The organism is Streptomyces sp. NRRL B-24484 (genome assembly GCF_000717715.1).
GTDB lineage: Bacteria > Actinomycetota > Actinomycetes > Streptomycetales > Streptomycetaceae > Kitasatospora.
In genome coordinates this window covers 112,399-205,952 of record NZ_JOAI01000012.1, presented here as the reverse complement: position 1 = coordinate 205,952, position 93,554 = coordinate 112,399, and the positions used below count along the sequence as shown (strand labels likewise).

Sequence of the window (93,554 nt, the reverse complement as noted above, 5' to 3'; positions counted from 1 at the left end):
CCCGCCAGCCGCCGGCCCGCCCGCCCCGCCGCCACCGGCGCCGCCACCGCGGCCGGCACCGGCACTGCCACCGGCACCGGCACCGGACGGGTCGGCCGGCCGCGCGCCCAGGGGCCCTCGGCGAGCGGCCTCGCCCCGCGCGAGCAGGTCCTCGCCGCGGCCGCCGAACTCTTCACCCGCAACGGCTACGCCGCCACCACCACCCGCGCCGTCGCCGAGCGCGCCGGGATGCGACAGGCCTCGATGTACCACTACTTCGCGGGCAAGGAGGACATCCTCGCCACCCTGCTGGAGAGCACCGTCGAGCCCTCGCTGGCCTTCGCCACCGCGCTGCTCGCCGACCCGGACGCCGACCCCGCACCCCGACTGTGGGCCCTGGCCGCCCGGGACTCCGGACTGCTCTTCGGCGGCCTGTACAACCTCGGCGCGCTCTACCAGCTGCCCGAGGTCCGCGGCGAGCGGTTCGCCGGCTTCCGGGGCGCCCGCGAGGCACTGAAGGCGGCGTACGGGCGACTGCTCGCGCTGCTCGACCCCGGCGCGGACGCGGCCCTGCGCACCGACCTGCTGTTCGGCCTGGTCGAGGGCGGGGTCGCGGTCGCCCGGGAGCGCGGCGGCCGTGCCGCGGAGCCGGTGGCCCGGGCCGTCGCGGACGCCGTGCTGCGCTTCGCCGGCTGCGGCCCGGAGCGCGCCGAAGCCGCCCGCCGGGAGGGCGAGCGGCTCCTGTGAGCGCGGGTCCGGACGGTCGCCGTCAGCGGCGGCGCAGCCGGTAGGCGGCACCTGCGGCGACCGCGCCGGCGAGCACCAGCACCGCGAACCACCGCAGGTACCAGTGGCCGCCGTCCGGGTCGTACACCGAGGCGCGCGGCCAGGCCAGGTCGACCGTCATCGCCACCCCGTAGAGCAGGGCGAGCACGTTCACCGGCAGCCCCCAGCGGCCGAGGGTGAACAGCGGCCGGCCGGTCTCGTCCACGTCCGGGCCGCCATCGCCGAGCGGCAGCCCGCGCACCCGGCGGACCAGCATCGCGCCCACCACCAGCGCGTACGCGGCGTAGACCAGCACGATGCAGGTCGCCGAGAGCGCCAGGAAGGCCGCCGGCGAGGCCAGGTTGAGCAGCAGGAAGGCCGCCGCCGGCACGCCCACGGCCACCGCCGCCCAGCGCGGCACGCCGCTCACCGGCGCCACCGAGGCCAGCCGCCGGGCACCGGGCAGCGCCCCGTCCCGGGCCATCGAGAACACCATCCGGGTGCCCGCGGTCTGCATCGCCAGGGTGCCGACGCAGACCGCGACCGCCACGTCGGCCAGCAGCACCCGGCCGAGCCCCTCGCCGAGACTGCTGGTCAGCACGTACGAGAGGCCCTCGGAGGCGAGCCTGCCGTCGGTCAGGCTGGGGGCGGCCAGCACACCGCCGAGCAGCAGCAGACCGCCGCCGACCCCGGCCGCGGCGAGTGCGGTGAGGATCGTCCGCGGCGCGGTGCGGCGCGGGGCGACCGTCTCCTCGGAGAGCTCGCCCGCACTGTCGAAACCGATCATGACGTACGCCGCGGTGAACGCCCCGACCAGCAGCGTCCAGGAGCCGCCGCCGGTGGGGGCGGTGTGCAGCACCGAGCCCACCGGCTGCTCGGTGTGGGTGAACAGCAGCACCAGGATCAGCACGATGCCGACGAGTTCGGCCGTCACCCCGACGCCGTTGACCAGCGACAGCACCCGGTTGTCGACGGCGTTGACCAGGGTGGTCAGCGCGATCAGCGCGGTGCCCAGCAGTACCGCGTTGGCCGCGCCGCTCGCCGTGGTCGGGGACGGGTCGCCGCCGACCAGCTGGAAGCCCGGCCACAGCGCCGGCAGCACCACCTGCAGCGCGAGGGCCGCCGCGGCGACCACGACCACCTGGCCGAGCACCATCAGCCAGCCGGTGAACCAGCCGTAGAGCGGGTTCGCCAGCCGGGTCGCCCACTGGTAGATCGCCCCGGAGATCGGGTAGCGGGCGGCGAGTTCGGCGAAGCAGGCGGCCACCAGCAGCTGTCCCGCGAGCACCGCCGGCCAGGTCCAGACGAAGGCCGGGCCGGCCGCGCCGTAGCCGAAGGCGAACAGCTGGAAGACCGTGGTCAGCACCGAGATGAACGAGAAGCCGGCCGCGAAGGAGCCGAACCGGCCGATCGTGCGGTGGAGTTGCTGCGGGTAGGGGAGCGCTCCGGCGGACGGCGGACCGGAGGTCCCGGCGGGAGCGAGCGACGTGCTGGTGGTCATGGGGCACCGGCTTTCCGCAGGCGTTTTCTGTCGGTTGACAGAAATTAGGGCCGGTCGGATTCCCGTGCGTTGCCCGCCTGTTGCCGCGAGGTTGCCGTGTGCTCACCTGGATCGGGGCCGCGGCTGTGACCCCGTCGGGTCCGACCCGGGGGTCGGTCGGCCCCGCCGGCGCGGGCGGGATCAGCCGAAGTGCCGGCCCGCCCAGGCCGTGACGGCGGCCGCGATCTCCTCCGGCCGGTCCTCCGGGGCCTGGTGGCCCGCCGGACCGCAGTGCACCGTCTCCAGGCCGGCGACGTTCGCCGCGCACCAGGCCGCCATGGCCGGATCGATCATCAGCGTCGGCGAGGAGTCGAAGGTCAGCAGCAGCTTGGGCACCTCGGGCGTGCCGCCCAGCCAGTCGCCGTACGCCTTCACCCGGGCGACCACGTCGGCCGGGTCGTCGTCCAGCGGCATCGCCCGCGGCCACTCCAGCAGCGGACGCCGGCTCTCCCGGGTCGGGTAGGGGCTGCGGTAGACGTCGAGGTCCGCCTCGGCGAGCCCGGTCAGCACGGTCTGGCCGAACGAGCCCTCGATGAACACGTTCCGGTCCAGCACCAGTTCCTCGCCCACCCCGGGCGTGCGGAAGGCCTCGAACCGGGCGCGCGCCGCCGCCGGGTACTCCGACCAGGTCATCGGCCGCACGATCGTCTCCATGAACGCCACCCCGCGCGTCCGCTCCGGCAGCCGGGCCGCCCGGTCGAAGGCGAGCGCCCCGCCCCAGTCGGTGCCGACCAGCACGGCCGCCTCCAGCCCGAGCGCGTCGAACCAGGCGTCCAGGTACCGGGCGTGGTCGTCGAAGCGGTATGCGACATCGGGCTTGCCGGAGCGGCCCATGCCGATCAGGTCCGGCGCGAGCACCCGGAACCCGCCGCCGATGCGGGGGATGACGTTGCGCCACAGATGGGACGAGGTGGGGTTGCCGTGCAGCAGGACGAGCGGCGTGCCGCTGCCCGCCTCCTCGTAGTGCACGGTCGAGTCCAGGACGGCGATCTCGGGCATGGCTACTCCTCCGGTGGTTCGGGCGGGGCGTCGACCGGGGTGCCGACGGACGTTTCGAGTGCTGCGTCCAGTGCTGTGTGGAGCGCTGCGCCGCCGGGTGTGCCGAGCGGTGCGTCGAGCAGGGCGGTCAGGTCGCGGACGAGCGCCTCGGTGCGGTCGGCCGTCAGGCCGCCGAGCGGTGCGGTCAGCTGATCCAGGAGCTGCTGGACGACGGCGATCGCTCGGCGCGTGGTCTCCCGGCCGCCCGCGGTGAGCGACAGGCGGACGGCGCGGCTGTCCGCCGGGTCCTTGGCGCGCTCCAGCAGGCCGTCGGCCTCCAGGGCGCGGGCCAGCTTGGAGACGTAGAGCGCCTCCAGCCCGGTGTGGTCGGCGAGTTCGCGTTGGGTGGGCTGCGCCCCGGTGCGCTGGACGCCGTACAGCGAGGACAGCAGTGCGTACTGGGCGTGGGTGAGGCCGAGGGGGGCGAGCGCCCGGTCGACGGCGACCCGCCACTTCATGGCCAGCCGCCAGACCAGGAAGCCGGGCGTCGGGCCGTGGGGTTCCTTGCTCATGGCAAATACAGTACATGGCTATTAAGTACATGGCTACTATTTCAGTGGGGGGCGAGGGCGATGGGGGAGGGCCGGGGATGCAGGCGGGGCGCGCGGGGCGGGCGAGGGCGGCGGAGGTGGACGTGCGGCGGGCGGGGCGCCGAGGACCGGCGCCCCGCCCGGGGTGGAGGTGTCCGTCCGTCAGCCCAGCAGGCCGCCCATCCACTCCTCGATGCCCGTGACCGTGCGCGGGAGTGCGGCCGACATCAGTCGGGCGCCGTCCGCGGTGACCACCAGGTCGTCCTCGATCCGGATGCCGATGCCGCGCAGTTCCGGCGGCAGCGTCTCGTCGTCCGGCTGCAGGTAGAGGCCCGGCTCGACGGTGAGCACGTGCCCCTCCTCCAGCCGGCCGTCCAGGTAGGTCTCGGCGCGCGCCCTGCCGCAGTCGTGGACGTCGAGGCCGAGCATGTGGCCGCTGCTGCAGAGCGTGTACCGGCGGTGCAGCCCGCTGTCCGCCCGGAGGGACTCCTCGGCGGACACCTTCAGCACGCCCCACTCGGCGAGCCCCTCGGCGATCACCGTCATCGCCGCCCGGTGGAAGTCGCGGAAGCTCGCGCCCGGCCGGACGGCCGCGATGCCGGCGTCCTGCGCGGCCAGCACCAGCTCGTAGACGTCCCGCTGGGCGCTGGTGAACGTGCCGCTCAGCGGCAGGGTGCGGGTGATGTCCGCCGTGTAGAGGGTGTCGGTCTCCACGCCGGCGTCGAGCAGCAGTAGTCGGGACGGGTCGAGCGGCCCGTCGTTGCGGATCCAGTGCAGCACGCAGGCGTGCGCACCCGAGGCGACGATCGTCTCGTAGCCGGTGCCGTTGCCCTCCAGGCGGGCGCGCCGCTCGAAGGTGCCCTCCAGCCAGCGCTCGCCGCGGCGGTGCCGCAGGGCCTCGGGCAGTGCGCGGACGACGTCCTCGAACCCGGCCGTGGTGTGGTCCACCGCCAGCTGGAGCTGGCCGACCTCCCAGGCGTCCTTCACCAGGCGCAGCTCGGACAGCACGGCGGCGAGCCGGTCGTCCCCGGCGGTGCGGGCCGCGGCCGGGCGGCCGGTCAGTGCGTCCACCGCGGGGTCCACGCCGGCCAGCACCCGCGCGTCCGGGCCGACGGACTTCCCGAGCGCGTCCAGGTGGACGGTGCGGATGCCGGTCAGCTGCTCGGCCTCCGCGAGGTCCGGCCGCCGCCCGACCCAGAACTCGCCGTAGCGGCGGTCCCGGTAGAACTCGGAGCTCCCGCCGCGCGGCGAGCGCGGGCGGACGTGCAGCACCGCCTCGCCGTCGGGCTCGATCACCAGCACGTGCCCGACCTGCTCCTCCCCGGTCAGCCCGGTGAGCCAGGCGTACGCGCTGTGCGGGCGGAAGCGGAAGTCGCAGTCGTTGCTGCGGACCTTGAGCTGTCCGGCGGGCACGACCAGGCGCTCGCCGGGGAAGGCCGCGGCCAGGGCGGCCCGGCGGGCCGGCGTCACCCCGTGCGCGGCGACCCGGTCGGAGACGGGCAGCGGGGTCGGGGCCCAGGCGGTGCCCATGAAGGCGTCGAGGGCGGGGGAGACCGGAAGGTCGTGGCTGCCGGTGTTCGGCGGGGCGGGGACGGCGGGCGTGCTCGCGGCGTCGGTGGTCACGGCGGGCTGGCTCTCCTTCGGGGGTGGGGCGACCTCAGGGCAAGTGCAATTTCACATTGCCATGTTATGTGTGACACCTCAATACCGCCCAGGGATCTGCCGCCGCCTCTTCTCCCTCTCTGCCTCCCGTCTCCGGGAGGCCATGGGGGCTGTCCGTCCAGCCCCCGTCCGTCCAGCCCCCGTCCGTCCAGCCCCCGTCCGTCCAGCCCCCGTCCGTCCAGCCCCCGTCCGTCCCGGGCCCGGACGCACCGGCGGGCCGGGGGATCGCCCCCGGCCCGCTGCCCGTTGTGCTGCTGTCAGACCTCCAGCTCGGCCTCGATGCGCTTGAGCTGGTGGCGGGCCATCGCCAGGTTCGAGCGCTGCTTGTCGATGGCGAGGTAGAGGAACAGGCCCTTGCCCGAGCGGCTGGTGAGCGGCCGGATCAGGTGGTACTGCGACGACAGGGTGATCAGGATGTCCTCGATCGCCTCCTTGAGGTTCAGCATCTCGATCGCCCGGACCTTGGCCCGTACCACGTCGGTGTTGCCGGCCGCGGCGACGTTCAGGTCGAGCTCCGGGCCGCCGCCGATGGTGCCGAGGGCCATACCGCTGTTGTAGTCGACGAGGGCAACGCCGATGGCGCCCTCGATCGAGCTCATCGCGTCCTTGAGTGCGTGCTCCGTGCTGGCCATGGTGGTTCCTTCCAGAAGGTGGATCGACGGTGTGTCGGTGGTGCTCGGTGAAACGTGGTCAGGGGCGGTCCTGGCGCTCCAGGGCCGCGTCGGCGATCGCGGCGATCCGGCCGCCGGCCCGGCGGGCCTCGAAGTGCAGCCGGCCGACGTTGGCGTCCGGCCCGGCGAACAGCGTCAGCACGACGTAGCCGCCGGCCGCGTACGTGGCCGTGTAGCCGTGCTCGCCCCGGGTGAGCAGTTCGCGGAAACCGCCCTGGCCGCTGGCCTCGATCAGCCGGGAACCGACGCCGAGGGCGGCCGCGGTCAGTGCCGCCAGGCCCTCCGGTTCCAGGCCGTTGGTGTCGTGCGCGACCACCAGCCCGTCGGTGGTGGCGACCAGCCCGCCGGTGAGGTGCGGCACGGTGGCGCGCAGCCCGCGCAGTTCGCTCAGCACCTCCGGTTCTGGCAGGGCGGGTGTCCGCTTCGCCGTGAACTGGCGCAGGGCGCGCTTCATGACGCGGCCCGGAACGGCGTACGGGCGGGTGGGACGCTCACAGTCGGGCCTCCAGGGCGGCTCGGATCCGGAGCAGCAGGGCGATCTCCGGATCTGGCGGGAAGTCGTGCAGCGCCGGCGACGGCAGCAGTACCTCCGGGTGGGCCGGGGGCGGCCCGGCCTGCTGGGGTACTCCGCCCGGCCGCACCGGTGCGGACGACGGTTCGGGTGCGGCCACCGGGCCGGCGGCCTCGCGGACTGCGGCGACCGGGGCGGGCCCGTTCCACGGCGCCGGGGTCTCGATGAGCCCGGCGGCCGCCAGGTGCCGGATGTCGAGCAGCGTGGTGTAGGCGGACCGGCCGAGCAGCCGGGCGATCTGGGCGGGCGTGCGGTACCCGTCGGCCGCCGCGAGCACCGCCCTGCGGCGGCCGCTGCAGGCGGTGGGCCGGCGTTCGGGCACGGCCGGTTCGGTGCGGGCGCGGACGGGGGAGACGTCCAGGCCCGCGGCCGGGTGGGTCCGGTCCAGCAGCGCCCTGCGCTTGCCGACCGCGAGGCGCAGGGCCCCGGCCTCCAGCGGCCGGGCCAGCGTCAGCCCGGGCCGCACCCCGGGCAGGAAGCCGATCGGGCCGTCGTTCTGCGGCAGCGCGAAGAACGCCGCGTCCAGCACGGCCGTCAGGTGGCAGAGCTCCAGTTCGCCCAGGCCGATCGCGCCGGCGGCGACCAGGTGCTCGGCGGCGCTGCCGCTGCCGCGGGCCGCCGCCATCGCGTCCGCCCAGGTGCGGGCGGAGAGCCGGCCGGCCGAGGTGAGCAGGGTGCCGACGTCCGGGGTGGCCGGGCTCTCGGCGTGCACCACCTCGCCGTCGACCAGGTGGACGGTGCCGGCGGAGCCGTGCAGGGCACCGGTGGCCAGGTCGGCGGCGAGGTCGGTCAGGGCGGCCTCGAAGACGGTGGCCGGGGCGAAGCCCGACCGGTGCCTGCGGGGCAGCCTGGTGAGGGGGCGGTGGACGACCGGCTCGGGGGTCGGTGGCAGCATCGGCTGCAGGGTCGGCTGCATCAGGCGAGCACCAGTCCGTCGGCGATGGTGGCGAGGCGCAACCGGGCCATGGCGAGGTTGGCGGTGGCCCGGTCGAGCCGCAGATAGAGGAAGACGCTGCTGTCGAACGCCGTCTCCACGAAGCGGATCAGGTGGTACGTGCCGGCCGAGGTGACGATGACGTCCTCGGCCGGAGCGGTTCTCGCGGCGGGGTCGGCGAAGGACGAGGTCTGGGTGATGGCCCGTGCCACCTCCGTGGCGTCGGCCGCCCCGGCGTCGTGGTCACCGCCGGGTCCGGCGCCGGCGGCGCCGAGGGCGAGACCGCTGGTCCAGTCGACCAGGCTGGCACCGAGAGCTCCGGTGATGGTCATCGCCTCGATCAGGCAGTCGTCGATCCCCGGCAATGGTGTGCACCCCTCCTCAGCGCCCCCGTGACGCATCCGTGGCCACGCCCTTACTGGCTGTAGCCCCAACGGGGCGTAACGCTACCGCGCCGTGGGCGACGCGGGGGAGGGTTCCGGCACTTTCCTCGGGCATATGCCCGACTCCCGGGGTTTTCCCTGACGAGGGGTCAGAGTCCCTTCTCCTCCTGCGCATCGGGCAGGTTGCGGAGGCCGGGGATCGGCGACGGCAGTAGCCAGAGGAACGAGGTGAGCGCACCGATGGCGGCCACCCAGAGCGCCGGCCGAAGGCCGAGCGTGCTGCCGAGCAGCCCTCCCAGAATCGAACCTAGCGGACGGATGCCGTAGTTGACCGCCTGATAGGCGCCGGAGACCCGGGATCGGAGCCGATCCGGGATTACTGCCGCGAAGAGCGAGCCGACTGTGATATCGAGGAGCATCACGCCGATGCCCGAGCCGAAGACCGCGGCCAGCAGCAGTGCGACCACCGCCAGGGTGCCGCCGCGCGCCGCGGGGACGAGCAGCAGCGGAGCCGGGTAGGCGATCATCCCGAGCACCACGGCCCGGCCGATGCCGATCCGGCGACTGATCCTGGCGGTCACCGTGGCACCGATCAGCCCGCCGAGGGCGCCCGCGCTGAGCACGGCGCCGAGCAGACCCGCCGACAGGCCGAGCTCGGTCGTGGCGTACAGCACGAACAGTGCGGCGATCATGAAGGTGAAGAGGTTCACCGTCGCCGTGCCGAGCAGGGCCGCCCGCATGATCGGAGTGTCGGCGATGAACCGCAGCCCGGCCGAGATGCGGCCGCGGGTCTTCGGTTCGGCGGGCGGCTCGGTGGGCCGGATGCTGCCGAGGGCGAAGGCGGAGGCGAGGAAGGAGAGCGCGTCGGCGACCAGCGCCAGCGGCGCGGCGAGCAGTTGGACCAGGGCGCCGCCGAGTCCGGGCCCGGCCGCCGAGGACATCGCCCGGCTGCCGTTGACCAGCGAGTTGCCCTCCACGTAGCGCTCGTTCGGGACGACCGCGACGAACAGCGGTGCGTTGCAGACGTCGAACAGCACCGCGAAGGTGCCCATCGCGAAGGCCACCACGAACAGCTGGGTGAGCGTCAGGACGCCCAGCACGAAGGCCAGGGGCACGGTGAGCAGCAGCACCGCGCGGGCGATGTCGGCGACGATCATCACCCGGCGGCGGTCGGAGCGGCCGTCCGCCCAGGTGCCCGCGTGCAGCGCGAACAGCAGGCTGGGCAGCCAGCCCGCGGCGGTGAGCAGGCCCATCCGGCCGGCGTCGGCGTGCAGCGTGCTGACGGCGACCAGCGGCAGCACGATGGTGGTGATCTGGTCGCCGACCGCGGAGATGGTCTGGCCCGTCCAGTAGCGGCGGAACTCGGTGACCCGGAGCAGCGGGGGTATCAGCCGACGGCCGAGACGACCGGTGCGGCCGGACCGGTCGGAGCCGCCGGGGGTGCCGGGGCGTTCGGCGTTGTCCGTGGGGTCGGATGCGGGGGAGGCGGCCGGCGTCGAGGGGTGCGTGCCGGTGGGCTCGGTCGCGGCGGTCACCGTGCCTCCTCCTCGGTGGGGCCCTGCGGGCTGTCGGTGCGGTGCGTGTGTGCGGCGTCGTGCGGGTGGCCGCCGGGGGAGGGGCGGCCGCCGGTGGACGGCTGACCCGTCGTCGGCGGCAGGTCGGTCGGGAGTGCCATCCGGACGACCAGGACCGGGCGGCTGCCGGCCGGCCGTTCGGCCCCGGCGCCGAGCCGGTCGAGGTACGGCCGGGTCAGCTCGTCCATCCGGGCGCCGAGTTCGGTGAGCTCCTCGGCGGTGAGGTGGAGCAGGGTGTCGCTTATGCCGGCGGCGCTGCGCCAGGCGGGCGACTCGTCCGGCTGGACCTCCAGCCAGCGGACGGCGAGCGCCGCGTACCGCTCGACCACCGTCCGCTGGAGGGCACCGGCCGCCTCGGCGGTGGCCGGGTCCGCCGCGGCGGTGTCCCAGCTGGTGAACAGGGCGGTGGCCCGCCACGGCTTCTCCCGCCCGCGGCCGCCGCCGGCCTCCTCCACCAGCCCGTACTTGGCGAGCTGGCGGAGGTGGAAGGAGCAGCTGGCGACCGATTCGCCGACCAGCTCGGCGGCGCGGGTGGCGGTGAGCGGGCCCTCGCGGCGGAGCAGTCCGACCAGTGCCATCCGGGTGGGGTGGGCGTACGCCTTCAGCGCCCGCGGGTCGCTGAGCTGCACGGTGGGCGGCACCTCCGGTGCCGGGTGCTCCTCGTTCACGCTTCTAAAGCTATCTTTAGAAAGAACTCTTTACAAGTGGAGCCCGGCTCGGTCGGGCGGCGCGTCACAGGCGGCCCAGGTAGTCGAGGGCGGCCTTCTCCTCGCCCTGCCGGGCGACGAGTGCCACGTGGTTGTCCGGCCGGACCAGCACCAGCGCCGCGCCCTCGATGCCGTAGGCCCGCCGGGCGTGCCCGCCGGTGTCCCGCAGCCCCGCCGGGTCGTCCGCGTCGACCGTCACCGTCCGGACGTGCCCGGGCAGGTCGGCGGAGGGGCGGTGGCCGAAGGCGAGCAGGGTGAACCGGTCGCCCACGAACGTCTCCAGGAGCCGTATCGGCCGTCCCTCGGCGTCGGTGCAGGGGGCGTCCGGTGCGCGGTCGCCGGCCTGCAGGGCGCCGGCCGGACCGCCCCCGGCGAGCCGGCTCCAGCGGTAGCCGAGCGAGAGGCCGGTGATGTCGTCGACCCGGACGGCCTCCAGCCCGACGCCCGGTGTGCGGGCACCCTCCGCCACCGCGGCCATCCCCGCGGTGGACGTCTGCAAGGTCCAGGCGGCGATCGGCTGCCGCTCCTCCTGGTAGCTGTCGAGCAGGTCCGGCCCCGCGGGGCCGGTCAGGACGTGGCCCAGCTTCCAGCCGAGGTTCCACGCGTCCTGGATGCCGGTGTTCATGCCCAGCCCGCCCGCCGTCGGGTGGACGTGTGCGGCGTCGCCGGCCAGCAGCACCCGGCCGACCCGGTACTGCTCCGCCACCCGCACGTTGACCCGCCAGCTGGAGAGCCAGCCGGCCCCGTGCACCTCGATGTCCGTGCGGCCGGTGTGGTCGGCGACGATCCGGCGGAAGCCCTCCAGCGAGGGGGCGAGCGCCGTGCCGTCCGGACCGGTCTCGGGGGTGGCCTGCACCTGCCACCGGCCGTCCTCCTCGCCGAACGGGCAGAGCAGCAGCGCACCCTGCGGGCCGAACCACTGGTGCCAGACGGTGGGCTCCAGGCCGCTGATCTCCAGGTCGCCCACCACCATGGCCGGCTCCGGCTCGCTGTTGCCGGTGAAGGGGACGCCCAGCCGCTTGCGGACGGTGCTGCGCCCGCCGTCGCAGCCGATCAGGTACCGGGCCTCGATCTCCCGTCCGTCGGCGAGACGGGCCGTCACCCGCTCGTCGTCCTGGGTGAACCCGGTGAGCTCGGTGCCGAACTCGACCGAGCCGCCCAGCTCGGCGAACCGGGCCCGCAGCAGTGCCTCCGTCCTGTCCTGCGGCAGGAAGAGCGAGCCGGGGAAGGGGGCGGCCGGGGTGGGCGGGGTGTCCGCCGACGGGTCGGACTCGGCGGCGAAGGCGCCCTCGAAGTAGCGACGGAACGGCAGGACGGTGCGGCCGGCGGCGAGCAGGGCGTCGGCCAGGCCGAGGTCGGCCAGCACCTCCAGGCTGCGGGCGTTGAGCGCCTTGCCGCGGGAGCCGGAGTGCGGCTCGGGCGCCAGCTCGACCACCCGGACGGCCACGCCCTGGCGGGCCAGCAGGCAGGCGAGCGTCAGGCCGGTGGGCCCGGCGCCGGAGATCAGGACGGACGTCGTCTCGCGGACGGTTGCGGACATGGTGGAGCTCCTCCCCCTGGGGCCCGGGCTCGGCTTCGGTGCGGCCCGGACGCCACTCATGGAACAGCAACCCGGTCAGAAATGCAACCCGGTAACAAAAGAGTCCGAGTCAGTCCCCGGGGTAGGATCGCCGCCATGAACGAGCCGCCCGGTCTGCGGACCCTCAAGAAGGAGCGCACCCGGCAGGCGATCGCCGACACGGCGATCGGCCTGTTCCTCGCGCACGGCTTCGACGGGGTCTCGGTGCTCGAGATCGCCGCCGCCGCCGAGGTCTCCAAGCCCACCCTGTTCCGCTACTTCCCGACCAAGGAGGAGCTCGTCCTGCACCGGATCGCCGACCACCTCGGCGAGTCCGGCCGGGTGGTCGCCGCCCGCGGCCCGCAGGAGACCCCGCTGGACGCCCTGGAGCGCCACCTGCTGGAGCAGCTCGCCGCCCGCGACGCGGTCACCGGCCTGTGCGCGGAGCCCGAGGTGCTGGCCTTCCACCGGCTGGTCTACGGGACTCCCAGCCTCTCCTCCCACCTGCTCGACTGGATCGCCCGCGACACCGAGCTGCTCGCCGAGGCCCTGGGCGATCCGGGCGAGCTGACCGCCCGGCTGCTGGCCGCCCAGTTCGTCTCGGTCCGGCAGGACCTCACCCGCACCAACTGGCGGCGGCTCTCCGAGGGCGTGCCGGAGGCGGAAGCCCACCGGCGGGCCGTCGAGGACACCGGCACCGCCTTCGCCCTGCTGCGCACCGGCGCGGCCGGCTTCGGCTACTGAGCCGGGACCGACCCCGACACGAGTGGCCCCGGTACCCGGCGGCGCCGGACCCGAGCCGCCCGGTCTCCGTCGGCCCTCCGTCCCTCCGGCCGGCCCACCGGTCCGGGGCGGTGGAAGACCACCGGCCCCCGGCGGAGATCCGCCGGGGGCCGGTGAGCCGATCGCGCAGTGGTGCCGTCCCGGGGCCGGTCCGTGCCGCGCCGCGGCCGCGCCGCGTTGCAGCCGTGCCGTGCCGAGCCGTGGCGCGTCCGGGGTGGGGCCGCCGTGATGCCTGCCGCCGTGCCGTCGACCGGTGTTCCGGGAATGGGGTCAGGAGGCCGGGCCGACCCGGACGGTGGTGATCCGCCCGTCCTGGCTCTCCCGGACGACCTCGATCCGGGTGTTGGTGTCCGGGACGGCGACGGCGAGCTGGGGCAGCGCCGGGTCGGTGTAGACGCCGCGGTGGTCGTCGAAGGCCGGTACGGCCGGCTGGGCGCCGATCCGCACGGCCTCGCCCGCCTTGTGCAGGGTGAAGGCGGTGGTGGCCTTCAGCGAGAAGACCGCGTCGTAGGTCTGGGCGCGCCCGTTGACGAGGGTGCCGTCCTTGAAGCGGATCGCCCCGGGGTGCGCGTCCACCGGCAGGATCAGCCCGGCGCCGGGGTGGTCCTTGGTGTTGTTGTCCGAGTAGGCGGTGTCCCAGAGCCAGACCAGCACGCCCTCCTGGTACGGGTAGGTGTCGATCACCCCGGCCTTGTCGGCGACGCCGGTCCAGCCGAAGTTGTACGGGCCGGTCCGCAGGTAGGCGCCGTAGCCCGCGTACCGCCGGTTCTCGACCAGGTAGGCCCGCGGGTGCTCGCGGACGGCCGCGCGGCCCTGCACGACGGAGAAGCCGGTGGCCGTCCAGCCCGGGTCGCCGCCGTGCTCGGCGCCGTCCGCGAGGAGCTCCGTCCCGTCCGCGGTGATCCGGACGGCGTCGACCAGCGATCCCTTGCCGTGGGTGTTGGAGTCCGAGGTGGTGTGGAAGCGCAGCGTCACGCTGCCGCCGGCGAAGCCGTCCAGCGGGACGTGCAGCTTCCTCCAGCCGCCGGAGGCGCCGCTCAGGCCGGGGGTGCCGGCCGGGGTGGCGGGGACGGGCGTGCCGTCGGCGGTGCCGGGCAGCGGCCGCCAGGTCTTCCCGCCGTCGGTGGAGGCCTCGACGGTCAGGAAGTCGTAGTCCTGTTCCAGGTCGTACCAGACCGCGGCGTCCAGGGCGGCGGGCCCCGTCCGGCCGGTGAGGTCGACGGTGCGGGTGAGGCTGCTGTCGAGGTTGTCGCCGGTGTCGCTCCACCACTGGGCGCCGCCCTCGTACGGGTCGGCGAGGTCGGTGGTGGTGCGGCCCGGCGGCAGGTGCACCAGGACGGCCTGGGCCTGGTCGGTGTTGTAGCCGCTCACCCCGAGGGCGTGGCTGGAGCGGGTGGCGGCCTGAGCCTCGTCGTAGTTCAGCCAGCCGAGCTGGAGGCGGCTCCAGGCGTCCAGGTCGCCCGGGTACTCGCCGGTGGTGTTCTTGCGGCCGGTGCCGAGGTACGAGCCGGAGGACATCAGCGACCAGAAGTTGACGGAGTTGTCGCCGCCGGTCAGCGGGTAGAGGTCGGGCAGGCCCAGGTTGTGGCCGTACTCGTGGGAGAAGAGGCCCACGCCGCTGTTCTCGCCGGCCTGCAGGTAGTCGTAGACGTACAGGCCGCTGTCGCCGACCGGGACGCCGCCGATCCGGTCGCCGGCCGGGCCGGTGCTGCCGGTCGGGTCGGGGAAGGCCCAACTGCGGTGCGCCCACAGGGCGTCGGTGCCCTGCGCGCCGCCGCCCCAGGTCTCGTCGACGCCGGCGTGCACCACGATCACGTTGTCGAGGTAGCCGTCCGGCTGGTCGAAGTCGCCGTTCCTGTCGTGGTCGTAGCGGTCGTGGACGTCGTACTGGGCGAGTTCGGCCTTCACGTCGGCCGCGGTGCGGCCCTTGGCGATCTCGCCGTCGTACCAGGCCTTCACCGCGTCCCGGACGAACTCCTGGGTCTGCGTCCAGGCGCCGCTGCCCTGCGGGCCCTTGTTGCTGCCGTAGCGGGCCTCGTTCCAGGGGACGGTCACCCAGTCGCTGACGGTGCCGTCGATGTCGTACCGGCCGGAGGACTGGGTGCGGTAGTAGTTGCGGACCGAGTTGGCGCCGGGCGTCGCGTCGAAGAACATCCGGCGGTAGTAGTCCCGGTCGAAGTCGGCCTTCCAGAAGGTGTGGGTGTCGCTCGCGTCGGGCCGGGGGATGGCGTTGTGGCGCGGGCCGGGGGTGTCGCCGTAACGCGGCTGGCCGTTCCACTGGGTGGTGGTGTCCACCTGGTCGCCGAACTGCGCGAGGATCACGAAGACCTTGTCGCGGCGCTCCAGGCCGAGCTGGACGTAGTCGTCGCCGATCCGGACCTTCGAGGGTGCGCGGTGGTCGGCGGTGCGGGCGACGGCGCCGCGGTTGAGCTGTTCCAGCGCCTCGCTGCGCAGGGCCTGGCGCTTGCGCTCCTGGGGTGCGGGCTCGGGCTGCGGGCCCTCGCTCCCCTGGGCGGGTTCCACGGCGAGCCGCGGACCTGCGGGTAACGGCGCGGCCGCGGCGCCAGGTATGCCGACGACGAGGACGCCGAGGGCGAGCACGGCCGCGAGGGCCGTGGAGGGTGAGCGCTTCAACGGGGACCGGTCCTTCCGGGCGGGGGTGGTCGGATGAGCGCGGGTAATATTTCACATGTCATCGGTCACATGGAAGACGTGTGAACGTGCGTCACCGAGCCCCCGCCCGGCGGACGGTGGTCGTGGTGGTGCGGAAGGATCGTCGTGCGGACGGATCGTCGTGCGGAAGCGTCGTCGCGGAAGGGGCGGAGACGCGGCCGGAGGAAGGGTGCGCGGCCGCCGGGCCGTCAGTCGGAGGCCCTGAGCTCCGCCAGTAGCACGCCCTGGTCCTGGATGAGCTCCGTCAGGATGCGCCGGGCCGCCCGGAGCAGGTCGGCGACATCGGCGCCGGCCAGTGCGTAGACGACGGTGGAACCCTCCCTGGTCGCCGTCACCAGCCCGGCCCGGCGCAGTTGGCCGAGCTGTTGGGAGAGGCTGGACGGCTCGATCTCGATGTCCGCGAGCAGTTCACGGACGGGTGTGGGCCCGGCCTGCAGCAGCTCCAGCACCCGGATGCGGACGGGATGGCCGAGCATCCGGAAGAACTCCGCCTTGGCCTGGTACAGCGGTACGGGCACGCGGCCCCCTCTCCGGCTCCGGGTCAGTGCGACCGCGGATGGGCTCAGACCTCAAGTGCGGCCTCGATCCGCCGCAGCTGGTGGCGCGCCATGGCGAGGTTGGAGCGGCTGCGGGCGAGCGCCAGGTAGAGGAAGAGGCCGCGGCCGCCGGATGTGGTGAGCGGCCTGATCAGGTGGTACTGACTGCTGAGGGTGATCAGGATGTCCTCGATCTCGTTGTCGTGCAGGTTGAGCATCTCCATCGTCCGCATCTTGGCCCGGACGAGGTCGGTGTTGCCGGCGGCGGCCACGTTGAGGTCGAGCTCGGCGGAGTCGCCGAGCGTCCCGAGGGCCATGCCGCTGCCGTAGTCGACCAGGGCGACGCCGATCGCGCCCTCGATCGTCATGGCCTCCTTGAGCGCGGTCTCCGGGTTCGCCATCGTCTTCCTCCTGCTGTCGCGGTTCCCGCACCGTTCGGGCGGGTTCGGCAACGACTGTAGGGAGACGGTCGGGAAATCTTCGCCGGATGACCGGAATCGATCGCGGATGAGTGATTGGCGGTCATCCGGCGTCAGTTCGGCGACGACTTGAAGACATTTGCAACTAAGGATGTGATTGAACTGCCAGATCCGGGCCCGTCCTCGAACGTCTCTGCGACCCGTCGCAGCGGTCCGACCGCACCCGGTGACCGCCCGCCGCAGCCGCCGCCGCGGGACCCGGAAAAGGGTGCTATCGATGTCGGCCACGCCGGGTAACCTCTGGGCGAGATGCTCGATCACCACACCCACCGCACCCGCTGCGCCCCGGCCGGACGGACAGTCCGGACGGCCCCGCAGCCGCAGGCGTCGCCGTCTGCGCACCCGTCCGGCCCGCACGGGCAGCACTCCCACGGGAAGAGAAGGTGACGCCGATGAACGCCCCCCTGCCCGAGGAGCAGCTCAGTCCCGCCGAGGCCTACGCGGCCTCCCGCCGCCGCGCCGCCGAACAGGCGACCGCGCTGTACGGCTTCCAGCAGCTGTACGACTTCCCGCTCGACCCGTTCCAGATCGAGGCCTGCCGGGCCCTGGAGGACGGCGAGGGCGTCCTGGTCGCCGCGCCGACCGGCTCCGGCAAGACCATCGTCGGCGAGTTCGCCGTCCACCTGGCCCTGGCGAGCGGCCGCAAGTGCTTCTACACCACGCCGATCAAGGCGCTCTCCAACCAGAAGTTCGGCGACCTGGTCAAGCGCTACGGCGCCGACAAGGTCGGCCTGCTCACCGGCGACAACAGCGTCAACGGGGACGCGCCGGTGGTCGTCATGACCACCGAGGTGCTCCGCAACATGCTCTACGCGGGCTCCAGCTCCCTCAACGGCCTCGGCTACGTGGTCATGGACGAGGTGCACTACCTGGCCGACCGCTTCCGCGGCGCCGTCTGGGAGGAGGTCATCATCCACCTCCCCGAGTCCGTGGTGCTGGCCTCGCTCTCCGCCACCGTCTCCAACGCCGAGGAGTTCGGCGACTGGCTGGACACCGTGCGCGGCGGCACCAAGGTGATCGTCTCCGAGCACCGCCCCGTCCCGCTCTGGCAGCACGTCATGGCCGGCAACCGGATGTACGACCTGTTCGCCAACCCGGACCGCGACGGGCGCCCCAAGGACGCCCCGCGCAACCCGGCCAAGGCGGTCAACCCCGAACTCGTCCGGCTCGCCCGCTCCGAGATGGACCGCGGCGGCCGGGACCGGTTCGCCAAGGGCCGCGGCCGCGCCATGCCCGCGGGGCGGCCCGGCCGGGTCTGGACGCCCGGCCGGATCGACGTCATCGAACGCCTCGACGCCGAGGGCCTGCTGCCCGCCATCACCTTCATCTTCAGCCGGGCCGGCTGCGAGGCCGCCGTCCAGCAGTGCCTCGCCTCCGGCCTGAGACTCAACCGCGACGCCGAGCGCCGCCAGGTCCGCGAGATCGTCGAGCAGCGCTGCCAGGACATCCCCGACGAGGACCTGCACGTCCTCGGCTACTTCGAGTGGCTGGACGGCCTGGAGCGCGGCATCGCCGCCCACCACGCCGGCATGCTGCCCCGCTTCAAGGAGGTCGTCGAGGAGCTCTTCGTGAAGGGCCTGGTCAAGGCCGTCTTCGCGACCGAGACCCTCGCGCTCGGCATCAACATGCCCGCCCGCTCGGTGGTCATGGAGAAGCTCGTCAAGTGGAACGGCGAGACCCACGCCGACATCACCCCCGGCGAGTACACCCAGCTCACCGGCCGGGCCGGCCGCCGCGGCATCGACGTCGAGGGCCACGCCGTGGTGCTCTGGCAGCGCGGCCTCGACCCGGAGGCGCTGGCCGGCCTCGCCGGCACCCGCACCTACCCGCTCAAGTCCTCCTTCCGCCCCTCGTACAACATGGCGGTCAACCTGGTCGGGCAGTTCGGCCGGCACCGCTCCCGCGAGCTGCTGGAGACCTCCTTCGCCCAGTTCCAGGCGGACCGCTCGGTGGTCGGCATCTCCCGCCAGGTCCAGCGCAACGAGGAGGGCCTGGAGGGGTACCGGGAGTCGATGACCTGTCACCTCGGCGACTTCGACGAGTACATGGCGCTGCGCCGACAGCTGAAGGACCGTGAGAACGAGCTGGCCCGCGAGGGCACCAGCCAGCGCCGCGCCGCCGCCGTCGAGGCCCTCGAGCAGCTCAAGCCGGGCGACGTCATCCACGTCCCCGCCGGCAAGTTCGCCGGTCTGGCCCTCGTCCTCGACCCCGGCCTGCCGCCCTCCGGCCGCGGCGGGCGCGGCGGCCCCCGGCACCCCGACTACCAGGACGGGCCCCGCCCGGTGGTGCTCACCGCCGAGCGGCAGGTCAAGCGGCTCGCGATGATCGACTTCCCGTACCCGGTGGCCGCCGTCGAGCGGCTGCGGATCCCGAAGTCCTTCAACCCGCGCAGCCCGCAGTCCCGCCGGGACCTCGCCTCCGCCCTGCGCACCAAGGCCGGCCACCTCGAACCCGAGCGGTTCCGCCGCGGCCGCGCCGCGGCCGCGGACGACCCGGAGATCACCCGGCTCCGCGCCGACCTGCGCCGGCACCCGTGCCACGGCTGCGACGAGCGCGAGGACCACGCCCGCTGGGCCGAGCGCTACCACCGGCTGCACCGCGACACCGAACTGCTGGAACGCCGGATGCGCTCGCGCACCCACACCATCGCGCGCACCTTCGACCGAGTCTGCGGCCTGCTCGCCGACCTCGGCTACCTGCAGGGCGACACCGTCACCGACGACGGCAAGCGGCTCGGCCGGCTCTACGGCGAGCTCGACCTGCTCGCCTCGGAGTGCATCCGCGAGGGCGTCTGGAAGGGCCTGTCCGCCGCCGAGCTCGCCGCCTGCGCCTCGGCGCTGGTCTACGAGGCCCGGCAGTCCGACGACGCCGCCGCCCCGCGCGTCCCGGAGGGTGCGGCCAAGGACGCGCTCGGCAAGATGATCCGGATCTGGGGCCACCTCGACGCCCTGGAGGAGCAGCACCGGATCTCCACCGCCGAGGGCGTGGGCCAGCGCGAACCCGACCTCGGCTTCGCCTGGGTCGCCTGGCGCTGGGCCCTCGGCCACAACCTGGACGCCGTCCTCCGTGACGCCGACCTGCCGGCCGGCGACTTCGTCCGCTGGACGAAGCAGCTGATCGACGTGCTCGGCCAGATCCAGGACGCCGCCGGTTCGGACACCGACCTGCGGAGCACCGCCCGCAAGGCGGTCGACGCCCTCCGCCGCGGCATCATCGCCTACTCCTCGGTCGGCTAGGCCCCGGCCCTCCGTGGCCGGGCGTGCGGGACACCCCCGCCCGCCCGGCCACGGCCGCGCCCGGCCCGATTCCTGCTGCCCGGTTCGCGCCACCCGGTTCCCCCTGCCGGAGTCCCTCAGCCGGACCGCGTCAGCGGCTGCCGCCCCGGCGAGAGCCGGTACCCCGTGCCGCGGACGGTCTCGATCGCGGCCCGCGCCGACGCCGCCGCCAGCTTGCGCCGCAGCGCCGCCACGTACACCTCCACGATGTTCACGTCGCCCCGGAAGGCGGTGTCCCACACCGCGTCGAGGATCTCCGTCTTCGGCACCGCCTCGCCCGGCCGCAGGGCCAGGCACTCCAGGACGCCGAACTCCTTCGCCGTCAGCCGCACCTCCGCCCCGCCCACCGCGCACCTGCGCGCCGCCGCGTCCACCGTCAGGTCGCCCACCGCCAGCCGGGCCGGTCGGCCCGCCCCGCCGCGCCGGATCAGCGCCCGCAGCCGCGCGGTCAGCACCACGTACGAGAACGGCTTCGCCAGGAAGTCGTCCGCACCGCAGTCCAGCGCCTCGGCCTCGTCGTACTCGCCGTTCTTCGCGGTCAGCACCAGCACCGGGACGGGGCACCCGGCCCGGCGCAGCTCGCGGCAGACCCGGAAGCCGTTCATGCCCGGCAGCATCAGGTCGAGCACCACCGCCGCGTAGGGCAGGGCCTGCGCCTCGGCCAGCCCTGACGGCCCGTCGCCGACCACGTCGACGGCGTAGCCCTCGGCCCGCAGGCCGCGGGCGAGGGAGGCGGCGAGCTGCGGCTCGTCCTCGACCAACAACAGACGCATCGGCCCAGCCTAGGCCGCGCCGTGCGCACACGGCCGGAGTCTGAAGAATCTTCAGCTTCCTTCAGGCCCCGCTCAGCGCGGTCTTCCTAGCGTCGCCGCCGTGTCCGCCTCCACCGCCCCGGTTCGCCGCCCGCGCGTCCCCGCACCCGTTCCCGTCGCCGGCCGTGTGCCGCTCCGCCCGCCGCTCCGTCCGGCCGTCCGGCTGCTCCGCCGGTCCGGCCCCGCCGCGGTGCTGTTCGCACTCTGGACGACCGTCTCGCTCGTCCGCCACCACCGGATGCAGACCTCCGGCTTCGACCTGGGCATCTTCGAACAGGGGGTGCGCGGCTACGCGACGGGCGGCGCACCCGTCGCGACGCTCAAGGGCACCGGCGTCAGCCTCCTCGGCGACCACTTCAGCCCGGTCATGGCGCTGCTCGCCCCGGTGTACCGGCTCTTCCCCGGGCCCGGCACCCTGCTCGTCGCGCAGGCGGGCCTGCTCGCCCTGTCCGTCCTGCCGGTCACGGCCGCGGCCGCCCGCCGGCTCGGCGAGGTGCGCGGCGCGCTGATCGGCACCGCCTACGGGATGTCCTGGGGGCTGTGGTCCGCCGTGCTCTTCGACGTCCACGAGGTGGCCTTCGCGGTGCCGCTCACCGCCTGCGCCGTGGCCGCGCTGGCCGACGGACGGTGGCGGGCGGCCGCAGGCTGGGCGCTGCCGCTGCTGCTGGTCAAGGAGGACCAGGGCCTGACCGTGGCGGCCGTCGGGGCCGTGCTGGTGCTCCGCGGCCGCCGCCGGCTCGGTGCCGCGGTGACGGCCGCGGCCGTCCTCGGCACCGTCGCCGCGGTCTGCTGGCTGATCCCCGCCGCCAACCCGGACGGCGTCTACACCTACGCCGGCCCGGAGGCCTGGCACGGCGGGAATCCCCTCGTCCGGCTGCTGCTCCCGGGCACCAAGGCCCGGACGGCCGTGCTGCTGCTCGCCCCCACCGCCTTCCTGGCCCTGCGGTCACCGCTGCTGCTCGTCGCACTGCCCCTGCTGGCGGCCAGGTTCTGGTCCGTCAACCCGGCGTACTGGGACACCGGGCACCACTACAGCGCGGTGCTGATGCCGGTGGTCTTCCTGGCCGCCGTCGACGCGCTCGGACGTCCGGACCGGACGCGCCGGTGGTCCACGGCGGCCGTTCCCGCGATGCTCGTCCTCGCCGTCGTGCTGATGCCCCGTCCGCTGCTCACCCCTGCGGACCCGGGCACGGCCGAGGCCCGCCGCACGCTCGCCGTGATCCCGGACGGCGCCGCGGTCGCCGCCGCCAACCGGCTCGCCCCGCAGCTGACCGCCCGGTGCACCGTCTCGCTCTTCCCGTACCTCACGCCGCCGGACGCACCGGCCGATCCCCGGCGGCCGACCGCCGACTGGGTGGCCGTGCCGGACCGGCCCGGCGACTTCCCGGAGCCGGAGGCGGCCCAGCTGGCCGCGGTGGCCGGACTGCCGGCGGCCGGCTACCGGATCGTGGCGTCCGGTGGCGGGGTGACGGTCTACCACTGGCACGGCCGGGAGCCGGCACCGGCGGGGTCAGCCCTCCTGCAGCGGCAGGCGGACGACCAGCTCCGCGCCCCGGCCCGAGGCCGGCGCGACCGCCTCGGCGTCGCCGCCGAGGCTCCGGGCGATGCCCCGCACCAGCGCCAGACCCAGACCGGCCCCGCCGGCCGAGCGGTCCCGGGCGGTGTCCAGCCGGACGAAGCGCTCGAAGGCCCGCTCCCGGTCGGCCGCCGGAATGCCCGGCCCGTCGTCGGTGACCGTCAGTACCGCGGAGCCCCGTTCGCGCCGGAGGGCGACCACCACCTCGGAGCGGGCGTGCCGGCAGGCGTTGTCCAGCAGGTTGCGGACCAGCCGCGCCAGCAGCAGCTCGCCGCCGGTCACGGTGGCCGGCTCCAGGACGGCGATCCGCACCCGGCCGTCGCCGTACGCCCGCTCCGCGACCAGTTCGCCGACCACGTCGTGCCAGTCGGTGCGGCGGTCGTCCTGCGGGTCCACCGCGGCCTCCGTCCGGGAGAGCAGCAGCAGGTCGTCCGCGAGCGCCTGCAGTCGCGCCGTCCCGGCGAGCGCCTCGGCGACCACCGTGCGGTGGTCCGTGGAGTCCGGGTGGGCCGCGGCGACCTCCAACGAACTGCGCAGGACGGCGATCGGCGTCCGCAACTCGTGCGAGGCGTCCGCGACCAGCCGGCGCTGTTCGACGACGGCCGTCTCCAGCCGGTCCAGCGTGCGGTTGGTGGTGGCGGCGAGCCGGCCGATCTCGTCCGCGGCCCGCGGCACCGGCACCCGTCGGTCCAGCGCGCCGGCGCCGATCACGGCCATCTCCCGGCGGATCGCCTCCACCGGCCGCAGCGCCGCGCCGGTCACCACCCAGGCCACCAGGGCGACGAAGAGGGTGCCGCCGGGCACGGCGTACCAGCCGAGCAGCCGGGTCATCCGGGCGGCGGCGGCCTTCGCCTCGATCTCGTTGACCACCACGTAGGTGGTGACCTGCTGCCGCGGGAGCCCCGTCCGGCCGGTCAGTTCGGCGAGTGCCGCGGTGTCCCGGTACTGCCCCGCGCGGCGCAGGAAGGTGAGCGTGCGGTCGTCCGGGTTGGGGCCGACCGGGGTACTGATGTCGTAGTGCACCCCGTCCGGCAGCGGGATCCGGACGGTCTCGGCCTTGCCGACGGTGCCGCCGCTGTGCAGGGGCGGCAGGAAGGGCGTCGCCGACCCGGAGATCCGGTCGTGCCGCGCCCAGCTGCCGTCCGCCAGCACCAGGACGTACGCCGACTGCTGGTAGCCGCTGCCCATCACGCGCCAGAGCCACGGGTCGCGCGCGGCGCCCGTGCCCGGGTCCCCGCGGGCGATCGCCTCGTCCAGCAGGGTGGCCTCGCGCAGCGCCTTCGCCTCGGCGTTCGGCATCCACTGGTCGTGGGCCGCCCGGCCGGCCCAGACGGTGGCGCCGCCGAAGGCCAGCAGCGCCGCCGAGGCGGCGCCGAGCGCGGCCCTGGTCCGGACCGACACCCGCCCCCGCAGCCGCATCAGGACGCGGCGTCCGCGAGTACCGCGACGACGCGTTCGAGCGAGCCGCCGAGGCCCCAGCGTTCGGCGAGGGCCTCCAGGGCCATCGGGTCGAGCGGTTCGGCGGGCAGGGCCGGGTCGAAGGCGGGCACCGGCACGTCGGTGGCGACCCGCACGACGGTCGGCGCCACGTCGAGGTAGGCCGCGCCCTCCAGCAGGTTCTTCCGGCGGGCCGGGGTGATCCGGGACGCCGGGTCGGCGGCGGCCGCCCGGACGCCGGCCAGGTCGCCGTAGGTCCGGATCAGCTGGGCGGCGGTCTTCTCGCCGATCCCCCTGACCCCGGGCAGGCCGTCGCTGGCGTCGCCGCGCAGTGCGGCCATGTCCGCGTAGGAGGCGCCGCCGACGCCGTACTTCTCCAGGAGGTGGGCGTTGTCGACGCGCTCGGCCGAGCCGACGCCCTTCACCGGGTACAGCACCGTCACGCCGCGGGCGTCGTCGACGAGCTGGAAGAGGTCGCGGTCGCCGGTGACGATCTCCACCGGGCCGGTGGCGCGGGTGGCGAGGGTGCCGATGACGTCGTCCGCCTCGTAGCCGGGGACGCCGACCCGGGCGATGCCGAGGGCGTCCAGCACCTGCTCGATCACCGGCACCTGCGGCGCCAGGGTGTCGGGGACCTCCTCCTCGCCCTCGACGGCGGGTTCGGCGGCGAGCCGGTGCGTCTTGTATGTGGGGATGAGGTCGACCCGCCACTGCGGGCGCCAGTCGGCGTCCATACAGGCGACCAGCTGGTCCGGCCGGTGGTCCTGGACGAGCCGGGTGATGAAGTCGAGCAGCCCGCGGACGGCGTTCACCGGCTCGCCCGCCGGGGACTTCAGGGACTCGGGGACACCGAAGTAGGCACGGAAGTAGAGGCTCGCCGTGTCGAGCAGCATCAGGCGCGGTGCGGTCACCCTCCGCATCATGCCGTACCCGTCCGACGGCCGGGGCCCGTCAGTGCCGGTGCGGACCGCTGCGGTGGACGGGCCCGTGCGCGTCCGCGCAGTGTTCCTGGCCGCCGGCCGCGGCCCTGCCGTCGGCCGCGGTGGTGCTGCCGATCTGCAGCAGCTCCTGCGGCCCCTCCTCGCCGACGTGGTCGACCTGAAGGGTGGCGTGGGCGATCCCGTACTCGTCGCGGACCCGGCGCTGCAGCTCGCGGCGGACGGCGTGGCAGTCGCCGCCGGGGGCGACCAGGATGTGCGCGGACAGCGCCGGCTCGCCGGAGGTGATCTCCCAGATGTGCAGGTCGTGGATCTCCTCGACCAGCGGCACCGCGACCAGCCGGTCCGCCACGGTGTCCGGGTCGACGCCGGCCGGGGCCGCCTCCAGGAAGATCCGGGCCGAGTCGCGGACCAGCCCGGTGCCGGCCCGCAGCATCAGCGCCACCACCACCAGCGAGGCGATCGCGTCCGCCCGGACGAACCCCGTCAGCATCACCACCAGGCCGGCGATCGCCGTCGCGATGAACGCGTACAGGTCGGTGAGCACGTGCTGGAAGGCGCCCTCGACGTTGAGCGAGCTGCGGTTGGCCCGGGACATGCACCAGGTGGCCGCGAGGTTGACCACGATCCCGACCAGCGCCGTGTACAGCACCAGCGCGCCGTGCACCTCCGGCGGGTCGATCAGCCGGGTGACCGCCTCGTAGCCGAGCCAGGCGGAGAGCACCAGCAGGGTTACGCCGTTCGCCTGGGCGGAGAGGATCTCGGCCCGCTTCAGGCCGTAGGTGTAGCCGCCGCGGGCCGGCCGGGCGGCCAGCCGCATGGCGACCAGGGCGAGCGCGATCGAGGCCGCGTCGGTGAGCATGTGCGCCGCGTCGGAGATCAGCGCCAGCGACGAGGCGGCCAGGCCGACCACGACCTCGCCCGCCATGAAGACGGTGATCAGCACCAGGGCGGAGACCAGCCAGCGGCGGTCGGCGTCGGCGGACACCCCGTGGCTGTGCGCGTGGCCCTTCCCGCCGTGCCCGTGCCCGTCGTGCCCGTCGGCGCCGTGGGCGTGCCCGTGCGCGTCGCGGTCGTGGTCGTCGTGCTCGCCGGCCATCGGAGTCCTCTCGTGCACGTGCTGCCCGTGCGGGCGGCGGACACCGCCCGCACCCGAAGTGAACCCCAGAACCGACGAAGATCCAAAGCCTGCACTGGTGACCGTTGTCGTTGCCGCGCACGGCCGTTCGGCGGAGCTGCCGCGATCCCGGGGCGGGCCCGCGGGGCGGCCCCGCCCGGATCCGGTCAGGCGGTGACGGCGGCCTGGGCGCGCACCGCGGCGGCGGTCCGCACCAGCGCGGTCATCAGCCGCAGGTCGTCGCCCTGCTCGGGGTGCCACTGGACCCCGAGGGTGAACCCGGCGCCCTCGATCGCCTCGACCGTGCCGTCCTCGGCCCAGGCGGACACCGACAGGCCCTCGCCGAGCCGGTCCACCGCCTGGTGGTGGTAGGTGGGGACGTCCACCGAGGCGTCCGGCAGCAGCTCGCCGAGCAGGGTGCCGGGGACCGGCCGCACCGGGTGGCGCCCGTAGGTGCCCGGTGCGCCGATGTGGCCGTGGTGGCCGACCACGTCCGGCAGGTGCTGCAGCAGGGTGCCGCCGCGGACCACGTTGAGCAGCTGCATGCCGCGGCAGATCCCGAGGACGGGCAGTTCGGCGGCGAGGGCGGCGCGCAGCAGCGCGGACTCCCAGACGTCCCGCTCGGGCTCGCCGCCGTCGGTCTCGGGGTGGCGCGCGGCGCCGTACCGGGCGGGGTCGACGTCTGCGCCGCCGGCGATCACCAGGGCGTCGATCCGGGCGACGGCGTCGGCGGCGTGCTCGGCCGCGTCCGGCGGCAGCAGCACGGCGAGCCCGCCGGCGGCCTGCACCACCGACGGGTAGCGCTCGGCCAGCAGGACGGTGCGGATGCTGTCCCAGCGGCCCCAGGCCGCGTCGAGGACGGAGGTGCTGATGCCGATCACGGGCCGAGGGGTCATGGCGGGCATTCTGCCTCCTCACGGGCCGCCGCGGCACGATCGGGGAGTGCGGCACGCGCCACACCGCCGCCGTCGGCGGTACGACGTACCGTAACCGTGTCGTGTCGGAACGTGCTCGGCGAGTGGCGGAGGTGCCCGATGGCGGGAGCGGAACCGGGGGTGCCCCGGCGGATGGCCGGACGGGTGGCGGTGGTGACCGGAGTGAGCGGTTTCGCGGGCGAGGCCGGGGCCGCGGTGGCCCGGCGGCTCGCCGCGGAGGGCGCCCGGGTGGTGTGCGCCGACCCGGACGAGAGGGCGGGGCAGGCGGTGGCCCGCTCGTTCGGCGGCCTGTTCGTACACACCGACCCGCTGGACGAGTACATGGTGGAGGCGCTCTTCGACGAGGCGTACGAGACCCTCGGCGGGGTGGACGCGGTGGTGAACGGCCCGTCCGGGGCACCGCCCGCCGACGGCCCGGCGCTGGAGGTGCCGCCGGACGCCTGGCGGGTCGTCCAGGACACCCGGCTGACCGCCGTCTTCTTCTGCTGCCGGGCCGCGCTGCCCTACCTGCGGCGGCACGGCCACGGCTCGGTGGTCAACCTGGCCGGTCCGGCGGCCGAGGGCGGGCTGGCGGCCGAGGTGGCCGCGGCCGGGGTCGGTGCGCTCACCCGCGAGCTCGCGGACGCCTTCGGGCCGGAGGGCATCCGCTTCAACGCGCTCGGCGGCGGGGACGCGGAGCGGCTCGCCGCGGCGGCGGCCTGGCTGGCGAGCGACGACTCCGCCGGGGTGAACGGCAGCCTGGTCCGATTCTCACCGTAATCTCATCGCGAACAGGGCGTTTCGGCCCTCCTGCTGATATGGCGCTTATCCGCCCGCCCTTAGATTCGATGGCGTGAGCGAGCAGATTCCCGCCGGGTGGTACCCGGACCCGAAGGACACCACCGGCGACCCCCGGGCCGAGCGCTACTGGGACGGCAAGGGCTGGACGGCGACCACCCGCCCCGCACCCGGCGCCGAGGCGCCGGCACCGGCCCCCGAGGCGCCCGCGGGCGGCGACGGGCCCACCGTGATCGAGGGCCGCGTCCTGGACGACGGGCCGACGGTGCGGTACCCGGAGATGCCGACCGCCGTCCAGGCCCCGCCGAAGGCCCGTCGGCGCCCCTCGCGCCCGGTGGTCGTCGCGGCGGCCGTGGCCGCGGTGGCCGGCCTGGCGGTCGGCTCCGGCATCACCTACCTGGCCATGGACCAGGACGGCGACCAGGCGTCGGCCGTCCGCTTCGACGGCCGCTACCGTCCCGGCGGCTCCGGCTCGGACGGCTTCGGCTTCCCCGGACTGCCCGGCCAGAACGGCGGCCAGAACGGCGGGCAGGGCGGCGGCAACGGCCTGGGCGGCGGCAACGGGCTCGGCGGCAACGGGTCGGGCGGCGGCCGGAACGCCTCGACCGCGGTCGACATGGTGAACGGGATCAGCCTGCCGGTGCCCACCGGCTGGCGGGGCGTCACCACCGCCGACGGCCACGCCGCGGTCTCCATCGGCTCGTACACCTGCCCCGACGGCCAGAACGGCTGCTCGCTCGGTGGCGCCTCGACCGGCACGCTCGAGGGCGGCGACGCCAAGCAGGCCGCCCTCACCGACATCGCCGCCGCGGCCAAGGACGCGTACGGCGACGTGAAGTCCCACGAGGAGCTGAAGTCGGAGGCGGTCACCGTCGCCGGGCGCAGCGGCTACCTCGTCCGCTGGAAGGTCGACGCCCAGCAGGGCAACGACGGCTACGTGGAGACGGTGGTCTTCCCCAGCGTGAAGGCGGGCAGCCTGGTCGCCGTCCACCTCGGCTTCGACATCGCCGACAAGGCGCCGGACCTCGGCCAGATGGACACCATCGTCAAGGGCATCGCCGCCGCCCGGGCGAGCGGCCCCGGCGGCACCTGACGGACCCCCGACCCCCGGCGAGGGGCGCACCACCCGCCTCCGAGGACCCACGAGGTCCCATGAAGACCCACGAGGGCTCAGAGGAAGGTGCGTCCCTCGCCGCGGTACGTCGGCACCGTCTCCACCACCCGGTCGCCCTCCACCAGGTGCAGCTCCGCGAACCGCTCGCACAGCTCGCCGGCCTTGGCGTGCCGGAACCACACCCGGTCGCCGATCAGCAGGTCGTCCGCGGCGGCGCCGAGCAGCGGCGTCTGCACCTCGCCGGCGCCCTCCTGCGGGTCGTAGCGCAGACCCTCCGGCAGGTACGGCACGGGCGAGCGGTCGGCCCCGGCCGGGCCGGAGGCCGGGTAGCCGCCGCCCAGCACCGTCACCACACCGACGCCGGGCCGGCGGACCACCGGCTGCGCGAACAGAGCCGCCGGACGCCCCCGGAACGACGAGTAGTTGTCGAACAGCCGGGGCTGGTACAGCCCGGAGCCGGCAGCGACCTCGGTGACGGAGGACTCGGCCACCGTCGACTCCACACTGCCGGTGCCGCCGCCGTTCACGAACTCCAGCTCGGCGACCTGCCGCAGCCGCTGCACCACCGCGGCCCGCCGCTCGGCCAGTTCGGCCCTCGCCCGGGTCTGCATCATCCGCACCAGCTGCGAGCGCAGCGGGCGGCCCGCCACCCGGTCGCCGACACCGGCGATGTGGCCCTCGTACGCCATCAGTCCGACCACCCGGAAGCCCGGCCGGTCCTGCACCTGCTCGGCGAGGGCGCCCAGGGCCTCGGGGGTGCGCAGCGGCGAGCGCCGGGCTCCGAAGCGGACCCGTCCGCCGAACAGCTCCAGCGAGGTGTCGAGTTCGAGGCAGACCCGGACGGTCTCCGACCCCTGCCGGGAGGAGTCGATGAGGTCCAGCTGCGCAGGGTCGTCCACCAGGACGGTGACCGCCTCGGCGAGCTTCGGGTCGTCGGTCAGCTCGCCGTAGCCGGCCCGGTCGGCCGACGGGTAGGCGAGCAGGACGTCGGCGAATCCCTGGCGGGCCAGCCAGATCGACTCGGCCAGGGTGAAGCTCATGATCCCGGCGAAGCCCTCGGTGGCCAGCACCCGCTCCAGCAGTGCGCGGCAGCGCACCGACTTGCTCGCGACCCGGATCGGCTTGCCGCCGGCCCGGCGCACCAGATCGGCCGCGTTGGCGTCGAACGCGGCCAGGTCGACGATCGCGAACGGCGCGTCGAGGTGCGCGGTGGCCCGGTCGTACCGGGAGCGGTCCGAGACGGCGCCGGACACGGCGGGGGCGAGGTCGGTGGCCATGGCGGCAGCGTCCCACACGGTGCCTACCGCTGGGTAGAGGCGGCGACCGGGGAGGCCTCCGCTCCGGACGCGGCCGGGGACGCGGCCGGCGACACGGTGGGGGAGGCGGTGGGGGAGACCGTCGCGGACGGCGTGGCGGAGGTCAGGCTGTCCGCGGCCGCGGTGGCCACCGACTCCACCAGGGCGATCCCCTCCTCCTCGGTGTCCGAGCCGTCGGTCAGCACCGCGACCAGCAGCTCCCGTCCGTCGTGCACCACCCGGCCGATGCTGTTGATCACCCAGGCACCCTCGGCCGTCCGCGGCAGCCAGCCGTTCTTGAGGTGCACCGCGTGGTCGTCGTCCGCGGCCGAGACGCCCCAGCGCTGGTCGGCGGCGATCAGCCCCATCAGCTTCTGCAGGTAGGCGCGGGATTCGTCGCCCAGCACGCCGTCCGTGCCGAACACCATTTGCAGCAGCCGCAGTTGGTCCTCGGCGGTGGTGGTGGTCAGGCCCCAGTAGCCGTCGGTGCCGGCGGTCGTCCCGGTGAGCCCGAACGCGGCGTTGGCGGCGTCCAGGCCTTCGTCCTTGCCGATCTGGCCGAACAGGTCGGTGGTCGCGTCGTTGTCGCTGTTCTCGATCATCAGCGCGGCGGCGGTCCGCTGCTCCTCCGTCAGCATCCCGCCGGACCGCCACAGCAGGGCGGCGAGGATGTCCACCTTGACGATGCTGGCGGTGACGAACCGGTCCGTCCCGTAGGCGGCGCTCGCCCCGGAGGCGGTGTCCAGCACGGCGACCGCCAGGTGGCCGCCGCTGTCCTGCACCGCGGCCGCGAGCTCCGCGTCCGGGTCGACCTCCGGGGCCGCCGACACCGCGGCCGCCGCGACGGGCACGGTGCCCCCGTCCGACCGCTCCCGGTGCAGCCACAGGCCCGTCGCGGCGAGGGCGAGGACGGCCAGGAGGGCGCCGCGGCGCTGCCGGCGGCGGCGCCTGCGGGCGGCGGTGCGGGTCCGTCGGGCCGAGGTCATGCCGGCGATCCTGGGCCGGAGTCCTTGGGCCCGGGTGAGGCCGGGGTGAGCGGCGTCTGAGAAGCCGGCCCCGGGGCCGGACGTACGGGTGGCATACCCTCGACGGGTGGAGCCCAAGAACATTCCGAACCCCGGATTCGCCGACGACGACGGCACCGCCGACCCGCGCCTCGTCCGCGCCCTCGCCGCCTGGGCGCAGGACCCGTCGCAGGAGCCCGCACTCCTCGACGCCCTGACCCCGAGCCGGCTGATGGTGCCGATCGTCGCCCTGCTCGGCGAGGTCGAGACCGATGCGAACGGGCTGAAGCACGAGAAGACCAGCGACATGGCCGTGCCGGTCATCGAGGCCGCCGACGGGCGGCGCGCCCTGCCGGCCTTCACCTCGCTGGAGACCCTGGCCCGCTGGCGTGCGGACGCCCGGCCGGCGCCGGTGGCCGCGCCGCAGGCCGCCATGGTGGCCTTCTCGGAGCGCGCCGACACCCTGCTGGTGGACCCCGCCGGGCCGGTCACCTACCTGCTGAACGGGGCCCGGCTGCGGGCCGTCGCCGAGAACCGCCGGTACGTCAGGCCGGTCGCCGACCCGGACGTGCACGGGGCCCTGCGGGGACTGCTCGCGGCGGAGCCCGCGGTGGCCCGCGGGTACCTGCGGCCGGACGGCGACGCGGACGCGGTGCTCGCGCTGGTGCCCGCCGCCGGGGCGGGGGAGGAGGAGCTGCGGGGCGCCGTCGACCGGCTGGTCGCGGGGCTCGCCGGCGACGCCACCCTCCGGGTCCGCCTGGACCGCGGCCTGCAGCTCGCCGTGCTCCGCACCGACCTCCCGGAGGAGCCGTTCTACTCCGCGGGGGAGTAGGGAGAACCACGAGGGGCGCGGGGAGCCGCGCGCAGCGGAAGGTGCAACGCCGTCACTTCCGCCTCTCGCGGTTCTCCCCCAGCCTTCGGCCGGGAGGTGCCCCCACGCGCCCCTCAGTGGTCGCCCCGGAACCCGGGGCGGGTGGCTCCGGTCAGGAGTAGACCGGGCCGGTGAACTTCTCGCCGGGGCCGGCGCCCGGGGCGTCCGGGACGACGGAGGCCTCGCGGAAGGCGAGCTGCAGGGAGCGCAGGCCGTCCCGGAGCGGTGCGGCGTGGAAGTTGGAGATCTCCGGGGCGCCGGCGGTGACCAGCCCGGCCAGCGCGGTGATCAGCTTGCGGGCCTCGTCGAGGTCCTTGTCCGCCTCGCCGCCCTCGGCGAGGCCGCACTTGACGGCGGCCGCGCTCATGAGGTGGACGGCGACGGTGGTGATCACCTCGACCGCCGGGACCTCGGCGATGTCGCGGGTGAGGTCGTCGAAGCCGACGGCCTGCTCGTCGTCGTGCTCGTGGGGCTGGCTGGTCAAGGTGACTCACTCCGTCTGGCCGGTGGACGTACACAGGGAGCGTACAAGGCGGCGTGACCGGGGCCGGAATAACGGTGTCCGTCCAAACGCTGCTATGCTTCGAGACTGACCGGCCAGGAGTCCGTACGGACGCCCGGCCAGCAAGTGGAGGCTCCACCCAGGAGGCCCGAGAGGGCAACCGCGACAGTCTCCCACCCGATCGACCCCCGGGTCGACGGGTCCGGTCCGCGACGCTCACCGCGAGGTGCGCGCTCGCCAGTGGCGTCCCGCCGAGGACGCTCCGGTTGTGTGGAGCCCCGCCTGTACCGTGCGGGGCTTTTTTCGTGCGTTCGGTGCCCCTTCGGGCAGCGGAGCATGAATGAAGCCCCGCCCAGTGGTCGAAACCACGACGTACGACCGCCGCCCGACGGCCGTACTGAAGAAGGTGCAACCGAGGAGGCCCCATCAGCACCGAGCCCCGCATCAACGACCGGATTCGCGTCCCCGAGGTGCGACTCGTCGGTCCCAGCGGCGAGCAGGTCGGCATCGTTCCGCTTGCCAAGGCGCTGGAGCTTGCCCAGGAGTACGACCTCGACCTGGTCGAGGTCGCGGCGACCGCACGGCCGCCGGTGTGCAAGCTCATGGACTACGGCAAGTTCAAGTACGAGTCGGCCATGAAGGCCCGTGAGGCGCGCAAGAACCAGGCGCACACGGTCATCAAGGAGATGAAGCTCCGGCCGAAGATCGACCCGCACGACTATGACACCAAGAAGGGTCACGTCGTCCGGTTCCTCAAGCAGGGCGACAAGGTCAAGATCACGATCATGTTCCGCGGTCGTGAGCAGTCCCGCCCCGAGCTGGGCTTCCGACTGCTGCAGCGCCTCGCGGAGGACGTCCAGGACCTGGGCTTCGTGGAGTCCTCGGCCAAGCAGGACGGCCGTAACATGATCATGGTTCTCGGCCCGCACAAGAAGAAGACCGAGGCGATGGCCGAGGCGCGTGCCCTCGCGGACGCCCGCAAGGCCGAGCGTCAGGGCCGCACCCCCGGTGCTGCCGCGGACGCCGAGGCCGAGGACGCCGTTGAGGCCGTCGACGCCGTCGAGGCCGAGGACGCCGTCGAGGACGTCGAGGACGCGCCCGCCGCCGAGGTCGAGCAGCCGGCCGACACCGCGCAGGAGAGCTGAGCCGAAAGGCCCGGTTCCCGCGCGGACGGCCACATCGGCCGGGGCTCCCGCCCCGGCCGGGAGATCAATCCACTCCTGGCCCGCACAGCACTGTGCGGGCCGGGGCGGACCGACGAGGAGATACGGCGACATGCCGAAGCAGAAGACGCACAGCGGCGCCAGCAAGCGCTTCAAGATCACTGGCTCCGGGAAGGTGCTGCGCGAGCGTGCCGGCCGTCGCCACCTCCTGGAGCACAAGCCCTCCACGCTGACCCGCAAGCTGGCCGGCAACGCCGAGATGGCCCCCGGCGACGCCAAGAAGATCAAGAAGCTTCTGGGCAAGTGATCGCCCACCCGCGGCACCCCCGCGGGACCGGCTGATCCTTCCCGACCCAATCGATTGACGGACCGCCAGGAGTGATCCGCGGTCCAACCCAAGGAGTAATCAAGTGGCACGCGTCAAGCGGGCAGTCAACGCCCACAAGAAGCGCCGGGTCATCCTCGAGCGGGCCAGCGGTTACCGCGGCCAGCGCTCCCGCCTTTACCGCAAGGCCAAGGAGCAGGTCACCCACTCGCTCGTCTACAACTTCAACGACCGCAAGAAGCGCAAGGGCGACTTCCGTCAGCTCTGGATCCAGCGCATCAACGCTGCGGCCCGTGCCAACGGCATGACCTACAACCGCTTCGTGCAGGGCCTGAAGGCCGCGGGCGTCGAGATCGACCGCAAGATGCTCGCCGACCTGGCCGTCAACGACGCCGCCGCGTTCGCCGTGCTGGTCGAGGTCGCCCAGAAGGCGCTGCCGGAGGACGTCAACGCCCCCAAGGCCGCCTGATCCAGGCGATGCCGCAGTAGGTGAGCTCTTCGGGCCCGCAGGTTCACACCGCCTGCGGGCCCGACGCGCATTCCGGGCCGTGCGGCCCGCCGGGCGCCGGCCCGACCCGCCTCCGCACCGAGTACGCCTCCTCAGAGTCCTCAGAGAACGAGAGCATGCAGAGCACCGACACCCCCCTGCTCACCTCACTGCGCTCCCCGCGCGTCGTCGCCGCACGTCGGCTGGCCAAGCGGAACCAGCGCGGCAAGGACCGCCGCTTCCTGGCCGAGGGCCCGCAGGCCGTCCGCGAGGCGGTGGCGTACGGGCGGCTGCCGGGTTCGGCCGAGCACGCGGTGGTCGAGGTCTACCTCACCCCGCAGGCGCTGGAGCGGCACGCCGACATCGCGGACGCCGCCCGCGCGGCCGGGCTGCCGCTGATCACCGCCACCGAGGAGGTGATCGCGGAGATCTGTGACACCGTCACCCCGCAGGGCATCGTCGCGCTGTGCCGCTTCATCGACACCCCCTTCGAGGAGGTGCTGAAGTCCCGGCCGCGGCTGGTCGCGGTGCTCGCGCACGTCCGCGACCCCGGCAACGCCGGCACCGTGCTGAGGACGGCCGACGCCGCCGGTGCGGAGGCCGTGGTGCTGACCGACGCCTCGGTGGACCTGTACAACCCGAAGGCCGTCCGCGCCTCGGTGGGCAGCCTCTTCCACCTGCCGTTCGCCACCGGGGTGCCGATCGAGGAGGCCGTCGCCCGGCTGCGTGCGGCCGGCGTGCGGGTGCTGGCGGCGGACGGCGCGGGCGAGCGCGACCTCGACCAGGAGCTCGACGAGGGCACCCTCGGTGCGCCGGTCGCCTGGGTGTTCGGCAACGAGGCCTGGGGTCTGCCGGAGGAGACCCGCGCACTCGCCGACGAGGTGGTGCGCGTGCCCATCCACGGACACGCCGAGAGCCTCAACCTGGCCACGGCCGCCGCCGTGTGCCTCTACGCCTCGGCCCGTGCGCAGCGCTCGCCCGGAGGGTGTCGCACACGGCCGCAGGAGCGCTAGGGTCGGCCTCGGCGGGGAGCACGGTGGTGGGTCAGGGGAGGACACCCATGGTCGGCAGCGGGGCGGAGCTGGACCCGGACGACCTGCCCGACGGCCTGGTCGTCGCGGACGGCGACGGCCGGGTGGTCTGCTTCAACCGGGCCGCGGCCCGGCTCACCGGGCGCCGCCCCGACGCGGTGCTCGGCACCGCGCTGGAGGACGCCCTGCCGCTGGAGGACCTCGACGGCCGCCGCTGGTGGAAGCTCACCGACCCGTACGGCGGTCTCGCGGTGCGCACCGGCCAGCCCGAGCGGAACCTGCTGCTGCCCGGCGGCTGCGAGGTGCTCGTCTCCGCCCGGTACGTGCGGGAGCGGCCCGGCGGCCCGGTGCAGCGGGTGGTGGTCGCGCTGCGCGGCACCGAGGCGAGGCGGCGCACCGAGCGCAGCCACGCCGAGCTGATCGCCACCGTCGCGCACGAGCTGCGCTCGCCGCTGACCAGCGTCAAGGGGTTCACGGCGACCCTGCTGGCCAAGTGGGAGCGGTTCAACGACGGGCAGAAGCGGGTGATGCTGGAGACCGTCGACGCCGACGCCGACCGGGTCACCCGGCTGATCGCCGAGCTGCTCGACATCTCCCGGATCGACGCGGGCCGGCTGGAGATCCGCAAGCAGGTGGTCGACCTGGCGGCGGCCGTCCGCCGGCACGTGGACGGCAAGGTGGCGGCCGGCATCCCGGCCGAGCGCTTCGACATCCGGATCGCCGACGGCCTGCGCCAGCAGTGGGGCGACCCGGACAAGATCGACCAGGTGCTGGCCAACCTGCTGGAAAATGCCGTGCGGCACGGCGAGGGGACTGTCACCATCGAGGTGGCCCCCGCCGTCGAGATCGTCGAGGCGGCCGGCCGGCAGCATCCGGGCACCCCGCCGAGGACGGTGGAAGGGACAGCGGTCACCGTGAGCGACGAAGGCAGCGGCATCCCCGAGGAGTCGATGCCGCGCGTCTTCACCCGGTTCTGGCGCGGCTCCAAGCGCGGCGGCACCGGTCTCGGCCTCTACATCGTCAAGGGCATCGTGGAGGCGCACGGCGGCGTCATCCGGATCAGCCGGGCCCCCTCGGGCGGCGCCCGGTTCCGATTTATCCTGCCCGCGGGCGTGCCGGACTTCATGCTGTAGTCCGCGCCCGGCGGGCTCCTCGCGCGCACGGCCACGGACGGCGAACCGGCCGTCGGCGTGCTGCGACTACACTCGACCTTTGGCGTTGTGGGACGCCCTGCGCGGCCGTGCCGCGGACACCCCTCCCGGTCAGCTCCCGGCACCGGTCAGGGGCCGCCCGTGTTCCGGCCACGCCGGGCGTAGCGCAAGGGCGAGCCATCCACTTCACGAGCAGGAGCACGGGAAAGATAGAGATGTCGGCACCCAACAAGTCGTACGACCCGGTCGAGGTCGAGGCCCTCAAGCCCGAGGTGGTGGAGCAGGCCCGGGACGAGGCGATCGCCGCGTTCGCCGCCGCCGCCGACCTCGACGCGCTGAAGCAGGCCAAGGTCGCCCACACCGGCGACCGTTCGCCGCTCGCGCTCGCCAACCGTGAGATCGGCGCCCTGCCGCCGCACGCCAAGGCGGCGGCCGGCAAGCTGATCGGCCAGGCCCGCGGGGCCGTCAACCAGGCCCTGGCGCGCCGCCAGACCGAGCTGGAGGCGGAGCGGGACGCCCGCGTGCTGGTCGAGGAGGCGGTGGACGTCACCCTGCCGTACGACCGCGCACCGCGCGGCGCCCGGCACCCGCTGACCACCATGGCCGAGCGCATCGAGGACACCTTCGTGGCCATGGGCTACGAGGTCGCCTCCGGCCCGGAGGTCGAGGCGGAGTGGCTGAACTTCGACGCCCTCAACCTGCACCCGGACCACCCGGCCCGTTCCATGCAGGACACCTTCTTCGTGCAGGCCCCGGACGGCTCCGCCGACTCCGGCGTGGTGCTGCGCACCCAGACCTCCCCGGTGCAGATCCGCACCATGCTCGACCGCCAGCCGCCGCTGTACGCGGTGAGCCCCGGCCGGGTGTACCGCACCGACGAGCTGGACGCCACGCACACCCCGGTCTTCCGCCAGGTCGAGGGCCTCGCGGTGGACGAGGGCATCACCTTCGCCGACCTCAAGGGCACCATCGAGGTGCTGGTCGAGAAGCTGATCGGCGGCCACCTCGAACTGCGCTGGCGCCCCTCGTACTTCCCGTTCACCGAGCCGAGCGCCGAGGTGGACCTGCAGTGCTTCGTCTGCCGCGGTGAGAGCGTCGGCAACCCGGACCGCCCCTGCCGCACCTGCTCCTCCGAGGGCTGGATCGAGCTCGGCGGCTGCGGTGTCGTCAACCCGCGGGTGCTGGTCGCCGCCGGTGTCGACCCCAACCGCTACAGCGGGTTCGCCTTCGGTCTCGGCCTGGAGCGAATCCTGATGAACCGCCACAACGTCGCCGACATGCGCGACATGGTCGAGGGTGACGTCCGCTTCACCCTCCCGTTCGGGATGGAGATCTGATGCGCGTCCCGCTTTCCTGGCTGCGCGAGTACGTCGACCTGCCGGCGGGCGAGACCGGCCGCGACGTGGCGGCCCGGCTCGTCCGGGCGGGCCTGGAGGTCGAGACCGTCGAGCAGCTCGGCGGCGACCTCAAGGGCCCGCTGGTGGTCGGCGAGGTGCTCTCCGTCGAGGAGCTGTCCGGCTTCAAGAAGCCGATCCGGCACTGCTTCGTCAACGTGGGCGACGCGAACGGCACCGGCGAGCCGCAGGAGATCGTCTGCGGTGCGACCAACTTCCGGGTCGGCGACAAGGTCGTCGTGGTGCTCCCGGGCGCCGTGCTGCCCGGTCCCTTCCCGATCGCCGCCCGGCAGACCTACGGCCACACCTCGGCCGGCATGATCTGCTCCGCCCGCGAGCTCGGCATGGGCGACGACCACAACGGCATCCTGGTGCTGGAGTCGCACCTGGAGCCCGGCACCGACGCGATCGAGCTGCTGCAGCTGGTCGACGAGGTGCTCGACATCGCCGTCACCCCGGACCGCGGCTACTGCCTGTCCATGCGCGGCGTCGCCCGCGAGGCCGCCGCCGCGTACGGCCTGCCGCTGGCCGACCCGGCGCTGCTCGACGTGCCCCCGGCCAACGCCTTCGGCTACCCGGTCAAGGTCGCCGACCCGGCCGGCTGCGACCGCTTCGTCGCCCGCACCGTCACCGGTGTCGAGCCGGCCGCGAAGTCGCCGATCTGGCTGCAGCGCCGCCTGCAGAAGTCGGGCATCCGCCCGATCTCGCTGACCGTCGACATCACCAACTACGTGATGCTCGAGGTCGGCCAGCCGCTGCACGCCTACGACCGGAACCGCGTCCGGGGCGCGATCCTGGTCCGCCGCGCGGAGGAGGGCGAGACCCTCACCACGCTGGACGGCGTCAAGCGCAAGCTGTCCGCCGAGGACCTGCTGATCTGCGACGACTCCGGCCCGATCGGCCTGGCCGGCGTCATGGGCGGCGCCACCACCGAGATCCTCGACCCCGTCCTCGACCCGGAGACCGGCGAGGTCGCCGGCTCCACCGAGGTCGTCATCGAGGCCGCCCACTTCGACCCGATCAGCGTGGCCCGCACCGCCAAGCGCCACAAGCTGCCCTCCGAGGCGTCCAAGCGCTTCGAGCGCGGCGTCGACCCGGAGGCCGCCCGCGCCGCCGCGCAGCGCGCCGTCGACCTGCTGGTGCTGATCGCCGGCGGCACCGCCGAGGCCGGTGTCACCGACATCGCGGCCCCGCGCCCGGTGCGCACCATCGCCATCGCCGCGGACCTCCCGGACCGGGTGGCGGGCACCGGGTACGGCCGCGAGACCGTCACCCGCCGCCTGCAGGAGATCGGCTGCACCGTGGTCGGCGCCGACGTCCTGGAGGTCACCCCGCCGAGCTGGCGCCCCGACCTCACCGACCCGTACGACCTCGCGGAGGAGGTCATCCGGCTGGAGGGCTACGACAACGTGCCCGCCCGGATGCCCAACGTGCCGCCGGGCCGCGGTCTGACCGAGGCGCAGCGCTTCCACCGCCGGGTGGGCGTGGCGCTGGCCGGTGCCGGCTACGTCGAGATCAACGCCTACCCGTTCATCGGCGAGGCCGCGTTCGACGGGCTCGGCCTGGAGAAGGACGACGAGCGCCGCCGCACCGTCAAGCTGGTCAACCCGCTCAACGACGAGGAGCCGGCGCTGCGCACCACGCTGCTGCCGGGCCTGCTCGGCGCGCTGCGCCGCAACGTCGGCCGCGGCAACACCGACCTGGCGCTGTTCGAGACCGGCACGGTCTTCCTGCCGAAGGCCGAGCTCAAGGTCGCGCCGCGGCTCTCGGTGGAGCGCCGGCCGACCGAGCAGGAGCTCGCCGAGCTCAACGCCGCGCTGCCGGACCAGCCGCGCCGGGTCGCCGTCGCGCTGGCCGGCGAGCGCCAGCCGTCCGGCTGGTGGAGCAAGGGCGTGCCGTCCGGCTGGGCGGACGCGGTCGAGGCGGCCCGCGCCGTCGCCCGCGCGGCCAACCTGGAGCTGACCGTCCGGCAGGCGCAGCGCGCCCCCTGGCACCCCGGCCGCTGCGCCGAGCTGCTGGTGGGCGACCGGGTGGTCGGCCACGCCGGTGAGCTGCACCCGCGCGTCGTCAAGGCGCTGCACCTGCCCGAGCGCACCAGCGCGATGGAGATCGACCTGGACCTGCTGCTCGCCGACGGCGTGCAGCAGGTGAGCGGCCCGGCCGTGTCCGCCTACCCGGTGGCCACCCAGGACGTCGCGCTGATCGTGGACGGCGGGGTGCCGGCCGCCGAGGTCGAGGCCGCGCTGCGCGAGGGCGCCGGCGCCCTGCTGGAGTCGGTCCGGCTGTTCGACGTCTTCACCGGCGAGCAGGCCGGCGAGGGCAAGAAGTCGCTGGCGTACACGCTGCGCTTCCGCGCGGCCGACCGCACGCTGACCGCGGACGAGGCCTCGGCCGCCCGTGAGTCGGCCGTCGCGGCCGCGGCCGAGCGCACCGGCGCGGTGCTGCGCGGCGTCTGACGCCCCCGGCCCGACGGGCCCCGTTCCGGACTCCGCGTCCGGGGCGGGGCCCGTCGGCGTTTCCGGCCGGGGTCACCGGTCGCCTTGCGGGCACGGCGAGTTGGCGAACGTTAGGTGGGCCTTAAGGCTGCGTGCAGGTTGGTCCGGCCCTCTTGCGGGTTGAATGCCATGGCCGCTTCAATCCCTGTTAGGAAAGTTTCCTAACCGGAGCGCCCCGGGCATCCCCATGCCTGCGCGCGAGTCGACCGACGGAGCACCAGATGCCTGCACAGTCCCGCACCGCCCGCACCGACGTCCGTTCCCACCGGGCCCGCAGCCGGGCCGGCCGCACCGCACTCGCCGTGCTGCTCGCCGCCGTCCCGCTGACCGTCGCCACCGTGACGATCGGCGCCGACGGCGCCGGCGCGTCCGTGGTCAGTGCCGCGTCGGTCGGCCTGGACGACGCCCACAAGAAGGACATCGCGATGCAGATCGTCTCCAGCGCGGAGAACTCCTCGCTGGACTGGAAGGCCCAGTACAAGTACATCGAGGACATCGGCGACGGCCGCGGCTACACGGCCGGCATCATCGGCTTCTGCTCCGGCACCGGCGACATGCTGGACCTGGTCGAGCACTACACCGACCTCAAGCCCGGCAACGTCCTGGCCAAGTACCTGCCCGCGCTGCGCAAGGTGAACGGCACCGACTCGCACAGCGGCCTCGGCACCGCCTTCACCAAGGACTGGGCGACCGCGGCCAAGGACGGCGTCTTCCAGCAGGCCCAGAACGACGAGCGGGACCGCGTCTACTTCAACCCGGCCGTGCAGCAGGCCAAGGCCGACGGCCTGCGGGCGCTCGGCCAGTTCGCCTACTACGACGCCATCGTGATGCACGGCCCGGGCAGCAGCGGCGACAGCTTCGGCGGCATCCGCAAGGCCGCCATGAAGAAGGCCAAGACCCCGGCCCAGGGCGGTGACGAGGCCACCTACCTCAACGCCTTCCTGGACGCCCGCAAGGTCGTCATGAAGAAGGAGGAGGCGCACTCCGACACCAGCCGCGTCGACACCGCCCAGCGGGTGTGGGTCAAGGACCGCAACTTCGACCTCGCCACCCCGCTGAAGTGGAAGGTCTACGGCGACAGCTACCAGATCAACGGCTGACGCCGCGCCGGGCCCGGGGACGGTCCCCCGACCCCCGTCCCCGGGCCGCGGTAATTCGCACGACAGAGCGGACGGGCCGCTGTTAGCCTCCCGTCCGTGGCGAAACTCAACCAGATCATCGCGGTCGAAAAGGGCGTCAAGTCCAAGTCCTTCCAGGAGCTGACGACGGCCCACCACGGCCTGCAGAAGCCCGCCCTGCTCGCCGGGATCTCCCGCACGTACCAGCCCAAGGACGAGGAGGGCGAGCAGCTCCCGCCGGAGTCCACCCGCGTGCAGGTGCGCGCCGAGGACATCCTGCGCGACACCGCCGCCTCGCTCACCCGGCTGTTCGACGTGACCGCCACCAAGGACCACGCCAACTGCGCCGCCCGCGCGGACGTCGTGGTCGACGGCCGGCCGCTGCTGACCGACGTGCCGGTCACCTACCTGCTCTTCCTGGAGAAGCAGCTCACCGACCTCTACACCTTCGTCCGCAAGCTGCCGGTGCTGGACGCCTCCGAGTCCTGGACGCCGGACGCCTCCACCGACGCGTGGAAGACCGAGCCGGTGCGCACCATCCGGACGAAGAAGGTCCCCCGCAACCACGTGAAGGCGGAGGCCACCGAGAAGCACCCGGCCCAGGTCGAGGTGTACTACGAGGACATCGCGGTCGGGTACTGGACGACCGTCAAGTTCTCCGGTGCGCTGCCGGCCCGGCGGGTCAACGAACTCGTCCAGCGGGTCGAGAGGCTGCAGCAGGCCGTGCAGTTCGCCCGCGAGGAGGCCAACGCGGCGGAGGTCGTCGACAAGCGCGTCGGCGACGCCGTCTTCGGCTACCTGTTCGGCCAGTAGGCCGGACCCACGATCCCCCTCTTTGAGCGGAGGGGTGCGCGACAGCGCAGAAGCTGACACTGAAAGTGAAGCTGACACAGGGGTGACAGTGGAGGTTCGATTCCTCCCCCCGGCACCACGCGCCGGGGTGGCCCAAACGGCAGAGGCAGCCCCCTGAAACTCAGACTCTCGCTCATGTCTCAGCATTCGCCGCCGAGCACCGGATCGAACGGCTGCGGACGGAAAGCCTCGGATGCGGGTTCAAGTCCCGCCTGTGCCTCTCACCGTGGCACGGTAGTTCAAAGGCAGAACACGAGGCTCTGAAGATGATCCGCAGCCTTAAACGTGCCGGTGCGCGCAATTGGGTGGCACCTCAGGGGCCCGGGAGCTGGATACCGCTCCCGGGCCCCGTCACGTCCGCCGCGCCTACCGTGCCCGCCGGGTCACGGGCACAGCGCCGCCTTGACGATCACCGCGATCATCTGGCCCTGCTGGTCGGTCACCTTCGCGCCGGTCGCCGCGAAGTAGGTGGTGGTGTTCTTCGCCACCGTCGCGTCGTCCTTGCCGGCCTTGATGTCCGTGCAGGTCTGCTGCGCGGCGGCGACGGTCTTCTGGTTGTCCGCGGCCAGCTTCGGGTCGATCTGCTTCAGGCCGGCGACCATCGCCAGTTCCTTGGCCAGCTGGGTCGGGTCGGCGGTGCCGGCCGCCTTGGTGGGCGCGGTCGGGGCGGCGGTGGACGCCGCCGGGGCCGCGCTGTCGGCCGAGGCCGGGGTGCTGGCGGCCGGGGCCGCCGTGGTGGCGGCGGAGGACTTCGCCGGCGCGGCGGTGCCGCCGCCGTCGCTGCTGCACGCGGTGAGGGACAGGGACAGGGCGGCAGCGGCGGTGAGGGTGGTGACGATCATTCGAGTTCGCATGTCATCACCGTGTCAGAACGATCACCGTATGCCGAGGCCTGTGACCATGCTGTGACGGCGCTGTGCCACGGGAGTGGCGCAGTCCCGACTGTCGGCGGGGGTCACCCGGCGGGAGCGGCCTCGTACTCGCCCAGCCCGACCCGGACGAGGTCGCCGGAGCGGCACAGCTCCATCAGGTCGCGCCGGATGATGTGCGGCTCCGGGGAGGTGTCGTACTGCGCCTCGGCCCGCCGCCAGTCCCAGCGGCCGCCCTCCTCCCGGATGGCGGCCAGCAGACGCCGGCGGCGGGCGGTGACGAGGACCTCGCGCGCGACGCTGATCCCGTTCAACTGGACTACCCCTGTGGTGAGCTGCTCGGTCGGCTGGGGACGGTGGTGCGGGGTGCGGCGCCCCGCCCGGAGGGGCCGCCCCCGGCGGGGCGCCGCGGGTCGGGACGGGTCAGGCGGTGTAGTCGTAGAAGCCGCGGCCGGACTTGCGGCCCAGCAGGCCCGCGTCGACCATCCGGGACAGCAGCGGCGGCGCCGCGTACAGCGGCTCCTTGTACTCGTCGTACATCGAGTCGGCGATCGACACGATGGTGTCCAGGCCGATCAGGTCGCACAGCCGCAGCGGCCCCATCGGGTGGGCGCAGCCGGCCTCCATGCCCTTGTCGATGTCGGCGGCGGTGGCCACCCCCGACTCGAACATGCGGACCGCCGAGAGCAGGTACGGCACCAGCAGGGCGTTCACCACGAAGCCGGCCCGGTCGCGGGCCCGGATCGGCTCCTTGCCGAGCGCCTGCACCGCGAACTCCTCCACCCGCGCGGTGGTCTCGGCCGAGGTGGTCAGGGTCGGGATCACCTCGACCAGCTTCTGCACCGGCGCCGGGTTGAAGAAGTGCAGGCCGATGACCTGCTCGGGGCGGGTGGTGGCGGCGGCCAGCTTCACGATCGGGATGGACGAGGTGTTGGAGGCCAGGATCGCGTCCCGGCGCTCGACCACGCGGTCCAGCGTCTCGAAGATCTGCACCTTGATGTCCTCGCGCTCGGCGACCGCCTCGACCACCAGGTCGCGGTCGGCGAAGTCGGCGAGGTCGGTGGTGAACGAGAGGCGGCCGAGCGCGTCGTCCCGATCCTCCTCGCTCAGCTTGCCGCGCTTGACGGCGGTCTCCAGCGAGTTGGTCAGCCGGGTGCGGCCGAGCTCCAGGGCCTCGCCGGTCGCCTCGGAGACGAGGACGTCCAGACCGGAACGGGCGAAGACCTCGGCGATGCCCGACCCCATGAGGCCGCAGCCGATCACTCCGACGCGCGCGATGTCACTCACTCAGTTGCCCTTCACGGTGGTGCCGGGGGTTGCCCGGCGAGGTGCTGTTCAGCGGCCCGGCGCAGGGGCTCGGTGGGCCCCGCACGCGTGTCCTGGTCGACCGTACTACTCCCGGGGGCCGGACGGTGGCGCTGGGCCGTTCGGATGACCCGGGGCGCCGGTCCGGCCGGGCGGCCCGGCAGCGCGGCCCGGCCGGACCAGAATGCGGTGGCAGCCGCAGGAGGGAGCACGCAATGGGGACGGGATCGCTCGCCGGCCAGGTCGGCCTGGTCACCGGGGCGGGCCGCGGCATCGGCCGGGAGATCGCGATCGGCCTGGCCGCCGAGGGCATGATGGTCGGCCTGGTCGGCCGCACCCACGCCACGCTCACCGAGACGCTGCGCGAGTGCGTCAGGCACGGCTCCCGCGGGGTCGCCGTCAGCGCCGACGTCACCCGGCCCGGCAACGTCCGCGAGGCGGTGCGCACCGTCGAGCGCGACCTCGGCCCGATCGACCTGCTGGTCAACAACGCGGGCGAGATCGACCACGTCGAGGTGCCGCTCTGGGAGGCCGACCCCAACCAGTGGTGGCACGTCCTGGAGACCAACCTGCGCGGCCCGTTCAACCTGCTGCGCAGCGTCCTGCCCGGCATGGTCGAACGCGGTGGCGGCCGGGTGATCAACATGAACTCCGGCTTCGCGCTGCGCCCCGACGGCGTCTACACCGCCTACGCCACCTCCAAGGCCGCCCTGCTCAAGCTCTCCGACAACATCGCCGACTCGCTCGCCGAGCACCACGTGGTCGTCCTCGACATCAGCCCCGGCGCCGTCCGCACCGACATGACCGCCGCCATGCCGATGTTCGCCGACAAGAAGGACTGGGGCTCCGTCGCGTACATGGTGGCCGTCGCGGTGGACGCCGCCCGCGGCCGCTTCGACGCCCTGCACGGCCGGTTCGTGCACGCCGGACGCGACGACCTGGAGAAGCTGTGCGCCCGCGCCGCGGAGATCCGCGAGGCGGACGCCCGGACGCTGCGGCTGCGCCCGTACGGGCCGGACGACCCGGTGCTCTGAGCCGCCGCGGCCCGGCCGCGGCGCTCACGTCTCCGTGGTCACGTCTCCAGCGCCGCGGCGCTCACGCCTCCAGCAGGGCCGCCAGCTCCGCCTCCGGCAGGCTGCCGGGCGCGCGGCCCTCGCGGGCGAAGGCGTCGGCCAGCTGCTGCAGCGCGGCGTTCAGCGGGGTCGGCACCCCGTGCAGCCGGCCGAGCAGCACGATCTCGCCGTTGAGGTGGTCCGCCTCGATGTCGCCGGCGCCGCGGGCCAGGCTCTGCCAGGACGAGCCGCCGCGCCGGTTCTCCCCGTCGGTCGGCACCAGGGTGAACCGGTCCGACCAGGCGGCCCGCCGTTCCTCGAGGCCGGCCCGGCCGATCCCGGCGGCGTCGAGCACCGCCTCGCCCTCGGCGACCGTCCGCCGGGCCAGCTCCAGCCGCAGCTCGCCGTCGACCGGGCCGCCCACGGCCTCCAGGGCGTTGTTCAGGTTGCCGAGCAGCTTCGCGTACTTCCAGCGCATCACGTCCGCGCTCGCCCGGGCACCGACGTGCGAGCCGGCGAGGTCCGCGGCGATCCGCTCGGCCGTGCCGTCGCTGCCGTGCGGGAAGCGGCCGATGTGCAGCACACCGCTGACCGGGCTGCCCTGGGCGAGGACCCGGCCCGGCTCCAGGTGGGAGGAGGGCAGCCAGACGCACACCCCGTACACGTGGCGGAAGCGGCGCAGCGCGAGGCGCTCGTTCTCGACGCCGTTCTGCGCGCAGAGCAGCGGCAGCAGCTCGCCCGCGGTGCCGCCGCCGGCCACCGGACGGGCCGCCCACGCGTCCAGCAGCGGCAGCGAGTGCTGCGTCTTCACGGCCAGCACCAGCACGTCACCGGGCCGCAGGTCCAGCTCATCGGGCCCGCCGACGGCCGGGACGGGCAGGGTGCGGCCGCCCTCCGGGGTGGTCAGGTGCAGGCCGTCCTTGCGCAGCGCCGCCAGGTGGGCGCCGCGGGCGACCAGCACCACCTCGTGCCCGCCCTCGTGGAGCCGCCCGCCGACCGTCCCGCCGACCGCACCGGCGCCGATGATGATGTATCGCATGCCCCCGACCCTGGCACGTCCGCGGCGGGACGCGCCAGGGTCCGGCCCGGCGGCCGACGTCCCGTCAGTGCGCCGCGGCCACGGCCCGGGCGAAGCCGTCCGGGTTGTCGAGCATGACGTTGTGGCCGCAGTCCGGGACGGCGACCAGCCGCACCCCGGCCGCCGCCAGCCCCGCGGCGCCGTCCGGCGGGCCGTCCGCCGCCGGGTGGAGGAAGGTCCGCGGCTGCGGCAGACCGATCAGCAGCTCGCGCATGGTGGGCACGGTCGCGCGGACGAGGTGGACGGCGCTGCGGTGCAGGGCCGTCCGCCCGGCCAGCCGCATCGTCGACCACCAGTGCGGGCCGACCCCGTCGCGGACCTGCCGCCAGGCACCCGCCAGGAACTCCTCCTCGGTGAAGGAGGCGAGGCCGCTGCTGCCGCCGCCGGGCGGACCGGGCAGCGGCACCGGGTCGAGGTTGGCGTCCACCAGCACCAGCCGGGACACCAGCGCCGGATGGCGGGCCGCCAGCACGATCGCGACGGCACCGCCCATGGAGTGCCCGACCAGTTCGGCGCCGTCCGCCCCGGCCGCGCGCACGGCGGCGGCCAGCGCGTCGGCGTGCTCCTCCAGCGTGTAGCCGAAGTCCTCCGGGCGGTCGCTGAGGCCGAAGCCCAGCAGGTCCACCAGCAGCGAGCGGCGCCCGGCGAGCAGCGGATGCAGCGCCGCCTCGGTGAAGTACGCGGGGGAGGAGGCACCGAGGCCGTGCACGAAGACCCGGGCCGGGCCGGTGCCGGGCAGTTCCACCCAGCGGATCCGGTCGCAGGCCGGGGTGACGGGAGCGCTACGCACCGGCCGCCCCCGACTCCGCCGCCTCCGTCTTCGCCGCCTCGGCGGCCCGCCAGGCCAGGTGGGCGCCGTGCACCCGCTGCCAGAGCGCGGCCCGCCGCTCGGCGGGGACGTCCGACAGGTCCATCCCGAAGTGCCCGGTGAGCAGGCCGAACCACTCCTGCTCGTCGGTGACCTCGCGGTCCTCGCGGCCCGCCGCGCCGACCCGCACCAACAGGCAGCCGCGCAGCGCCTCGAAGCCGTCGGCGCCGCGCCGCATCGTGCAGAAGACCTGGACGAAGGAGGACTCCGGCGAGGTCGACAGCCGGACGTGCTCGCGGACGAAGTCCTCCGGCCCGGCCGGGACGGGCGAGAACTCCATGCCCCGGAACGAGCCCTGCGGGTCGTGCTCCAGCCGCCAGCCGCCCGGCACCACCGCGGACGGCGCCACGCCGAACCGCAGCGCGCCCTGCCGGTGCGTGCCCGTCCGCAGCGGCAGCGGCTCGTACAGGCCGTCACCGAGGCCGACGTCCGCCAGCCACGCGCCCTCGGCGGTGCGGACGGTGAGCGCCATGTGGTTGCCCGCCGCGCCGACCGGTTCCTCGTCGACGTGCCGCTGCACGCCGGCCACGTGCCGGGTGGCGTCGAAGCCCAACGCCTGCAGCAGCGCCGAGAACGCGCCGTTGAGGTGGAAGCAGTAGCCGCCGCGGCCGCGCACGATCCGCTCCGCGGACTCGACCGGGTCGACCGCCGTCGGACGGCCCAGCTGGATCTCCAGGTCCTCGTACGGCACCCGCTCGACGTGGGCGCGGTGCAGGGCCGCCAGCGCGTCGGCGGTCGGTGCCGCCGGGCGCGGCAGGCCGAGCCGCCGCAGGTACCGGTCGACCAGATCGGGGTTCAGCATGCCGGGTTCACCGTCTCCAGGGTTGCTCGTCGTTGCGACAACGGACGCTCGGTGCCGCTTCACTCCAGTGGGGCGAGCCCGAACTCGGGCAGGCAGGGCCCGAGCCCGCCCAGCTCGACCGCCGGACGGTCCGCCCGCTCCCAGTCGGCGCGGCTCAGCCGCAGCCGCTGCGACACCCGCGGCCGGCCCTGCACGTCGTCCCGCTGGATGCCGTCCGGCCGGTAGCCCAGCCGGGCCGAGACCGCCAGCGAGGCCGGGTTGTCGGTGAACGCCGCCGAGGTCGCCTCCTCCGCCCCCAGCCCCGAGAAGGCCAGGTGCAGCACGGCCGCCCGCATCTCCCGGCCGAAGCCGTGGCCCTGGTGGGCCAGGCCGAGCCAGGACCCGGTGCGCACCTCGCGGGTGACGGCGAAGCCCTTGGCGCTCACGGTCTGCACGCCGACCGGCCGGCCCTCGTCGAACACCACCAGCGTCAGCGCCCAGTCGGCCGGCGACCAGGTGCCGCGCCGCAGCCAGTGCTGCTGCACCACGGCTCGGGCGCGCTGCGCCGGGGGCACGTCCGTCCAGCCGCTCAGGAACGGCATCCGGTCCGGCTCGTGGACGCCGGCCGCGGCCACGTCGCCCAGGTCGGCGAGCTCCTCGTCCGAGGGCAGCCGCAGTTCGAGTCGGTCGGTGCGCAGCCGCAGCCCCAGCAGCGGCCAGTGGTCGGAGAGCATTCCGGCATTCTGACCCGCCGTCCGGCCGTCCCGCACCCCGTTTCCGCCGTACCCGACCGGAATCCTCCGCCGTGCCGTCCCGGGGCCGTCCTCACCGCGCGGCGGGCCCGGCCGCGTGCCGGGCCGGGGCCGCCGCGGGCCCGGCGCCCTCCGCCGGCCCGGACCGGAGCGCGGGGGAGGGCCGCCCCGGCCGGCGGGCACGCAGGCCGAGGCAGACCCCGGCGCCGACCAGCACCGCCCCCAGCAACTCGCCGGGCCGCGGCACCCCCTCGCCGAGCACGGCCCCGGAGAGCGCGGCGGTGATCGGCACCAGACCCGCGAACAGGCCCGCCCGCTCCGGCCCGAGCAGCTCCAGCGCCCGGTACCAGAGCAGGAAGGCCACGCAGGTCATCGGCACCGCCAGGTAGAGCAGCGCGGCCAGCTCCGCGGCGTCCGGCACCCGCAGCGCCGCCCGCCCGTCCAGGAAGGCCGCCGCCCCGGCGAACATCGGCACCGCCAGCACCGTCACCCAGGCCGACACCCCGACGGGCCCGAGCCGCGGCAGCAGCGGAACGGCGAGCAGCGAGAACCCCACCTCGCAGCCGAGCGTGCCCAGGGCGAGGACCGTGCCGACCGCGTCCCCCGCCCCGAACCCCTGTGCTGCCGCCGCCCCGGCCGCGACCACCCCCGCCGCCACGACCGCCCGCCGCTGCGGCCGGCGCCCGGCGAGCAGCGGCCCGAGCACCGCCATCAGCAGCGGCGCGGCCCCGACCACACTGCCCACCGCGGCCGGCCCGGAGTGCCGCAGCGCCTGCAGCAGCAGCACGTTGAAGCCGACCAGGCCGGTCGCCGCGAGCAGCGCCAGCCGCCCCCATTCGCGTGCGGTGGGCCGCGGTGCGCCGCCCGCCGCCCGCAGCGCGAGGGGCACCAGCAGCCCGGCCGCGAGCAGGTAGCGCAACGCCTGCCCGCCCAGCAGCGGGTAGCCGGCGAACGCCGCGCTCACACCGGTCGAGCAGCCGAGCATCGTCATCGCGGCCGCGCCGCGCAGACCGCCCGAGGCGGTGGGGGAGAGAGGCATGACGCCCACGCTAGGAGCCGGGTGGTCCGCCGCCCAGGTCCACCCGTGCACCCCGACCGTGGACCACTTCGCGCCGCCGGGCCCGGGTAACCTCGCGACACGGAGGTGGCCCCTTGACCGAACTCCTGCTGCTGTTCGACCCGTCCGGAAGCGGCCTGACCGCCCGGCTCACCGCCGCCCTGCGCGAGGCCGTCCGTCAGGGCCGCCCGCCCGCAGGCGGACGGCTGCCCGCCACCCGCGCGCTCGCCCGGGACCTCGGCGTCGCCCGCGGCACCGTGGTCGAGGCCTACGCCCAACTCGTGGCCGAGGGCTACCTGGTGAGCAGGCCCGGCTCCGGCACCCGGGTCGCCGACGGCATCGCCCCGCCGCCGCCCGCGGCACCGCCTGGCCCGGCCGCCCCCGCCGTCCGCCACGACCTCAGGCCCGGCACCCCCGACCTCTCGCTCTTCCCGCGGGCCGCCTGGCAGGCCGCGCAGCGCCGGGCCCTCGCCTCCGCCGAACACGCCGCCCTCGGCTACGGCGACCCCGCCGGTCAGCCCGCACTGCGCGCCGAACTCGCCGCCCACCTCGGCCGGGTACGGGCCGCCGCCGCCGACCCGGGGCGCCTCACCGTGGTCGGCGGCGTCGCCCAGGGGCTCGCCCTGGCAGCCCGTCAGCTCGTCCGGCACGGCCACCGCGCCATCGCCGTCGAGGACCCGGGCTCGCCCGGCACCTTCGGCCTGCTGCGCGCCCACGGCCTCGATCCGGTGGGCGTCCCCGTCGACGAGCACGGCCTCGACGTCGACGCGCTCGCCCGGACGGGCCTGCGCGCCGTCCTCGTCACCCCCGCCCACCAGTACCCGACCGGCGTGGTGCTCGCCCCCGAACGCCGGGCCGCCCTGATCGCCTGGGCCCGCCGCACCGGCGCCGTCGTGGTCGAGGACGACTACGACGCCGAGTTCCGCTACGACCGCGAGCCCGTCGGCTGCCTGCAGGGGCTCGCCCCCGACCTCGTCGTCCACCTCGGCTCGCTCAGCAAGTCGCTGGCACCGGGCCTGCGGCTCGGCTGGGCCGTTCTGCCGGAACCGATGGTCGAGGAGTTCCGTACCGACAAGCAGTACAGCGACCTCGGCTGCTCCGCCCTCGACCAGCTGGCCTTCGCCCGGCTGCTCGCCGACGGCGGCCACGACCGGCACCTGCGGGCCGTCCGCGTCCGCTACCGCGCCCGCCGCGACGCCCTGGCCGAGGCGCTCGCCCGGCACCTGCCGGACGCCGCCGTCCGCGGTGTGGCCGCCGGCCTGCACCTGTACCTCGACCTGCCGCCCGGCTGCGCCGAACGGCCCGTGGTCGGGGCCGCCGCCGCCCGCGGCGTCCGGGTCGAACCGGTCGCCCCCACCCGCCTCACCGCCGCCGGCCCGCCCGCCCTCGTGCTCGGCTACGCCGCACTGCCGGAACGCCGGCTGGCCCGGGCGGCCCGGCTGCTGGCCGAGGCCGTCGCCGACGTCCGGCCTTGACCGCCGTCCCGCCCGCACCCGGGGCCGGGCACCGGCGGCCCGCCGCGGGCCGCCGCGGCGTCAGCCCCGGGCCCGCCGCCGGAGCCTGAGCCGCCGCAGGGCCGCCCGCGCCGCGGTGCGCCGCCCGGGCGACGGCCGGTCGACCACGGCGAGGTCCCCGGCCAGCAGGTCCATCAGCAGACCGTCGTGCCAGGTGCCGTCGGTGCCGCGCTCGTACTGCCGCATCACCCCGACCGGACGGAAGCCGACCTTGCGGTAGCAGGCGATGGCGGGGGCGTTGTCGGCGGCCGGGTCGATCACCAGCCGGTGGTGGCCGAGTTCCGCGACCAGGTAGCGGGCGAGGGTCCGCACCGCGTCGGTGCCGAGCCCGCGGCCGTGCACCGCGGGGTCGAGGTACACGTCGATGCCGGCGTGCCGGTAGTCCGGTTCCTCCTCCTCGTGCCACTGGATCGCGCCGACCACCTGCCCGCGGTACTCCACCGCCAGCACCGGCGTCCGCTCGTCGGCGAGGTCCGACCGCACCTCGGCAGCCATGTCGGGCCCGCCGCGCCAGCGGGCCCGCACCTCGGGCGTGGCCCGGATCCCGGCCAGCGCGGGCACGTCGGCGGGGGTCGCCGGGCGCAGGAGGACGGCGGCGCCGGGCAGGGTCGGCCTGGTCTGCATGCAGGCACGGTACCGGCCCGCGCGCGGCCCGACGCCCCGTCGGCGGATCCGGCACGACTTGTCCGGAGCGGCCACCACGCGTGACCGCCCGACGGCATACTGTCGCCCGGCCGCCCGTGCGGCCGACCGGCAACGGGCAGGACGACGACAGGTGGGGGCCGCCGCGCCATGCAGGAGTTCCGCGGGGGAGGCCCCCGCCGGATCGGGCAGTACGAGGTGCTGCGCCCGCTCGGTGCCGGCGGCATGGGCGAGGTCTTCCTGGCCAGGTCGCCCGGCGGCCGCCAGGTGGCACTGAAGATCGTCCACCCGGACCTGCAGGACGACCCGGAGGCACTGCCCCGGTTCCGCCGCGAGGTCGCGGTCGTCCGCGGGATGCGCAGCGCCTTCTCCGCCGCGCTGGTCGACGCCGAGACGGAGCACGCCCCGTACTGGCTCGCCACCGAGTACCTCGCCGGCCCCACCCTGGCCGCCGCGGTCGCCTCGTACGGGCGGCCGCTGCCGGCCGCGACCTGCCGGCGGCTGCTCGCCGCACTCGCCGAGGCGGTCGCCGACGCGCACCGCCAGGGGGTGCTGCACCGCGACCTGAAGCCCTCCAACGTCGTCCTCGCCGCCGACGGCCCGCGCCTGATCGACTTCGGCATCGCCCGCAGCCCGGCCCACACCGCGACCGGCGACCCGCAGCGGATCGCCGGCACCCTCGGCTACCTCGCGCCCGAGGTGCTCTCCGGCCGCGAGCGCGGCGGCCCGCCCGCCGACGTCTTCGCCCTCGCCGGCACGGCCGCGTTCGCCGCGACCCGCCGGCCCCCGTTCGCCGGGCACGGCGCACCCGCCCTGCTCTACCAGGCCGTCGCCGGCGGACTCGACCTGGACGGCGTGGAGCCGGAGTTCGCCGCCCTGCTGCGGCGCTGCGCCGCCCGCGAGCCCGCCGACCGGCCGACCGCCGCCGACATCGTCCGCGAACTGGACGTCGACGGCTCACTGGTCGACGACCCGGTCTACCGCGAGCTCACCGGATCCGCCGGCACGACCGCCCCGGACGGTGCCCCGGCCGGTGTGCCAGGGACGGTCCGGGTCCGCCCGCCCGTCCGGCTGACCGCGGCCGTCGGCGGCACCTCGGCCGTCCTCGGCGCGGCCCTCGCCCTCGTCCTCTCGCTGGCCGCCGGACGGCTGCCGCCCGCCGCGGCCGGCGCCCCCGCCGTGACCACCGGCGCCACCTCCGCCGTGACCACCGGCGCGACCTCCGCCGCCTCCCCGGGTGCCACGGCCCCGACGAAGCCCTCGCAGTCGGCGACGACGGCCGCACCCCTGATCGGCGCCGACGGCCGCCCCGGCCCGGTCACCCCCGACCGCGTCCCCGCCGTCGACCGCGACCTCGCGTACGTCTTCGCCAGCGACGGCTGCAACCACCCGGCCACCCGGGACGGCACCCCGGTCGGAGGCCCCTACACCGGCGACTGGACGTTCCCCCACGGGCCGGACGAGAACCACAAGTGGCTCTTCGGCTCGATCCGGCAGAGCGAGGACGGCCGACCCGAGTACACCGTCGTCGAGGTCCGCACCCCGGCCCAGTCCGCCGCCCACCAGCACCCCGCCGCCCAGATCAGCAAGGTCCTGCTGGTCGGCAGGCCGGACGGCGGACAACCCCCGGAGAGCTTCGCCGCGTACCCCGAGGACTTCCCCGGCGCGGCCGCCCTCGACCTCAAGGGCGACTGGACGGTGGTCTACTACAAGATCCGGCCGGACGGATCGCTCGTCTCCAGCACCTGCGGCGGATTCAGGATCGGTTGATGACAGACCTCGTACGACGCCCGGGCGGCACCGCCATGACCACCGGAGCCCGCCGCCGACTCGCCGTCGTCGGCACCGGCAGCGCCGCCGCGGCCTTCGCCCTGACCTGGATCGCCGCACCCGCCCTCTGGCCCGCCACCGGGACGGCCGCCGGCGGCCGTCCGAGCCCGGCGGCGAGCAGCCCCGGCGGACCGGCCGCCACCGGCGCCGCACCCTCCGCCCCGGCCGCGGCCGGCGCCGCCGCACCCCCGGCCGGCGGCGCGCTGCTCGCCAACACCGAGGTCATCACCCCCGGTTGCGACGGCAACGACATCTGGCGGCTGCCGCTCACCCCCGACGCCGTCCGCCACCAGGAGGCCCCAGGGTCGGACCCCGCCGGGTGGGCCCTGGAGCGCCGGGGGGCGCTGGCCGGCCGCAGCCTCACCGAGGCCGTGGTGCAGAGCACCGCCGACCGCCAGATCGACCTGCGCCGCTTCTCCGTCAAGGCGGTCAGCCGCTCCACCGCCGTCACCGGCAGCATGGTCGGCGTGCTCGTCGACCCGCAGTGCGGCGGCGGACCCCGCGAGGTCGTCTACGTCACCGTCGACCTCGACCGCGACCCGCCGTCGGTCAAGGGCAAGCGGGCCGACGACACCCCCGTCAACCTCAACGCCCTCAAGCTCTCGGTCGACCCCCACCAGTCCGTCACCTTCGAGATCACCGCCGTCAGCACGACCTGCGACTGCACCTGGACGGCCGAACTCAGCTACGTGGACCAGGGGCAGACCCGTACCCTCCCCCTCGACGACGGGGGCAAGCCGTTCCGGCTCGCCCAGGGCGGCACCTCGTACCTGCGCTACAGCCGGATTCAGGGCAACCGCTGGATCGATGCCGAGCTGCGCAACTGACCCGGCGCACAATTGCGTTGCCCGGCCCGGCACCGCCGCCCAGAATCGACGGGTGACCGCCGACTTCGCCCGCAAACCCGTCCTCACCGGCACCGCCGTGCAACTGCGTCCCTTCCGGCCCGAGGACCTGCCCGACATCACCGCCGCCATCGACGACCCCGAGGTGCAGCGGCTCACCGGCAGCACCCACCGGCCGCCGATCGACGCCGGGGCGATCGCCCGCTGGTACACCACCCGCACCGAGCGGACGGACCGGCTCGACCTCGCCGTGGTCGACCTGGCGAGCGGCCGCTGCGTCGGCGAGGTCGTGCTCAACGAGTGGGACGAGCCCAACCTGAGCTGCAGCTTCCGTACCCTGATCGGACCGGCCGGGCGCGGCCGGGGCCTCGGCACCGAGGCACTGCGGCTGCTGCTCGCCCACGCCTTCGAGGAAGTCGGGCTGCACCGCGTCCAGTTGGAGGTGTACGCGTTCAACCCGCGGGCCCGGCGGGTCTACGAGAAGGTCGGCTTCGTCGCCGAGGGCGTGCGCCGCGAGGCGCTCCGGGGCGGCGACGGCTGGGTCGACTCCACCCTGATGGCCGTCCTGGCCGGCGACTGGGCCCGGCACCGCGGCCGGCCGGACACCGTCACGGCCTGACGGGCGGCCTGCGGGCGGCCCGGACAGGCGCTGCGGCGGTTCAGCGACCGTGCGGGCGGTCGGCGGGGTCGGCGGGCAGGTCGAAGACGTGCTCGCCGTCGGAGGCCCGCACCACCACCCGGTCCGGGCCGTCCCAGTGCCCGTCCACCGGGCCGCCCGAGGCCGGGCCGTGCTCGAAGACGCCCAGCAGCCAGTGCCGGGCCGACCAGCCGACGCCGGTCTCCACCTCCACCGACCAGCACGGGCCGACCGCGTGGCGCACCACCGACAGCAGCCGGTCCGCCCGGCCCGGCGCCGCGACCGTCAGCACGGTGTGCTGCCGCGGCGGCTCCGCCACGTCCAGCACGCCGATCAGCACCCGCAGCGCCAGCACCCCGGCCACCAGCAGCACGGGCGCCGTGAACAGTCCCCGGCCCGGTCTGCGCGGTGCCAGCACCAGCGCCGCGACCAGCAGCACCCCGGCCGAACCGAGCAGCGGCACCGGCCGGTCCAGCAGCTCCGCCACCCGCACCCGGCCGCCCGAACGCGCCGACCACACCCCGCCCGCGTACCCGGCGACCAGCAGCACCGCCGCTCCGGCCGCCGCCCCCGCGGGCCGCCATCCGCGTCCGGCTCCCCGCCCCGCCGCAGCCACCGTGCTCCCCCGAACTGCGGCGCCCCCCGGCGCCGCTTCGCCGCAGGCTAACACCGGCCCACGGCCGGGCCGTCGGCACCCGGCGCCCCGGCCGGTGCCGCACCCGACGGACCGTCACCGGGGGAGCGCCGCAGCCGTACCCGGCCCGGCGCCGCAGCGTGCGGCCGGGCGGCACCCCGCGGCCGTCCGGGAGGCCGCCGCCGGTCGGCTAGCCTGGGGGAACGATGAACCGCATGAGCACGCCGTGGGGCGAGACCGACCTCACCCGCCACCCCGAGGACCCCCGCGACCAGCTGCGCGCCTGGGACGCCGCCGACGACCTCCTGCTGCGGCACCTCGCGGAGAGCGGCACCGACCTGTCGGGCAGCGTGGTGATCGTCGGCGACCGCTGGGGCGCGCTCACGACCGCGCTCGCCGAGCACCGGCCCGTGCAGATCGGCGACTCCTGGCTCGGCCGGCAGGCCACCCTCGCCAACCTCGCCCGCAACCGCGCCGGACAGGCCGACGGAGTGCGGCTGCTCAGCACCCGCGACACCCCGCCGGACCGGATCGACGTGCTGCTCGTCCGGGTGCCCAAGAGCCTCGCCCTGCTGGAGGACCAGCTGCACCGGCTCGCCCCGGCCGTCCACGAGGGCACCGTGGTGGTCGGCACCGGCATGGTCACCGAGATCCACACCTCCACGCTCAAGCTGTTCGAGTCGGTGCTCGGCCCGACCCGCACCTCACTCGCCGTCCGCAAGGCCCGCCTGATCCACTGCACCCCGGACCCGGCACTGCCGCGCACCGGCAGCCCCTGGCCGCAGAGCTACCGGCTGCCGGAGGGCATCGGCGCCGCCTCCGGGGGGACGGTCCACAACCACGCCGGCATCTTCTGCGCGGACCGCCTCGACATCGGCACCCGCTTCCTGCTGAACCACCTGCCGGAGCGGCACGGCCCCCAGACCGTGGTCGACCTCGGCTGCGGCAACGGTGTCGTCGGCACCGCCGCGGCGCTCGCCAACCCCGCCTCCGAGGTGCTCTTCCTCGACGAGTCGTACCAGGCCGTCGCCTCGGCCGAGGCCACCTTCCGGGCCAACCTCGGCCCGGACGCCCCGGCGCGGTTCGAGGTCGGCGACGGGATGGCGGCGGTCGCCCCCTGCAGCGTCGACCTCGTCCTCAACAACCCGCCCTTCCACAGCCACCAGGCGCTGACCGACGCCACCGCCTGGCGGATGTTCACCGGCGCCCGGCGGGCCCTGCGGCCGGGCGGCGAACTCTGGGTCATCGGCAACCGCCACCTCGGCTACCACGTCAAGCTCCGCCGTCTGTTCGGCAACTGCCGCACCGTCGCCTCCGACCCCAAGTTCGTCCTCCTCCGCAGCGTGAAGCAGTAGCTCCCGGGGGCAAGCGCCCCTACGGGACCTCCGCACGCCGTGGACGTCACGCCCTCGCGTGTCTCACGCCGGCGTGAACACCAGGGTGGCGTTGTGGCCGCCGAAGCCGAAGGCGTTGGCGAGGGCCGCGCCGACGGGGCCCGTCCGGGGGCCGCCGGTGACGACGTCCAGCTTCACCTCCGGATCGAGCCCGTCGAGGTTCCGGACGGCCGGGACGATCCCGTCCCGGACCGAGAGCACCGCCGCGATCGCGCCCAGCGCCCCCGCCGCACCGAAGAGGTGCCCGGTCATCGACTTGGTCGCGGTGACGGCCGGATGCACGCCGATCGCCTCGGCGATCGACTGCGCCTCCGCGAGGTCGCCCCTGGGGGTGGAGGTGGCATGGGCGTGCACGACGTCCACCGCCAGCGGCGGGAGGTCCGCCGCGGCGAGGGCCTGCCGCATGGCCCGGACCTGTCCCTCCGGGTGGGCCGCGGTGATGTGGTGGGCGTCCGAGGTGACGGCCGCGCCGGCGAGCACCGCGTACGGGTGGGCCGTCCGGGCGGCGGCGAAGTCGGCCCGTTCCAGGACGACGACGGCGGCGCCCTCGCCGATGACGAACCCGTCCCGTGCGGTGTCGAACGGCCGGGAGGCGAGCCCGGGGGCGTCGTTGCGGGTGGAGTGCGCCCGGGCCTGGGCGAAGCCGGCCAGGGTGAGCGGGCAGATGCAGGCCTCGGCGCCGCCGGCCACCACGACGTCGGCGCGGCCGAGCCGGATCAGGTCCAGCCCGAGGGCGATCGCCTCGGCGCCGGAGGCGCAGGCGCTGACGGGCGTGTGGGCGCCGCCGCGGGCACCGAGTTCGATGCTGACCCAGGCCGCCGGGCCGTTGGCCATCAGCATGGGGACGGTGTGCGGCGAGACCCGGCGCACGCCGGAGGCCTCCAGCACGTCGTCCTGGCCGAGCATGGTCAGTGCACCGCCGGTGCCGGTGCCGATCACCACGGCGAGCCGCTCCGGGTCGACCTGCGGACGGCCGGCGTCGGCCCAGGCCTCGCGGGCGGCGACCAGGGCGACCTGTTCGCAGCGGTCCAGCCGGCGGGCCTGCACCCGGTCCAGCAGGTCGGTCGGCTCGACGGCGAGCCGGCCGGCGATCCGGACGGGCAGTCCGGCCGCCCACTCCTCCTCGATCGGGGTGATCCCGGAGGTCCCCGCCAGCATGGCCGCCCAGGTCGAGGCGGTGTCCCCGCCGAGCGGCGTGGTGGCTCCGAGCCCGGTGACCACCACATGGGTCCGTGCACTCACTGCTGAACTCCTTTGTGAAGAGAACACAACACCGTGCCCGCCGCCGCCGTGCCGTCGGTCGGGACCGTTCGCCACTCTGCCAAGGAACTGATGCTCCATCCGGCACCGTTCGGCACCGAGTCGGGGCGGAGATGTTTGTAGGGTTCGGACGGTTGGCGGCACCGAGGGGCGGGGATCGGGCAGGCTGGTCGTGGGGGATCCGGAGCTCCTTGCATGAATGTTCCGAGGTGCGTATATTCATGCTGAACCAAGGAGGAACGCCATGGCATTGCGAGTCGCCGTCGCCGGAGCGAGCGGGTACGCGGGCGGTGAGGTGCTGCGCCTGCTGCTCGGCCACCCGGAGATCGAGATCGGGGCGCTGACCGGCGGTTCCAACGCGGGCGCCGTCTTCGGCACCCTGCAGTCGCACCTGCTGCCGCTGGCCGACCGGGTGCTGGAGCCCACCACCACCGAGGTGCTGGCCGGGCACGACGTGGTCTTCCTCGGCCTGCCGCACGGCCAGTCCGCCGCCGTCGCCGAGGCGCTCGGCGAGGACGTGCTGGTCGTCGACTGCGGCGCCGACTTCCGGCTGAAGGACGCCGCGACCTGGGAGCGGTTCTACGGCTCCCCGCACGCCGGCACCTGGCCGTACGGCCTGCCCGAGCTGCCCGGCCACCGTGCCGCGCTCAAGGGCACCAGGCGGATCGCCGTCCCCGGCTGCTACCCGACGGCCGTCTCGCTCGCGCTCTTCCCCGCCTACGCGGCGAAGCTGGTCGAGCCGGAGGCCGTGGTCGTCGCCGCGTCCGGCACCTCCGGCGCCGGCAAGGCGGTCAAGCCGCACCTGCTCGGCAGCGAGGTGATGGGCTCGATGAGCCCGTACGGCGTCGGCGGCGTGCACCGCCACACCCCGGAGATGGCGCAGAACCTCGGCCCGGTGGCCGGCGAGGAGGTCACCGTCTCCTTCACGCCCACCCTGGCGCCGATGCCCCGCGGCATCCTGGCCACCTGCAGCGCCAAGGCGAAGCCCGGCACCACCGCCGAGTCGCTGCGCGCCGCCTACCGGGAGGCCTTCGCGGGCGAGACCTTCGTCCGCCTGCTGCCCGAGGGCCAGTGGCCGCAGACCAGTTCGGTGTACGGCTCGAACGCCGCCCTCGTCCAGGTCGCGCTGGACGAGCACGCCGGGCGGGTGATCGCCATCAGTGCGATCGACAACCTGGTGAAGGGCACCGCGGGCGGCGCGGTGCAGTCCATGAACATCGCCCTCGGCCTGCCCGAGGAGCTCGGCCTCCCGCTGAACGGAGTCGCACCGTGAGCCAGCCCGTGACGGACCATCAGAACATCGGCGTGACGGCGGCGAAGGGCTTCCGGGCGGCCGGAGTCACGGCCGGCATCAAGGCCTCCGGCACCCCCGACCTCGCCCTGGTCGTCAACGACGGCCCGCAGTTCGCCGCGGCCGGCGTCTTCACCTCCAACCGGGTCAAGGCCGCCCCCGTGCTCTGGTCGGAGCAGGTGCTGAAGACCGGCTCGCTCACCGCGGTCGTCCTCAACTCCGGCGGCGCCAACGCCTGCACCGGCCCCGAGGGCTTCCAGGACACCCACGCCACCGCCGAGAAGGTCGCCGCCGAGCTGAACACCGGCGCGATCGAGGTCGCCGTCTGCTCCACCGGCCTGATCGGCGTGCGGCTGCCGATGGACCTGCTGCTGCCCGGCGTCGAGCAGGCCGTGAAGGCGCTCGGCGAGGACGGCGGTCGGGCCGCCGCGATCGCGATCAAGACCACCGACACCGTGCACAAGACCGCCCAGGTGAGCAGCCCGGCCGGCTGGACGGTCGGCGGCATGGCCAAGGGTGCGGGCATGCTCGCCCCGGGCCTCGCCACCATGCTGGTCGTCGTCACCACCGACGCCGCCGTGGAGAGCGCCGAGCTGGACGCCGCACTGCGCGGCGCCACCTGCACCACCTTCGACCGGGTCGACTCCGACGGCTGCATGTCCACCAACGACACCGTGCTGCTGCTCGCCTCCGGCGCTTCCGGCGTCACCCCGGACACGGCCGAGTTCGCCGAGGCCGTCCGCACGGTCTGCGCCGACCTCGCCCGGCAGCTGATCGGCGACGCCGAGGGCGCCTCCAAGGACATCCGGATCGACGTCACCGGCGCCGCCACCGAGGACGAGGCCGTCGACGTCGCCCGCACGATCGCCCGCAACAACCTGCTGAAGTGCGCCATCCACGGCGAGGACCCGAACTGGGGCCGCGTCCTGGCCGCGATCGGCACCACCTCCGCCGCCTTCGAGCCGGACGCGCTCGACGTCGCCATCAACGGCGTCTGGGTCTGCCGCGGCGGCAGCGTCGGCGAGGACCGCGACCTGGTCGACATGGCCGGCCGCGAGGTCGTCATCACCGCGAACCTCAACGCCGGCGGTGCCGCGGCGACGGTGTGGACCAACGACCTCACCGCCGACTACGTGCACGAGAACAGTGCCTACTCGACCTGATCCCGGGGGACAACGGACCGTGAAGATCGCACCCAAGGGCGAACAGGCCCGCAGCAACGCCGCGCTGCCCAAGGCCCGCACCCTCATCGAGGCGCTCCCGTGGCTGGAGCGATTCCACGGCAAGACCGTGGTCATCAAGTTCGGCGGCAACGCCATGGTGGACGAGGACCTCAAGGCGGCCTTCGCCCAGGACGTCGTCTTCCTGCGCTATGCCGGCCTGAACCCGGTCGTCGTGCACGGCGGCGGCCCGCAGATCAACGCCCAGCTCGACAAGCTCGGCCTGGAGTCCTCGTTCACCGCGGGCCTGCGGGTCACCACCCCGGAGACCATGGACGTCGTCCGGATGGTGCTCGCCGGGCAGGTCCAGCGCGAGCTGGTCGGCCTGCTCAACGGGCACGGCCCGTTCGCGGTCGGCATGACCGGCGAGGACGCCCACACCATGACGGCCGTCAAGCGGTACGCCGTGGTGGACGGCGAGCAGGTCGACATCGGCCTGGTCGGCGACATCGTCAACATCGAGGCCGGCGCCGTGAAGGCGCTGATCGGCGACGGCCGCATCCCGGTGATCTCCTCGATCGCCCGCGGCGCCGACGGCCACGTCTACAACATCAACGCCGACACCGCCGCGGCCGCGCTCGCGGTCGCGCTCGGCGCGGAGATGCTGGTCGTGCTGACCGACGTCGAGGGCCTCTACAAGGACTGGCCGAACTCCGACGACGTGATCAGCCAGCTCACCGCCTCCGAGCTGGACGAGATGCTGCCGACCCTGGCGACCGGCATGCTCCCCAAGATGGAGGGCTGCCTGCGGGCCGTCCGCTCCGGCGTGGGCACCGCCCGCGTGCTGGACGGGCGGGTGCAGCACAGCCTGCTGCTGGAGATCTTCACCGACGAGGGCGTCGGCACCATGGTCGTGCCCGACGACGAACCGACCGTACTCGGGGGCCTGGCATGAGCAACAGCGAACTGACCCAGCGGTGGCAGCACGCGCTGATGGACAACTACGGCACCCCGCGGATCCCGCTCGTCCGCGGCGAGGGCGCCAAGGTCTGGGACGCCGACGGCAAGGAGTACCTCGACCTCGTCGGCGGCATCGCCGTCAACGCGCTGGGCACCGCCCACCCGGCCGTCGTGGAGGCGGTCACCCGGCAGATCACCACCCTCGGCCACGTCTCCAACCTCTTCATGGCCGAGCCGACCGTGAAGCTCGCGGAGAAGCTGCTGGAGCTGTTCGGCCGCCCCGGCCGGGTGTTCTTCTGCAACTCCGGCGCCGAGGCCAACGAGGCCGCGTTCAAGATCAGCCGGCTGACCGGCCGCACCCACCTGGTCTCCCTGCAGGGCGCCTTCCACGGCCGGACGATGGGCGCCCTCGCGCTCACCGCCCAGCCCGCCAAGCAGGAGCCCTTCCGGCCGCTGCCCGGCGACGTCACCCACGTGCCGTTCGGCGACGTCGAGGCGCTGCGGGCCGCCGTCACCACCGAGACCGCCGCCGTCTTCCTGGAGCCGATCCAGGGCGAGAACGGTGCGATCCCGCTGCCCGAGGGCTACCTGCGGGCCGCCCGGGAGATCACCCGCGCCACCGGCACCCTGCTCGTCCTCGACGAGATCCAGACCGGCGTCGGCCGCACCGGCCACTGGTTCGCCCACCAGGCGTACGAGGGCGTCGAACCGGACGTCGTCACGCTCGCCAAGGGCCTCGGCGGCGGGCTGCCGATCGGTGCCGCGGTCGCCTTCGGCGACACCGCCGACCTGCTCCACCCGGGCCAGCACGGCACCACCTTCGGAGGCAACCCGGTGGTCGCCGCGGCCGGCCTGGCCGTCCTGGAGACCGTCGAGTCCGAGGGCCTGCTGGAGCACGTCCGCAAGATCGGCGACAAGCTGCGGCACGGCATCGAGGCGATCGGCGACCCGCTGGTCGACCACGTCCGCGGCGCCGGGCTGCTGCTCGGCATCGTGCTGACCGAGCCGGTCTCCGCCAAGGTGCAGGCCGCCGCCCAGCAGGCCGGCTTCCTGGTGAACGCCGCCGTGCCGGACGCCGTCCGGCTGGTGCCGCCCCTGGTGCTGACCGAGCAGGAGGCGGACTCCTTCCTCGCGGCGCTGCCCGGCATCCTCCGGACGGTGCGCGGGGAAGCCCCCGACGCGAACAGCTGAGCGGAGTCCGGGAGAATCGTCACATGACCGCACCCCAGTCCGACCAGCCCTCCTCCGGGGCGACGCCGCAGGTCCCGCAGACCCGCACCGCGCGCCACCGGCGGATCGTGGACCTGTTGACCCGTCAGCCCGTCCGCTCGCAGAGCCAGCTCGCCAAGCTGCTCGCCGACGACGGACTGGTCGTCACGCAGGCCACCCTGTCGCGGGATCTGGACGAGCTGGGCGCGGTGAAGATCCGCAACCGGGACGGCGCACTGATCTACGCGGTGCCCGCCGAGGGCGGCGACCGCACGCCGCGTGCGCCGATGGGGGAGTCCGCCAGCGAGGCCAGGATGGCCAGGCTGGCGGGCGAGCTCATGGTCTCCGCGACGGCCTCCGGCAACCTCGTGGTGCTGCGCACCCCGCCGGGCGCCGCGCAGTTCCTCGCCTCGGCGATCGACGCCGCCGAGACGTACGAGATCATCGGCACCATCGCCGGCGACGACACGGTACTGCTGATCAGCCGCGACCCGGCGGGCGGCCAGGCGCTGGCCGACCACCTGATGCAGCTGGCGCAGGCCAAGGCGCAGTAGCGCTCCGGCGGCCCGCACACCACCCCGGCGACCGACCAGGTCGCCGGGGTGGTGTGCATTCCGGAGTGATTCGTGTCCAGCGCGGCGCCGGGACGGTCGTTGACCGGACCCGGGGGCGGGCCTACGTTGGCCGCGGGCCCGGCCCGGAGCCGACCGCGTTTTGAAATCCATACGCGGTAGTGCATACTTATGCCTATCGCCGCATGGGATCCGCCCCACTCGGGGCGTCGCCCTGTTCGTACCGTTTGTGAAGGAGAAAGCCGTGACCGAGCGCGTCGTACTCGCCTACTCGGGCGGTCTGGACACGTCCGTCTGCATCGGCTGGATCGCCGAGGAGACCGGCGCCGAGGTCATCGCCGTCGCCGTCGACGTCGGCCAGGGCGGCGAGGACCTGGACGTCATCCGCCAGCGCGCGCTGGACTGCGGCGCCGTCGAGGCCGAGGTGGCCGACGCCCGCACCGAGTTCGCCGACGAGTACTGCCTGCCGGCCCTCAAGGCCAACGCCCTCTACCAGGGCCAGTACCCGCTGGTGTCCGCCCTCTCCCGGCCGGTGATCGTCAAGCACCTGGTCGCCGCCGCGCAGAAGCACGGCGCCACCACCGTCGCCCACGGCTGCACCGGCAAGGGCAACGACCAGGTCCGCTTCGAGGTCGGCATCAACTCGCTGGCGCCGAACCTCAAGTGCATCGCCCCGGTCCGCGACTACGCGATGACCCGCGACAAGGCGATCGCCTTCGCCGAGGCCAAGGGCCTGCCGATCGCGACCACCAAGAAGTCGCCCTACTCGATCGACCAGAACGTCTTCGGCCGCGCCGTCGAGACGGGCTTCCTCGAGGACATCTGGAACGCCCCGATCGAGGACGTCTACGAGTACACCCAGAACCCGGCCACGGCGCGCGAGGCCGACGAGGTCGTCATCACCTTCGAGGCCGGCGTGCCGGTCGCGATCGACGGCCGCAAGGTCACCGTGCTGCAGGCGATCGAGGAGCTGAACAAGCGGGCCGGCGCCCAGGGCATCGGCCGCCTCGACATGGTCGAGGACCGCCTCGTCGGCATCAAGTCCCGCGAGATCTACGAGGCCCCCGGCGCGATCGCCCTGATCACCGCCCACCAGGCCCTGGAGAACGTCACCGTCGAGCGCGAGCTGGCCCGCTACAAGCGCCAGGTCGAGCAGCGCTGGGCCGAGCTGGTCTACGACGGCCTCTGGTTCTCCCCGCTCAAGCGCGCCCTGGACGGCTTCGTCAACGAGGCCAACCAGAGCGTCTCCGGCGACATCCGGATGGTGCTGCACGGCGGCCGCGCGGTGGTCAACGGCCGCAAGTCCGACCAGTCGCTGTACGACTTCAACCTCGCCACCTACGACACCGGCGACACCTTCGACCAGTCGATGTCCAAGGGCTTCATCGAGATCTTCGGCATGTCGTCGAAGATCGCCGCCCGCCGCGACCTCGCCTGATCCCGAACGGCCACCGGGCCCCGGCCGCTCTCCCCGCGGCCGGGGCCCACCCCCATCACCTGTAAGGAGCCCACGCGATGACCGCCGACCAGAACGCCGCCAGCAGCAGTCCTGAGCTGCGCCTCTGGGGCGCGCGCTTCGCCGACGGCCCCTCCGAGGCGCTGGCCAGGCTCTCCGCCTCGGTCCACTTCGACTGGCGCCTCGCGCCCTACGACATCGCCGGCTCCAAGGCGCACGCCCGCGTGCTGCACACGGCCGGCCTGCTGACCGCCGACGAGCTCGCCGGGATGCTGGCCGGGCTGGACGGCCTGCTGGCCGACGTCGAGTCCGGCGCCTTCACGGGCACCATCGCCGACGAGGACGTGCACACCGCGCTGGAGCGCGGCCTGCTGGAGCGGCTCGGCGCCGACCTCGGCGGCAAGCTGCGGGCCGGCCGGTCCCGCAACGACCAGATCGCCACGCTCTTCCGGATGTACCTCCGGGACCACGCCAAGATCATCGGCAGCCTGGTGCTCGACCTCCAGCACGCCCTGGTCGGCCTCGCCGAGGCGCACCCCGACACCGCCATGCCTGGCCGCACCCACCTCCAGCACGCCCAGCCGGTGCTCTTCGCCCACCACGTCCTCGCGCACGTGCAGGCCCTCGGCCGGGACGCCGAGCGGCTGCGCCAGTGGGACGTCCGGACCGCCGTCTCCCCGTACGGCTCCGGCGCGCTGGCCGGCTCCTCGCTCGGCCTCGACCCGCAGGCCGTCGCCGCCGACCTCGGCTTCGAGCGCGGCTCGGTCGGCAACTCCATCGACGGCACCGCCTCGCGGGACTTCGTCGCCGAGTTCGCCTTCGTCACCGCCATGATCGGGATCAACCTCTCGCGGATCGCCGAGGAGGTGATCATCTGGAACACCAAGGAGTTCGGCTTCATCACGCTGCACGACGCCTTCTCCACGGGCTCCTCGATCATGCCGCAGAAGAAGAACCCGGACATCGCCGAGCTCGCCCGCGGCAAGTCCGGCCGACTGATCGGCAACCTCACCGGCCTGCTCGCCACCCTCAAGGCGCTGCCGCTCGCGTACAACCGCGACCTGCAGGAGGACAAGGAGCCGGTCTTCGACTCCTGCGACACCCTGGAGGTCCTGCTGCCGGCCTTCACCGGCATGATGGCCACCCTCACCGTCCACCGCGAGCGGCTGGAGGAGCTGGCCCCCGCCGGCTTCTCGCTGGCCACCGACGTCGCCGAGTGGCTGGTCAAGCAGGGCGTGCCGTTCCGGGTCGCGCACGAGGTCGCCGGAGCCTGCGTCAAGGCCTGCGAGCAGCAGGGCATCGAGCTGGGCGACCTGACGGACGAGCAGTTCGCCGGGATCTCCGAGCACCTGACGCCCGAGGTCCGCTCGGTGCTCAGCGTGCACGGCGCCATCGCCTCCCGCAGCGGCCGGGGCGGCACCGCGCCGAGCGCCGTCGCCACCCAGCTCGCCGAGGTGAAGGCCGACCTCGCCGTCCAGCAGGAGTGGCTGCAGGGCTGACACGCCCTCCGATCCCCGCGGGGGAGCGCCGGGTGACCCGGCGCTCCCCCGCTCGTTGCGGCAGACGTGACCGACCCCCGCCCCGCCGAGCCCCCCGCGCCGCCGCAGGCCCGCGCCGCCTCCCCGGTGCAGCGCCCCGCCCCGCCGGCCCTCGCCCCGACCGTGCCCGAGCTGCCGCAGGCGTCCGGTGCGGCCGACCGACCTCCCGTCGCCGGGTCACCGCTCCCTCGGCGGACGCCGCAACCGGACCCGGGCGGGAGCTTCGCGGGGTTGCCCCATGCCGAGTTGCGGCGGGAGCTCGCGCCCTTCCTCGCGGTGCTGGCCGGGAGCCGGGCGGACGGTGAGGACCTGGAGCAGGAGGTCTGGCTGCAGGCGGCCGAGCGGTCGGCCGGGGCGGGACTGCCCCGGGACCTGGGCGGCTGGCTGCGGGCCCGGGCCGTCCGGGCCGCGCTGACGGCCCGTCGCGCCGCCGCCCGGGAGGTTCCGGTGCCGCGGCCGCCGGTGGCCCGCCGCGGGCCGCACGAGGAACTGCTGGCCGCCGAGCTGGGCCGGGCCGTCCGCCGGGCGCTGGGCCGGCTCTCCGGCCGCTGCCCCGAGCTGCTGCTCTCGCTCGCCGAGTCGCCGGAGCTCCGGTACACCGAGCTGGCCGCCCGCACGGGCATTCCGCGGGGCTCGATCGGGCCGACCCGGTCGCGCTGTCTGGCCTGCCTGCGGTCGCTGCTGGCGGCGCGCCGCGCGGACCCGTCGGGGGAGTGACCGCGTACGGTCGAGGACGTGACGCTCGCCACGTCCGGCAGCCGGAAGGTTGAGACCCGGCGAAGCCGGGGTAGAGCGCTGGCGAACGTCTCTCCCGGCGTCGGGTCCGGACCGCGTGTGCGCGGACCGGTCGCAGCGGCGCGCCGTCGTCCGGGAGCCGTTCGACCCTCTTCCCGGCCGGGCCGATCCCCGTCCGGGACCTCAGGCCGGGCACCGGTGCACACCCTCGGCAGCGCACCGGGCACTAACGATGGGGAGACCCCGCACATGGGCATGAGTGTGATCATCTCGCCGGCGACGCAGGACGACGCGGAGCAGATCCTCAAGCTGCAGTACCTCGGCTACCAGGACGAGGCCGCGCTCTACGGCGACTGGTCCATCGACCCCCTCACCCAGAGCCTGGAGAGCCTGCGGGCCGAGCTGGGGGAGCAGGCGTTCTTCGTCGCGCGGCTCGGCGACGAGGTGGTCGGCACCGTCCGCGGGCGGCTGGACGCCGACGGCACGGCCCGGATCGGCCGCCTGGTGGTCCACCCGCGGATGCAGCGGCACGGGCTCGGCGGACGCCTGCTGGACGCGGTCGAGCAGCGCCTGCGGGACCTCGGCACGGTCTACGCCTTCGAGCTCTCCACCGGCCACCGCAGCCTCGGCAACCTGCGGCTGTACGCCCGCCACGGCTACCGGCAGACCGGCGTCCGCGAGGTGTCCGGCCGGCTCTCCCTGGTGACGCTGAGCAAGACCGTGGCGGCGCCGCTGGCGGTCTCCGCCTGACGGTCCCACCCGACGCCCCGCTCCGCCCGACGGCGCCCGCCCCCGGAGGGGGAGGGCGCCGTCGGCCTTGCGGCACAAGGGTCGTGTCCGCATTCCGGACCGGACCTCCTGTTTATTGGGATCGTGTCCGAAGGTCTGCTTAACTGTCTACATGACTGCGACCACGACATGCACCCCCACCGGCACCGCGCCGGGCGGCGCGCGCCGCATGTGCTGTCGCATGTGTCACCACTGAGGGCCCTCGTTCCCCTCCTCGCGCCCCGAAGCGAGTACCCGCGCCGTACGTCCGGCGCCTGCCGAGCCGCCGCATCGCCGATGACCCGTCAGGGCTGCGCCCACGGGCGCGTTCCCGGCCCGACGGCGACGATCGGCGTACGCCACACCCCCCACCCCGTCATCGGGCGTACCCCCGTACGCCGCCGAACGCACCGGTGCGCCCGGCCCACGAGGCCGCCGCCCCCGACCAACGGAAAGCAGCCGTGATCACCACCAAGGGCCTCACCAAGGTCTACCGCTCACGAGGCCGAGAGGTCACCGCCCTCGACGGCGTCGACCTGCACGTCCGGGAGGGCGAGGTCTACGGAGTCGTCGGCACCAGCGGCGCCGGCAAGTCCACCCTCATCCGCTGCGTGAACATGCTGGAGCGGCCCACCACCGGCACCGTCACGGTGGACGGCGTCGACCTGACCGCGCTGCCCGGCGGCGAGAACCGGGCCGGCCGGGAACTGCGCGAGGCCCGTCGCCGGATCGGCATGGTCTTCCAGCACTTCAACCTGCTCTCCTCGCGGACCGTCCAGCAGAACGTCGAACTGCCGCTGGAGATCATCGGCCTCGACCGCACCGCCCGCCGCCGCAAGGCCGCCGAGCTGCTCGACCTGGTCGGCCTCGCCGACAAGGCCCGCAGCTACCCGGCCCAGCTCTCCGGCGGCCAGAAGCAGCGCGTCGGCATCGCCCGTGCCCTCGCCGGCGACCCCAAGGTGCTGCTCTCCGACGAGGCCACCAGCGCCCTGGACCCGGAGACCACCCGCTCGATCCTCGCCCTGCTGCGCGACCTCAACCGGCAGCTCGGCCTGACCGTCCTGCTGATCACGCACGAGATGGACGTCATCAAGTCCGTCTGCGACTCGGCCGCCCTGATGCGCGGCGGACGGATCGTCGAGTCCGGCGCGCTCACCGACCTGCTCGCCGACGGCGACTCCCGGATCGCCCGCGACCTCTTCCCGCTCGGCGAGTTCGCCTCCGGCCACAGCGGCCACACGGTCGTCGAGATCACCTTCCAGGGCGACACCCCGGCGCAGCCGTTCGTCTCCCAGCTCGCCCGCACCTACCAGATCGACATCAACATCCTCGGTGCCGCGGTGGAGACCATCGGCGGCCGGATGGTCGGCCGGATGCGGGTCGAACTGCCCGGCGGCCACCAGGACAACGTCGTCCCGATCGGCTTCCTGCGCGAGCAGGGCCTCCAGGTCGACCTCGTCGCCCCGGGCGCACCCGCCGAGGGGGCCGCAGCATGACCTGGGACCAGATGCAGGAACTCCTGTGGCCCGCCACCTGGGAGACGCTCCAGATGGTCGGCGTCTCCTCGGTCGCCACCGTGCTGCTCGGACTGCCGCTCGGCGTCCTGCTGGTGCTGACCGACAAGGGCGGCCTGCTGCAGCACCCGGGCTTCAACCGGGTGCTCGGCGCGATCGTCAACATCGGCCGCTCGCTGCCGTTCATCATCCTCATGGTCGCGCTGCAGGGCGTCACCAAGGCGATCGCCGGCACCACCATCGGCTGGCAGGCCGCCACCGTGCCGCTCACCATCGGCGCCATCCCGTTCTTCGCCCGGCTCGTCGAGACGGCCGTCCGCGAGGTGGACGGCGGCCTGGTCGAAGCCGTCCAGTCGATGGGCGGCTCCACCGCCACCATCGTCCGCAAGACCCTGCTGCCCGAGTCGCTGCCCGCCCTGGTGGCCTCCGCCACCACCACGGTCATCGCACTGATCGGCTACTCGGCGATGGCCGGCGTGGTCGGCGGCGGCGGCCTCGGCGACCTCGCCGTCCGCTACGGCTACCTGCGCTTCGAGACCGGCTTCATGTGGGTGATCATCGCCGAGCTCGTCGTCATCGTCACCGCCCTCCAGCTGATCGGCGACTTCTTCGTCCGCCGGCTCAGCCACCGCGGCGCCGCCCCGAGGCGGTTCCGCCCCGAAGCCGTCGGCCTCCCCGGCGAGGCGGAGGCGGAACCCGCCTCCACCCGCTGACCCAGACCCGCGGCCGGAGACCCCGGCCCGCACCCCGGCGGCCGTCCGCGACGGCCCGCCGACCACCGCACCACCGGAGAAAGGCACTTTTCGTGCGTAACGTCCTGAAGTTCACCAGCGTCCTCGCCACCGCCGGCGTCGCCCTCACCCTCGCCGCCTGCGGCAGCGACGGTTCCTCGTCCTCCGGGGCGAGCGCCGACCCGAACAAGACGCTGACCGTCGTCGCCAGCCCCACCCCGCACGCCCAGATCCTCGACTACGTCAAGAAGAACCTCGCCGACAAGGCCGGGCTCAAGCTCGACGTCAAGGTGGTCACCGACTACGTGACCCCCAACACCGCGGTGCAGGACGGCTCGGCCGACGCCAACTACTTCCAGCACGTTCCGTACCTCGACGACTTCAACAAGAAGAACGGCACCGACGTCGTCTCCGTCGAGGCCGTCCACCTGGAGCCGCTCGGCCTCTACTCCAAGAAGGTCAAGTCCGTCGCGGAGCTGAAGGACGGCGCCGAGGTCGGCGTCCCCAACGACGCCACCAACGAGGGCCGCGCGCTGCAGCTGCTCGCCGCCAACGGCGTGATCACCCTCAAGTCCGGCGCCGGCACCACCGCGACCGTCCAGGACATCGCCACCAACCCCAAGAACCTCAAGTTCAAGGAGCTGGAGGCGGCCCAGCTGCCGCGCTCCCTCGGAGACCTCGACGCCGCCGTCGTCAACGGCAACTACGCCCTCGACTCCGGCCTCAAGCCCGCCACCGACGCCGTCGTCCTGGAGAAGGCCGAGGGCAACCCGTACGCCAACATCCTCGCCGTCAAGAAGGGCCACGAGAACGACCCGCGGGTCCAGAAGCTCGCCCAGCTGCTGCACTCCCCCGAGGTCAAGAAGTACATCCAGGACACCTTCAACGGCTCGGTGGTCCCCGCCTTCTGATCCCCGCCGCCGACGCCCCGGCCGGGCCCCGCCGCACCCGCGGCCGGGGCCCGGCCGCGCAGTGTGCACCCACCGGGCCCCCGTCGGCGGGCGATCTGACGGCCCGTCGCCGGATTGCAGGTACCCTGGCACGCCCGGAGAGAGGCGGGGCGTACGGTGTGTCCACGACCCGGCGAGGAGAGACGGCATGGCAGCGAGCTTCCCCGAGACGGCCATCAGCACGGAACGGCTGTTGCTGCGCCCGCTCGACGACGGCGACACCGCGGGCCTGACCGCCCTCGCCTCCGACGAGCAGGTGCACACGTGGACGGCCCTGCCCTCGCCGTTCACCGAGGCGCACGCCCGGCACCTGATCCGCGTCCTCGCCCCGGGCCGCCGCGCCGAGGGCGGCGGCATCGTCTTCGCCGTCGCCGAACACCTGACCCAGCGCCTGGTCGGCCTGGTCGACCTCCGCTGCACCGACTGGCGGCTGCGCTCCACCGAGATCGGCTTCATCACCGCCGCCTGGGCCCGCGGCGAGGGATACGCCCCGGAGGCCGTCCTCGGCGTGGCCCAGTGGCTCTTCGAGGACCGCGGCTTCCTCCGCCTGGAGCTGCGCACCGCCGCCGGCAACATCGCCGCCCAGCAGGTCGCCCAGAAGACCGGCGCGATCAGCGAGGGCGTGCTGCGCAGCGCCGGCATAGTCCGGGGCGAGGAGCCGGACCAGCACGGCGCACCCGACGCACGCACCGACCTGATCCTCTGGGGCCTGCTCCCCGAGGACCTCGACGCGCCGCAGACCGGCGGACTCGCCGAGCAGCGCTACGTCCTCCACGACTGACCGCCACCGGCCACACGTCTCCGGCCACCCGCCACCCGCCACCGGGACGGCGATGCCCGGCCGGCCCGTTCGAACCGGTAGCCTCTCGTCCTGGACGCGCGGCGACGCCGTCCGGCACAGGGGCGGATTTCGGGCGAGGGAGAACAGCCGCAGATGGCTGACCGGATCACGGTCATCGGGTGGGACGGCACACCGCTCACGGAGGCGGCCGCCACTGCGCTCGCCGGGGCGACCCTGGTCGCGGGGGCCCCCTACCAACTCGCCGCACTGCCGGTGCCGGCGGCCGCCGAACGCATCGCACTCGGCAGCGTGCAGTCCGCCGCCCGGAGGATCGCCGACCACCGCGGCACCGCCGTGGTGGTCGCCGAGGGCGACCCCGGCTTCTTCGGCGTCGTCCGCACCCTCCGCCGGCCCGAGTACGGGCTCGAACTCGAAGTGCTGCCGGCCGTCTCCTCGGTCGCCGCGGCCTTCGCCCGCGCCGGCATGCCCTGGGAGGACGCCCAGGTCGTCTCCGCGCACGGCGGACGGCTGCGCCGGGCCGCCAACGTCTGCCGGGCCCACCCCAAGGTCGCCGTCCTCACCACCGCCGACGCCGGCCCCAGCGAACTCGCCCTGATGCTGCGCGGCGTGCACCGCACCTTCGTGGTCTGCGAGGCGCTCGGCACCCCCGAGGAGGACGTCACCGTCCTCACCTCCGACCGGGTGCCCGACCACGACTGGCGCGACCCCAGCGTCGTCCTGGTGATCGGCGGCTCCCCGCAGAGCAGCGGCGAGGCCGCCGGCTGGCTGGCCGGCCGCCCGGTGGGCTTCCCCGGCGTCGACCGCGGCTGGGCGCTGCCCACCGAGTCGTACACCGGTCCCGAGACCGGCGGCCGCCCCGCCGACGGCGGGCGGGCGTTGCCCCCGCACGTCCGCGCGCTGGCCGCCGCCCGGCTCGGGCCCGTCCCCGGCGACCTGGTCTGGACGGTCGGCGCCGGCAGCGGCGCGCTCGCCGTCGAGATCGCGCGCTTCGGCGCAGCCGTGGTCGCGGTCGAGGAGGACAGCGCCGCCTGCGCCCGGATCGGCGTCAACGCCCGCCGGTACGGGGCCGAGGTCGACGTGGTGCACGGCGCGGGACCGGACGTGCTCGGCGGACTGCCCGAACCCGACGCGGTCGCAGTGGAGCACGGCGGCGCACAGGTGGTGCGCGCGGTGCTCGCGCGCCGTCCCGAGCGCCTGGTCGCCGTCGCGCACACCCTGGCCGAGGCCGAGGAGATCCGGGAGGCCGCCGCGGCCGCCGGCTACCGGGTCGAGGGCACGCTGCTCCAGGCCGCCCCGCTCGCGCCCCGCCCCGGCGGCCCGGCCGGACTCGCCCTCGGACCCGGTGAGCAGACCGTCGTCCTCTGGGGCGGGCTCGCCCCCTGACAGTCCGTATGGTGGACAACCGGCGGACCGCGGTGGGTGATCCCCGTCGCATCCGGACACCGATTCGAGAGCCCGTCGGCGCCGACCGATAGGGTGGCGTCCTGGTTGCGCACGGCGATCGGTGCACCGTGCCCATCCGGTACGGACGGTGCCCGGCGACGTGCCGCAATCGCCAGGGGCGAAGTCCGCGGACATTCGACGCGGCACCCGCCGGGCCGGGAGAATGCGTCGGGGCCCGACGCGGACGTGCCGGATGCCCCGGCTAGTCGTTAATTCTGATGGCGCGCCACCCGGGACGGGTGGCGGGCAGGGGTGGCAGCGGTCGGCGATCGCGTCGCCGAGGACGCGAAAGCGGCCTGGAAGGAGCTTTGGACATGACCGATGGCGGCCACCTCCCGAGCGATGGCTCGGTCGTGCCCCCGAACGGGCACGGCGCGGGCGCACCGGCCCACCTGGCCGGCGTCGACCCGCTGACCGCGCCCATCGAGGCCGTCGCGGCCGGCAGCGTCCCCCTCGGCACCGACACCTGGCAGGGCGGCCACCGGCCGTCCTTCACCTTCCTCGACCAGCCGGACCAGCTGGACGACGACGAGGACGTCCTGCTGATGCCCGGCCCGCAGGGCGCCTGGGGCGACGCGCTGCACGGCGCCGTCGAGACCGTGCTCGTCGAGGCGAGCGCCGTCGAGCCGACCGCCGCCGCTGCGCCGATCGCGGTGGAGCCGGTCGCCGCCGTGCCCGCCGGGCAGCCCGCCCAGGGCGCGCCGGTGGTCGACACCATGGCGCTGCGCACCGTCGAGGAGAGCGCCGTGCCGGGCGCCGAGCAGCCCCCGGGCGTCCCCGTCGAGCCGTCCTGGCCGCCGCTCAACCCGCCCGGCCTGACCCCCGGCGACCTGCAGCCCGCCGGCGCCGAGCCGCTCGGCGACGCGCCGGCCGCTCCCGGCGCGTTCGCGCAGGCCGCGCCCGTCCAGGAGACGGCCGCGCCGTTCGGCGTGCCGCCGCTCGCCCCGACCGCCGAGCAGCCGGCCCAGACCGTGCGCCGCCCGCTGCACGCGGGCCCGCCGATCCCCGACGCGTCGCTGATGACCGGTCAGGTGCCGGTCCGTTCGCTGGCCGACCGCGGTCCCTCCGCCGTCCCCGTCCCCGGCGGCACGCCCGCCCACGGGGTGCCGGTCGCCACCGTCCCCGCCCCTGCGCCCGCTCCGGAGCAGCTCGTCCAGCTCGTCCAGCCGCAGCCCGTGCCGGCCGCCGTCTTCGTCGAGCCGGTCGCGGTCGCGCAGCCCGTCGGGCAGCCCGCGGGCGTTCCCGTGGAGGCCGCCGCCGCGACCGTCGAGCAGCCGGTCGTCGAGCAGCCGGCCGAGCAGCCGACGGCTGAACAGCCCGTCGCCGTCGAGGCGGTCGCTGCCGCGCCGATCGCGCTGGAGCCCGTGGCCGAACCGGTCGCCCCCGTCGAGCAGCCCGCGGCCGAGCAGCCCGCCGAGACCGTGGCCACGCCGCAGGCCGTCGCCGTCGCGGTCGAGCCCGCACCCGCCGCGCAGCCCGCCGACGCCGTCCAGGCCGCCATCCCCGCGCAGCCCGGTGGCGCCCCGCGCCGCATCGCCGCCTTCCTCGCCGACCCGGCCCCGCAGCACGGTCTGCCCGAGCTGCAGCCCGTCGCGCCGGAGGCCGCGGAGGTGCAGGAGACCGTCCAGCAGCCGGCCGCGCCCGAGCAGCCCGCGCCCGAGCAGCCCACCGAGCCGGTGGCCGTCGTCACCGAGGAACCGGCGACCGCAGAGCAGCCCGCCCCCGTGGAGGAGGCGCAGGCCGCCCCGGCCGCGGAGACCGGGCAGCCGGCCGCCGAGCAGGCCGGCGAGCAGATCGGCGAGCAGCCCGTGGTGGCCGCCGGGACCGTGCCGGCCGAGGAGGCCGCCGAGGCTCAGGCCGCCCCCGCCGAGGAGGCCCCGGCCACCGAGCCGGTGGCCGCCGAGGAGCCGCAGCCGGTGGCCGTCGAGCCGGCCGTAGAGGCCGTCGCCCCGGAGTCCGCCTCCGTGGAGGCCGTCGCCACCGAGGCCGCCGAGATCGAGGCCGCGCCGGAGCAGGCCGTCGAGCAGCCCGTCTCCGACCAGCCCACCCCCGAGCGGCCCGTCTCCGACCAGGCCACCCCCGAGCGGCCCGTCGCCGACCTGCCGGCCGTCGACGAGTCCGCCGTCGACGCGGCCGCGGAGACCGAGCAGCCGGCCGCCGAACAGTCCGCCGCGGCCGAGTCCGCACCCGTGGAGGCCGTCCCCGTGGAGTCCATCGCCGTCGAGACCGCCGTCGAGACCGGAATCGCAGTGCCCGAGCAGCCGGCCGAGCCGGTCGCCGCCGAGTCCGCCGAGGCGGCTGCGGAGTCCGTCGACTCCGAGGAGCGCCCGCCTGCCGCCCCCGGCCTGGACGACGCCGCTCGCGAGGCCGTCCACCAGGTCATCCGCGAGCGCCGCGACATCCGCAACGGCTTCCGCCCCGACGCGATCCCGCACGAGGTGCTGCTGCGCGTCCTGGAGGCGGCCCACACCGCCCCCAGCGTCGGCTACTCGCAGCCCTGGGACTTCGTCGTCATCCGCTCCCGCAAGACCCGGCGGAAGATGCACGAGCTCGCCCAGCGCCAGCGCGACGCGTACGCCGACTCGCTGCCCAAGGGCCGGGCGAAGCAGTTCAAGGAAATCAAGATCGAGGCGATCCTCGAGACGCCGGTCAACATCGTGGTGACCGCCGACCGCACCCGCGGCGGCCGGCACACCCTCGGCCGGCACACCCAGCCGCAGATGGCCCCGTACTCGGCCGCGCTCGCCGTCGAGAACCTCTGGCTGGCCGCCCGTGCCGAGGGCCTCGGCGTCGGCTGGGTGAGCTTCTTCGACGAGGACGAGATGGTCCGCGAGCTCGGCCTGCCCGAGCACCTGGAGGTCGTCGCCTACCTGTGCGTCGGCTACGTCGACGCGTTCCCCGACGAGCCCGAGCTGCAGCAGCAGGGCTGGGCCAAGAAGCGCCCGCTCTCCTGGGTCGTCCACGAGGAGCAGTACGGCAACCGCGCGCTGCCCGGCGAGGAGCCGCACAGCCTGCTCGCCGACACCCTGCGCGGCATCCGCCCGCTGGACGCCAAGTCCCTCGGCGACGCCTGGGACCGCCAGAAGCGGATGACCAAGCCGGCCGGCTCGCTCGGCGTGCTGGAGATCATCGCCGCGCAGCTGAGCGGCCTCGCCCGCAAGTGCCCGCCGCCGATCCCCGAGCCCGGCTGCGTGGCGATCTTCGCCGGCGACCACGGTGTGCACGCCCAGGGCGTCACCCCCTGGCCGCAGGAGGTCACCGGCCAGATGGTCGCGAACTTCCTCGCCGGAGGCGCGGTGGTCAACGCCTTCGCCGCCCAGGTCGGCGCCGAGGTCTGCGTGGTCGACGTCGGCGTCAAGGCCGACCTGCCGGAGGCGATCCAGCAGGGCCGCACCACCGGCCTGCTGCCGCGCAAGGTCAAGGCCGGCACCGACGACATGACCCAGGGCCCGGCGATGAGCCGGGAGGAGGCCGTCCAGGCGATCGAGGTCGGCATCGAGACCGCCCGCGACCTGGTAGCGGCCGGCAACAAGGTGCTGATCACCGGCGACATGGGCATCGCCAACACCACCGCCTCCGCCGCCCTGATCGCCGTCTTCACCGGCACCGATCCGGCCGAGGTCACCGGCCGCGGCACCGGCATCGACGACGCCACCCACGCCCGCAAGGTCGAGGTCGTGCGCGCAGCGCTCGCCCTGCACCAGCCGGACGCGGCCGACCCGATCGGCGTCCTCGCCGCGGTCGGCGGCCTGGAGCACGCCGCCATCGCCGGCTTCCTGCTGGGCGCCGCCTCGCTGCGCACCCCGGTCATCCTGGACGGCGTGATCGCCGGCTCCGCGGCCCTGGTCGCCAAGGCGATCGCGCCGGAGGCGCTCGCCGCCTGCATCGCCGGCCACCGCTCGGCCGAGCCGGGCCACCAGGCCGCGCTCGCCAAGCTCGGCCTGCGCCCGCTGATCGACCTGGACCTGCGCCTCGGCGAGGGCACCGGCGCCCTGCTGGCCCTGCCGCTGGTGCAGAGCGCCGCCCGGGCGATGCACGATGTAGCCACCTTCGACTCCGCCGGGGTCACCGAGAAGGCCTGAGCCTCCCGGCCCCGCCCGCACCGGCCCGAGGGCGCGCCGGTGCGGGCGGGGTTCGCGCCGTCCCCGTACCTCCGCCACCCAGGAGCCCCGCCCATGAACGCGCCCGCACCCCACCCCAGCACCGAGGGCCTCACCCCCTACCCGGTCGGTCTGCTCCTCACCGGCCGGCGCGTGGTCGTGGTCGGCGGCGGCCAGGTCGCCCAGCGCCGGCTGCCCGCCCTCATCGCCTCCGGCGCCGACATCCACCTGATATCCCCGTCCACCACGCCGGCCGTGCACGCGATGGCCGACGCGGGCGAGATCACCTGGCACGAGCGCCGCTACACCGACGGTGACCTCGCCGACACCTGGTACGCGCTGGTCGCCACCGACGACCCCGGGGTGAACACCGCGGTGTCCGCCGAGGCCGAGCGGCTGCGGGTCTTCTGCGCCCGCAGCGACGACGCCTCCGCCGCCACCGCCTGGACCCCGGCCAGCGGCCGCGACGGCGGCGCCACCGTCGCCGTCCTCACCGGCGACCCCCGGCACTCCGCCGGCCTGCGCAACGCCATCGTCGACGGCCTGCGGGACGGCTCGCTGGCCGCCCGCCAGTACCGCGAGCGCACCCCGGGCGTCGCCCTGGTCGGCGGCGGCCCCGGCGACCCGGACCTGATCACCGTCCGCGGCCGCCGGCTGCTCGCCGACGCCGACGTGGTGGTCGCCGACCGCCTCGCCCCGCGCGAGCTGCTCGCCGAACTCCCGCCGCACGTCGAGGTCATCGACGCCTCCAAGATCCCCTACGGCCGCTACATGGCCCAGGAGGCGATCAACCGGACCCTGATCGAGCACGCCAAGGCCGGCAAGTTCGTGGTCCGCCTCAAGGGCGGCGACCCGTACGTCTTCGGCCGCGGCGGCGAGGAACTGCTCGCCTGCGTGGAGGCCGGGCTGCCGGTCACCGTCGTCCCCGGCATCTCCAGCTCGATCAGCGTCCCGGCCGCCGCCGGCATCCCGGTCACCCACCGTGGCATGACGCACGAGTTCACCGTGATCTCCGGCCACGTCGGCCCGGACGAGCGCTCGCTCACCAACTGGGACGCCGCCGCCCGGATGACCGGCACCCTGGTGCTGCTGATGGCGGTCGACAAGATCGGCGCGATCGCGGCGAAGCTGATCGAGTGCGGCCGGCCCGCCGACACCCCCGTCGCCGTCGTCCAGGAGGGCACCACCGCCGGCCAGCGCCGCGTCGACGCCACCCTCGCCACGGTCGGCGACACCGTCGACGCCGAGCAGATCAAGCCCCCGGCCGTCATCGTCATCGGCGACGTCGTCAACGTCCTCGCCCACTGACGGCCGAACGCGGAATCCGCGGCCCCGACCCGCCCGGGGTCGGGGCCGCGGTGCTTTCCCCGACCGGTCTCGAAGGAATCTCCGCCGACGGTGTCGAGAATCCGCGACCGGCTCCGTCCCCGGGGTGAACGCGACCACAATGGGTCGCACAGCACCGAGGAGACCCACCATGGCCAAGTACCTGCTGCTCAAGCACTACCGCGGCGCCCCGGACCCGGTGAACAACGTCCCGATGGAGCACTGGACGCCCGAAGAGGTCTCCGCCCACGTGCAGTACATGCAGGACTTCGCGGCCCGGCTGGAGAAGAGCGGCGAGTTCGTCGACGGCCAGGCGCTCGCCCCCGAGGGCACCTTCGTCCGCTACGACGGCGAGGGCCGGCCCCCGGTCACCGACGGCCCGTTCGCCGAGACCAAGGACCTCATCGCCGGCTGGATGGTGATCGACGTCGACAGCTACGACCGCGCCGTCGAACTCGCCGGAGAACTGTCCGCCGCGCCCGGCGCGGGCGGCCGGCCGATCCACGAGTGGCTGGAGCTGCGCCCGTTCCTGACCGAGCCGCCGACCGTCACCGAGTGACCTCGCCGATGGACGAGTCCCTGCTCAGGAGCCTCACACCGAGCGTGCTCGGCGTCCTCGTCCGCCGCGGAGCCGACTTCGCGGCGGCCGAGGACGCCGTCCAGGACGCCCTGGTCGAAGCCGTCCGCGTCTGGCCCGCCGACCCGCCGCGGGACCCGAAGGGCTGGCTGGTCACCGCGGCCTGGCGCAAGTTCCTCGACGCGACCCGGTCCGACGCGGCCCGCCGCCGCCGCGAGGACCGTGTCGACGAGGAACCGCCACCCGGCCCCGCACCCGCGGCGGACGACACGCTCCAGCTCTACTTCCTGTGCGCCCACCCCTCGCTGACCCCCGCCTCGGCGGTCGCGCTCACCCTGCGCGCCGTCGGCGGACTGACCACCCGCCAGATCGCCCGGGCCTACCTGGTGCCCGAGGCGACCATGGCGCAGCGCATCAGCCGCGCCAAGCGCACCGTCTCCGGCGTCCGGCTCGACCGGCCCGGCGACGTCGCCACCGTGCTCCGCACCCTCTACCTGGTCTTCAACGAGGGCTACTCCGGGGACGTCGACCTCGCCGCCGAGGCCATCCGGCTCACCCGGCAGCTCTCCTCCGCCGTCGACCACCCCGAGGTGGCGGGACTGCTCGCCCTCATGCTGCTCCACCACGCCCGCCGCGCCGCCCGGACCGCCCCCGACGGCAGCCTCGTCCCGCTCGCCGAACAGGACCGCCACCGATGGGACACCCGGGCCGCCGCCGAGGGCATCGGGATCCTGCAGGCCGCCCTCGCCCGCGACCGGCTGGGCGAGTTCCAGGCCCAGGCGGCCATCGCGGCCCTGCACGCCGACGCGCTCACCGCGGAGGAGACCGACTGGGTGCAGATCGTCGAGTGGTACGACGAGCTCGCCCGGCTGACCGACAGCCCGGTCGTCCGGCTCAACCGCGCGGTCGCCGTCGGCGAGGCCGACGGACCGCACGCCGGACTCGCGGCGCTCGCCGCCCTCGACCCCGCACTGCCCCGCCACACGGCCGTCGCCGCCCACCTCCACGAACGCGCCGGCGACCTCCCCACCGCGGCCCGTCTCTACGCCGAGGCCGCCCACCACGCCCCCAACCTCGCCGAACGCAACCACCTCACCCGCCAAGCCGCCCGCCTCAACACCCACCTCCGCCCCTGAGACCTCCGCAGGTGACATACGGGTACCCCGGGGCCGCGTGGGGGCACCCCCCGGCCGAAGGCCGGGGGAGAACCGCGCCACCCCGGGATCGGGCACCCACGGCAGCACAGGCCGACCCCTGCTCCGCCGCAGGCCGGTTTGGCCCCGCCCGCCCCCACCCGGCAGGATCGACCCCGTGTCCGAACCCCGTACCGTCACCGACCCCGCCGACCCCTGCCTCGCCGACTACACCGGCCTGACCGACGTCGAACTCCGCCGCCGCCGCGAGCCCGCCGAGGGCCTCTTCATCGCCGAGGGCGAGAAGGTGATCCGCCGTGCGGTCGACGCCGGCTACCGCATGCGGTCGATGCTCCTCACCCCCAAGTGGCTGGAGGTGATGGCCGACGTCATCGCGCAGGCCGAGGCCCCCGTCCACGTCGTCGAGCCCGCCCTCGCCGAGCAGGTGACCGGCTACCACGTGCACCGGGGCGCCCTCGCCGCCATGGAGCGCCGCCCGCTGCCCGCCCTCACGGACCTCCTCGGCCCGGCCCGCCGGGTCGCCGTCTTCGAGGACATCGTCGACCACGCCAACATCGGTGCGGCCTTCCGCAACGCCGCCGCCCTCGGCGTGGACACCGTCCTGCTCACCCCGCGCTGCGCGGACCCGTACTACCGCCGCTCGGTGAAGGTCTCCATGGGAGCGGTGTTCCACGTGCCGTGGACCCGGCTGGACTCCTGGCCGACGGACATCGAGACGCTCCGATCGGCCGGCTTCACCGTCGCGGCGCTCTGCCTCAGCGAGAAGGCGATCACCCTGGACGAGCTGGCCGCCCGCGACGCCGAGCGGCTCGCCCTGGTCTTCGGCACCGAGGGCGACGGGCTCGCCCGCCGGACGCTCGCCGCCGCCGACGAGCACGTCCGCATCCCGATGGACGCCGGCGTGGACTCGCTCAACGTGGCAGCCGCCTCGGCCGTCGCCTTCTACGTGACCCGCCCCCGCTGACAGGCCCCGGGCCGCCCTCACCCACCGGAGTCGCCCTCACCCACCGGTACAACCCACACCCACGGGCACGACCCGCACCGTCCGGCCGCGGCCGGTCAGCGGCTGCCGCCGGACACCCCGCCGCCCGGCCAGGCCTCCTCCAGCCCGCCGTCGGCCCGCGCCGTGTACCGGGTGGACGAGGTCGCGCCGGTCAGCGAGACCTTCTCCTCGCGCAGCAGCGACCCGTTCTCCAGCCGCCAGGCCGCCGCGGCCTGCGGGTCCGCGGCGGAGGCCCGGGAGGCGACCAGTACCGGCGTCCCGCCGTTGAACGAGAACAGCTCGACCAGGTCGACCGGGACGGACCCCTCCGTCCGCCGCAGCACCACCAGGGCCGCGGGCGCCTCCCGGTACCGCGCCGGCAGCACCGTGCTGAGCGCGATCTGGGCGCCGTCGCCGCCCGCCCGGCCGTCGCGCAGCCGGATCTCCGGGCCGCCCGCGGGATCGCTGTACGCGCGGTTGGCCCAGTCCACGGCGGGCAGCGGCCCGGTCGCCGGGCCGAACCCGGACGCCCCGCCGGCCGCGGGCGCAGCGGCCGGGGCACCGGACGCCGCGGGCGTCGCACCGTCCAGCGAGAGGGCCGGTGCGGAGGCGGTGGGGGAGGTGCGGTCGGCCGGGCCGCGTCCCTGGTTGCTGCGGTTCTCGCAGCCCTGTGCGGTCGCGATGGCCAGCGCCACACCGAGGGTCACCGTGACGAAGACCACCAGCCGCTGCCGCAGCAGCCGCCGCCGGGAGTCCGCCGAGGGCCGTCCCGGGACGGGGGTGTGCTGGCGGTCCCGCGGCCGGCCCGGTGCGGGCGTGTGCGGTCGTACGGGCGTGCGGTGCCGGTCCCGCAGGGTGTCCTGGCCGTCGGCGTGCGGCAGCTGCCCCGGCGCCCGCCGGGGCGGTCTGCCCGGGGGGACGGCCCGCCCGCCGGCGACGGGACGCTGCCCGCCCGTCCGGCCGTGCCCGGCCTGGCCCGACCCGTGGCCCGGAGTGTGGCCGTGCCCGGCCAGCGGACCGGCGCCCGGACGCGGTGTCTGCTGCCCCGGTCCCGTGTCGGCGCCCGGACCCTGCCCGGCACCGGGGGCGTGCGGCCGACCCGGCGCGGAGGCCTGCGCCTGCTGCTGACCGGCGGCACCCTGGGGCGCGGCCGTCCGGCCCCGCCCGCCCAGCACGGTGGCCCGCGCGGCGAGTTCGGTCAACCGCTCGTGCAGCGCCGCCGCGGCCGGCCGTTCGCCCGGCTCCTTCGCCAGGCAGGCCCCGATCAGCGGCGCCAGCACCGGCGGCACCGCCGCGAGGTCCGGCTCCTCGTGCACCACGCGGTAGAGCATCACCTCGGAGGAGGCGCCGGAGCCGAAGGGCGACTCCCCGGTGAGCGCGAAGGCGAGCGTCGCACCGAAGGCGAACACGTCGGTGGCCGGGGTCACCGCCGCCCCGCGGACCTGCTCGGGCGCGAGGAAGCCGGGCGAGCCGACCGCCGTCCCGACGTGGGTGAGCGTGGAGGCGCCGCGCGACCAGGCGATGCCGAAGTCGATGATCCGCGGGCCGCGCGGTGACAGGAGGATGTTGGAGGGCTTGAGGTCGCGGTGGACGACCCCGGCCTCGTGCACCTTCACCAGCCCGTCGGCGAGCGCGGCGCCGACCCGGGCCGCCTCCGGCCAGGGCAGCGGCCCCTCGTCCGTCACCCGCTTGTACAGCGAGGGCCCGGGCACGTACGCCGTGGCGAGCCACGGCCGCTCGGCCTTCAGGTCGGAGTCGACCACCCGGGCGGTGCAGCCGCCGCGGATCCGGGAGGCGGCGGCCACCTCGCGGGCGAACCGGGTGCGGAACTCCACGTCCCCGGCCAGCTCGTCGCGGATCAGCTTGAGGGCGACCCGCTGCCCCTTGCGGTCGGAGCCCAGGTAGACCACGCCCATGCCGCCGGCGCCGAGTCGCCGGTGCAGCCGGAACGGTCCGACGATGCGGGGGTCCTCACGCCTCAGCCGCATCATCGCCATACTCGTCCCCGTCAGCCCGTGGAGTGAGGCCCCGTCGAGTGGGCCGTCGTCAGATCCTGTCCGGGACAGCTTACGGACTGGCCGCAGTGCTGTGCTGACACGCAACACCCCGAGGGGCGGTCGGATTGTCCGATCTCCGTCGGAAGGCGTTCCGCGGGTACCCGGAGCACCCTTCTCCGGTGCCTGCGCCTCGTGCGCGAACGGCACCCCGGACGGTCCGCGGGGCGGTGCCGCAGGACGGGCTCCCGACCGTCCCCGGGAGCCCCCTCGGGGTGGGGCCTCAGGGTTGCCTCGGGGATGCGATCGGTTCCGTCTCCCCCTCCGGTAGTAGGCGGTACAACCCGGCCTCATCCTTCGGGAGGCCCGTGGAACCGTGCGCGGGCATGACGTCCGGTGGGGGCCCTGCCGCCTACTGTTGATCTCGACGGCGGGCCGCTACTCGTCCCCCGAGGTCCCGGCCCGCCGTCCAACCCGTCCAACCCATCCGACGGACCACCCGACCGCCCCGTGCGGGCCGCCCAGCGGCCGCGCCCGGCGACGAGCAGGAGCAGACGATCATGGCCACGCAGTTCACCGGCACCGGGCGTCGACGCCGGCCCTTCGGCGGCCAGTCGCCCACCGGGGACAGGCACCCCGCGGTGGCACTGGCCATCGCCGTGCCGTGCGCGGTGCTGCTGCTGGCGCTGTTCGGCGGCTGGGAGCAACTGGCGACACAGGCGCGAGCCGTCGCCGATCTGATCGGGCGCTGACCCCAGGGGAGGGGTCCGCGCCGGCCGGGAACGACACCGCAGGACACGTGGACGGGCCGAGCGGTGGCCACCCCCGGCAGAGCAGGGGCCGGGTGCACGACGTCGGTGAGGACGTCCGCACCCGGCACCTGCCTTTTCCTCGTCGCCGTGCCGTGCACGGCCGGGCCCCGGGTGCCGGCGGCCGCCACCGAACGACGACGAAGGCCGTGGTCCACTGGACCACGACCTTCGATCTTCGGTGCGCGATACTGGGATTGAACCAGTGACCCCTACCGTGTCAAGGTAGTGCTCTCCCGCTGAGCTAATCGCGCTGGGATGCCGATCCCCGGGGGGATCGAGTGCGCGATACTGGGATTGAACCAGTGACCCCTACCGTGTCAAGGTAGTGCTCTCCCGCTGAGCTAATCGCGCGGGGAGGGCTCCCGGCGAACCGGGGCACCTCTTGGAGGTGGAGACGGGATTTGAACCCGTGTACACGGCTTTGCAGGCCGTTGCCTCGCCTCTCGGCCACTCCACCAGGCAACTTCGGAGAACGATCTTACCCTGTTCTCCATCGAGCGGACGACGAGATTCGAACTCGCGACCCTCACCTTGGCAAGGTGATGCTCTACCAACTGAGCCACGTCCGCCTGTCTCCCGGCTGCTTCCCCGCTTTTCTTCGGTTCCGCGTCCCGGCGACGTGTTGAACTCTAGCGGATTCCCGGGCCAGCTAAAAATCCGTTCCCGCAGCGTGGCGCGGGGGTGGCCGGAAGGTGGTGCTCCGTCAGCCGTCCGGGTGGCTCCCCGGCCGCCTCCGGCAAGGCCTGCGGCGCAGGTCCCGGGGCCCGCCCCCGGCCGTCCCGGCGGGCCGCCGACCTACACTTCAGGCACCGGGCAATCCCCGAAATGGCCCCGCCCCCGCGCCCCACCCGCGCGGAGCACCACCCGAGTCCGCGCAGGAGAACCGTGTCCGGCCGCACCGCCCCCCTCAGCCCCGACCAGCCGATCGCCCGCTTCGGCGGCCGTCTCGCCACCGGGCTGCGCGAGGTCTCCGGCGACCCCGCGGTCCTCGACCGCGGCGGCTTCTGGGCGGTCGCGTACGACTTCGAGGGCCGCCTCACCTGCGCCCGCTTCGACGAGGTCCGCCCCGACCCGGCGCCGCCGGCCACCGCCGGCTGGCTCGGCCCGCGCCCCGGGGACTGGCACAGCTCGCTCGACCGGGACGCCTACACCGCGGGCGTGCGCCGCATCCGCGAGCACATCGCGGCCGGCGAGGTCTACCAGGCCAACCTCTGCCGGGTGCTCTCCGCACCGCTGCCCGACCCGGAGCGCTCCGACATCGACGCGCTGACCGGCCTGCTCGCCCGCGGAAACCCCGCGCCGTACGCAGGAACGATCCGCCTCCCCGAGCACGGGGTGGAGATCGCCACCGCCTCGCCCGAGCTCTACCTGCGCCGGTCCGGCCGCACCGTCTCCTCCGGCCCGATCAAGGGCACCGGCCGCACCGAGGCGGACCTGCTGGAGAAGGACCACGCCGAGAACGTGATGATCGTCGACCTGGTCCGCAACGACCTCGGCCGGGTCTGCGAGACCGGCACCGTCACCGTCCCCGACCTCTGCGTGGTCGAGAAGCACCCCGGCCTCGTCCACCTGGTCTCCACCGTCGAGGGCCGGCTGCGCGACGGCGCCGGCTGGCCCGGGCTGCTCGCCGCCACCTTCCCGCCCGGATCCGTCACCGGCGCGCCGAAGTCCAGCGCCCTGCGGATCATCGACGCCCTCGAGACCGCCCCCCGCGGCCCCTACTGCGGCGCCGTCGGCTGGGTGGACGCCGACCGCGGCAAGGCCGAACTCGCCGTCGGCATCCGCACCTTCTGGATCGACCGGACGACCGGCGGGCCCGTCCTCCGGTTCGGCACCGGCGCCGGCATCACCTGGGGCTCCGACCCGGACCGCGAGTGGGACGAGACCGAGCTCAAGGCCGCCCGCCTGGTCGCGATAGCGTCGGGCACCAGCACCCCCTGAACAACCCCGGGAGCAGCACGCGATGATCTGGGTCAACGGCAACCTCGTGGACGCCGGCACCGCCGCCGTCTCCGTCCTGGACCACGGCCTCACCGTCGGCGACGGCGTCTTCGAGACGGTCAAGGCGGTCGACGGCCGGGCCTTCGCGCTCACCCGCCACCTCGACCGGCTCACCCGCTCCGCCCGCGGCCTCGGCCTCGCCGACCCGGACCACGACGCCGTCCGCGAGGCCTGCGAGGCCGTGCTCGCCGCCAACCCGATGCCGCTCGGCCGGATGCGGATCACCTACACCGGCGGCACCTCCCCGCTCGGCTCCGAGCGCGGCGAGGACGCGCCCACGCTGGTCGTCGCCCTCGGTACCGCGAAGCCGCGCCCGGACACCACCGCCGTGGTCACCGTGCCGTGGCGCCGCAACGAGCACAGCGCCGTCGCGGGCCTCAAGACCACCTCCTACGCGGAGAACGTGGTGGCGCTCGCCGCGGCCCACCGGGCCGGCGCCTCCGAGGCGCTCTTCGCCAACACCGAGGGGCGGCTCTGCGAGGGCACCGGCTCCAACGTCTTCGTCGTCCTCGGCGGCCGGCTGCTCACCCCGCGCCTCGCCTCCGGCTGCCTGGCCGGCATCACCCGGCAGCTGGTCGTCGACTGGAGCGGCGCGGAGGAGGCCGACCTCCCCTTCGAGGCGCTGTTCGAGGCCGAGGAGGTCTTCCTGACCTCCACCCTCCGCGACGTCCAGGGCGTGCACCGGATCGACGACCGCGAACTGCCCGCACCCGGCCCGATCACCCTCAAGGCGATGGCCCAGTTCGCCGAGCGCAGCGGCGACGACCTCGACCCCTGATCCGGCCGCCGCACCGGAGCCCGCACAGGCGTAGGCCGGCCGCCGCGGGGGCAGGGGAGCCGGTATGACCACAACGCTGCGCCCGGGGGGCGCCGAGGAGCTGCTGCCCGGCGGTGGCCGCAGCCGCCGCTGGCGGATCTGCGTCAACGGCCGTCCGGTGGGCGGGCTGCGTACCACCGCGCTGCCGCGCGGCGACCAGTGGTGGGGCGAGATCGCCGAGTTGGAGGTCACCGAGGGGCGCCGCCGGGGCCGCGGCACGGTCGGCGTGCTCGCCGCCGAGGAGGTCCTGCGGGGCTGGGGCTGCAGCCGGGCCGACGTCACCGTCCCCGCGGAGGCCGAGGGCGCCCTCGCCCTGGCCCGGGCGCTCGGCTACACCGAGCGGATGCAGAACATGGCCAAGCGGCTCGGCCGGGCGCCGGCCCTGCCGGACGGGCTGACCGTCCGTCCGATCGGTGCGGCGGAGTACCCGCAGTGGCTGGCCGACGCGAGAGCCGGCTACCTGCACGACCTGCGCTCCTCGGGCCTCACCGCGCAGCAGGCCGAGGCCAAGTCGGAGGCCGACCACCGCCAGGTCCTGCCGCAGGGCCCGGACACCCCGGGCGTCGCGCTGCGCCGGCTCGTCGACGGCGAGGGCCGGGTGCTCGGCAGCCTCTGGCTGCACCTGCGCCAGGAGGTCTCGCCGGACGGCCGCCCGCTGGCCTGGGTGATGGTGGTGGAGGTCGGGGAGGAGCACCGCGGCCGCGGCCTCGGCCGCGCCCTGATGCTGGCCGCCGAGCACGAGTGCCTCGCGGCGGGTGTCCACGACCTCGGGCTGAACGTCTTCAGCAGCAACACGGTGGCCGTCGCGCTGTACGCCTCGCTCGGCTACCGGGTGACCCGGCGCACCCTCGGCAAGCCGCTGCTCTGAGCACGGCGGCCGCCCGGGCCCGCCGGGTGCGGGGATCAGCCCCGGTTCTGCTCGATCAGCTCGACGATCCGGGCGCGGAGCCCGGCCTGGCTCTTGCCGCCGTCCAGCCGCTGCCCGGCGATCACGTAGGTCGGGGTGCCGCTGACCCCGATCGCCCGGCCCTCGGCCTGGTCCGCGTCGACCAGCAGGGTGTGCCGCCCGTCGATCAGCGCGGTGTCGACCTCCTCGGCGTCCAGCCCGAGCTCGGCGGCGACGGCCTGCAGCACCTTCTCGCCGTCCCGGCCCAGCTCCTCGGTCCGCTCCAGCAGCGCCTCGACGTACGCCCAGCCCCCGCCCTGCGCGAACGCCTCCTCGGCGGCCTGGGCGGCCGCGTACGCGTGCTTGTTCTTCTCCAGCGGGAAGTGCCGCAGCTCGATCCGGAGCTCGTCGCCGTAGTCGGCGCGCAGGGCCCGGACGTCGTCCAGGGCGGTGCGGCAGTCGGGGCACTGCAGGTCGCACCAGAATTCGAGGCGGGGGAGGGAGGCGTCGGTCATGCCTCCAGTCTTCCATCCGTGCGGGGTGCGCCCGGCCGCTGCGGGCCGCCGGGCGGCGGACCGGTCAGCCCGCGGCCACCGCCTCGGCCTCGGCGGAGCGCTGGCGGGCGCGGTAGGCGGCGACGTGCAGCCGGTTGCCGCAGGTGCGGCTGTCGCAGTAGCGGCGCGACCGGTTGCGGGAGAGGTCGACGAAGACGCGCTCGCAGTCCGGGGCCTCGCAGCGCCGCAGCCGCTCGCGCTCGCCGGCCATCACGATGAAGGCGAGCGCCATGCCGAGCTCGGCCGCGAGGTGGTCGCCGATCGCGGCGTGCGGGGCGAAGTAGTGGATGTGCCAGTCGTGGTGGTCGTGGTTGGTCAGCCGGGGCGTGGTGCCGGCCGCCGTGACCACGGCGTTCACCAGCTCCGCGGCCTCCTCGGTGGAGCGGGCGGAGAACACCTCGCGCAGCCGGCCGCGCAGCAGCTGCACCGAGGCCAGGTCGGTGGCGGTCAGCGAGTCGATCTCGCTGATCTCCTGCTTGACCACGAACGCGTCGAGCGCGGCGGTGTCGGGCAGCTGTTCCGAGCCGCACGCCTCCGGGGCGGTGTTGAGCAGCTCGACCAGAATGCTCAGCGCGCACTCGGTGTCATGGGTGATCAGCACGTGGGGCTCCTCGCGCGGCGGGGGCGCACCGCCCCTCGTCGGTCGTCAACCGCGACTCTACCGGGCTGCGGCGCCCGAGCGAAGGAAAGCGCCCGGCAGGACGGCCGGCCACCCGTGCGGATGGCCGGCCGTTCTGCCGGGCGCCACACCGCCGGGCCGGGCCGGCCCGACGGTGACCCCGAGACCGCCGGTGGTGCGTGGCGGCAGGTGCGACCGTGCCCCCGAGTAGGACGGACGCAGTGGGCGTGGCCGCGCCGAGGCGGGCCCGCCGCGGCGAGGTCAGCTTTCGGCGAGGATGTGGGACAGCTCCCGATCGAGGTCGAAGTGACGGTGTTCGGTGCCGGGCGGCACGGCGGCGTCGGTGCGCTTGAGGAACGACTCGAGCGCTCGTGCCGGGGCTTCCAGCAGGGCTTCTCCTTCCGGAGAGCTCAGGGCGATGCAGACGACCCCCTGACCGTGGCTGCGCGAGGGCCACACCCGCACGTCGCCGGTCCCGGTCGGTCGGTGCAGCCCCTCCGCGAGGAGATCACGGGCGAACACCCACTCGACGGTCTCGTCGGCACCGGTGTGGAAGGTGGCGTGCACGGCATAGGGGTCCGAGGTGTCGTAGCGCAGGCCCGCGGGGACGGGCAGGGAGGACTCGCTGGACACGATGAGGCGCAGGTGCAGCTCGCAGCTGACCGTGGTGTTCATAAGCGCCAGGGCCTTTCGCTCAGTGTGCGCTCGGGGAATCGCACGTCGGCGAACGGACCATCCCACCCGAAAGCCCGGTGTAAACCCCTCTGTCCCGATTCAACGCCGTGTCGTACCCCTTCCGGCGCATTGCGGAATCGCCGACGGCGGGGAGTCGGACCGGGTACCGGCGGGTATCTCCGGTACTTTTCCCGCATGGCTGTACGAAACGACAATCCTGACCGGGTCGAGGACGGGGCACCCATGGCGTCCGACGGTGGCGAGGACGGGAGCGGCGGCGGCGGCCGGGGGGAGGACGGGGGCCGGCCGCTCGGCTCGCGGGCCCCGGCGTTCATCCGGCGCTCGCGGCCGCTGCACCTGAGCTGGCAGGTGGTGGTCTTCCTGGTCGGCCTGGCCGTGGTCGGGCTCGGCGTCGTCCTGCTGCCGCTGCCCGGTCCGGGCTGGGTGGTCATCTTCCTGGGCATGGGCATCTGGGCCACCGAGTTCGTCTGGGCCCAGCTGGTGCTGCGCTGGACGCGGCGCAAGGTCGCCGAGGCGGCCGAGCGGGCGCTGGACCCGAAGGTCCGCCGGCGCAACATCACGCTCACCGTGATCGGCCTGGTGATCATCGGCGCCCTCCTGGGTTGGTACCTGTGGCGGTACGGAGCGGTGCTGCCCTGGGACCTGCACTGACCGGGTGGGTGTTCGGAGCACCCCCGCGGATGGGGTAATGTTTTCCCTGCACCCGGGCGATTAGCTCAGCGGGAGAGCACTTCGTTCACACCGAAGGGGTCACTGGTTCGATCCCAGTATCGCCCACCCGGAATGCAGTACCAGATGTAAGGCCCAGACCATTTCCCGGTCTGGGCCTTATGTTGTTTTCCGATGATTTCCCGAAGGCGTCCGCGGCCTGACGGACATTCACCGGAGCTGCGCCCGGGGCGATCTGGGGGAACGTCGGGCCGGCCCCGGCGGGAACGGATTAGGGCGGCGGGCCGCCGTGGTGGTACTGTTCTTCTCGTTGCCCGGGCGATTAGCTCAGCGGGAGAGCACTTCGTTCACACCGAAGGGGTCACTGGTTCGATCCCAGTATCGCCCACCGAGCAGCAGGCCCCGACCGCCAAGTGCGGCCGGGGCCTATGTCGTTGTCGGCGCCTCTGCCCCGGGGCGGGCCCGCTTCAGGCCGCGGCCTCGCAGCGGTGCTCCGCGGTGAGCGGCCGCCCGCAGCCGCACCGGGCCGGGCGCAGCGGCCAGGCGGTGTCCACCCGCTCCGGCGTGCCCTCCCGGTCGAACCAGTCCTGCAGACCGCGGGCCTGCGCGGCGTGCCAGACCGCCTGCCGGACGTGGAGTTCGGGCACCGGCCGCGCGCCGAGCCGCTCCGGGTGCCGGCCGCCGAGGGCGCGCACCAGGTCGAGCGCGGCGGTCGCGTCCGCCGCGGCCTCGTGGGCCCCGGTCAGCCGCACCCCGTAGTGGGCGCACAGGTCGGTGAGCGTGCGGCGGCCCTTGCGGTAGCGGTCGACGTGCTTGTCCAGCACCCGCGGGTCCAGCACCAGGAGTTCGGTGCCGCCGAGCGCCTCGCCGAGCGAACTGCCGCGGTGCCTGCGCAGCTCGCGGTCGAGCAGGGTGAGGTCGTACGGGGCGTTCATGACCACCAGCGGGACGCCGGCGAGGGACAGCCCTGCGAGGGCCCGGGCTATCTCGGCGACCACCGTGCGCGGCGGGCGGCCGTGCGCGCGGGCGTGCTCGTCGCTGATGCCGTGCACCGCGCGGGCGCCCTCGGGGATCGGAACTCCGGGGTCGGCCAGCCAGGTTGTGGTGTCCGGGGCGAGGCCGGGGGCGGACTGCAGGACGAGCGCCGCGGAGACGATCCGGTCGTGCTCGACGTCCACGCCGGTGGTCTCGGTGTCGAAGGAGGCGATCGGGCCCTCGTACCAGGGTCGGGACTGCTGCATGACTGCCCCTCAAGTGCCGCCGGGCGATTGCCCGGCGCGCCCCCGAGGACCGGGGGCGCACCGTGCTCTGTCCTGGTGATACCGCACTTGACGTCCGCTCAACCGCACCTCGGGGCCGGTCCTCGCCCCCCGGGGCCCGGGACGCGGGCGGCGGGCCGTGCGGGAGGGGCCGGACGGGCCGGCGGGGCGGACGCGGCGCGGGGGAGAGCGCGGTGCGCACCGGAGCCGCCGCTCTCGGTACCATCGACGTGCGCAGCAGAGTGCTGCGGACCACAGATGTCAGGAGAGACCGGTGACCGACGTCCGGATCATCATCAACCGCGAACCCGATCGGGAAGAGCGCGTGGTGACCACGGGCACCACGGCCGCCGAGCTCTTCGCCGACGACCGCTCGATCATCGCCGCCCGCGTCGGCGGCCAGCTGAAGGACCTGGCGTACGCCGTCCAGGACGGCGACGAGGTCGAGCCGGTCGAGATCTCCAGCAAGGACGGCCTCGACATCCTGCGGCACTCCACCGCGCACGTCATGGCGCAGGCCGTGCAGCAGCTCTTCCCGGAGGCCAAGCTCGGCATCGGCCCGCCGGTCAAGGACGGCTTCTACTACGACTTCGACGTCGAGAAGCCCTTCCACCCCGATGACCTCAAGGCCATCGAGAAGAAGATGCAGGAGATCATCAAGCGCGGGCAGAAGTTCTCCCGCCGCGTGGTCTCCGACGACGCCGCCCGCGACGAGCTGTCGGCCGAGCCGTACAAGCTGGAGCTGATCGGCCTCAAGGGCTCCGCCGCGACCGCCGGCGAGGGCGCGGACGTCGAGGTCGGTGCCGGCGAGCTGACCATCTACGACAACCTGGACGCCAAGTCCGGCGAGCAGTGCTGGGGCGACCTCTGCCGCGGCCCGCACCTGCCGAGCACCCGGCACATCCCGGCCTTCAAGCTGATGCGCAACGCGGCCGCCTACTGGCGCGGCAGCGAGAAGAACCCGATGCTGCAGCGCATCTACGGCACCGCCTGGCCGAGCAAGGACGAGCTGAAGGCACACCTCGACTTCCTGGTGGAGGCCGAGAAGCGCGACCACCGCAAGCTCGGCAACGAGCTCGACCTCTTCTCGATCCCGGAGCAGATCGGCTCCGGCCTCGCCGTCTTCCACCCCAAGGGCGGCATCATCCGCCGGGCCATGGAGGACTACTCGCGCCGCCGGCACGAGGAGGAGGGCTACGAGTTCGTCTACACCCCGCACGCCACCAAGGGGAAGCTGTTCGAGACCAGCGGCCACCTGGACTGGTACGCCGACGGCATGTACCCCCCCATGCAGCTCGACGAGGGCGTGGACTACTACCTCAAGCCCATGAACTGCCCGATGCACAACCTGATCTTCGACGCCCGCGGCCGGTCCTACCGCGAACTGCCGCTGCGCATGTTCGAGTTCG

General features: G+C 74.6%; 83 protein-coding genes, 6 tRNA genes and 2 pseudogenes (1 of these 91 running past the window's edge). 49 read left to right on the top strand and 42 right to left on the bottom strand.

The genetic code is table 11. The features are described 5' to 3' along the window. On the top strand, nt 1-726 hold a 726-nt coding region (locus IE98_RS0113905; protein ID WP_078661001.1), incomplete at its 5' end, for a TetR/AcrR family transcriptional regulator. Between the two features lie 22 nt (nt 727-748). On the opposite strand, the gene IE98_RS0113900 is transcribed toward IE98_RS0113905, so the two are convergent. The 11 genes from IE98_RS0113900 to IE98_RS0113850 form a co-directional block, all read right to left on the bottom strand. Beyond that, on the bottom strand, nt 749-2,245 hold the full coding sequence (locus IE98_RS0113900) for an amino acid permease (protein WP_030268700.1): 1,497 nt from the start codon (nt 2,243-2,245) through the stop codon (nt 749-751). Between the two features lie 180 nt (nt 2,246-2,425). Next, the gene (locus IE98_RS0113895; protein ID WP_030268699.1) at nt 2,426-3,283 is read right to left on the bottom strand and encodes a haloalkane dehalogenase; all 858 of its coding nucleotides are present in this window, start codon (nt 3,281-3,283) and stop codon (nt 2,426-2,428) included. A gap of 2 nt (nt 3,284-3,285) precedes the next feature. Next, nucleotides 3,286-3,834 carry a MarR family winged helix-turn-helix transcriptional regulator gene (locus IE98_RS0113890; RefSeq protein WP_052390487.1) on the bottom strand — a complete coding sequence of 183 codons (549 nt, stop codon included), beginning with the start codon at nt 3,832-3,834 and terminating at the stop codon, nt 3,286-3,288. A 180-nt stretch (nt 3,835-4,014) separates the two neighbouring features. Continuing rightward, nucleotides 4,015-5,382 (bottom strand): aminopeptidase P family protein, encoded by a 1,368-nt coding sequence (locus IE98_RS0113885; protein WP_078661000.1) that lies wholly within the window; start codon nt 5,380-5,382, stop codon nt 4,015-4,017. A 389-nt stretch (nt 5,383-5,771) separates the two neighbouring features. After that, nucleotides 5,772-6,146 (bottom strand): hypothetical protein, encoded by a 375-nt coding sequence (locus tag IE98_RS0113880; RefSeq protein ID WP_030268696.1) that lies wholly within the window; start codon nt 6,144-6,146, stop codon nt 5,772-5,774. A 58-nt stretch (nt 6,147-6,204) separates the two neighbouring features. After that, a complete protein-coding gene (locus IE98_RS0113875) occupies nt 6,205-6,639 on the bottom strand; it encodes a roadblock/LC7 domain-containing protein (protein ID WP_030268695.1) in 435 nt (144 codons plus the stop codon). Nucleotides 6,640-6,676: 37 nt separating this feature from the next. Continuing rightward, nucleotides 6,677-7,672 carry a hypothetical protein gene (locus IE98_RS0113870; RefSeq protein ID WP_052390486.1) on the bottom strand — a complete coding sequence of 332 codons (996 nt, stop codon included), beginning with the start codon at nt 7,670-7,672 and terminating at the stop codon, nt 6,677-6,679. Then, a complete protein-coding gene (locus IE98_RS0113865) occupies nt 7,672-8,055 on the bottom strand; it encodes a hypothetical protein (RefSeq protein ID WP_030268693.1) in 384 nt (127 codons plus the stop codon). The genes IE98_RS0113870 and IE98_RS0113865 overlap by 1 nt, the downstream gene beginning before the upstream one ends. A 167-nt stretch (nt 8,056-8,222) precedes the next feature. Beyond that, entirely contained in the window at nt 8,223-9,608 is a 1,386-nt protein-coding gene (locus IE98_RS0113860; protein WP_234443532.1) for an MFS transporter, read from the bottom strand. Beyond that, nucleotides 9,605-10,315 carry a winged helix-turn-helix domain-containing protein gene (locus IE98_RS0113855; RefSeq protein ID WP_063748918.1) on the bottom strand — a complete coding sequence of 237 codons (711 nt, stop codon included), beginning with the start codon at nt 10,313-10,315 and terminating at the stop codon, nt 9,605-9,607. The genes IE98_RS0113860 and IE98_RS0113855 overlap by 4 nt, the downstream gene beginning before the upstream one ends. Before the next feature lie 64 nt (nt 10,316-10,379). Continuing rightward, nucleotides 10,380-11,894, bottom strand: a complete 1,515-nt coding sequence (locus IE98_RS0113850; RefSeq protein ID WP_030268689.1) for an FAD-dependent monooxygenase — start codon at nt 11,892-11,894, stop codon at nt 10,380-10,382. Nucleotides 11,895-12,029: 135 nt separating this feature from the next. Here IE98_RS0113850 and IE98_RS0113845 point away from each other — a divergent pair, with 135 nt between their 5' ends. Next, nucleotides 12,030-12,656: a TetR/AcrR family transcriptional regulator gene (locus tag IE98_RS0113845; protein WP_030268686.1), complete on the top strand. Its 627-nt coding sequence runs from the start codon at nt 12,030-12,032 to the stop codon at nt 12,654-12,656. A gap of 309 nt (nt 12,657-12,965) precedes the next feature. On the opposite strand, the gene IE98_RS0113840 is transcribed toward IE98_RS0113845, so the two are convergent. From IE98_RS0113840 to IE98_RS0113830, 3 genes are all read right to left on the bottom strand, one after another. Next, nucleotides 12,966-15,329: an immune inhibitor A domain-containing protein gene (locus IE98_RS0113840; RefSeq protein ID WP_030268685.1), complete on the bottom strand. Its 2,364-nt coding sequence runs from the start codon at nt 15,327-15,329 to the stop codon at nt 12,966-12,968. Between the two features lie 227 nt (nt 15,330-15,556). Further along, nucleotides 15,557-15,886 carry an ArsR/SmtB family transcription factor gene (locus IE98_RS0113835; RefSeq protein WP_030268683.1) on the bottom strand — a complete coding sequence of 110 codons (330 nt, stop codon included), beginning with the start codon at nt 15,884-15,886 and terminating at the stop codon, nt 15,557-15,559. A gap of 44 nt (nt 15,887-15,930) precedes the next feature. Then, complete coding sequence (locus IE98_RS0113830; protein WP_030268681.1) at nt 15,931-16,305, bottom strand: hypothetical protein; 375 nt, start codon at nt 16,303-16,305, stop codon at nt 15,931-15,933. Nucleotides 16,306-16,775: 470 nt separating this feature from the next. On the opposite strand from IE98_RS0113830, the gene IE98_RS0113825 reads away from it, so the two are divergent. Beyond that, entirely contained in the window at nt 16,776-19,619 is a 2,844-nt protein-coding gene (locus tag IE98_RS0113825) for a DEAD/DEAH box helicase (protein WP_030268679.1), read from the top strand. Between the two features lie 116 nt (nt 19,620-19,735). Here IE98_RS0113825 and IE98_RS0113820 read toward each other — a convergent pair whose 3' ends face one another. Next, nucleotides 19,736-20,431, bottom strand: coding sequence for a response regulator transcription factor (locus IE98_RS0113820; protein WP_030268678.1), 696 nt, complete (start codon nt 20,429-20,431; stop codon nt 19,736-19,738). 277 nt (nt 20,432-20,708) lie between these two features. Here IE98_RS0113820 and IE98_RS46270 point away from each other — a divergent pair. After that, a pseudogene (locus IE98_RS46270) lies at nt 20,709-21,818 on the top strand (DUF2079 domain-containing protein); the annotation flags it as partial. Nucleotides 21,819-21,980: 162 nt separating this feature from the next. On the opposite strand, the gene IE98_RS0113795 reads toward IE98_RS46270, so the two are convergent. The 4 genes from IE98_RS0113795 to IE98_RS0113780 form a co-directional block, all read right to left on the bottom strand. Then, nucleotides 21,981-23,465 (bottom strand): sensor histidine kinase, encoded by a 1,485-nt coding sequence (locus tag IE98_RS0113795; protein ID WP_030268669.1) that lies wholly within the window; start codon nt 23,463-23,465, stop codon nt 21,981-21,983. Then, on the bottom strand, nt 23,465-24,376 hold the full coding sequence (locus IE98_RS0113790) for a 5'-3' exonuclease (protein WP_030268667.1): 912 nt from the start codon (nt 24,374-24,376) through the stop codon (nt 23,465-23,467). Before IE98_RS0113790 ends, IE98_RS0113795 begins: the two co-directional genes overlap by 1 nt. A gap of 58 nt (nt 24,377-24,434) precedes the next feature. Beyond that, entirely contained in the window at nt 24,435-25,520 is a 1,086-nt protein-coding gene (locus IE98_RS0113785) for a cation diffusion facilitator family transporter (RefSeq protein WP_030268665.1), read from the bottom strand. 185 nt (nt 25,521-25,705) lie between these two features. Beyond that, nucleotides 25,706-26,434 carry a gamma-glutamyl-gamma-aminobutyrate hydrolase family protein gene (locus IE98_RS0113780; protein WP_030268663.1) on the bottom strand — a complete coding sequence of 243 codons (729 nt, stop codon included), beginning with the start codon at nt 26,432-26,434 and terminating at the stop codon, nt 25,706-25,708. A gap of 138 nt (nt 26,435-26,572) precedes the next feature. On the opposite strand from IE98_RS0113780, the gene IE98_RS0113775 reads away from it, so the two are divergent. Both IE98_RS0113775 and IE98_RS0113770 read left to right on the top strand, forming a co-directional pair. After that, nucleotides 26,573-27,232: an SDR family oxidoreductase gene (locus IE98_RS0113775; protein ID WP_030268662.1), complete on the top strand. Its 660-nt coding sequence runs from the start codon at nt 26,573-26,575 to the stop codon at nt 27,230-27,232. A gap of 73 nt (nt 27,233-27,305) precedes the next feature. After that, complete coding sequence (locus tag IE98_RS0113770) at nt 27,306-28,343, top strand: DUF2510 domain-containing protein (RefSeq protein WP_052390484.1); 1,038 nt, start codon at nt 27,306-27,308, stop codon at nt 28,341-28,343. A 77-nt stretch (nt 28,344-28,420) separates the two neighbouring features. Here IE98_RS0113770 and IE98_RS0113765 read toward each other — a convergent pair whose 3' ends face one another. Next, the gene (locus tag IE98_RS0113765) at nt 28,421-29,641 is read right to left on the bottom strand and encodes an amino acid deaminase/aldolase (protein ID WP_420706183.1); all 1,221 of its coding nucleotides are present in this window, start codon (nt 29,639-29,641) and stop codon (nt 28,421-28,423) included. A gap of 23 nt (nt 29,642-29,664) precedes the next feature. Beyond that, nucleotides 29,665-30,645: a serine hydrolase gene (locus tag IE98_RS0113760; RefSeq protein ID WP_063748917.1), complete on the bottom strand. Its 981-nt coding sequence runs from the start codon at nt 30,643-30,645 to the stop codon at nt 29,665-29,667. Between the two features lie 106 nt (nt 30,646-30,751). On the opposite strand from IE98_RS0113760, the gene IE98_RS0113755 reads away from it, so the two are divergent. After that, nucleotides 30,752-31,495 carry an SseB family protein gene (locus tag IE98_RS0113755; protein WP_030268656.1) on the top strand — a complete coding sequence of 248 codons (744 nt, stop codon included), beginning with the start codon at nt 30,752-30,754 and terminating at the stop codon, nt 31,493-31,495. Between the two features lie 151 nt (nt 31,496-31,646). Here the strand turns inward: IE98_RS0113755 and IE98_RS0113750 are convergent, their stop codons facing one another. Then, nucleotides 31,647-32,018 (bottom strand): DUF1844 domain-containing protein, encoded by a 372-nt coding sequence (locus IE98_RS0113750; RefSeq protein WP_030268655.1) that lies wholly within the window; start codon nt 32,016-32,018, stop codon nt 31,647-31,649. 443 nt (nt 32,019-32,461) lie between these two features. Here IE98_RS0113750 and infC point away from each other — a divergent pair, with 443 nt between their 5' ends. From infC to IE98_RS0113705, 9 genes are all read left to right on the top strand, one after another. After that, complete coding sequence (gene infC / locus IE98_RS0113745) at nt 32,462-33,181, top strand: translation initiation factor IF-3 (RefSeq protein ID WP_078660998.1); 720 nt, start codon at nt 32,462-32,464, stop codon at nt 33,179-33,181. A gap of 130 nt (nt 33,182-33,311) precedes the next feature. After that, complete coding sequence (rpmI, locus tag IE98_RS0113740) at nt 33,312-33,506, top strand: 50S ribosomal protein L35 (RefSeq protein ID WP_030268653.1); 195 nt, start codon at nt 33,312-33,314, stop codon at nt 33,504-33,506. Nucleotides 33,507-33,609: 103 nt separating this feature from the next. Further along, entirely contained in the window at nt 33,610-33,993 is a 384-nt protein-coding gene (rplT, locus tag IE98_RS0113735; RefSeq protein ID WP_030268651.1) for a 50S ribosomal protein L20, read from the top strand. 155 nt (nt 33,994-34,148) lie between these two features. Beyond that, on the top strand, nt 34,149-35,024 hold the full coding sequence (locus tag IE98_RS0113730; RefSeq protein WP_030268649.1) for a TrmH family RNA methyltransferase: 876 nt from the start codon (nt 34,149-34,151) through the stop codon (nt 35,022-35,024). A 47-nt stretch (nt 35,025-35,071) separates the two neighbouring features. After that, a complete protein-coding gene (locus tag IE98_RS0113725) occupies nt 35,072-36,175 on the top strand; it encodes a sensor histidine kinase (protein WP_030268647.1) in 1,104 nt (367 codons plus the stop codon). Between the two features lie 233 nt (nt 36,176-36,408). Further along, entirely contained in the window at nt 36,409-37,530 is a 1,122-nt protein-coding gene (gene pheS, locus IE98_RS0113720) for a phenylalanine--tRNA ligase subunit alpha (protein ID WP_030268645.1), read from the top strand. Continuing rightward, complete coding sequence (gene pheT / locus IE98_RS0113715) at nt 37,530-40,043, top strand: phenylalanine--tRNA ligase subunit beta (RefSeq protein WP_030268643.1); 2,514 nt, start codon at nt 37,530-37,532, stop codon at nt 40,041-40,043. Before pheS ends, pheT begins: the two co-directional genes overlap by 1 nt. Nucleotides 40,044-40,303: 260 nt before the next feature. Beyond that, on the top strand, nt 40,304-41,182 hold the full coding sequence (locus IE98_RS0113710) for a chitosanase (protein WP_030268642.1): 879 nt from the start codon (nt 40,304-40,306) through the stop codon (nt 41,180-41,182). A 96-nt stretch (nt 41,183-41,278) separates the two neighbouring features. After that, nucleotides 41,279-42,013 carry a hypothetical protein gene (locus IE98_RS0113705; protein ID WP_030268639.1) on the top strand — a complete coding sequence of 245 codons (735 nt, stop codon included), beginning with the start codon at nt 41,279-41,281 and terminating at the stop codon, nt 42,011-42,013. A 422-nt stretch (nt 42,014-42,435) separates the two neighbouring features. On the opposite strand, the gene IE98_RS44560 is transcribed toward IE98_RS0113705, so the two are convergent. From IE98_RS44560 to IE98_RS0113690, 3 genes are all read right to left on the bottom strand, one after another. Further along, nucleotides 42,436-42,906 (bottom strand): DUF732 domain-containing protein, encoded by a 471-nt coding sequence (locus IE98_RS44560; RefSeq protein WP_159400904.1) that lies wholly within the window; start codon nt 42,904-42,906, stop codon nt 42,436-42,438. A gap of 101 nt (nt 42,907-43,007) precedes the next feature. Next, nucleotides 43,008-43,235 (bottom strand): hypothetical protein, encoded by a 228-nt coding sequence (locus tag IE98_RS0113695; protein ID WP_030268636.1) that lies wholly within the window; start codon nt 43,233-43,235, stop codon nt 43,008-43,010. A gap of 109 nt (nt 43,236-43,344) precedes the next feature. Continuing rightward, nucleotides 43,345-44,208, bottom strand: coding sequence for a 3-hydroxybutyryl-CoA dehydrogenase (locus tag IE98_RS0113690; protein ID WP_030268634.1), 864 nt, complete (start codon nt 44,206-44,208; stop codon nt 43,345-43,347). A 233-nt stretch (nt 44,209-44,441) separates the two neighbouring features. Between IE98_RS0113690 and IE98_RS0113685 the strand changes: the two genes are divergently transcribed. Then, nucleotides 44,442-45,260: an SDR family NAD(P)-dependent oxidoreductase gene (locus IE98_RS0113685; protein WP_030268632.1), complete on the top strand. Its 819-nt coding sequence runs from the start codon at nt 44,442-44,444 to the stop codon at nt 45,258-45,260. 61 nt (nt 45,261-45,321) lie between these two features. On the opposite strand, the gene IE98_RS0113680 is transcribed toward IE98_RS0113685, so the two are convergent. From IE98_RS0113680 to IE98_RS0113660, 5 genes are all read right to left on the bottom strand, one after another. After that, nucleotides 45,322-46,317 carry a ketopantoate reductase family protein gene (locus IE98_RS0113680; RefSeq protein WP_030268630.1) on the bottom strand — a complete coding sequence of 332 codons (996 nt, stop codon included), beginning with the start codon at nt 46,315-46,317 and terminating at the stop codon, nt 45,322-45,324. A 64-nt stretch (nt 46,318-46,381) separates the two neighbouring features. Then, nucleotides 46,382-47,146: an alpha/beta fold hydrolase gene (locus tag IE98_RS0113675; RefSeq protein ID WP_030268628.1), complete on the bottom strand. Its 765-nt coding sequence runs from the start codon at nt 47,144-47,146 to the stop codon at nt 46,382-46,384. After that, entirely contained in the window at nt 47,139-48,026 is an 888-nt protein-coding gene (locus IE98_RS42425) for an arylamine N-acetyltransferase family protein (RefSeq protein WP_052390482.1), read from the bottom strand. The genes IE98_RS0113675 and IE98_RS42425 overlap by 8 nt, the downstream gene beginning before the upstream one ends. A gap of 59 nt (nt 48,027-48,085) precedes the next feature. Beyond that, entirely contained in the window at nt 48,086-48,739 is a 654-nt protein-coding gene (locus IE98_RS0113665) for a GNAT family N-acetyltransferase (RefSeq protein ID WP_030268625.1), read from the bottom strand. Between the two features lie 91 nt (nt 48,740-48,830). Next, the gene (locus tag IE98_RS0113660) at nt 48,831-49,796 is read right to left on the bottom strand and encodes a DMT family transporter (protein ID WP_043174091.1); all 966 of its coding nucleotides are present in this window, start codon (nt 49,794-49,796) and stop codon (nt 48,831-48,833) included. 113 nt (nt 49,797-49,909) lie between these two features. Here IE98_RS0113660 and IE98_RS0113655 point away from each other — a divergent pair, with 113 nt between their 5' ends. Further along, nucleotides 49,910-51,289: a PLP-dependent aminotransferase family protein gene (locus IE98_RS0113655; protein WP_030268620.1), complete on the top strand. Its 1,380-nt coding sequence runs from the start codon at nt 49,910-49,912 to the stop codon at nt 51,287-51,289. Nucleotides 51,290-51,439: 150 nt separating this feature from the next. Here the strand turns inward: IE98_RS0113655 and IE98_RS0113650 are convergent. Next, nucleotides 51,440-51,952: pseudogene (locus IE98_RS0113650) on the bottom strand (GNAT family N-acetyltransferase); the annotation flags it as partial. Nucleotides 51,953-52,120: 168 nt separating this feature from the next. On the opposite strand from IE98_RS0113650, the gene IE98_RS44555 reads away from it, so the two are divergent. The 3 genes from IE98_RS44555 to IE98_RS0113635 are packed head-to-tail and all read left to right on the top strand — an operon-like array spanning nt 52,121 to nt 55,264. Beyond that, nucleotides 52,121-53,740 (top strand): serine/threonine protein kinase, encoded by a 1,620-nt coding sequence (locus IE98_RS44555; RefSeq protein ID WP_052390481.1) that lies wholly within the window; start codon nt 52,121-52,123, stop codon nt 53,738-53,740. Next, nucleotides 53,740-54,627 carry a hypothetical protein gene (locus IE98_RS0113640; protein ID WP_030268614.1) on the top strand — a complete coding sequence of 296 codons (888 nt, stop codon included), beginning with the start codon at nt 53,740-53,742 and terminating at the stop codon, nt 54,625-54,627. Before IE98_RS44555 ends, IE98_RS0113640 begins: the two co-directional genes overlap by 1 nt. Nucleotides 54,628-54,679: 52 nt before the next feature. Continuing rightward, entirely contained in the window at nt 54,680-55,264 is a 585-nt protein-coding gene (locus IE98_RS0113635; protein ID WP_030268613.1) for a GNAT family N-acetyltransferase, read from the top strand. 40 nt (nt 55,265-55,304) lie between these two features. On the opposite strand, the gene IE98_RS0113630 is transcribed toward IE98_RS0113635, so the two are convergent. Then, a complete protein-coding gene (locus IE98_RS0113630) occupies nt 55,305-55,832 on the bottom strand; it encodes a hypothetical protein (protein WP_030268611.1) in 528 nt (175 codons plus the stop codon). Between the two features lie 299 nt (nt 55,833-56,131). Between IE98_RS0113630 and IE98_RS0113625 the strand changes: the two genes are divergently transcribed. Continuing rightward, the gene (locus IE98_RS0113625; RefSeq protein WP_030268609.1) at nt 56,132-57,271 is read left to right on the top strand and encodes a methyltransferase; all 1,140 of its coding nucleotides are present in this window, start codon (nt 56,132-56,134) and stop codon (nt 57,269-57,271) included. A gap of 63 nt (nt 57,272-57,334) precedes the next feature. On the opposite strand, the gene IE98_RS0113620 is transcribed toward IE98_RS0113625, so the two are convergent. Further along, nucleotides 57,335-58,552 carry a beta-ketoacyl-[acyl-carrier-protein] synthase family protein gene (locus IE98_RS0113620; protein ID WP_030268607.1) on the bottom strand — a complete coding sequence of 406 codons (1,218 nt, stop codon included), beginning with the start codon at nt 58,550-58,552 and terminating at the stop codon, nt 57,335-57,337. A 262-nt stretch (nt 58,553-58,814) separates the two neighbouring features. Here IE98_RS0113620 and argC point away from each other — a divergent pair, with 262 nt between their 5' ends. From argC to IE98_RS0113525, 19 genes are all read left to right on the top strand, one after another. Beyond that, nucleotides 58,815-59,843 (top strand): N-acetyl-gamma-glutamyl-phosphate reductase, encoded by a 1,029-nt coding sequence (gene argC, locus IE98_RS0113615; protein ID WP_030268605.1) that lies wholly within the window; start codon nt 58,815-58,817, stop codon nt 59,841-59,843. 26 nt (nt 59,844-59,869) lie between these two features. Beyond that, on the top strand, nt 59,870-61,024 hold the full coding sequence (argJ, locus tag IE98_RS0113610; RefSeq protein WP_030268603.1) for a bifunctional glutamate N-acetyltransferase/amino-acid acetyltransferase ArgJ: 1,155 nt from the start codon (nt 59,870-59,872) through the stop codon (nt 61,022-61,024). 19 nt (nt 61,025-61,043) lie between these two features. Continuing rightward, entirely contained in the window at nt 61,044-61,976 is a 933-nt protein-coding gene (gene argB / locus IE98_RS0113605) for an acetylglutamate kinase (RefSeq protein ID WP_030268601.1), read from the top strand. Beyond that, complete coding sequence (locus tag IE98_RS0113600) at nt 61,973-63,172, top strand: acetylornithine transaminase (protein ID WP_030268600.1); 1,200 nt, start codon at nt 61,973-61,975, stop codon at nt 63,170-63,172. The genes argB and IE98_RS0113600 overlap by 4 nt, the downstream gene beginning before the upstream one ends. Nucleotides 63,173-63,195: 23 nt before the next feature. Beyond that, nucleotides 63,196-63,744, top strand: coding sequence for an arginine repressor (locus tag IE98_RS0113595; protein ID WP_030268598.1), 549 nt, complete (start codon nt 63,196-63,198; stop codon nt 63,742-63,744). A gap of 262 nt (nt 63,745-64,006) precedes the next feature. Next, a complete protein-coding gene (locus IE98_RS0113590) occupies nt 64,007-65,200 on the top strand; it encodes an argininosuccinate synthase (RefSeq protein WP_030268595.1) in 1,194 nt (397 codons plus the stop codon). A gap of 77 nt (nt 65,201-65,277) precedes the next feature. Then, entirely contained in the window at nt 65,278-66,717 is a 1,440-nt protein-coding gene (argH, locus tag IE98_RS0113585; protein WP_030268593.1) for an argininosuccinate lyase, read from the top strand. A gap of 270 nt (nt 66,718-66,987) precedes the next feature. Beyond that, entirely contained in the window at nt 66,988-67,473 is a 486-nt protein-coding gene (locus IE98_RS0113580) for an RNA polymerase sigma factor (RefSeq protein WP_078661005.1), read from the top strand. 267 nt (nt 67,474-67,740) lie between these two features. Next, entirely contained in the window at nt 67,741-68,241 is a 501-nt protein-coding gene (locus IE98_RS0113575; protein WP_030268589.1) for a GNAT family N-acetyltransferase, read from the top strand. Nucleotides 68,242-68,720: 479 nt separating this feature from the next. Further along, nucleotides 68,721-69,755: a methionine ABC transporter ATP-binding protein gene (locus IE98_RS0113570; RefSeq protein WP_030268586.1), complete on the top strand. Its 1,035-nt coding sequence runs from the start codon at nt 68,721-68,723 to the stop codon at nt 69,753-69,755. Then, a complete protein-coding gene (locus IE98_RS0113565; protein WP_078660994.1) occupies nt 69,752-70,486 on the top strand; it encodes a methionine ABC transporter permease in 735 nt (244 codons plus the stop codon). The genes IE98_RS0113570 and IE98_RS0113565 overlap by 4 nt, the downstream gene beginning before the upstream one ends. 92 nt (nt 70,487-70,578) lie before the next feature. Then, nucleotides 70,579-71,415 carry a MetQ/NlpA family ABC transporter substrate-binding protein gene (locus tag IE98_RS0113560; protein WP_030268583.1) on the top strand — a complete coding sequence of 279 codons (837 nt, stop codon included), beginning with the start codon at nt 70,579-70,581 and terminating at the stop codon, nt 71,413-71,415. 187 nt (nt 71,416-71,602) lie between these two features. Beyond that, on the top strand, nt 71,603-72,235 hold the full coding sequence (locus IE98_RS0113555; RefSeq protein ID WP_030268581.1) for a GNAT family N-acetyltransferase: 633 nt from the start codon (nt 71,603-71,605) through the stop codon (nt 72,233-72,235). A gap of 153 nt (nt 72,236-72,388) precedes the next feature. Beyond that, nucleotides 72,389-73,639 carry a precorrin-6y C5,15-methyltransferase (decarboxylating) subunit CbiE gene (cbiE, locus tag IE98_RS0113550; protein WP_030268579.1) on the top strand — a complete coding sequence of 417 codons (1,251 nt, stop codon included), beginning with the start codon at nt 72,389-72,391 and terminating at the stop codon, nt 73,637-73,639. A gap of 374 nt (nt 73,640-74,013) precedes the next feature. Beyond that, a complete protein-coding gene (cobT, locus tag IE98_RS0113545) occupies nt 74,014-77,781 on the top strand; it encodes a nicotinate-nucleotide--dimethylbenzimidazole phosphoribosyltransferase (RefSeq protein WP_078660993.1) in 3,768 nt (1,255 codons plus the stop codon). Between the two features lie 93 nt (nt 77,782-77,874). After that, nucleotides 77,875-79,107 carry a uroporphyrinogen-III C-methyltransferase gene (gene cobA, locus IE98_RS0113540; protein WP_052390479.1) on the top strand — a complete coding sequence of 411 codons (1,233 nt, stop codon included), beginning with the start codon at nt 77,875-77,877 and terminating at the stop codon, nt 79,105-79,107. A 169-nt stretch (nt 79,108-79,276) separates the two neighbouring features. Continuing rightward, entirely contained in the window at nt 79,277-79,684 is a 408-nt protein-coding gene (locus tag IE98_RS0113535; protein ID WP_030268573.1) for a YciI family protein, read from the top strand. Nucleotides 79,685-79,692: 8 nt separating this feature from the next. After that, nucleotides 79,693-80,838, top strand: a complete 1,146-nt coding sequence (locus IE98_RS0113530) for an RNA polymerase sigma factor (RefSeq protein ID WP_030268571.1) — start codon at nt 79,693-79,695, stop codon at nt 80,836-80,838. A gap of 175 nt (nt 80,839-81,013) precedes the next feature. Continuing rightward, entirely contained in the window at nt 81,014-81,820 is an 807-nt protein-coding gene (locus tag IE98_RS0113525; RefSeq protein WP_030268570.1) for a TrmH family RNA methyltransferase, read from the top strand. 95 nt (nt 81,821-81,915) lie between these two features. On the opposite strand, the gene IE98_RS0113520 is transcribed toward IE98_RS0113525, so the two are convergent. After that, nucleotides 81,916-83,826, bottom strand: a complete 1,911-nt coding sequence (locus IE98_RS0113520; RefSeq protein WP_420706182.1) for a serine/threonine-protein kinase — start codon at nt 83,824-83,826, stop codon at nt 81,916-81,918. 566 nt (nt 83,827-84,392) lie between these two features. Here IE98_RS0113520 and IE98_RS0113515 point away from each other — a divergent pair. Continuing rightward, nucleotides 84,393-84,584, top strand: a complete 192-nt coding sequence (locus tag IE98_RS0113515; RefSeq protein WP_030268566.1) for a hypothetical protein — start codon at nt 84,393-84,395, stop codon at nt 84,582-84,584. 239 nt (nt 84,585-84,823) lie between these two features. Here the strand turns inward: IE98_RS0113515 and IE98_RS0113510 are convergent. The 4 genes from IE98_RS0113510 to IE98_RS0113495 form a co-directional block, all read right to left on the bottom strand. Further along, a tRNA-Val gene (locus IE98_RS0113510) sits at nt 84,824-84,895 on the bottom strand. A 28-nt stretch (nt 84,896-84,923) separates the two neighbouring features. Then, nucleotides 84,924-84,995 (bottom strand) — tRNA-Val (locus tag IE98_RS0113505). Nucleotides 84,996-85,027: 32 nt separating this feature from the next. Further along, nucleotides 85,028-85,101 (bottom strand) — tRNA-Cys (locus IE98_RS0113500). A 39-nt stretch (nt 85,102-85,140) separates the two neighbouring features. Continuing rightward, nucleotides 85,141-85,213: transfer RNA gene (locus tag IE98_RS0113495), tRNA-Gly, on the bottom strand. 316 nt (nt 85,214-85,529) lie between these two features. Between IE98_RS0113495 and IE98_RS0113490 the strand changes: the two genes are divergently transcribed. From IE98_RS0113490 to IE98_RS0113480, 3 genes are all read left to right on the top strand, one after another. After that, complete coding sequence (locus IE98_RS0113490) at nt 85,530-86,585, top strand: chorismate-binding protein (protein WP_052390478.1); 1,056 nt, start codon at nt 85,530-85,532, stop codon at nt 86,583-86,585. Nucleotides 86,586-86,607: 22 nt separating this feature from the next. Next, on the top strand, nt 86,608-87,423 hold the full coding sequence (locus tag IE98_RS0113485) for an aminotransferase class IV (RefSeq protein ID WP_030268562.1): 816 nt from the start codon (nt 86,608-86,610) through the stop codon (nt 87,421-87,423). A 64-nt stretch (nt 87,424-87,487) separates the two neighbouring features. After that, nucleotides 87,488-88,330, top strand: a complete 843-nt coding sequence (locus IE98_RS0113480) for a GNAT family N-acetyltransferase (protein WP_030268560.1) — start codon at nt 87,488-87,490, stop codon at nt 88,328-88,330. Nucleotides 88,331-88,365: 35 nt separating this feature from the next. On the opposite strand, the gene IE98_RS0113475 is transcribed toward IE98_RS0113480, so the two are convergent. The 3 genes from IE98_RS0113475 to IE98_RS0113465 form a co-directional block, all read right to left on the bottom strand. Beyond that, a complete protein-coding gene (locus tag IE98_RS0113475) occupies nt 88,366-88,863 on the bottom strand; it encodes a DsbA family protein (RefSeq protein ID WP_030268558.1) in 498 nt (165 codons plus the stop codon). A 64-nt stretch (nt 88,864-88,927) separates the two neighbouring features. Continuing rightward, nucleotides 88,928-89,503 carry a CGNR zinc finger domain-containing protein gene (locus IE98_RS0113470; RefSeq protein ID WP_030268556.1) on the bottom strand — a complete coding sequence of 192 codons (576 nt, stop codon included), beginning with the start codon at nt 89,501-89,503 and terminating at the stop codon, nt 88,928-88,930. A gap of 279 nt (nt 89,504-89,782) precedes the next feature. Next, nucleotides 89,783-90,196 carry an SsgA family sporulation/cell division regulator gene (locus tag IE98_RS0113465; RefSeq protein ID WP_030268554.1) on the bottom strand — a complete coding sequence of 138 codons (414 nt, stop codon included), beginning with the start codon at nt 90,194-90,196 and terminating at the stop codon, nt 89,783-89,785. 243 nt (nt 90,197-90,439) lie between these two features. Between IE98_RS0113465 and IE98_RS0113460 the strand changes: the two genes are divergently transcribed. From IE98_RS0113460 to IE98_RS0113450, 3 genes are all read left to right on the top strand, one after another. Then, entirely contained in the window at nt 90,440-90,868 is a 429-nt protein-coding gene (locus IE98_RS0113460) for a TIGR02611 family protein (RefSeq protein ID WP_052390477.1), read from the top strand. A gap of 54 nt (nt 90,869-90,922) precedes the next feature. Beyond that, a tRNA-Val gene (locus IE98_RS0113455) sits at nt 90,923-90,994 on the top strand. Nucleotides 90,995-91,202: 208 nt separating this feature from the next. Then, nucleotides 91,203-91,274: transfer RNA gene (locus IE98_RS0113450), tRNA-Val, on the top strand. Between the two features lie 79 nt (nt 91,275-91,353). Here the strand turns inward: IE98_RS0113450 and IE98_RS0113445 are convergent. Then, nucleotides 91,354-92,127, bottom strand: coding sequence for a 3'-5' exonuclease (locus IE98_RS0113445; protein WP_030268551.1), 774 nt, complete (start codon nt 92,125-92,127; stop codon nt 91,354-91,356). A 292-nt stretch (nt 92,128-92,419) separates the two neighbouring features. Between IE98_RS0113445 and thrS the strand changes: the two genes are divergently transcribed. Then, nucleotides 92,420-93,554, top strand: partial view of a threonine--tRNA ligase gene (gene thrS / locus IE98_RS0113440; RefSeq protein ID WP_030268549.1) — the 5' portion only. 845 nt of this gene lie beyond the right edge of the window; only the first 1,135 of its 1,980 coding nucleotides appear in the window; its start codon is at nt 92,420-92,422; the stop codon falls past the right edge of the window.

Bases quoted from the DNA above. Each gene is read 5' to 3' on its own strand.
- IE98_RS0113900 (WP_030268700.1), bottom strand. From the start codon at position 2,245: ATGACCACCAGCACGTCGCTCGCTCCCGCCGGGACCTCCGGTCCGCCG.
- IE98_RS0113895 (WP_030268699.1), bottom strand. From the start codon at position 3,283: ATGCCCGAGATCGCCGTCCTGGACTCGACCGTGCACTACGAGGAGGCG.
- IE98_RS0113890 (WP_052390487.1), bottom strand. From the start codon at position 3,834: ATGAGCAAGGAACCCCACGGCCCGACGCCCGGCTTCCTGGTCTGGCGG.
- IE98_RS0113885 (WP_078661000.1), bottom strand. From the start codon at position 5,382: ATGGGCACCGCCTGGGCCCCGACCCCGCTGCCCGTCTCCGACCGGGTC.
- IE98_RS0113880 (WP_030268696.1), bottom strand. From the start codon at position 6,146: ATGGCCAGCACGGAGCACGCACTCAAGGACGCGATGAGCTCGATCGAG.
- IE98_RS0113875 (WP_030268695.1), bottom strand. From the start codon at position 6,639: ATGAAGCGCGCCCTGCGCCAGTTCACGGCGAAGCGGACACCCGCCCTG.
- IE98_RS0113870 (WP_052390486.1), bottom strand. From the start codon at position 7,672: ATGCAGCCGACCCTGCAGCCGATGCTGCCACCGACCCCCGAGCCGGTC.
- IE98_RS0113850 (WP_030268689.1), bottom strand. From the start codon at position 11,894: ATGTCCGCAACCGTCCGCGAGACGACGTCCGTCCTGATCTCCGGCGCC.
- IE98_RS0113845 (WP_030268686.1), top strand. From the start codon at position 12,030: ATGAACGAGCCGCCCGGTCTGCGGACCCTCAAGAAGGAGCGCACCCGG.
- IE98_RS0113830 (WP_030268681.1), bottom strand. From the start codon at position 16,305: ATGGCGAACCCGGAGACCGCGCTCAAGGAGGCCATGACGATCGAGGGC.
- IE98_RS0113825 (WP_030268679.1), top strand. From the start codon at position 16,776: ATGAACGCCCCCCTGCCCGAGGAGCAGCTCAGTCCCGCCGAGGCCTAC.
- IE98_RS0113820 (WP_030268678.1), bottom strand. From the start codon at position 20,431: ATGCGTCTGTTGTTGGTCGAGGACGAGCCGCAGCTCGCCGCCTCCCTC.
- IE98_RS0113795 (WP_030268669.1), bottom strand. From the start codon at position 23,465: ATGCGGCTGCGGGGGCGGGTGTCGGTCCGGACCAGGGCCGCGCTCGGC.
- IE98_RS0113790 (WP_030268667.1), bottom strand. From the start codon at position 24,376: ATGCTGCTCGACACGGCGAGCCTCTACTTCCGTGCCTACTTCGGTGTC.
- IE98_RS0113785 (WP_030268665.1), bottom strand. From the start codon at position 25,520: ATGGCCGGCGAGCACGACGACCACGACCGCGACGCGCACGGGCACGCC.
- IE98_RS0113780 (WP_030268663.1), bottom strand. From the start codon at position 26,434: ATGACCCCTCGGCCCGTGATCGGCATCAGCACCTCCGTCCTCGACGCG.
- IE98_RS0113775 (WP_030268662.1), top strand. From the start codon at position 26,573: ATGGCGGGAGCGGAACCGGGGGTGCCCCGGCGGATGGCCGGACGGGTG.
- IE98_RS0113765 (WP_420706183.1), bottom strand. From the start codon at position 29,641: ATGGCCACCGACCTCGCCCCCGCCGTGTCCGGCGCCGTCTCGGACCGC.
- IE98_RS0113760 (WP_063748917.1), bottom strand. From the start codon at position 30,645: ATGACCTCGGCCCGACGGACCCGCACCGCCGCCCGCAGGCGCCGCCGC.
- rpmI (WP_030268653.1), top strand. From the start codon at position 33,312: ATGCCGAAGCAGAAGACGCACAGCGGCGCCAGCAAGCGCTTCAAGATC.
- IE98_RS0113730 (WP_030268649.1), top strand. From the start codon at position 34,149: ATGCAGAGCACCGACACCCCCCTGCTCACCTCACTGCGCTCCCCGCGC.
- IE98_RS0113725 (WP_030268647.1), top strand. From the start codon at position 35,072: ATGGTCGGCAGCGGGGCGGAGCTGGACCCGGACGACCTGCCCGACGGC.
- pheS (WP_030268645.1), top strand. From the start codon at position 36,409: ATGTCGGCACCCAACAAGTCGTACGACCCGGTCGAGGTCGAGGCCCTC.
- pheT (WP_030268643.1), top strand. From the start codon at position 37,530: ATGCGCGTCCCGCTTTCCTGGCTGCGCGAGTACGTCGACCTGCCGGCG.
- IE98_RS0113710 (WP_030268642.1), top strand. From the start codon at position 40,304: ATGCCTGCACAGTCCCGCACCGCCCGCACCGACGTCCGTTCCCACCGG.
- IE98_RS44560 (WP_159400904.1), bottom strand. From the start codon at position 42,906: ATGCGAACTCGAATGATCGTCACCACCCTCACCGCCGCTGCCGCCCTG.
- IE98_RS0113685 (WP_030268632.1), top strand. From the start codon at position 44,442: ATGGGGACGGGATCGCTCGCCGGCCAGGTCGGCCTGGTCACCGGGGCG.
- IE98_RS0113680 (WP_030268630.1), bottom strand. From the start codon at position 46,317: ATGCGATACATCATCATCGGCGCCGGTGCGGTCGGCGGGACGGTCGGC.
- IE98_RS42425 (WP_052390482.1), bottom strand. From the start codon at position 48,026: ATGCTGAACCCCGATCTGGTCGACCGGTACCTGCGGCGGCTCGGCCTG.
- IE98_RS0113665 (WP_030268625.1), bottom strand. From the start codon at position 48,739: ATGCTCTCCGACCACTGGCCGCTGCTGGGGCTGCGGCTGCGCACCGAC.
- IE98_RS0113660 (WP_043174091.1), bottom strand. From the start codon at position 49,796: ATGCCTCTCTCCCCCACCGCCTCGGGCGGTCTGCGCGGCGCGGCCGCG.
- IE98_RS44555 (WP_052390481.1), top strand. From the start codon at position 52,121: ATGCAGGAGTTCCGCGGGGGAGGCCCCCGCCGGATCGGGCAGTACGAG.
- IE98_RS0113640 (WP_030268614.1), top strand. From the start codon at position 53,740: ATGACAGACCTCGTACGACGCCCGGGCGGCACCGCCATGACCACCGGA.
- IE98_RS0113625 (WP_030268609.1), top strand. From the start codon at position 56,132: ATGAGCACGCCGTGGGGCGAGACCGACCTCACCCGCCACCCCGAGGAC.
- argC (WP_030268605.1), top strand. From the start codon at position 58,815: ATGGCATTGCGAGTCGCCGTCGCCGGAGCGAGCGGGTACGCGGGCGGT.
- IE98_RS0113600 (WP_030268600.1), top strand. From the start codon at position 61,973: ATGAGCAACAGCGAACTGACCCAGCGGTGGCAGCACGCGCTGATGGAC.
- IE98_RS0113595 (WP_030268598.1), top strand. From the start codon at position 63,196: ATGACCGCACCCCAGTCCGACCAGCCCTCCTCCGGGGCGACGCCGCAG.
- argH (WP_030268593.1), top strand. From the start codon at position 65,278: ATGACCGCCGACCAGAACGCCGCCAGCAGCAGTCCTGAGCTGCGCCTC.
- IE98_RS0113575 (WP_030268589.1), top strand. From the start codon at position 67,741: ATGGGCATGAGTGTGATCATCTCGCCGGCGACGCAGGACGACGCGGAG.
- IE98_RS0113565 (WP_078660994.1), top strand. From the start codon at position 69,752: ATGACCTGGGACCAGATGCAGGAACTCCTGTGGCCCGCCACCTGGGAG.
- IE98_RS0113555 (WP_030268581.1), top strand. From the start codon at position 71,603: ATGGCAGCGAGCTTCCCCGAGACGGCCATCAGCACGGAACGGCTGTTG.
- cbiE (WP_030268579.1), top strand. From the start codon at position 72,389: ATGGCTGACCGGATCACGGTCATCGGGTGGGACGGCACACCGCTCACG.
- cobT (WP_078660993.1), top strand. From the start codon at position 74,014: ATGACCGATGGCGGCCACCTCCCGAGCGATGGCTCGGTCGTGCCCCCG.
- cobA (WP_052390479.1), top strand. From the start codon at position 77,875: ATGAACGCGCCCGCACCCCACCCCAGCACCGAGGGCCTCACCCCCTAC.
- IE98_RS0113535 (WP_030268573.1), top strand. From the start codon at position 79,277: ATGGCCAAGTACCTGCTGCTCAAGCACTACCGCGGCGCCCCGGACCCG.
- IE98_RS0113530 (WP_030268571.1), top strand. From the start codon at position 79,693: ATGGACGAGTCCCTGCTCAGGAGCCTCACACCGAGCGTGCTCGGCGTC.
- IE98_RS0113520 (WP_420706182.1), bottom strand. From the start codon at position 83,826: ATGCGGCTGAGGCGTGAGGACCCCCGCATCGTCGGACCGTTCCGGCTG.
- IE98_RS0113515 (WP_030268566.1), top strand. From the start codon at position 84,393: ATGGCCACGCAGTTCACCGGCACCGGGCGTCGACGCCGGCCCTTCGGC.
- IE98_RS0113485 (WP_030268562.1), top strand. From the start codon at position 86,608: ATGATCTGGGTCAACGGCAACCTCGTGGACGCCGGCACCGCCGCCGTC.
- IE98_RS0113480 (WP_030268560.1), top strand. From the start codon at position 87,488: ATGACCACAACGCTGCGCCCGGGGGGCGCCGAGGAGCTGCTGCCCGGC.
- IE98_RS0113475 (WP_030268558.1), bottom strand. From the start codon at position 88,863: ATGACCGACGCCTCCCTCCCCCGCCTCGAATTCTGGTGCGACCTGCAG.
- IE98_RS0113465 (WP_030268554.1), bottom strand. From the start codon at position 90,196: ATGAACACCACGGTCAGCTGCGAGCTGCACCTGCGCCTCATCGTGTCC.
- IE98_RS0113460 (WP_052390477.1), top strand. From the start codon at position 90,440: ATGGCGTCCGACGGTGGCGAGGACGGGAGCGGCGGCGGCGGCCGGGGG.
- IE98_RS0113445 (WP_030268551.1), bottom strand. From the start codon at position 92,127: ATGCAGCAGTCCCGACCCTGGTACGAGGGCCCGATCGCCTCCTTCGAC.